111 protein-coding genes (2 of these 111 cut by a window edge) are annotated in these 114,140 nt (G+C 55.0%); 62 read left to right on the top strand and 49 right to left on the bottom strand.

Annotated elements, in window-relative coordinates; all coding sequences use genetic code 11:
- On the top strand, window positions 1-485 hold the 3' portion of the coding sequence (locus H1D41_RS10065) for an NADP-dependent malic enzyme (RefSeq protein WP_228848786.1). It extends 1,774 nt beyond the left edge of the window; the window shows 485 of its 2,259 coding nt (coding positions 1,775-2,259); its start codon lies beyond the left edge, outside the window; its stop codon occupies window positions 483-485.
- Window positions 485-1,363 carry a ribokinase gene (locus H1D41_RS10060; protein WP_228848785.1) on the top strand — a complete coding sequence of 293 codons (879 nt, stop codon included), beginning with the start codon at window positions 485-487 and terminating at the stop codon, window positions 1,361-1,363. Before H1D41_RS10065 ends, H1D41_RS10060 begins: the two co-directional genes overlap by 1 nt.
- Here H1D41_RS10060 and msrA read toward each other — a convergent pair.
- The 3 genes from msrA to H1D41_RS10045 form a co-directional block, all read right to left on the bottom strand.
- Entirely contained in the window at window positions 1,357-2,022 is a 666-nt protein-coding gene (msrA, locus tag H1D41_RS10055; RefSeq protein ID WP_228848784.1) for a peptide-methionine (S)-S-oxide reductase MsrA, read from the bottom strand. The two genes, H1D41_RS10060 and msrA, sit on opposite strands and share 7 nt — an antisense overlap.
- A gap of 137 nt (window positions 2,023-2,159) precedes the next feature.
- Complete coding sequence (locus H1D41_RS10050) at window positions 2,160-3,386, bottom strand: argininosuccinate synthase (protein WP_228848783.1); 1,227 nt, start codon at window positions 3,384-3,386, stop codon at window positions 2,160-2,162.
- A gap of 79 nt (window positions 3,387-3,465) precedes the next feature.
- The gene (locus H1D41_RS10045) at window positions 3,466-3,789 is read right to left on the bottom strand and encodes an Hpt domain-containing protein (RefSeq protein WP_228848782.1); all 324 of its coding nucleotides are present in this window, start codon (window positions 3,787-3,789) and stop codon (window positions 3,466-3,468) included.
- Between the two features lie 152 nt (window positions 3,790-3,941).
- Here H1D41_RS10045 and H1D41_RS10040 point away from each other — a divergent pair, with 152 nt between their 5' ends.
- Window positions 3,942-5,255, top strand: coding sequence for a PP2C family protein-serine/threonine phosphatase (locus H1D41_RS10040; protein WP_228848781.1), 1,314 nt, complete (start codon window positions 3,942-3,944; stop codon window positions 5,253-5,255).
- Here H1D41_RS10040 and H1D41_RS10035 read toward each other — a convergent pair.
- On the bottom strand, window positions 5,215-5,673 hold the full coding sequence (locus tag H1D41_RS10035; protein ID WP_228848780.1) for an NUDIX domain-containing protein: 459 nt from the start codon (window positions 5,671-5,673) through the stop codon (window positions 5,215-5,217). The two genes, H1D41_RS10040 and H1D41_RS10035, sit on opposite strands and share 41 nt — an antisense overlap.
- 72 nt (window positions 5,674-5,745) lie before the next feature.
- On the opposite strand from H1D41_RS10035, the gene hslO reads away from it, so the two are divergent.
- The 7 genes from hslO (at window position 5,746) to H1D41_RS10000 (ending at window position 14,082) form a co-directional block, all read left to right on the top strand.
- Window positions 5,746-6,741 (top strand): Hsp33 family molecular chaperone HslO, encoded by a 996-nt coding sequence (hslO, locus tag H1D41_RS10030; protein ID WP_228848779.1) that lies wholly within the window; start codon window positions 5,746-5,748, stop codon window positions 6,739-6,741.
- Window positions 6,734-7,336: a CoA pyrophosphatase gene (locus H1D41_RS10025; RefSeq protein ID WP_394355403.1), complete on the top strand. Its 603-nt coding sequence runs from the start codon at window positions 6,734-6,736 to the stop codon at window positions 7,334-7,336. Before hslO ends, H1D41_RS10025 begins: the two co-directional genes overlap by 8 nt.
- The gene (locus H1D41_RS10020; RefSeq protein ID WP_228848778.1) at window positions 7,326-8,480 is read left to right on the top strand and encodes a CCA tRNA nucleotidyltransferase; all 1,155 of its coding nucleotides are present in this window, start codon (window positions 7,326-7,328) and stop codon (window positions 8,478-8,480) included. Before H1D41_RS10025 ends, H1D41_RS10020 begins: the two co-directional genes overlap by 11 nt.
- A gap of 114 nt (window positions 8,481-8,594) precedes the next feature.
- The gene (locus tag H1D41_RS10015; protein ID WP_228848777.1) at window positions 8,595-10,445 is read left to right on the top strand and encodes an ABC transporter ATP-binding protein; all 1,851 of its coding nucleotides are present in this window, start codon (window positions 8,595-8,597) and stop codon (window positions 10,443-10,445) included.
- A complete protein-coding gene (locus H1D41_RS10010) occupies window positions 10,432-12,306 on the top strand; it encodes an ABC transporter ATP-binding protein (protein ID WP_228848776.1) in 1,875 nt (624 codons plus the stop codon). Before H1D41_RS10015 ends, H1D41_RS10010 begins: the two co-directional genes overlap by 14 nt.
- A complete protein-coding gene (locus H1D41_RS10005) occupies window positions 12,287-13,501 on the top strand; it encodes a class I SAM-dependent RNA methyltransferase (protein ID WP_228848775.1) in 1,215 nt (404 codons plus the stop codon). Before H1D41_RS10010 ends, H1D41_RS10005 begins: the two co-directional genes overlap by 20 nt.
- A gap of 77 nt (window positions 13,502-13,578) precedes the next feature.
- Window positions 13,579-14,082: a L,D-transpeptidase family protein gene (locus tag H1D41_RS10000; protein WP_228848774.1), complete on the top strand. Its 504-nt coding sequence runs from the start codon at window positions 13,579-13,581 to the stop codon at window positions 14,080-14,082.
- 53 nt (window positions 14,083-14,135) lie between these two features.
- Here H1D41_RS10000 and H1D41_RS09995 read toward each other — a convergent pair whose 3' ends face one another.
- Complete coding sequence (locus tag H1D41_RS09995; protein WP_228848773.1) at window positions 14,136-14,690, bottom strand: CAP domain-containing protein; 555 nt, start codon at window positions 14,688-14,690, stop codon at window positions 14,136-14,138.
- Between the two features lie 171 nt (window positions 14,691-14,861).
- Here H1D41_RS09995 and H1D41_RS09990 point away from each other — a divergent pair, with 171 nt between their 5' ends.
- The gene (locus H1D41_RS09990; protein ID WP_228848772.1) at window positions 14,862-15,443 is read left to right on the top strand and encodes a L,D-transpeptidase; all 582 of its coding nucleotides are present in this window, start codon (window positions 14,862-14,864) and stop codon (window positions 15,441-15,443) included.
- A 52-nt stretch (window positions 15,444-15,495) separates the two neighbouring features.
- Here H1D41_RS09990 and hemH read toward each other — a convergent pair whose 3' ends face one another.
- Together hemH and H1D41_RS09980 are read right to left on the bottom strand one after the other, a co-directional pair.
- Entirely contained in the window at window positions 15,496-16,518 is a 1,023-nt protein-coding gene (gene hemH / locus H1D41_RS09985; RefSeq protein WP_228848771.1) for a ferrochelatase, read from the bottom strand.
- Window positions 16,519-16,539: 21 nt separating this feature from the next.
- Window positions 16,540-17,367: a methyltransferase domain-containing protein gene (locus tag H1D41_RS09980; RefSeq protein ID WP_228848770.1), complete on the bottom strand. Its 828-nt coding sequence runs from the start codon at window positions 17,365-17,367 to the stop codon at window positions 16,540-16,542.
- A gap of 41 nt (window positions 17,368-17,408) precedes the next feature.
- Here H1D41_RS09980 and H1D41_RS09975 point away from each other — a divergent pair, with 41 nt between their 5' ends.
- The 4 genes from H1D41_RS09975 to H1D41_RS09960 are packed head-to-tail and all read left to right on the top strand — an operon-like array spanning window position 17,409 to window position 19,720.
- A complete protein-coding gene (locus tag H1D41_RS09975; protein ID WP_228848769.1) occupies window positions 17,409-18,140 on the top strand; it encodes a ComF family protein in 732 nt (243 codons plus the stop codon).
- 36 nt (window positions 18,141-18,176) lie between these two features.
- Window positions 18,177-18,434: a glutaredoxin 3 gene (gene grxC, locus H1D41_RS09970; RefSeq protein WP_228848768.1), complete on the top strand. Its 258-nt coding sequence runs from the start codon at window positions 18,177-18,179 to the stop codon at window positions 18,432-18,434.
- Between the two features lie 3 nt (window positions 18,435-18,437).
- The gene (locus H1D41_RS09965) at window positions 18,438-19,283 is read left to right on the top strand and encodes a carbon-nitrogen hydrolase family protein (protein WP_228848823.1); all 846 of its coding nucleotides are present in this window, start codon (window positions 18,438-18,440) and stop codon (window positions 19,281-19,283) included.
- Complete coding sequence (locus H1D41_RS09960) at window positions 19,280-19,720, top strand: MarR family winged helix-turn-helix transcriptional regulator (protein WP_228848767.1); 441 nt, start codon at window positions 19,280-19,282, stop codon at window positions 19,718-19,720. Before H1D41_RS09965 ends, H1D41_RS09960 begins: the two co-directional genes overlap by 4 nt.
- On the opposite strand, the gene ubiG is transcribed toward H1D41_RS09960, so the two are convergent.
- Entirely contained in the window at window positions 19,717-20,475 is a 759-nt protein-coding gene (gene ubiG, locus H1D41_RS09955; RefSeq protein WP_228848766.1) for a bifunctional 2-polyprenyl-6-hydroxyphenol methylase/3-demethylubiquinol 3-O-methyltransferase UbiG, read from the bottom strand. The genes H1D41_RS09960 and ubiG overlap by 4 nt on opposite strands.
- Window positions 20,476-20,556: 81 nt before the next feature.
- On the opposite strand from ubiG, the gene pip reads away from it, so the two are divergent.
- The 5 genes from pip to infB all read left to right on the top strand — a co-directional run bounded on the left by pip (window position 20,557) and on the right by infB (window position 27,024).
- Window positions 20,557-21,531, top strand: coding sequence for a prolyl aminopeptidase (pip, locus tag H1D41_RS09950; protein ID WP_228848765.1), 975 nt, complete (start codon window positions 20,557-20,559; stop codon window positions 21,529-21,531).
- Window positions 21,532-21,669: 138 nt separating this feature from the next.
- Complete coding sequence (rimP, locus tag H1D41_RS09945) at window positions 21,670-22,260, top strand: ribosome maturation factor RimP (protein WP_228848764.1); 591 nt, start codon at window positions 21,670-21,672, stop codon at window positions 22,258-22,260.
- Between the two features lie 2 nt (window positions 22,261-22,262).
- Entirely contained in the window at window positions 22,263-23,879 is a 1,617-nt protein-coding gene (nusA, locus tag H1D41_RS09940) for a transcription termination factor NusA (RefSeq protein WP_228848763.1), read from the top strand.
- 23 nt (window positions 23,880-23,902) lie between these two features.
- Complete coding sequence (locus H1D41_RS09935) at window positions 23,903-24,535, top strand: RNA-binding protein (protein WP_228848762.1); 633 nt, start codon at window positions 23,903-23,905, stop codon at window positions 24,533-24,535.
- The gene (gene infB / locus H1D41_RS09930; protein ID WP_228848761.1) at window positions 24,532-27,024 is read left to right on the top strand and encodes a translation initiation factor IF-2; all 2,493 of its coding nucleotides are present in this window, start codon (window positions 24,532-24,534) and stop codon (window positions 27,022-27,024) included. The genes H1D41_RS09935 and infB overlap by 4 nt, the downstream gene beginning before the upstream one ends.
- Before the next feature lie 331 nt (window positions 27,025-27,355).
- Here the strand turns inward: infB and H1D41_RS09925 are convergent, their stop codons facing one another.
- Genes H1D41_RS09925 through H1D41_RS09915 form a run of 3 tightly spaced genes read right to left on the bottom strand, consistent with a single transcriptional unit; the run spans window position 27,356 to window position 29,824 of the window.
- The gene (locus tag H1D41_RS09925) at window positions 27,356-27,754 is read right to left on the bottom strand and encodes a (deoxy)nucleoside triphosphate pyrophosphohydrolase (RefSeq protein ID WP_228848760.1); all 399 of its coding nucleotides are present in this window, start codon (window positions 27,752-27,754) and stop codon (window positions 27,356-27,358) included.
- Window positions 27,751-28,971 (bottom strand): bifunctional glutamate N-acetyltransferase/amino-acid acetyltransferase ArgJ, encoded by a 1,221-nt coding sequence (gene argJ / locus H1D41_RS09920; RefSeq protein ID WP_228848759.1) that lies wholly within the window; start codon window positions 28,969-28,971, stop codon window positions 27,751-27,753. Before argJ ends, H1D41_RS09925 begins: the two co-directional genes overlap by 4 nt.
- A gap of 4 nt (window positions 28,972-28,975) precedes the next feature.
- On the bottom strand, window positions 28,976-29,824 hold the full coding sequence (locus H1D41_RS09915; protein WP_228848758.1) for a peptidylprolyl isomerase: 849 nt from the start codon (window positions 29,822-29,824) through the stop codon (window positions 28,976-28,978).
- 181 nt (window positions 29,825-30,005) lie between these two features.
- Between H1D41_RS09915 and secA the strand changes: the two genes are divergently transcribed.
- Genes secA through H1D41_RS09900 form a run of 3 tightly spaced genes read left to right on the top strand, consistent with a single transcriptional unit; the run spans window position 30,006 to window position 35,100 of the window.
- Window positions 30,006-32,708 (top strand): preprotein translocase subunit SecA, encoded by a 2,703-nt coding sequence (gene secA / locus H1D41_RS09910; protein WP_228848757.1) that lies wholly within the window; start codon window positions 30,006-30,008, stop codon window positions 32,706-32,708.
- Between the two features lie 18 nt (window positions 32,709-32,726).
- Window positions 32,727-33,572: a hypothetical protein gene (locus H1D41_RS09905; protein WP_228848756.1), complete on the top strand. Its 846-nt coding sequence runs from the start codon at window positions 32,727-32,729 to the stop codon at window positions 33,570-33,572.
- 1 nt (window position 33,573) lies between these two features.
- Window positions 33,574-35,100: a phosphate ABC transporter substrate-binding/OmpA family protein gene (locus H1D41_RS09900; protein WP_228848755.1), complete on the top strand. Its 1,527-nt coding sequence runs from the start codon at window positions 33,574-33,576 to the stop codon at window positions 35,098-35,100.
- On the opposite strand, the gene radC is transcribed toward H1D41_RS09900, so the two are convergent.
- From radC to dnaK, 3 genes are all read right to left on the bottom strand, one after another.
- Window positions 35,072-35,833, bottom strand: coding sequence for a RadC family protein (gene radC, locus H1D41_RS09895; RefSeq protein ID WP_228848754.1), 762 nt, complete (start codon window positions 35,831-35,833; stop codon window positions 35,072-35,074). The two genes, H1D41_RS09900 and radC, sit on opposite strands and share 29 nt — an antisense overlap.
- 118 nt (window positions 35,834-35,951) lie before the next feature.
- Window positions 35,952-37,106 carry a molecular chaperone DnaJ gene (gene dnaJ, locus H1D41_RS09890; protein WP_228848753.1) on the bottom strand — a complete coding sequence of 385 codons (1,155 nt, stop codon included), beginning with the start codon at window positions 37,104-37,106 and terminating at the stop codon, window positions 35,952-35,954.
- 69 nt (window positions 37,107-37,175) lie between these two features.
- Entirely contained in the window at window positions 37,176-39,101 is a 1,926-nt protein-coding gene (gene dnaK / locus H1D41_RS09885; RefSeq protein ID WP_228848752.1) for a molecular chaperone DnaK, read from the bottom strand.
- A 263-nt stretch (window positions 39,102-39,364) separates the two neighbouring features.
- On the opposite strand from dnaK, the gene H1D41_RS09880 reads away from it, so the two are divergent.
- Window positions 39,365-40,003 carry an alpha-ketoglutarate-dependent dioxygenase AlkB family protein gene (locus H1D41_RS09880; protein ID WP_228848751.1) on the top strand — a complete coding sequence of 213 codons (639 nt, stop codon included), beginning with the start codon at window positions 39,365-39,367 and terminating at the stop codon, window positions 40,001-40,003.
- Here H1D41_RS09880 and H1D41_RS09875 read toward each other — a convergent pair.
- Complete coding sequence (locus H1D41_RS09875; RefSeq protein ID WP_228848750.1) at window positions 40,000-40,653, bottom strand: SH3 domain-containing protein; 654 nt, start codon at window positions 40,651-40,653, stop codon at window positions 40,000-40,002. The genes H1D41_RS09880 and H1D41_RS09875 overlap by 4 nt on opposite strands.
- Before the next feature lie 16 nt (window positions 40,654-40,669).
- Window positions 40,670-41,302, bottom strand: coding sequence for an ABC transporter permease (locus tag H1D41_RS09870; RefSeq protein WP_324250273.1), 633 nt, complete (start codon window positions 41,300-41,302; stop codon window positions 40,670-40,672).
- A gap of 342 nt (window positions 41,303-41,644) precedes the next feature.
- Between H1D41_RS09870 and cysQ the strand changes: the two genes are divergently transcribed.
- From cysQ to H1D41_RS09845, 5 genes are all read left to right on the top strand, one after another.
- Window positions 41,645-42,442: a 3'(2'),5'-bisphosphate nucleotidase CysQ gene (gene cysQ, locus H1D41_RS09865; RefSeq protein ID WP_228848748.1), complete on the top strand. Its 798-nt coding sequence runs from the start codon at window positions 41,645-41,647 to the stop codon at window positions 42,440-42,442.
- Window positions 42,443-43,249 carry a 3-deoxy-manno-octulosonate cytidylyltransferase gene (locus H1D41_RS09860; RefSeq protein WP_228848747.1) on the top strand — a complete coding sequence of 269 codons (807 nt, stop codon included), beginning with the start codon at window positions 42,443-42,445 and terminating at the stop codon, window positions 43,247-43,249.
- Between the two features lie 188 nt (window positions 43,250-43,437).
- Window positions 43,438-44,331 (top strand): UTP--glucose-1-phosphate uridylyltransferase GalU, encoded by an 894-nt coding sequence (galU, locus tag H1D41_RS09855; RefSeq protein ID WP_228848746.1) that lies wholly within the window; start codon window positions 43,438-43,440, stop codon window positions 44,329-44,331.
- 12 nt (window positions 44,332-44,343) lie between these two features.
- The gene (gene galE / locus H1D41_RS09850) at window positions 44,344-45,327 is read left to right on the top strand and encodes a UDP-glucose 4-epimerase GalE (RefSeq protein WP_228848745.1); all 984 of its coding nucleotides are present in this window, start codon (window positions 44,344-44,346) and stop codon (window positions 45,325-45,327) included.
- Window positions 45,328-45,394: 67 nt separating this feature from the next.
- Complete coding sequence (locus H1D41_RS09845; RefSeq protein ID WP_228848744.1) at window positions 45,395-46,444, top strand: glycosyltransferase family 2 protein; 1,050 nt, start codon at window positions 45,395-45,397, stop codon at window positions 46,442-46,444.
- On the opposite strand, the gene H1D41_RS09840 is transcribed toward H1D41_RS09845, so the two are convergent.
- The 7 genes from H1D41_RS09840 to H1D41_RS09810 all read right to left on the bottom strand — a co-directional run bounded on the left by H1D41_RS09840 (window position 46,445) and on the right by H1D41_RS09810 (window position 53,027).
- Window positions 46,445-47,893 (bottom strand): protein adenylyltransferase SelO, encoded by a 1,449-nt coding sequence (locus tag H1D41_RS09840; protein ID WP_394355405.1) that lies wholly within the window; start codon window positions 47,891-47,893, stop codon window positions 46,445-46,447.
- Window positions 47,894-47,897: 4 nt separating this feature from the next.
- On the bottom strand, window positions 47,898-48,317 hold the full coding sequence (arfB, locus tag H1D41_RS09835) for an alternative ribosome rescue aminoacyl-tRNA hydrolase ArfB (protein ID WP_228848742.1): 420 nt from the start codon (window positions 48,315-48,317) through the stop codon (window positions 47,898-47,900).
- Window positions 48,318-48,579: 262 nt separating this feature from the next.
- Window positions 48,580-49,221: a queuosine precursor transporter gene (locus tag H1D41_RS09830; RefSeq protein ID WP_228848741.1), complete on the bottom strand. Its 642-nt coding sequence runs from the start codon at window positions 49,219-49,221 to the stop codon at window positions 48,580-48,582.
- Between the two features lie 87 nt (window positions 49,222-49,308).
- Window positions 49,309-50,202, bottom strand: coding sequence for an esterase-like activity of phytase family protein (locus H1D41_RS09825; protein ID WP_228848740.1), 894 nt, complete (start codon window positions 50,200-50,202; stop codon window positions 49,309-49,311).
- Window positions 50,175-51,050 (bottom strand): penicillin-insensitive murein endopeptidase, encoded by an 876-nt coding sequence (gene mepA, locus H1D41_RS09820; RefSeq protein ID WP_228848739.1) that lies wholly within the window; start codon window positions 51,048-51,050, stop codon window positions 50,175-50,177. Before mepA ends, H1D41_RS09825 begins: the two co-directional genes overlap by 28 nt.
- Before the next feature lie 12 nt (window positions 51,051-51,062).
- Window positions 51,063-52,397 (bottom strand): MFS transporter, encoded by a 1,335-nt coding sequence (locus H1D41_RS09815; protein ID WP_228848738.1) that lies wholly within the window; start codon window positions 52,395-52,397, stop codon window positions 51,063-51,065.
- Window positions 52,398-52,475: 78 nt separating this feature from the next.
- Complete coding sequence (locus tag H1D41_RS09810) at window positions 52,476-53,027, bottom strand: acyl-CoA thioesterase (protein ID WP_228848737.1); 552 nt, start codon at window positions 53,025-53,027, stop codon at window positions 52,476-52,478.
- Between the two features lie 121 nt (window positions 53,028-53,148).
- Here H1D41_RS09810 and H1D41_RS09805 point away from each other — a divergent pair, with 121 nt between their 5' ends.
- Window positions 53,149-53,436, top strand: a complete 288-nt coding sequence (locus H1D41_RS09805; RefSeq protein ID WP_228848736.1) for a YggT family protein — start codon at window positions 53,149-53,151, stop codon at window positions 53,434-53,436.
- Between the two features lie 61 nt (window positions 53,437-53,497).
- Window positions 53,498-55,546 carry a DNA helicase RecQ gene (gene recQ / locus H1D41_RS09800; protein ID WP_228848735.1) on the top strand — a complete coding sequence of 683 codons (2,049 nt, stop codon included), beginning with the start codon at window positions 53,498-53,500 and terminating at the stop codon, window positions 55,544-55,546.
- Here recQ and H1D41_RS09795 read toward each other — a convergent pair whose 3' ends face one another.
- The 3 genes from H1D41_RS09795 to H1D41_RS09785 form a co-directional block, all read right to left on the bottom strand.
- Window positions 55,547-57,433, bottom strand: a complete 1,887-nt coding sequence (locus H1D41_RS09795) for an ATP-binding protein (RefSeq protein WP_228848734.1) — start codon at window positions 57,431-57,433, stop codon at window positions 55,547-55,549.
- A 130-nt stretch (window positions 57,434-57,563) separates the two neighbouring features.
- A complete protein-coding gene (locus tag H1D41_RS09790) occupies window positions 57,564-58,739 on the bottom strand; it encodes an acetyl-CoA C-acyltransferase family protein (protein ID WP_228848733.1) in 1,176 nt (391 codons plus the stop codon).
- A 91-nt stretch (window positions 58,740-58,830) separates the two neighbouring features.
- Window positions 58,831-59,274, bottom strand: coding sequence for a MarR family winged helix-turn-helix transcriptional regulator (locus H1D41_RS09785; RefSeq protein WP_228848732.1), 444 nt, complete (start codon window positions 59,272-59,274; stop codon window positions 58,831-58,833).
- Window positions 59,275-59,487: 213 nt separating this feature from the next.
- Here H1D41_RS09785 and H1D41_RS18405 point away from each other — a divergent pair, with 213 nt between their 5' ends.
- The 4 genes from H1D41_RS18405 (at window position 59,488) to fahA (ending at window position 63,684) form a co-directional block, all read left to right on the top strand.
- Complete coding sequence (locus H1D41_RS18405) at window positions 59,488-60,282, top strand: LytTR family DNA-binding domain-containing protein (RefSeq protein WP_228848731.1); 795 nt, start codon at window positions 59,488-59,490, stop codon at window positions 60,280-60,282.
- A gap of 106 nt (window positions 60,283-60,388) precedes the next feature.
- Entirely contained in the window at window positions 60,389-61,741 is a 1,353-nt protein-coding gene (hmgA, locus tag H1D41_RS09775; protein WP_228848730.1) for a homogentisate 1,2-dioxygenase, read from the top strand.
- Window positions 61,742-61,746: 5 nt separating this feature from the next.
- Entirely contained in the window at window positions 61,747-62,376 is a 630-nt protein-coding gene (maiA, locus tag H1D41_RS09770; RefSeq protein WP_228848729.1) for a maleylacetoacetate isomerase, read from the top strand.
- Window positions 62,377-62,397: 21 nt separating this feature from the next.
- Window positions 62,398-63,684, top strand: a complete 1,287-nt coding sequence (gene fahA, locus H1D41_RS09765) for a fumarylacetoacetase (protein ID WP_228848728.1) — start codon at window positions 62,398-62,400, stop codon at window positions 63,682-63,684.
- 45 nt (window positions 63,685-63,729) lie between these two features.
- On the opposite strand, the gene H1D41_RS09760 is transcribed toward fahA, so the two are convergent.
- Entirely contained in the window at window positions 63,730-64,305 is a 576-nt protein-coding gene (locus tag H1D41_RS09760) for a DUF2585 domain-containing protein (protein WP_228848727.1), read from the bottom strand.
- Window positions 64,306-64,357: 52 nt separating this feature from the next.
- Between H1D41_RS09760 and H1D41_RS09755 the strand changes: the two genes are divergently transcribed.
- The 4 genes from H1D41_RS09755 to H1D41_RS09740 all read left to right on the top strand — a co-directional run bounded on the left by H1D41_RS09755 (window position 64,358) and on the right by H1D41_RS09740 (window position 68,790).
- Complete coding sequence (locus tag H1D41_RS09755) at window positions 64,358-65,308, top strand: MBL fold metallo-hydrolase (protein WP_228848726.1); 951 nt, start codon at window positions 64,358-64,360, stop codon at window positions 65,306-65,308.
- 79 nt (window positions 65,309-65,387) lie between these two features.
- Window positions 65,388-66,974, top strand: coding sequence for an FAD-dependent oxidoreductase (locus H1D41_RS09750; RefSeq protein WP_228848725.1), 1,587 nt, complete (start codon window positions 65,388-65,390; stop codon window positions 66,972-66,974).
- Window positions 66,975-66,977: 3 nt separating this feature from the next.
- The gene (locus H1D41_RS09745; protein ID WP_228848724.1) at window positions 66,978-67,169 is read left to right on the top strand and encodes a DUF2783 domain-containing protein; all 192 of its coding nucleotides are present in this window, start codon (window positions 66,978-66,980) and stop codon (window positions 67,167-67,169) included.
- 61 nt (window positions 67,170-67,230) lie between these two features.
- Window positions 67,231-68,790 (top strand): pentapeptide repeat-containing protein, encoded by a 1,560-nt coding sequence (locus H1D41_RS09740; RefSeq protein ID WP_228848723.1) that lies wholly within the window; start codon window positions 67,231-67,233, stop codon window positions 68,788-68,790.
- A 3-nt stretch (window positions 68,791-68,793) separates the two neighbouring features.
- On the opposite strand, the gene H1D41_RS09735 is transcribed toward H1D41_RS09740, so the two are convergent.
- The 3 genes from H1D41_RS09735 to H1D41_RS09725 form a co-directional block, all read right to left on the bottom strand.
- On the bottom strand, window positions 68,794-69,546 hold the full coding sequence (locus tag H1D41_RS09735; protein ID WP_228848722.1) for a metallophosphoesterase: 753 nt from the start codon (window positions 69,544-69,546) through the stop codon (window positions 68,794-68,796).
- A gap of 9 nt (window positions 69,547-69,555) precedes the next feature.
- Window positions 69,556-71,151, bottom strand: a complete 1,596-nt coding sequence (gene serA, locus H1D41_RS09730; RefSeq protein ID WP_228848721.1) for a phosphoglycerate dehydrogenase — start codon at window positions 71,149-71,151, stop codon at window positions 69,556-69,558.
- 64 nt (window positions 71,152-71,215) lie between these two features.
- On the bottom strand, window positions 71,216-72,361 hold the full coding sequence (locus H1D41_RS09725) for a phosphoserine transaminase (RefSeq protein ID WP_228848720.1): 1,146 nt from the start codon (window positions 72,359-72,361) through the stop codon (window positions 71,216-71,218).
- Between the two features lie 132 nt (window positions 72,362-72,493).
- On the opposite strand from H1D41_RS09725, the gene serB reads away from it, so the two are divergent.
- Window positions 72,494-73,363 carry a phosphoserine phosphatase SerB gene (gene serB / locus H1D41_RS09720; protein WP_228848719.1) on the top strand — a complete coding sequence of 290 codons (870 nt, stop codon included), beginning with the start codon at window positions 72,494-72,496 and terminating at the stop codon, window positions 73,361-73,363.
- A gap of 6 nt (window positions 73,364-73,369) precedes the next feature.
- Here the strand turns inward: serB and H1D41_RS09715 are convergent, their stop codons facing one another.
- On the bottom strand, window positions 73,370-74,365 hold the full coding sequence (locus H1D41_RS09715) for an asparaginase (RefSeq protein WP_228848718.1): 996 nt from the start codon (window positions 74,363-74,365) through the stop codon (window positions 73,370-73,372).
- Window positions 74,366-74,538: 173 nt separating this feature from the next.
- Here H1D41_RS09715 and H1D41_RS09710 point away from each other — a divergent pair, with 173 nt between their 5' ends.
- The 3 genes from H1D41_RS09710 (at window position 74,539) to H1D41_RS09700 (ending at window position 77,480) form a co-directional block, all read left to right on the top strand.
- Window positions 74,539-75,078, top strand: coding sequence for an invasion associated locus B family protein (locus H1D41_RS09710; RefSeq protein ID WP_228848717.1), 540 nt, complete (start codon window positions 74,539-74,541; stop codon window positions 75,076-75,078).
- An 86-nt stretch (window positions 75,079-75,164) separates the two neighbouring features.
- Entirely contained in the window at window positions 75,165-76,379 is a 1,215-nt protein-coding gene (rlmN, locus tag H1D41_RS09705) for a 23S rRNA (adenine(2503)-C(2))-methyltransferase RlmN (RefSeq protein ID WP_228848716.1), read from the top strand.
- A gap of 3 nt (window positions 76,380-76,382) precedes the next feature.
- On the top strand, window positions 76,383-77,480 hold the full coding sequence (locus H1D41_RS09700) for an alanine racemase (protein ID WP_228848715.1): 1,098 nt from the start codon (window positions 76,383-76,385) through the stop codon (window positions 77,478-77,480).
- On the opposite strand, the gene H1D41_RS09695 is transcribed toward H1D41_RS09700, so the two are convergent.
- The gene (locus H1D41_RS09695; RefSeq protein ID WP_228848714.1) at window positions 77,477-78,322 is read right to left on the bottom strand and encodes an LOG family protein; all 846 of its coding nucleotides are present in this window, start codon (window positions 78,320-78,322) and stop codon (window positions 77,477-77,479) included. The two genes, H1D41_RS09700 and H1D41_RS09695, sit on opposite strands and share 4 nt — an antisense overlap.
- A gap of 187 nt (window positions 78,323-78,509) precedes the next feature.
- Here H1D41_RS09695 and dapD point away from each other — a divergent pair, with 187 nt between their 5' ends.
- Window positions 78,510-79,337: a 2,3,4,5-tetrahydropyridine-2,6-dicarboxylate N-succinyltransferase gene (gene dapD / locus H1D41_RS09690; protein ID WP_228848713.1), complete on the top strand. Its 828-nt coding sequence runs from the start codon at window positions 78,510-78,512 to the stop codon at window positions 79,335-79,337.
- A gap of 61 nt (window positions 79,338-79,398) precedes the next feature.
- On the opposite strand, the gene H1D41_RS09685 is transcribed toward dapD, so the two are convergent.
- Window positions 79,399-80,502, bottom strand: a complete 1,104-nt coding sequence (locus tag H1D41_RS09685; RefSeq protein ID WP_228848712.1) for a transporter substrate-binding domain-containing protein — start codon at window positions 80,500-80,502, stop codon at window positions 79,399-79,401.
- A gap of 145 nt (window positions 80,503-80,647) precedes the next feature.
- Between H1D41_RS09685 and H1D41_RS09680 the strand changes: the two genes are divergently transcribed.
- From H1D41_RS09680 to H1D41_RS09655, 6 genes are all read left to right on the top strand, one after another.
- Complete coding sequence (locus tag H1D41_RS09680; RefSeq protein WP_228848711.1) at window positions 80,648-80,998, top strand: hypothetical protein; 351 nt, start codon at window positions 80,648-80,650, stop codon at window positions 80,996-80,998.
- A gap of 19 nt (window positions 80,999-81,017) precedes the next feature.
- The gene (gene dapE / locus H1D41_RS09675; protein ID WP_228848710.1) at window positions 81,018-82,169 is read left to right on the top strand and encodes a succinyl-diaminopimelate desuccinylase; all 1,152 of its coding nucleotides are present in this window, start codon (window positions 81,018-81,020) and stop codon (window positions 82,167-82,169) included.
- Window positions 82,166-82,588, top strand: a complete 423-nt coding sequence (locus H1D41_RS09670; RefSeq protein ID WP_228848709.1) for a GNAT family N-acetyltransferase — start codon at window positions 82,166-82,168, stop codon at window positions 82,586-82,588. Before dapE ends, H1D41_RS09670 begins: the two co-directional genes overlap by 4 nt.
- Window positions 82,589-82,614: 26 nt before the next feature.
- The gene (locus tag H1D41_RS09665) at window positions 82,615-83,190 is read left to right on the top strand and encodes a TIGR04282 family arsenosugar biosynthesis glycosyltransferase (RefSeq protein WP_228848822.1); all 576 of its coding nucleotides are present in this window, start codon (window positions 82,615-82,617) and stop codon (window positions 83,188-83,190) included.
- A gap of 12 nt (window positions 83,191-83,202) precedes the next feature.
- On the top strand, window positions 83,203-85,512 hold the full coding sequence (gene rnr, locus H1D41_RS09660) for a ribonuclease R (RefSeq protein WP_228848708.1): 2,310 nt from the start codon (window positions 83,203-83,205) through the stop codon (window positions 85,510-85,512).
- Between the two features lie 98 nt (window positions 85,513-85,610).
- The gene (locus H1D41_RS09655) at window positions 85,611-86,867 is read left to right on the top strand and encodes a lytic murein transglycosylase (RefSeq protein WP_394355404.1); all 1,257 of its coding nucleotides are present in this window, start codon (window positions 85,611-85,613) and stop codon (window positions 86,865-86,867) included.
- An 85-nt stretch (window positions 86,868-86,952) separates the two neighbouring features.
- Here H1D41_RS09655 and H1D41_RS09650 read toward each other — a convergent pair whose 3' ends face one another.
- From H1D41_RS09650 to gpmI, 5 genes are all read right to left on the bottom strand, one after another.
- The gene (locus H1D41_RS09650; RefSeq protein ID WP_228848706.1) at window positions 86,953-87,471 is read right to left on the bottom strand and encodes a hypothetical protein; all 519 of its coding nucleotides are present in this window, start codon (window positions 87,469-87,471) and stop codon (window positions 86,953-86,955) included.
- Window positions 87,472-87,558: 87 nt separating this feature from the next.
- Window positions 87,559-88,047 (bottom strand): RNA pyrophosphohydrolase, encoded by a 489-nt coding sequence (locus H1D41_RS09645; RefSeq protein WP_228848705.1) that lies wholly within the window; start codon window positions 88,045-88,047, stop codon window positions 87,559-87,561.
- A gap of 48 nt (window positions 88,048-88,095) precedes the next feature.
- Window positions 88,096-89,430 (bottom strand): S41 family peptidase, encoded by a 1,335-nt coding sequence (locus tag H1D41_RS09640; protein WP_228848704.1) that lies wholly within the window; start codon window positions 89,428-89,430, stop codon window positions 88,096-88,098.
- Between the two features lie 55 nt (window positions 89,431-89,485).
- Window positions 89,486-90,622, bottom strand: a complete 1,137-nt coding sequence (locus H1D41_RS09635) for a murein hydrolase activator EnvC family protein (protein WP_394355402.1) — start codon at window positions 90,620-90,622, stop codon at window positions 89,486-89,488.
- Window positions 90,622-92,139: a 2,3-bisphosphoglycerate-independent phosphoglycerate mutase gene (gene gpmI, locus H1D41_RS09630; protein ID WP_228848702.1), complete on the bottom strand. Its 1,518-nt coding sequence runs from the start codon at window positions 92,137-92,139 to the stop codon at window positions 90,622-90,624. Before gpmI ends, H1D41_RS09635 begins: the two co-directional genes overlap by 1 nt.
- A gap of 259 nt (window positions 92,140-92,398) precedes the next feature.
- On the opposite strand from gpmI, the gene H1D41_RS09625 reads away from it, so the two are divergent.
- Complete coding sequence (locus H1D41_RS09625; RefSeq protein ID WP_228848701.1) at window positions 92,399-93,211, top strand: tetratricopeptide repeat protein; 813 nt, start codon at window positions 92,399-92,401, stop codon at window positions 93,209-93,211.
- A gap of 29 nt (window positions 93,212-93,240) precedes the next feature.
- Here H1D41_RS09625 and rlmH read toward each other — a convergent pair whose 3' ends face one another.
- The 4 genes from rlmH to H1D41_RS09605 form a co-directional block, all read right to left on the bottom strand.
- Window positions 93,241-93,711 (bottom strand): 23S rRNA (pseudouridine(1915)-N(3))-methyltransferase RlmH, encoded by a 471-nt coding sequence (gene rlmH / locus H1D41_RS09620; RefSeq protein WP_228848700.1) that lies wholly within the window; start codon window positions 93,709-93,711, stop codon window positions 93,241-93,243.
- A gap of 3 nt (window positions 93,712-93,714) precedes the next feature.
- Entirely contained in the window at window positions 93,715-94,062 is a 348-nt protein-coding gene (gene rsfS, locus H1D41_RS09615) for a ribosome silencing factor (protein ID WP_107497929.1), read from the bottom strand.
- 171 nt (window positions 94,063-94,233) lie between these two features.
- On the bottom strand, window positions 94,234-95,625 hold the full coding sequence (locus tag H1D41_RS09610) for an amidase (protein WP_228848699.1): 1,392 nt from the start codon (window positions 95,623-95,625) through the stop codon (window positions 94,234-94,236).
- Entirely contained in the window at window positions 95,600-96,940 is a 1,341-nt protein-coding gene (locus H1D41_RS09605; protein WP_228848698.1) for a mechanosensitive ion channel family protein, read from the bottom strand. Before H1D41_RS09605 ends, H1D41_RS09610 begins: the two co-directional genes overlap by 26 nt.
- Window positions 96,941-97,019: 79 nt before the next feature.
- Between H1D41_RS09605 and H1D41_RS09600 the strand changes: the two genes are divergently transcribed.
- The 8 genes from H1D41_RS09600 (at window position 97,020) to leuB (ending at window position 104,528) form a co-directional block, all read left to right on the top strand.
- Window positions 97,020-97,769 (top strand): sulfite exporter TauE/SafE family protein, encoded by a 750-nt coding sequence (locus tag H1D41_RS09600; RefSeq protein WP_228848697.1) that lies wholly within the window; start codon window positions 97,020-97,022, stop codon window positions 97,767-97,769.
- A gap of 11 nt (window positions 97,770-97,780) precedes the next feature.
- Window positions 97,781-98,188 carry a VOC family protein gene (locus tag H1D41_RS09595; RefSeq protein ID WP_228848696.1) on the top strand — a complete coding sequence of 136 codons (408 nt, stop codon included), beginning with the start codon at window positions 97,781-97,783 and terminating at the stop codon, window positions 98,186-98,188.
- Entirely contained in the window at window positions 98,185-98,937 is a 753-nt protein-coding gene (locus H1D41_RS09590; protein ID WP_228848695.1) for a hypothetical protein, read from the top strand. The genes H1D41_RS09595 and H1D41_RS09590 overlap by 4 nt, the downstream gene beginning before the upstream one ends.
- A gap of 191 nt (window positions 98,938-99,128) precedes the next feature.
- On the top strand, window positions 99,129-100,535 hold the full coding sequence (leuC, locus tag H1D41_RS09585; RefSeq protein ID WP_228848694.1) for a 3-isopropylmalate dehydratase large subunit: 1,407 nt from the start codon (window positions 99,129-99,131) through the stop codon (window positions 100,533-100,535).
- 12 nt (window positions 100,536-100,547) lie between these two features.
- The gene (gene leuD, locus H1D41_RS09580; RefSeq protein ID WP_107497851.1) at window positions 100,548-101,153 is read left to right on the top strand and encodes a 3-isopropylmalate dehydratase small subunit; all 606 of its coding nucleotides are present in this window, start codon (window positions 100,548-100,550) and stop codon (window positions 101,151-101,153) included.
- Window positions 101,154-101,543: 390 nt separating this feature from the next.
- A complete protein-coding gene (locus H1D41_RS09575; RefSeq protein WP_324250272.1) occupies window positions 101,544-102,275 on the top strand; it encodes a hypothetical protein in 732 nt (243 codons plus the stop codon).
- Complete coding sequence (locus tag H1D41_RS09570; protein ID WP_324250274.1) at window positions 102,254-103,351, top strand: endonuclease/exonuclease/phosphatase family protein; 1,098 nt, start codon at window positions 102,254-102,256, stop codon at window positions 103,349-103,351. Before H1D41_RS09575 ends, H1D41_RS09570 begins: the two co-directional genes overlap by 22 nt.
- A 73-nt stretch (window positions 103,352-103,424) precedes the next feature.
- The gene (leuB, locus tag H1D41_RS09565) at window positions 103,425-104,528 is read left to right on the top strand and encodes a 3-isopropylmalate dehydrogenase (RefSeq protein ID WP_228848691.1); all 1,104 of its coding nucleotides are present in this window, start codon (window positions 103,425-103,427) and stop codon (window positions 104,526-104,528) included.
- A gap of 105 nt (window positions 104,529-104,633) precedes the next feature.
- Here the strand turns inward: leuB and H1D41_RS18310 are convergent, their stop codons facing one another.
- Window positions 104,634-104,768 (bottom strand): hypothetical protein, encoded by a 135-nt coding sequence (locus H1D41_RS18310; RefSeq protein WP_267473651.1) that lies wholly within the window; start codon window positions 104,766-104,768, stop codon window positions 104,634-104,636.
- 70 nt (window positions 104,769-104,838) lie between these two features.
- Entirely contained in the window at window positions 104,839-106,962 is a 2,124-nt protein-coding gene (locus H1D41_RS09560; protein WP_228848690.1) for a methyl-accepting chemotaxis protein, read from the bottom strand.
- Window positions 106,963-107,207: 245 nt separating this feature from the next.
- Here H1D41_RS09560 and H1D41_RS09555 point away from each other — a divergent pair, with 245 nt between their 5' ends.
- From H1D41_RS09555 to H1D41_RS09545, 3 genes are all read left to right on the top strand, one after another.
- A complete protein-coding gene (locus H1D41_RS09555) occupies window positions 107,208-107,999 on the top strand; it encodes a porin (RefSeq protein WP_228848689.1) in 792 nt (263 codons plus the stop codon).
- Window positions 108,000-108,123: 124 nt separating this feature from the next.
- Window positions 108,124-109,224, top strand: coding sequence for a chorismate synthase (gene aroC, locus H1D41_RS09550; RefSeq protein WP_228848688.1), 1,101 nt, complete (start codon window positions 108,124-108,126; stop codon window positions 109,222-109,224).
- Window positions 109,225-109,331: 107 nt separating this feature from the next.
- On the top strand, window positions 109,332-110,297 hold the full coding sequence (locus H1D41_RS09545; protein ID WP_228848687.1) for a hypothetical protein: 966 nt from the start codon (window positions 109,332-109,334) through the stop codon (window positions 110,295-110,297).
- On the opposite strand, the gene H1D41_RS09540 is transcribed toward H1D41_RS09545, so the two are convergent.
- The 5 genes from H1D41_RS09540 to H1D41_RS09520 form a co-directional block, all read right to left on the bottom strand.
- Window positions 110,294-110,701: a thioredoxin family protein gene (locus H1D41_RS09540; protein ID WP_228848686.1), complete on the bottom strand. Its 408-nt coding sequence runs from the start codon at window positions 110,699-110,701 to the stop codon at window positions 110,294-110,296. The two genes, H1D41_RS09545 and H1D41_RS09540, sit on opposite strands and share 4 nt — an antisense overlap.
- Window positions 110,702-110,716: 15 nt before the next feature.
- Window positions 110,717-111,430 (bottom strand): cytochrome c biogenesis CcdA family protein, encoded by a 714-nt coding sequence (locus H1D41_RS09535; RefSeq protein WP_228848685.1) that lies wholly within the window; start codon window positions 111,428-111,430, stop codon window positions 110,717-110,719.
- A 68-nt stretch (window positions 111,431-111,498) separates the two neighbouring features.
- On the bottom strand, window positions 111,499-112,368 hold the full coding sequence (locus tag H1D41_RS09530) for a DMT family transporter (protein WP_228848684.1): 870 nt from the start codon (window positions 112,366-112,368) through the stop codon (window positions 111,499-111,501).
- Window positions 112,369-112,450: 82 nt separating this feature from the next.
- Window positions 112,451-112,738, bottom strand: coding sequence for an HU family DNA-binding protein (locus H1D41_RS09525; protein WP_107497862.1), 288 nt, complete (start codon window positions 112,736-112,738; stop codon window positions 112,451-112,453).
- 140 nt (window positions 112,739-112,878) lie between these two features.
- A protein-coding gene (locus H1D41_RS09520) for an AMP nucleosidase (RefSeq protein WP_228848683.1) crosses the window boundary here: on the bottom strand, window positions 112,879-114,140 show its 3' portion. It continues 220 nt past the right edge of the window; only the last 1,262 of its 1,482 coding nucleotides appear in the window; the start codon falls outside the window, past its right edge; the stop codon is at window positions 112,879-112,881.

Raw genomic sequence — 114,140 nt, 5'->3', positions numbered from 1 at the left:
TGTTGGTGTCTGATACGCTGGTGCATGAATGGCCGGATGAGGACGACCTGGCAAATATCGCAATTGCCGGTGCGAAAGTTGCACGCGCCCTGGGTCTTGAACCACGTGTCGCCTTTGTCAGCTTCTCAACCTTCGGGTATCCGGTGTCCGAACGGGCAGAGAAAATGCATCTTGCGCCAGAGGTTCTGGATACCCGTGGGGTGGATTTCGAATACGAAGGTGAGATGACTGTTGACGTGGCGATGAACGAAGTTGCCCAGGAAAGTTATCCGTTCCAGCGCCTGACAGGGCCCGCGAACGTTCTTGTTGTGCCTGCGCGTCACTCTGCGTCGATTTCTGTGAAACTAATGCAGGAAATGGCCGGTGCCACCGTGATCGGCCCGATCCTGACCGGCGTCGATAAACCAGTTCAGATCTGTTCCATCGGTTCCACCGTGAACGACATCCTGAACATGGCGGTTCTGGCAGCGAATAAGGTAGGCTGATGACCGTTTTCTGCCTTGGCTCGATCAATGCTGACCATGTGTATCAGGTGCCGCATTTGCCGGCGCCAGGAGAAACGCTTGCGGCCAGTGCGGTTCAGACGGGCCTGGGCGGGAAGGGGGCCAATCAGTCGGTTGCTGCCGCCAAGGCCGGGTCTGTGACACAGCATATTGGCGCAGTTGGTGCGGATGGGGTCTGGGCAGTTGATGCGCTGCGGGGATTTGGCGTGGGGGTGGATCATATCCGCACGTCGGATGCGCCGACAGGTCATGCGATTATCAATGTTGATCCGCAGGCAGAAAATGCTATTGTAATTTTTGCCGGTGCGAACCTTGATCAGTCTGCTGTTGATATTCAGGCGGCGCTTGCTACGGGTGGTGCGGGGGACTGGGTCCTTATTCAGAATGAAACCTCGCATCAGGTGGACGCCGCAAAAGCGGCCCGCACAAATGGGGTGAAAGTGGCCTATTCCGCAGCACCATTTGATGCGGAGGCAGTGAAAGCCATGCTGCCTTTCACCGATCTTCTTCTGATGAATGAAATAGAGGCAGCGCAATTGTCAGATGCGCTGGGCGTGAAAACCGCTGATCTGCCGGTTGCGAAAGTGTTGATCACGGCCGGGGCGAAAGGTGTGGATCTTCTGGATACGAAAACGGGTGAAATAGTCTCTAACCCTGCATTTTCTGTTGATCCTGTCGATACAACCGGTGCCGGTGATACCTTTGCAGGCAGCTTTGTGGCCGGGTTTGAACAAGGGCTGTCAGATGTGGATGCCTTGCGTCGGGCGAGCGCGACCTCTGCGATCCAGGTGACCCGGGTGGGGGCTGCAACCGCGATTCCGGATGCAGCAGAAGTTGAGGCGTTTCTCTCCGCTCAGTGATCTGCGAAAGGCGCAGCATCACCCCAGATTTCTGATACACGCTGATCGCGGCCACAGGCATTGCGATACCGTTTATAGGCGTTCGACTGGCGCACATAGCCAAAGCGCGTGACCACGCGATTGCGGCCTTTATAGTAATCTTGGTGGCCTTCATCGGCAGGGTAAAAGGCCGTGCGTGCCAGAACAGGTGTCACGATATCGCGGCCAAGGTCAGCTTCGGCACGGGCAACGGCGGCTTCGGCAATGGCGCGTTCACCCGCCCCATCATACCAGATCGCGGTGCGATAACCGTCGCCGCGATCACAGAATTGCCCGCCCGCATCCAGTGGATCAACGGAACGCAGGAACATATGCAGGATCTGATCAAGGCCGATCTGACCGGGGTTATAGGTAATTTCCACGGCTTCATAATGGCCTGTGCCACCGCCTGTGACCTGACGATAGCTTGGGTTTTCGATGTGACCACCGGAGAAACCTGAAACAGCTTCGATCACACCAGGCACGCTTTCAAAATCGCTTTCCACACACCAGAAGCAGCCCCCGGCAACCACAACGGTCGCCTGATCCTGCGCATTGGCTGCCGTGCATTGCAGGAAAGTTCCCAACCCAATGGCAAGGGTCAGGGAGAAGGCGTGTTTCAGGCGTTTGAAAGCGGTCATTTGGTCGGCTCCTGTAATCTGGGGCCAGACTGCCTTTGTCCGCGCGTGCGGGCAAGGGGGTGTCACGGGAAGGTGAGGGGGCGTGAAAACGAAAAAGCCCGGCGCGAAGGCCGGGCTTTGAATGGGTTTGTGATGGCTTAGCCTTTGTTGCGCTTGTCGCGGGCTGCCAGCAGTTTCAAACGCAGGGCGTTGAGCTGAATGAAGCCCGCTGCATCGGTCTGATCGTAGGCGCCTGCGTCTTCCTCAAAGGTCACATGTGCTTCGGAATAGAGACTGTTTTCGGACCAGCGGCCAACAGTTTGCGCCATGCCTTTGTACAGTTTCATACGCACGGTGCCGGACACATGTTCCTGGCTTTTGTCGATCGCGGCCTGAAGCATTTCACGTTCAGGGGAATACCAGAACCCGTTGTAGATCAGTTCAGCATATTTTGGCATCAGCTCATCTTTGAGGTGCATTGCGCCACGGTCCATGGTGATGGATTCGATGCCGCGGTGGGCCTCGAGCAGCAGGGTGCCGCCCGGGGTTTCATAGATGCCGCGGGATTTCATGCCAACGAAACGGCCTTCGACCAGGTCAAGACGTCCGATGCCGTGCTTGCCGCCCAGTTCATTCAGCTTTGTCAGGATTTCTGCCGGTGACATGGATTCGCCATTGATCGCGATTGGATCACCCTTTTCGAAGGTTACTTCGACAAATTCTGGTGTGTCAGGCGCATCTTCCGGGTGTACAGTGCGCTGATAGACGTAATCAGGGGCTTCAACAGCCGGATCTTCCAGAACTTTGCCTTCAGAAGAGGTGTGCAGCAGGTTTGCGTCAACAGAGAACGGGGCTTCGCCGCGCTTGTCTTTTGCCACAGGGATCTGGTTTTGCTCAGCAAATTCCAGCAGACGTGTCCGGGATGTCAGATCCCATTCGCGCCATGGGGCGATCACTTTGATATCGGGGTTCAGGGCGTAAGCGGCCAGTTCAAAACGAACCTGGTCGTTGCCTTTGCCTGTTGCACCGTGGGCCACAGCATCGGCACCGGTTTCAGCGGCGATCTCAACAAGACGTTTGGAGATCAGCGGACGCGCGATGGAAGTACCCAGCAGATACAGACCTTCGTAAACAGCATTGGCGCGGAACATCGGGAAGACGAAGTCACGTACAAATTCTTCGCGCACATCCTCAATGTAGATATTTTCAGGCTTGATGCCCAGAAGTTCGGCCTTGGCACGCGCAGGTTCCAGTTCTTCACCCTGACCAAGGTCGGCGGTGAATGTCACAACTTCACATCCATATTCCGTTTGCAGCCATTTCAGGATGATAGAGGTATCAAGACCCCCGGAATAAGCGAGAACAACTTTTTTTGGCGCAGACATGACAGGCTCCTTCGTGACGTGATCGCCACGCGATTACCTGTTTTTACAGGCAGGGGCAAGCACAGTGGTATATCTGCGGCTATGTGCCTGGTCCCCCTTTCAGGAATTCTGCCTTTGACCCGTCATAACTTGTGAAAATTTCGGGAAGATTGATCGTTTCAGCACCACCGGCGGCCGCCGCAGTTTCCCCGGCCTGACAGAGGGTGCTGAATTGTTCAAAGCCAAGATTCAGGGCGCTGCCTTTCAGGAAATGCATGTCTTCTTCAAGTTGGGACAGATCAGGGGTTTGTTTCAGCCGGGTGATGGTTTCTTCAACTTCTTCCAGGAACAGATCAACGACCTCGGAAAAATCATCTTCCCCGACTTCCTGTTTCAGTTCTTCTACCCGCGTCCAGTCGATCATGTTGCACCCGTTTCTCTGGAAGAAAACATATAGCAGGCTGCGTGTTACCAACAGTTTAACGGGGATTTATGGAGAGTGACTGCTGACATTCATTAAGTCTTAAAGGACTGCACCTATAGAGTTGGGTGTTATGAAATGATTTGGCACATGGTATGAACAAAGCTGTTCTCACACAAACACAGCCGGACTTTGTTGAGGTTGATTGTTCCCCCGGACAAGAGGGGAAGCGATTTGTGCTGGTTGTTGATGACAGCAAGGTGCAGCGCAAAATTCTGACGGCAATGCTGAAACGCTGGGGATTTCAGGTGGCTGAAGCGGCTTCGGGCCAGGAAGCTATGGATTTCTGTGCAAGTAATCACGTTGATTTTGTGCTGAGCGACTGGATGATGCCCGGAATGAACGGGTTGGAATTTTGCCAAGCGTTTCGTCAACTTGACCGGCAGGGATACGGGTATTTCATCCTTTTGACCTCAAAAAGTGAAAAAGGCGAAATCGCGCGGGGGCTGGAAGTTGGCGCGGATGATTTCCTGACAAAACCTGTGAATGCGGATGAGTTGCGCGCGCGTATTACGGCGGGCGAACGTATTCTGAAGATGGAAGGCGAGTTGCAGGAAAAGAACCGGCTTGTGTCCGCGACGCTGAATGAGCTGACCGAACTGTACGACATGGTGGATCGCGACCTGATGGAAGCGAAAAAGCTACAGCAGTCCTTGATTCGTGAAAGATTTAAGGATTTCGGCGCTGCACAGGTATCTTTGACATTGCGATCAAGTGGGCATGTTGGTGGTGATCTTGTTGGGTTCTTTAGGGTTGATGACCATCAGATCGGCATCTGGGGCATTGATGTGTCGGGCCATGGGATCACATCTGCACTGATGACCGCACGACTGGCGGGGAACCTTTCAGGGCGTTCGCCGGAACAGAATGTTGCACTGGAAGCAGATGAAAACGGTGGGTTTCGCCTGCGCAATCCTGCGGATGCGGCGGATCTTCTGAACACCATTGTGATGAATGAAATGGAAACAGAACATTACTTTACCCTGTTGATCGCCAATGTTGATCTGCGTACGGGTAAGGTTGTGATGTGTCAGGCCGGGCATCCTCATCCGGTGATTCAACGCGCAGATGGCAGCTGCGAATCAGTTGGCACCGGTGGCATGCCTGTTGGTTTGATTGATGCGGCTTACTATACAGATTTCTCTGTGACACTGGCCCCGGGGGACCGGATCTTCATCCCGTCTGATGGCGTGATGGAATGCCCGGATCCGCAGGAAAGCCTGTTGGATGATGAAGGCGTGCGCGATTTTATGGTGATGAATGCGGATCGGAAGGGGGAAAAGCTTTTGGAAGCAATGATCACCCATCTGACGGAATATTCGGGGCAGAAAGATTTTCCTGATGATGTTTCGGCTGTCCTGCTGGAATTCAGCGGGGAGGATGTGCACCGGCCTGAACCCACTGGGTGACAGCGAAAGCATCCCCTTCGTTGGTCAGCGTGCGAGTGGCTTCACTTGTATTCATCCACAGGGCTTCATGCCCGGGTTCTGACGGTGGGCCATGTGGGCGCACAGGGGAAGCCACATAGATATGGCATAGCTTTTCTGCCCAGAACTTATAATCCGGCAACCAGGCGAAACGCCGGTAAGCCACAAGGTGTCTGGGCCGACTGATGCGCCAGCCGGTTTCTTCCAACACTTCGCGATGCAGCGCCTGAACCGGGCTTTCTCCGGGATCGATCCCACCCCCCGGTAGTTGCAACTCACTTTCTTCCCCCTCTTGACGGGTCAGCAGTAAATCCCCACCTGAAGGTAAAATCACATAGGCACCCGGACGGTGCCGGTAGCGAATATCCTGTTTTCGGGGCTCTCCGAAGCGGCGGATCATATGGGGATTCCTCAAATGGTTGCTGTACCACGCCAGCCAGGGTATTTCAGGCCAACTGCGCAAGGATTACTCATGTCTTCTATATCTCAAATTGCCTGGGATGATACTGTTCTTCCCTTTCAGCTCGACCGTTGCGACATTCGCGGTCGGGTCTGTCGTCTTGATGGGCTGCTGAACACTGTTCTGTCCCAACACGATTACCCGGAAAAGATCGAAGCGCTGGTTGCTGAAATGACCATGCTGACCGCTTTGATTGGACAAAGTATTGATCTGCGCTGGAAGCTGTCCCTGCAGGTGCGCGGTGACGGGCCTGCACGTATTCTGGCAACCGATTATTACGGGCCGGAAAGCGAAGGCGAGCCCGCGAAAATCCGGGCCTGGGCCAGTTTTGACAAAGATCGCCTGGATGAAAGCGCAGAACCTTTTGATCTGATTGGCAAAGGGTATTTTGCGATCCTGATCGATCAAGGCGAAGGCATGCAGCCCTATCAGGGCATTACACCTATTGCGGGTGGTTCGCTGACGGCCTGCGCCGAAACCTATTTCGCGCAATCTGAACAGCTGCCAACGCGGTTTGAACTGACCGCTGGGCGTTCTACTTTGCCTGGTGGTGTAGAAAGCTGGCGTGCGGGTGGCGTGATGCTGCAACATATGCCGAAGGCGTCGCCCTCTGTGGCAAATGATGAAGGCGGTGGTGGCGAAGATGGCGTTCTTGCGGCGTCTGATCTGTTGGAAGATGATGCGGAAGAAAACTGGAACCGTGCCAATATTCTTTTGTCTTCTGTCGAAGAACTGGAACTGATTGGCCCATCTGTTGAGCCAACTCAATTGCTTTTGCGCCTGTTCCACGAGGAAGAACCGCGGGTTTATGATGCAAAGTCAGTGAAATTCGGCTGTTCCTGTTCCGAGGATAAAGTGCGTAACAGCCTGTCGATGTATTCCGCAAAAGACCTGACGCATATGACCAAAGAAGACGGCACCATCACGGCTGACTGTCAGTTCTGCGGTGCGCATTATGTGATGGATCCAGCGAGTTGCGGTAAAGATGCCGGGGCTGCGGGTGAATGAAGAACTGATCAGAAAAACGATGCTTTCTGCGCTGAAGAATGCGCGGGGGGCGTCTTCTGATTTTGATCTCAATCCTGAAATCGCGCTGCCGGAAGGGCGAAAACTGCGGGAAGCTGCGGTTTTGATCGCGATTGTACCGGGCGATGATCCACAGGTTATTCTGACGAAACGTGCATCCGGGATGAAACACCATCCCGGGCAAATCGCTTTTCCGGGTGGTAAGGTCGATGCTACTGATGCGGATGCCCGTGCCGCCGCTTTGCGTGAAGCGCAGGAAGAGATTGGCCTGCCGCCAGAGCAGGTGGAAATTCTTGGACAACTGCCGGATCATGAAACGGTAACCGGCTTTACGGTCACGCCGTTTGTTGGCTTGGTACATGGGGATTTTCAGCCTGTGTCTGAACCCGGCGAAGTTTCAGAAGTGTTTCAGGTGCCGCTGCCCCATGTGCTGAACAAGGATCGTTTCACGATTGAACACCGCCGCTGGCAAGGAAAAAAACGGTTCTATTTCATTGTGCCCTGGGGGCCGTATTATATCTGGGGTGCCACCGCACGCATGCTGCGTAATCTTGCAGGGGGCGTTAATGAAAACTGATCTGCGGAATGAACCCTGGCTGACATCAGTTGCCAGCAAACAGGTCATGTCCCTGCTGAATGATGCCGGACACGAGGCCTGGTTTGTCGGGGGCTGCGTGCGCAATGCGTTGATCAATGCGCCGGTGTCTGATCTGGATGTCACCACTACCGCGCACCCCGAGGTGGTGATGAGTCTTGCAAAAGGGGCCGGCCTGAAAGTGATCCCGACGGGGATTGAACATGGCACTGTCACGGTGATTTGCGGCGGCGAACCTTATGAGATCACAACCCTGCGCCGGGATGTCGCCACTGACGGCCGGCGTGCGACGGTGGCTTTTGCCGACACGATTGAAGAAGACGCGGCGCGACGTGATTTCACGATGAACGCGCTTTATGCCGACGCGGAGGGCAGTATTTCTGATCCAACCGGTGGGATCGCAGATCTGGCCGTGCGGTGCATTCGTTTTATTGGTGATGCCAGCGAACGTATTCGTGAGGATTACCTGCGCAGCCTGCGGTTCTTTCGGTTTTACGCCTGGTACGGCGATGTAGATGAGGGACCTGACCCAGAAGCGCTGGCCGCGATTTCTATGAATCTGGGCGGGTTAGAGACACTTTCCCGGGAACGTATTGGCGCTGAAATTCTGAAAATCCTCTCTGCCAGTGACCCCGCGCCCGCTATGGCCTGCATGCAGCAGACTGGTGTTCTGACCCACATCTTGCCCGGCGCTGAAACCGGGATGTTGGGGCAGCTTGTGCATATTGAGGGAAACATTTCTGTGGACCCAATCCGGCGTCTTGCCTGTATTGGCGGGGAAGATGTGGCTGAAAAACTGCGCTTGTCAAAGGCGCAAAACACGCGGCTTGACCTGCTGCTGGATCAGATGGGATCGCTCACACCCGTTACAGAGATTGCGTATCGTCATAGTTTTGAAGTTGCGCGAAATGTGAGCCTATTACGGGCAAATATGGCTGGGTTGATGGTTGCGGATGCTGATCTTGATGCGGCAAAATCCGCCAGCCAGGCGCAGTTTCCGGTTTTCGCAAAGGATCTGATGCCGGAATATTCTGGCAAAGCGCTGGGTGACCAGCTGAAAAAGCTGGAACAAGCGTGGATCGATGGCGGCTTCAAAGCCACGAAAGAAGATCTGCTGTCGCAATAACGCACAGATAAGCTCTGGCATTCTGCGCAGTATTTCCCTTGTGATCTGGCTGAACCTGGTGTTCTCTGCGGATATTCGCCTTATGTTCTTCTTTGATTGCTGAAAGTCCAAACCATGCTTGGGTTCTTTGAACGTCTGGTTAACCCCTATGTGGATTACCAGGAAACCGACACGCCGCCGACAAAGCTTTGGCCCTTCATGCGGGAATATGCCCGTCCGTTCGCGAAAGTGTTCTGGGTAACGGCCATCGTTTCCGTGATCGTGGCCGCCGTAGAGGTTGGCCTGATCTGGTATATGGGCCGTGTCGTGGATCTTTTGACAGGGCTTTCACCTGAAGAAATTCGCGCGAACTATGTGACAGAGTTTATCCTGGTCGCCCTGTTTGTGCTTTTCCTGCGTCCGTTGATTCAGGTGGTTGACGTCGCCCTTTTGAACCAGACAATTTTGCCGAATTTTGGCACGTTGATCCGCTGGCGCGCGCATAAACATGTGTTGCGGCAATCCATTGGCTGGTTTGAAAATGACTTCGCCGGCCGGATTGCAAACCGGATCATGCAGACGCCCCCTGCCGCAGGTGAAGCTGCGTTTCAGGTGTTTGACGCCATGACGTTTGCGGTCGCATATCTTGTTGGTGCGGCGGTTTTGCTGATGGGGTCCGATCCGCGTCTTGTGCTGCCTTTGATCGCCTGGTTTGGGCTATATGTGCTGTTGGTGCGCTGGACGATGAAACGCGTTGGTCCGGCGTCAAAGGCCGCGTCTGATGCGCGTTCCACTGTAACCGGCCGGGTGGTGGACAGTTATACCAATATTCATTCTGTAAAACTTTTTGCCCATGATGACACTGAAATCAAATGGGCCGGTGAAGCCATTGAAAAAACGCGGAAAACCTTTCAGGCTGAAATGCGTATTTTCACCAAAATGGACGTCATGCTGGTGACGCTGAACGGGTTTCTGATTGTTGGCGTTGTGGGGTGGGGTATCTGGTTGTGGATGTTGGGCAGTGCAAGTGTTGGTGTTGTTGCTGCGGCCTCTGCCTTATGTCTGCGTCTGAACGCGATGACCGGGTGGATCATGTGGGCGCTATCCAGTTTCTTCCGCAACCTTGGTGTCATTTCTGAAGGGATGGAGACCATCGCCCAGCCCGTGACACTTGTGGATGCACCGGATGCAAAATCGCTTGATTTCCGTGAAGGTAAAATTGAAATGCAGGGTGTTGTGCATCGTTATGGGCGTGATACCGGGGGGATTGATGGCGTAGATCTGCGCGTTGAACCCGGGCAGAAAATTGGCCTTGTCGGGCGGTCTGGTGCCGGGAAAACGACCCTCGTAAAGTTGCTTTTGCGGTTTTATGACATTGAGGGCGGAACAATCCTTGTGGATGATCAGGATATTTCACGCGTGACGCAAAACAGCCTGCGCCGTCAGATAGGTATGGTGCAGCAGGACAGTTCCCTTTTGCATCGCTCGGTTCGGGAAAACCTGTTGTATGGCCGTCCGGACGCAACCGAGGAAGAGATGATCGCAGCCGCTAAACAGGCAGAAGCGCATGATTTCATCCTTGATCTGGAAGATCCGGAAGGGCGGCGGGGATATGACGCCGAGGTGGGCGAACGCGGTGTGAAACTTTCTGGCGGTCAGCGGCAACGGGTTGCCCTTGCGCGGGTCATTCTGAAAGACGCGCCGATCTTGTTGTTGGATGAGGCGACCAGTGCGCTGGACAGTGAGGTTGAAGCCGCGATTCAGGACACGCTTTATGACATGATGGAGGGTAAAACCGTGCTGGCGATTGCCCACCGTCTGTCCACGATCGCAAAGATGGATCGCATTATTGTACTGGATCAGGGTCTGATTGTTGAAGATGGCAACCACGCGGAACTGCTGGCGAAAGGGGGCATTTATGCGGGTTTCTGGGCGCGGCAGTCCGGCGGGTTTATTGGCGGAGATGAAGTAAATGAACATGGATAAAATCGCCGCCTGGCTTGTTGGCCGCGTTGACCCGGAAAATGCCGCCAAAGGCCCGCCGCCTGCCACGCTGATGGCGTTCATACGCTGGGCCCTGCGCGGCTGCTGGGGCGTGATCGCACTTGCGGCCTTTGGCTTTGCCATGGGCGGCGTGTTTGAATCGCTGATCATGTATATGCTGGGCCAGATCATTGATGCGGTGACGGTGGCACAGGCAACAGGGCAGGGGTTCTGGTCGCAGAATGTGATGACCTTCCTGGCGTTTTCCCTGGTCCTGTTGATCCTGCGTCCGCTGTTTTTCGCGATTGCCACCGGGTTTCAGTCGATCGCAGTGATGCCAAATGTGTTCTCGCAGGTGATGACCCGTCTGAACCGGCACACGCTGGGGCAATCCGTTGGGTTCTTTGACGATGATTTTGCCGGGCGTATCGCGCAAAAGCAGATGCAAACCGCGAATTCGATTGTGTCTGTCACGCAGGAAACCATCAATGCTATGACATTTGCCGTGACTGCGGTTCTGGGCATGTTGGTTCTGTCGGGGTTTGTTGATCCCGGGCTTGTGGTGATTATGCTGCTCTGGCTGGGTGGTTATTTTGGCCTGCTCCGGCATTTTCTGCCGCGTGTGCGGGCAAGATCCGCCGCGCGGGCCGGGGCGCGTGCCGGTGTGACCGGGCAGATTGTTGATACGATCACCAATATCAAAACCGTGAAACTGTTTGCCCATGACGCCCATGAAGATCGCGCGGCGCTGGATGCGGTTTCTGTCTTTCGTGAACGTGCTGTTGACTGGGCCTCTGTCGCGGTGCTGTTCCGGTTCCTTCTGATCGTTCTGGCGGGTGTCTTGCCGGTTGCCATGGTTGGTTACGGCCTGATCCGCTGGGGGGCGGGTGCTGTGACTGCGGGTGAGCTGACTGCCGTTGGTGGTATGTCCATTCGCCTGGCGCAGATGACCGGCTGGGTTAGTTGGACGCTGATGGGGATTTACGGTGATATTGGCGAGGTTGAGGACGGGATGCGCACGCTTAGCCCGGCGCATAAACTGACGGATCGTAATGACGCAGTTGAGCTGAACGTATCTGCTGGTGCAGTGCATTTCGACAATTTGGGTTTTGCCTATGGGCGTGAAAGCGGTGGTGTGCGCGGGTTGAACCTGGAAATCGCGCCTGGCGAAAAGATTGGAATTGTCGGGGCATCTGGCGCCGGGAAATCGACCCTGGTTTCAATGCTGTTGCGGCTTTATGATCCGGAACGGGGCCGTGTTCTTGTGGATGGGCAGGATGTAAATGGTGTCAGCCAGGCCAGCCTGCGGGCGCAAATCGGCATGGTGACGCAGGATACCGCTATGTTTAACCGGTCTGCGCTGGATAACATTCGTTACGGCCGCCCGGGTGCAACGCTGGAAGACGTACGCGATGCGGCGCGTCAGGCTGAGGCGCTGGAGTTCATTGCCGATCTTGAGGACAACAGCGGACGTAAAGGGTTTGACGCCCATCTTGGCGAACGCGGTGTGAAATTGTCCGGGGGACAGCGTCAGCGTATTGCCCTTGCCCGTGCCATTCTGAAAGACGCGCCGATCCTTGTGCTGGACGAAGCCACCAGTGCGCTGGATTCTGAGGTGGAGGCAGCCATTCAGACAGCGTTAGAAACCGTTATGGAAGGCAAGACAGTTCTGGCCATTGCCCACCGCCTGTCTACCATTTCCCGCATGGACCGGATTGTTGTGATGGATCAGGGACAGATTGCAGAAATCGGCACACATGCAGATTTGCTTTTGCAAAAGGGGCTATATGCGCGCTATTGGGAACGCCAGTCAGGCGGTTTCATAGGCACAGAGGATACTGAAGGTGACGCGCTACACAGTTGAACGACTGGGGCATCAGGGTGACGGGATCGTCGCCGGGCCTCTTTATGTATCCGGGGTTCTGCCCGGCGAAGTGATCACAGGTGAGGTCGAGAAGGATCGCATTGTCGGCCCATCCATTGTGACGCCTTCGGATCATCGCGTGAAAGCGCCCTGTTCCCATGCGAAATCCTGTGGCGGCTGTAATCTGCAACATGCGTCCGACGATTTTGTCGCTGGCTTCAAGCGCGGTGTTGTGCAGACTGCCCTGACCACACGCGGCATGACGGCAGAGGTTTGCGCAACTGAAACGTCCCCCCCCGCCTCGCGCAGGCGTGCGGTGTTTTCTGCGCGGCGCACTAAGAAAGGCGCGCTTGTTGGTTTCCATATGAAGGCGTCTGACACTGTCATCGCCGTGCCGAACTGTAAAGTTCTCAGCCCGGTTCTGCTGGATATTGTGCCCGTTCTGGAAGATCTGACCGTACTTGGCGGCAGCCGTAAAGGCACCCTGCGCTTTACGGTGACGGAAACCACAGGTGGTGTAGATATCCTTGCCGAAGGCGGCAAAGCTGCGGATGGCCCGTTTCTGGCCCAGCTTGCCCAGGCGTCTGCCAAACCAGGCATTGCACGGCTGACCTGGGAAGATGAGTTGATCGCAACACAACACACACCTGCGGTAAACTTTGGCGCCGCAGCGGTCACGCCACCGCCAGGTGCGTTTTTTCAGGCAACCCAGGAAGGCGAACAGACGCTTGTTTCGGCTGTTCTTGAACTGATTGACGGGGCAGGACGTGTTGCAGATCTGTTTTCTGGCTGCGGGACGTTTACGTTCCCGGCGGCGCAATCTGCCGAAGTTCACGCGTTTGAAGGTGAAAAAGCGATGATCGCAAGCCTTGAGGCCGGGTGGCGTCATGCAAAAGGTCTGCGCACCGTCACAGCAACCACGCGTGATCTGTTCCGCCGTCCGCTTTTGCCGGATGAGCTGAACAAGTTTGATGCCATCATCATCGACCCGCCGCGTGCGGGTGCCGAAGCACAAATCGCTGAAATTGCGAAATCTGATGTGGCGACCATTGCCATGGTGTCCTGTAATCCGGTGACATTCGCGCGCGATGCCGAAGTGCTGATCGCTGCGGGCTATGGCATGCGCAATCTGAAGGTTGTGGATCAGTTCCGCTGGTCATCCCATGTTGAAGTTGTGGCCGGGTTTCACAGATAAGTTATGGGATAAAGATGCGCGGTGCTTGCCTGAATGGCTGTAGATACCGTATGTCGGACAAAAAAGAGCAGTAACCGATGAAACGTTCTACATTCCTTCTGGGCCTTGGCGCCGCCTTCCTTTCCGCCTGTGGCGGTGGTTCAAAGTTTCGGCGCTACAATGGGCCGGAAGTCACGCGCATCATTCTGTATAAGGGCCGTCGGCGTCTTTATCTGATGAATCACGGCGAAGTTCTGGAAAGCTACCGGGTGCGCCTGGGTTTTGCGCCGGTTGGCGATAAGCAAATTGAGGGTGATGGGCGCACGCCGGAAGGCAACTACCTGATTGACCGGAAGAATCCGAACAGCAGTTTTCATCTGTCCGTCGGTATTTCGTACCCCAATCGCAATGATGTTGCGGCGGCGCGTGCCCTGGGGCGCAGTCCGGGTGGCGATATTTTCATTCATGGCGCGCCGCGCCCGGGCAGTCGCGCGAATGGGGATGAAGACTGGACAGCGGGTTGCATTGCCGTAACCAACCGCGAGATTGAGGAAATCTTTGCGATGGTGAATCTCGGCACGCCGATTACGATCTACCCATGACAACAAAAAAGGCAGGCGAAATGGCCTGCCTTTTGTCATTCAGATGTTTGGGATCAGCTTTGGTTTGCGGCCACTGATTCGGTCACACGCAGCTGTGGAACGTCATTGTTGCCCAGCAGAAGTGTCCACCAGATCTTGCCGTTTGGTTCCTGGAACCAGGAGAAACCCATGTTCACAGCACCAGAAGCCAGGATCACGTCACGTGTGCCGGATTCGGCCATCCAGGCAGACAGGGTCTGCAGTTCGGTTTCATAGGTTTCAGAGATATTCTCGCCTTCAAGCGTTCCCGCGTAACCGGCACGTTGTGCGCGAACCAGCGGGGACGATCCGTCAGAACCAAAATGCCATGGGCGGTTCTGTGCGGCCATATCTTTGGAATGGGTTGCCGCAGCAGCGTTGAGTTCGCTGTTCAGCTGCACCTGGCCAAGACCGGCAGCAGCGCGCAGGGAGTTCACAGAATCCAGCATACGGAACTGAACCTGGGATGCGTTGCCGATGCGATAAACGCGTGGCAGCGGTTTTCCATCCGGGCCAAGCACTGCGGATGGCTGTGTACATGCAGCGAGTACAAAGATCAGTGAGGCGCAGAGGGCCAGAATTTTACTCATTTTAAAACATCCGTGTTTTTGTTCCTGTCCGTCTAACGGCAAGTGGTGTGTATTTCAAAGCGCCCCAGGCGAAAATCGGCGAGTTAACGCTTGTTTGATTTGCGACTGCGGCTTTCTCGCCATATTATCGGCTCAAATTTCAGTTTCTCCATGCGAGACAGGGTCAGACATATGTTTAAATCAGACAAAATTGGACGCCGTAAATTCCTGAGTGGTGCTTCCGCTCTGGCGGTTGCCGGGTTGGCAGCGCCTGCCATTGCGCAAACTGCGCCGGAAGGTGGCGGATCTGTGCGTCACAATATTTCCAGCTTCCGTTCGCTGGACTGGCACCCTTATTTTTCCAACACCAACAATGGTGCAATTCTTGTGGACACCACATCACGGGTTTTGCACTTCTGGAATGAAGATCAGACGCTTTATAAGCTTTACCCAACTTCTGTGCCGATGTCGGATGAGCTGACCCGTCTGGGCCGGACATCCATTGTGCGTAAGGTGGATGGGCCAAGCTGGCGTCCGACGCCGTCTATGAAGCTACGTAATCCGGAATGGCCTGATTATATCGGCCCTGGCCCGGAAAACCCGCTGGGTACGCATGCGCTGTACCTCAGCTGGACGTATTACCGTATTCACGGCACCCAGGACACACGTAAGATTGGGCGTCGTTCTTCAAACGGCTGTATTGGTCTTTATAACGAACATATTGCTGAACTGTTCGCGCTGACCAAAAACGGCACGCAGGTTCTGTTGATCTGAGGATTAACAAAAACAGAGACTAAATCGGGGGCTTTCGCCCCCTTTTTTGTGTTTACACCCAGCCCTGCAGGTCTTCTTCGATGATTTGCGTCAATGCCGCGATATGGGCCGCGTCATCATTGAGGCAGGGGATATAGGTGAATGTTTCACCGCCGGCTTCAACAAAGGCTTCCTGAATTTCCTCGTTGATTTCTTCGAGGGTTTCGATGCAATCAGCGGAAAACGCGGGGGCGATGACGGCGATGTTCTTCTTACCCGCGCGGGCCAGTTCGGCCACATGTTCGACGGTATAAGGTTTCAGCCATTCTTCGCGCCCGAAACGGGACTGGAAGGTTGTGATGATTTCGCCATCTTCCCAGCCCAGGCGTTCTTTCAGCAGGCGTGTCGATTTCTGGCACTGGCAGTGATAGGGATCACCCTGGGTCAGATAACGTTCCGGCATGCCGTGGTACGATGCAATCAGGTGATCCGGGCGCACATCCATTTTCGCATAGGCCGCTTCCACAGATTGTGCCAACGCATCCACATAGGTCGGATGTGCGAAATAGGCAGGCACTGTACGTGCGGCAGGCTGCCAGGGGGCTTTGCCCAGGGCGGCAAAAAACGCGTCATTTGCGGTTGCTGTGGTTGCCCCGGCATATTGCGGATACAGCGGGAAAAACAGGATGCGTTCACAGCCGTTTTTGATCATTTCCTCAACTTTAGACACTGTTGAGGGGTTGCCATAGCGCATACAGAATTCCACCTGCACCTTGTCGCCATGGGCATCTGTCAGGGCATCGCGCAGTTTGTCTGTCTGGGCGCGGGTGATGGTCATCAGGGGGCTTTCACCCTGTTCTTCGTTCCAGATGGATTTATAGGCCTCGCCGGAACTGAAGGGGCGTTTTGTCAGAATGATCAGCTTGAGGATGGGCAGCCACTTCCAGCGCGGCAGATCAATTACCCGGCGGTCAGACAGAAATTCGTTCAGATAGCGCCGCATGGACCAGTAATCATAATTGTCCGGCGTCCCGAGGTTGGCGATCAGAATGCCGGTTTTCGGGGAAGGCAATTTTAGGTGGTTTGCTGGTAGCATAATGTGTCCTGGCGCGCGCGTTTAGTCTGGGATATTGATTTCGGTGGTATTCAGGGCATTTGCAAGGCTTTGTTGCGCAGATCCAGGCCGCAGTGGCTGCTGTTGGCTGTCATCCGGGGCCCAGCCGGTGAGGGTGATGATGTCAAAGGTTGCTTTGATGCGGTTGTCATTTGCCGGGAAATGTTCGGCATAAATTTGTGAAATCGTCCGAAACAGAGACTGTTTTGAAGGTTCCCGCAGACGCCTGTTCATCGCGTTGCCTTCGCCCATCGCCCGCAGATCGCGCATCAGTGACACGGCATCCCTATAGGTCACATTCTGCGTCAAATTGTCTGCGACGGGCAGGGCAAAGCCCGCGCGTTGCAAAAGCGCCCCAAGATCACGGATTTCGGCCATGGGGGCGATGCGGGGGGACAGGCCGCCCATGATCGCGACCTCGGCTTCTGCCATGGCGACGCGCAATTCCTGTAGGGTCTGCCCGCCGAACAATGTGGCGATGAATAAGCCGTCCGGTTTCAGCGCGCGACGACATTGGATCATCTGCCCCACCGGATCATCTGCCCAATGCAGGGACATGGCGTGAACAATCAGATCATGGGCCTGTGGTTCCAGATCAAGCAGCTCATCATCAGGGATGATTTTCACGTCAGGCAGAAAATCTGCCCAGAAATCCGGAAAACCAGTGACAATTGCAGGCTGCGTAAACGCCCTGTTAACCTCGTTTAGTCTTTCTTTAAGCTCAAGCGCCGCATCTTCCAAAAGGAACATGGCGGGTGCTTCCATCGCAGTGGCGCGCGCACGGTTGTGCAGCAGTTGTTTGCGATCGGTTAATCTGTCTGGTCCGTTCATCCGTTTCTCCGGAAGGCGTGCCGTAAAAGGTTTTGCCTGCTATGATGATGCAAAAAGCACTTGATGTCCTTTACCCGCCCCAATGCGCGACATGCAATGCCACGGTCGAAACTGTGAACGGTGGATTGTGCGCGGATTGCTGGGGGAACACCCCGTTTATTGCCGGTGCGGCCTGTGATTGTTGTGGAACACCCCTGCCGGGACATGAAGATCAGGATGGCAGCGTTCTGCATTGTGATGATTGTCGCGCCTTGGGTCGTGCCTGGACGCGCGGGCGGGCTGTTGCGGAATATAAGGGTAATATCCGGCGTATGATCCTGGCGCTGAAACATGGCGATAAATCGGAATATGCGGAGCCAGCCGGGGCCTGGATGGCGCATGCCGCGCGGGATCTGATCGGAAATCAGACCCTGGTTGCGCCTGTGCCCCTGCATTGGTCGCGTCTGTTGCGGCGCAGGTATAATCAATCCGCCCTGATGGCCGCGTCTCTGGCGCGAACGGCTGAATTGCCCCTGTGTCAGGATCTGCTGATCCGTCGTCACAGAACCCCATTGTTGGAAGGGAAGTCAGCAGACCAGCGGGCTGAGATCATGAAAAACAACATCTTTGTGCATCCGCGCCGTAAGATCCGCATTGCAGGCCGTCCGGTGTTGCTGGTCGACGATGTGATGACCAGTGGCGCGACGCTGCAGGTTTGTGCGGGGGCCTGTAAGGTTGCCGGTGCGTCACGAATTGATGTTGTGGTACTGGCACGCGTTGCGAAGGATGCCTAAATCCCTATAAGTTTATCGAAACTGAAGGGAAGCGCGATGAAACCTGTTGAAATCTATACCTCGTCTTTGTGCGGGTTCTGCCATGCGGCGAAACGCCTGCTGAACAAAAAGGGCGTGAAGTATAAAGAAATCTCTGTGGATGGGGATCGTGCGCTGCGGGCGAAAATGACGAAACGCGCCCAGGGGCAGACATCTGTGCCGCAGATCTTTGTCGGCAAAGAACATATCGGTGGCTGTGACGATCTGCATGATCTGGAACGCAACGGTGCCCTTGATCTGATGCTGGAAGGATAAATGATGCGCGCAGGGCTGATACAGCTGTCGTCTTCCGACGTGCCGGCGGATAATATTCCGGTCATCCGTGATTACATGCGTCAGGCGCATGCGGAAGGTGCGGGATTTATCCTGACGCCTGAGGTGACGAATTGCGTGTCAAACAGCCGTGCGCATCAGCATTCTGTGCTTCAGCATGAGGCCGATGACATTACCCTGGCGGCGCTGCGCGATGAGGCGGCAAAGCTGGGGGTCTGGCTGTTGATCGGGTCGCTTGGTCTGAAAACGGGTGATGCCGATGGACGCTTTGCGAACCGGTCGTTCATGATCAGCCCAACGGGTGAGGTTAAAGCGCGTTACGACAAGATCCACATGTTTGATGTGAATATCGATGCGCAGGAAAGCTTTAAGGAATCAGCAGGTTATCGCCCGGGTGAGCAGGCGGTTGTGACGGATACGGATTTTGGCAAAGTCGGCATGACGATCTGTTATGACGTACGTTTTCCGCATCTGCACCGGGCGCTGGGCCATGCGGGGGCGGATATTATCACGGGGCCAGCGGCGTTTTCGCCGGTATCCGGTGCCGCACACTGGCATGTTTTGCTGCGCGCCCGCGCAATTGAAACCGGATGTTTTGTTCTGGCACCTGCGCAATGTGGTAAGCACCCGGTCAGCACGGGCAAGCCACGTTACACTTATGGGCATTCCCTGGCGGTTGCACCATGGGGCGAAGTCCTGGCGGATGGCGGCGAAGACCCCGGCGTGACCCTGGTGGATCTGGATATGTCAAAGATCGCCGAGGCCCGCGGGCGTATTCCGACCCTGACCCATGATCGCGATTTTGCGAAACCTGAAGGAACATCCGCGTGACCGACGGTTCCGATCCTCTGGCAATTGCCCTGTTTTCCGAAGTCTTTATGACCGGACAGCTGGCGCGCAACCGGCTGTCAAAAGCTTTGCCGAAAGGGATGGAGCTTTCGCATTTCTCTGTGCTCAATCATCTGGCGCATGTGAAGGGTGAGAAATCCCCGGTGCAGCTTGCACGGGCCTTTCATGTGACGAAGGGTGCGATGACAAACACGCTCTCGAAACTTGAATGGGCGGGATATATCCATATTCGCCCGGATTGGGATGATGCACGACGTAAATTTGTGTCGATCAGCCCGGCGGGCAAATCAGCGCGCGACGCGGCATTGCACGCGCTGACGCCGGTGATCGGCGATGCGGTGCATGACATCGGACCGGATAAGATCCGCGCAGCTCTGCCGGTGTTGCGGACGCTGCGCGAAGAATTAGACGAAGATTAAGCGCGGTTCACGCTGGCTGTGACATAGTTCACGGACAGGTCTCGATCAGAAATGGACCAGGACCAGAGCAGGGGATTGAACACGAACCCCTTGCGATCAACAGGCTCTATTTCAGCGTTTTTGATGAGTTCAACCAGTTCATCCGGGGTGATGAATTTCTTCCAGTCATGGGTGCCTTTTGGCAGCCAGCGCATGATGTGTTCCGCGCCAACAATCGCCACAGCAAAGCTTTTGGGATTGCGGTTGATGGTGGAGCACAGCAGCAGCCCGCCGGGTTTCAACAGGGTTTTGCAGGCATTCAGGAAGGCCTGTGGGTCGGCCACATGTTCGATCACTTCCATGTTCAGGACGACATCAAAGACTTCGCCTGCCTCTGCCAGATCTTCGGCCAGGCAATTGCGATAATCGATCTCAAGCCCCATTTGGCGGGCGTGTGCCTGGGCCACGGGGATATTGCCGGCGGCCGCATCTGCGCCAATTACATCTGCGCCAAGCCGCGCCATGGGTTCGGACAGCAGCCCGCCGCCACAGCCGATATCGAGGATTCGCAGGCCTTTGAACGGCAGTGTGTCGTTCAGATCACGATCAAATTCTGCTGCAATCTGGCGCGTTATGTAATCCAGGCGGCAGGGGTTGAGCATGTGTAAGGGCTTGAACTTCCCGTTGGGATCCCACCATTCAGCGGCCATGGCCTCAAATTTGGCGACCTCATCCGCGTCAAACGTCGTGCTGTTCTCAGAAGGAGTGGCTTGCATTCTGGCCCCCATGTGGTTTTGTTGCCGCAAATTTCAGACATGCATATCGCCTGTTTGCCCAGGAAATGCTACAGGATTTCTATGAATAAGACTTCAGGCCAAATCAGCGCAGATGCGCAGCTTTATCCCTCGAGCGAACCATTTGACCGGCAGATGCTGGATGTGGGCGACGGGCATCAGATTTATGTAGAACAATGTGGGCGGCGTGATGGCGTGCCTGTGATTGTTGTGCATGGCGGGCCCGGCGGCGGTTGCAGCCCGATGATGCGGCGTTTTTTTGATCCTGCGGTTTACCGGGTGATCTTGTTTGATCAGCGCGGCTGTGGGCGGTCCCGCCCATTTGCGTCTGTAAAGAACAACACCACCTGGGATCTGGTGGCGGATATGGAAAAGATCCGGAATTCCCTTGGAATAGACACCTGGGCGGTGTTTGGCGGCAGTTGGGGGGCAACGCTGTCGCTGGTCTATGCGCAGACGCATCCGGAACATGTGTCAAAACTGTTCCTCCGCGGAGTTTTCCTGGCCCGTAAGGCTGAACTTGATTGGTTTTATGGTGGTGGCGCCGGGCAGTTCTGGCCAGAACAGTGGGATCGCTTTACTTCGCTTGTGCCCGTTGGAGAGCGGGGTGATCTGATCGGGGCCTATCATAAACGCCTGTTTGGTGAAGATGGTGCGGCGCAGCGGCGGTTTGCTGTCAGTTGGGCGGTCTGGGAAAATGCTCTGGCCTCTATGGGCAATAATGGCGCGATGGTGAATGTGCCGCAGAACTACGCCCTCGCTTTCGCCCGGCTGGAATGCCATTATTTTATCAATGGGGCTTTTCTTGAGGAAGGGCAGCTGTTGCAGGATCTGCATAAGATCGCCCATATCCCGGCGGTGATTGTGCAGGGGCGGTATGATATGATCTGTCCGCCGACATCCGCTTGGGCGCTGGCACAGTCCTGGCCGAATGCCACATTGCAGATGGTGCCTGCTGCCGGTCATGCCCTGTCAGAACCTGGTATCATCCGGGCCCTTGTTCAGGCGACAAACGACTGGGCGCAGGAGAAGGTATAAACAGGCCTTGCAGACTCAGGAAAGTTTGCCTATATGGGGTGTAACAACGGCGCGTTGGGGTCCAAACCTGACGCCCACCGGAATAATGCAACGGGCCGTGTGCCCGTTTTTTTGTGTTCTGACATCAGGGGAAAAACCGTGTCTGATCTTATTGCCAAAGCCGCGATTGACCGTCGCCTTCTCGAGCTGCTTCAGCCCGTGATCGAGGATATGGGATTTGAAGTCGTGCGCATCCGCCTGATGAGCGGTAATGTTTCGACGCTTCAGCTGATGGTGGAGCGCCCGGATGGGGGTATCGACGTTGATGAATGCGCCCAGATTTCCACTGCGGTCTCTGCCATTATGGATGTGGAAGACCCGATTGTGGAAAACTACTCCCTTGAGGTTTCAAGCCCCGGTATTGACCGGCCGCTGACACGCCTGAAGGACTTTGATACCTGGAACGGCTATGTTGCGAAGCTTGAAACAAGTGAACTGATCGATGGTCGTCGCCGTTTCAAGGGCACGCTTGCCGGAACTGAAAATGACGAAGTTCTGATCACGCTTGATGCGAACAAAGGCGTTGAAGCTATGACCATTGGTCTGCGGTTTGAATGGCTTTCTGAAGCCAAGCTTGTGCTGACCGATGACCTGATCTCTGAAATGCTGCGCCAGCGCAAAGACGCGGGCCTTGTTGACGAAGACCAATTTGATGAAATCCAGACAGAAGACGGTTCTGAGGAGGACTGAATATGGCGATTACCAGTGCAAACCAGCTGGAGCTGCTCCAAACTGCTGAGGCCGTAGCCCGCGAAAAGATGATCGACCCGGGTCTGGTTATCGAAGCGATGGAAGAAAGCCTGGCGCGTGCGGCGAAATCCCGTTACGGCAGCGAGATGGATATCCGTGTATCCATCGACCGCAAGACCGGTAAGGCGACATTCACCCGCGTCCGGACTGTTGTTGAAGATGATCTGCTGGAAAACTATCAGGCTGAACTGACTGTTGAGCAGGCAAAGCAATATACTGCTGATCCTGCGGTTGGTGATGAGCTGTCTGACGAAGTTCCGCCAGTAGAAATGGGTCGTATCGCGGCGCAATCTGCCAAGCAGGTTATCCTGCAGAAGGTACGTGAAGCTGAACGTGATCGTCAGTTCGAAGAATTCCAGGACCGTGCCGGTACCATTATCAATGGTCTGGTGAAGCGCGAAGAATACGGCAATGTTATTGTTGACGTAGGCCGTGGCGAAGCGATCCTGCGCCGCAACGAGAAAATCGGCCGCGAAAGCTATCGCCCGAATGATCGTGTGCGCTGCTATATTAAAGACGTGCGTCGCGAACAGCGTGGCCCGCAGATCTTCCTGTCCCGTACCGATCCGCAATTCATGGCGGAACTGTTCAAAATGGAAGTGCCTGAAATCTATGACGGCATCATCGAAATCAAAGCTGTGTCCCGTGACCCGGGTTCACGTGCAAAGATCGCTGTGATTTCCAACGATGGTTCTATTGATCCTGTTGGTGCCTGTGTTGGTATGCGTGGTTCCCGCGTGCAGGCCGTTGTGAACGAACTGCAGGGCGAGAAAATCGACATCATTCCATGGAACGATGATCAGCCAACCTTCCTTGTGAACGCGCTGCAGCCTGCAGAGGTGACCAAGGTTGTTCTGGACGAAGAAGCAGAACGCATCACTGTTGTTGTGCCTGATGAACAGCTGTCTCTGGCAATTGGTCGTCGTGGTCAGAACGTTCGTCTGGCAAGCCAGCTGACCGGTCTTGATATCGACATCATGACTGAAGCTGAAGAATCTGAACGCCGTCAGGTTGAATTCGCAACCCGCACCAAACTGTTCATCGACACGCTGGATCTGGATGAATTTTTTGCTCAGCTGCTGGTTTCTGAAGGGTTCACCAACCTTGAAGAAGTTGCCTATGTTGAACTGGATGAACTTCTGGTGATTGACGGTGTTGACGAAGGCACCGCCGGTGAACTTCAGACCCGCGCCCGTGAATTCCTGGATGCACAGAACGCGAAAGCCGTTGAAAAGGCACGTGAACTGGGCGTCGAAGACAGCCTGTTCGCCTTTGAAGGCCTGACACCACAAATGATCGAAGCGCTTGCGGAAGATGGTGTGAAGACACTGGAAGATTTCGCAACCTGCGCCGACTGGGAACTGGCCGGTGGCTGGACCGTTGTTGATGGTCAGCGTGTGAAAGATGATGGTGTGCTTGAGAAATTCGACGTTTCTCTGGAAGAAGCACAGGATCTTGTGATGACTGCACGTATTCAGCTGGGCTGGGTGGATCCGGCGGATCTGGAAGCCGAAGCTGAAGAAGGCGACGCTGAACTTTCCGAGGAGGCTGAGGCCTGATCGCAGGCCTCAGAGTGTAGGATATGGCACGAGGTGGCCGCACAAAGGACCGCGAGGTCAGCGAGCGAAAGTGCATCGCAACAGGTGAAGTCCAGCCAAAAGCTGGCCTGATCCGCTTTGTTGTGGGGCCTGGGGCACAAATTGTGCCTGATGTGCTTGAAAAACTGCCCGGGCGCGGCATATGGGTATCAGCAGACCCTGCCGCGCTTGATAAAGCGGTCCAGAAAGGGCTGTTTTCCCGTGGCGCAAAGCAGAAAGTGCAGGTCAGCGATGATTTGCGGGATGAGGTTGAGACGCTTTTGTTTCGCAATCTGATCAATCTGCTGTCGCTGGCGCGCAAAGGCGGCTATGCGGTGCAGGGATATGAAAAAGTTAAGGGGCTTCTGGCGATGGATGCGGCAGAAGTTCTTGTGCAGGCCTCAGACGGGTCTGAGCGCGGAAAATCCAAGCTGCGTCGCCCTGACGGGGACGATAGTTTCATCGGTCTTCTGACCGCAAGTGAACTTGGTTTGGCTTTCGGGCGGGAAAATGTGATACATTGTGCGCTTGCATCTGGCGGACTCACGATACGTGTAGTACAGGAAGCCAGACGTCTTGCAGGCGTACGCGGAAACGGCGGTGACATGGGGTCGCCGGAAAGGTTTGAGAGCACATGAGCGATAATGACGGCAAAAAGACACTGGGCGTTCGGCCAGGCAATGTGAAGCAAAGCTTCAGCCATGGCCGCACGAAGAACGTCGTGGTGGAAACGAAACGCAAACGCGTTGTCGTGCCGAAGCCTGGTGCGGCTAAGCCGTCAGGCGCTGGTGGTGGTGCCGGCGGCAATCCTTCCCGTCGTCCGGCGGGTATTTCCGATGCGGAAATGGAACGTCGCCTGAAGGCAGTACGCGCGGCGAAAGCCAACGAAGCGGCCGAAGCTGAAAAGCGTAAAGCTGAAGAAGCAGAGCGTGAAGCGGCCCGTAAGGCGCGTCGTGAAGAGATCGAAGCGAAAGAACGCGAAGAGCGTGAACGCGAAGAACGCGCCAAGGCGAAAGCGGAAGACGATGCCCGCAAGGTAAAAGAAGCTGCTGAGGCGAAGAAACGCGCTGATGTCGAAGCCCGCGCTGCGAAATCCGCACCGAAGCCGACACCGGCAGATGCTGAAGCTGCGGCCCGCGCTGCGCCGAAGCCATCTTCTGCGCCGCGCAAGACAGAACGTGAAACCCGTCAGCCAAAAGGCAACAAAGGTGGTCGTGATGACAACCGTCGTTCCGGCAAGCTGACCCTGAACCAGGCGCTGTCCGGTGGTGAAGGTGGTCGTCAGCGTTCCATGGCTGCAATGAAGCGTAAGCAGGAACGTGCCCGCCGTCAGGCTATGGGTGATGCTGTTGAGCGCGAAAAGGTTATCCGCGACGTGCAGGTGCCAGAGGCAATTGTTGTTTCTGAACTTGCAAACCGTATGGCCGAACGTGTTGCCGACGTTGTGAAATCACTCATGAAAATGGGTATGATGCTGACGCAGAACCAATCCATTGATGCGGATACTGCCGAACTGGTCATCGAAGAATTCGGTCATAAGATCGTTCGTGTTTCTGACGCTGACGTTGAAGACGTTATTGATACAGTGGAAGACAAGGATGAGGATCTGCAAGGTCGTCCGCCTGTCATCACCATCATGGGCCACGTTGACCACGGTAAAACATCACTGCTTGATGCGATCCGTAAGGCGAAAGTTGTTGCTGGCGAAGCTGGTGGTATTACCCAGCACATCGGTGCTTATCAGGTGAAAACTGATGGCGGCGCAGTGCTGTCTTTCCTGGATACTCCGGGCCACGCGGCGTTTACATCCATGCGGGCCCGTGGTGCGCAAGTGACTGACATTGTTGTACTTGTTGTTGCTGCGGATGACTCTGTGATGCCACAGACGATTGAAGCGATTAACCACGCGAAAGCGGCCGGTGTGCCGATGATCGTGGCGATCAACAAATGTGACCGTCCGGCTGCTGATCCTATGAAGGTCCGTACCGAATTGCTGCAACACGAAGTGATCGTGGAACAGCTGTCTGGTGACGTTCAGGACATCGAAGTTTCTGCCCATACGGGTCAGGGTCTTGATGCACTGCTTGAAGCGATTGCGCTGCAGGCTGAAATCCTGGAACTGAAAGCCAACCCTGAACGTGCCGCTTCTGGTGCTGTGATCGAAGCACAGCTGGATGTGGGTCGTGGCCCGGTTGCGACTGTTCTGGTTCAGAATGGCACGCTGAAAAAAGGCGATATCTTTGTTGTGGGTGAGCAGTGGGGTAAAGTCCGCGCACTGATCGACGACAAGGGCAGCCGCGTTGACGAGGCTGGTCCATCCGTTCCGGTTGAGGTTCTTGGTCTGAACGGCACACCAGAGGCAGGCGACGTTCTGAACGTGGTGGAAGCCGAAGCGCAGGCCCGTGAAATCGCCGAATATCGTGCCCATGCTGCGAAAGAAAAACGTGCTGCGGCCGGTGCTGCGACCACGTTGGAACAGCTGATGGCGCAGGCCAAAGAAAACGAAAACATGTCAGAGCTGCCAATTCTGGTTAAAGCTGACGTGCAGGGTTCTGCTGAAGCGATTGTTCAGGCGATGGAAAAAATCGGCAACGACGAAGTTCGTGTGCGCGTACTTCACCATGGTGTGGGTGCGATCACCGAATCTGACATCGGCCTTGCCGAGGCATCTGGCGCGCCGGTTATGGGCTTTAACGTGCGTGCAAACGCATCTGCCCGGAACTCTGCGAACCAGAAGGGCGTGGAAATTCGTTACTATTCCGTGATCTACGACCTTGTGGATGACGTGAAAGCGGCGGCTTCCGGTCTGTTGTCTGCAGAAATCCGCGAAAAGTTCATCGGTTATGCACAGATCAAAGACGTCTTCAAAGTGACCGGTGTTGGTCGCGTTGCAGGCTGTCTGGTGACCGAAGGTGTTGCACGTCGTTCCGCAGGTGTTCGCCTGCTGCGCGACAACGTGGTGATCCACGAAGGCACGCTGAAAACACTGAAGCGCTTCAAAGACGAAGTGAAAGAAGTGATTTCCGGTCAGGAATGCGGCATGGCATTCGAAGCCTATGATGATATCCGCGCTGGCGACGTTATCGAGATCTTCGAGCGTGAGGAAATTGAACGCAATCTGGACTAATCAGATTGCGCATCCCGCGATAAGACAAAGAAAAAGAGGCGATGAAAATCGCCTCTTTTTTATATTCCGGTGGTGAAATTTATGTGTTGGCGACGGGTGTGCCGGAAAAATGCTGGGCCCCGACCCGTACAACAATGCGACCATTTTGCAGGTTGCGCACAAACATACCCTGAACAGAAATACAGTTACTCACAAGAATAGTCCGAAGCATAGTTTTGCCCCCCATGGCATCTGACCTGGTTAGATTGCGTGAAGACTGGAAATGGGGAAATGATTACGAAAACCAGCTTAGGAAAGAATTAGTAGCCTGTAAATGCCGGATTTATGAAGATTATAGCCAATCCCGAAGGATGGGTATCAGCGGTACATCGGCTGCTGGCATCGGATAATTGCGAAGTTCGTTTGATTTCACCCACTTAAGGCTTTGCCCTTCGCGCGGTTGAACAATACCGTTCCATTTACGACAGGCAAACAGTGGCATCAGAAGGTGGAAATCGTCATAAGAGTGACTGGCAAAGGTTAGTGGCGCGAGGCATGATTCCCAGGTTTCAATGCCCAGTTCTTCATGCAATTCGCGGATCAGCGCGGCTTCTGGCGTTTCGTCAGATTCGATTTTGCCGCCTGGAAACTCCCAAAGACCGGCCATGGATTTGCCTTCCGGGCGCTGCGCAAGCAGCACACGCCCGTCGGTGTCAATCAGTGCAGCAGCAGAGACCAGAACTGTTTTCATGACCGGTAATCCGCGTTAATTTCGATGTAACGTTTGGTGAAATCACAGGTCCAGACGGTGTCCGTCGCGTCACCCAGGCCGAGATCCACAGAAATCACGATGTTTTCGCCTTTCATATAGGCGGCGCCATCGTCTTCTGTGTAGCTTTCGGCCACCCAGCCTTTTTCCGCGACCAGAATGTCACCAAAACGGATGGACAGGAGATCGCGATCTGCCATTGCGCCGGATTTACCGACGGCCATCACCACGCGGCCCCAGTTCGGATCTTCGCCGGCAACTGCGGTTTTGATCAGGGGGGAATTGGCAATCGCCATAGCGCAACGACGGGCATCAACGGCGCTGTCAGCGCCGTGCACCTGTACTTCGACGAACTTTGTCGCGCCTTCGCCGTCTTTCACCACCTGATGGGACAGATCAAGCATGACTTTGTGCAGGGCGTTGCGGAAGTCGGTGTAATCCTGGTTGTCGGCAAGGATTTCCGGCGCGTCAGACTGGCCAGTGGCGCCCAGAAGCAGTGTGTCAGAGGTTGACGTATCGCTATCGACCGTGATCGCGTTGAAGGTCTTGTTGGTCAGGTCTGACAGCAGAGATTGCAGCAGGGCCTGATTCATCTTTGCGTCTGTGAAAATATACACCAGCATGGTCGCCATATCGGGCGCGATCATGCCGGATCCTTTGGCGATCCCCGCGATTTTCACGCCAGATGGTGTTTCGGCGGCACATCCTTTGGGGAATGTGTCAGTGGTCATTATGGCTTCGGCTGCGTCTTTGATGTCACCGGCAGACAGGTTTTCTGCAAGTTCACCAACTTTCGCGGTGATGCGATCATGGGGCAGACGTTCACCGATCACCCCGGTGGAGGATGTGAAAACACGTGCTTCCGGCAGGCTGCAGGTGGCGGCGACAGCGTCGCAGATGGCTTTCACTGAACCTTCACCAGCCTTACCGGTGAAAGCGTTGGAGTTACCGGAATTTACAATAATCGCAGCGCCCGCATCCGTGTTTCCACCAATTTTTTCCTGACAGTCCAGGACATTGGCAGATCGTGTGGCGGAACGCGTGAACACGCCCGCCACAGCAGATCCGGGGCAAAGCTCCGCCAGCATCACGTCTTTTCGCCCCTGATATCGGACCCCGGCTTCAAGGGCGGCAAAGCGCACGCCTTTGATTTCGGGAAGGGAAGGAAAGCCGTTTTTCGGTGCCAGCGGAGAGATCATAGTGTTATTCCATATCCAGGGTAACAGTGGACAGAAGATCAGGTGTGATGGCCTCATCTTCGGTATGGGTGATGGTTGCAGCTTCGGTCAGGGTGGACAGCGCCTGGCCAATCGCAACCTGTTCAACGCCTGCTGCCAGTTCGTCCCGCACGTCTTCCAGCGCCGGGGCGTCTTTCACACGGGTTTCGTTCAGTTTGACAACATGCCAGCCAAATTGTGTTTCCACAGGTGCGGAAATCTGGCCCGCTTCCAGTGTCAGGACAGCTTCTTCAAAGGACGGAACCATCATGCCTTTGCCGAACCAGCCAAGTTCGCCGCCATTCGGGCCGGATGGGCCTGTGGATTTTTCACGGGCGAGTTCTGCGAAATCTTCACCGGCTTCAAGGCGGGTTACGATTTCTGCGGCTTCTTCTTCGGTTTCAACCAGGATGTGGGATGCGTTGAATTCGGCTTCGGGTTCTGCACCTTCATATTGCGCGGCATAGGCCATTTCGACAGCTTCATCGGTGACAGCTGCTTTGATCGCATTATCAATCACGTGGTCTGCGCGCACGGCACGGGCCTGGTTTTCAAGGGTCAGGGTTACGGACAGCGGCAGATCATCGCCCGCAGCGTCAGACAGAACAACCTGCTGGATCAGCTGATCCAGGATGCCCTGAAACAGAACTTCGTCCGGCAGTTGGGCGTATTGTGGTGGCAGGGTCTGTTTGGTGGCGATCATGTGACCAAGTGTGATGTCGGTGCCGTTTACAGTTGCAACCACGGTGGACGCATCCGGACCTTCAGCAAAAGCAGGGGTGGAAAGCGCACAAACAAGCGCCGTTGCGGTCAAAAACTTAGTGCGAAAAAACATCTGTTGTTCCTTTGAGTTCCACGCAACGTGGCGTGACGTTGACACATGCCGGTCGCCCGCTTACATCACCTTTGGTCATTGGGGTTATGACATCTTCTGACAAACCTTCTATGGCGCGGCGCAGGCCTGTTCAAGGCGGCATGTGGCGCATTTTATCAAGAACGCATCAGGCGGAGAAAATATGCTCGGACTCGGCACCATTGCCAGAAAAATCTTTGGCACCCCGAATGATCGGAAGATCAAAGCAGCCCGCGTGATTGTGGGCAAGGTCAACGCGCTGGAGCCGGAGTTCGAAAAGCTTTCCGACGACGAACTGATTGCGAAAACCCGCGAACTTCAGGAACGCGCCAAAGGCGGCGCAAGCCTTGATGATTTGCTGCCGGAAGCTTTCGCAAACTGTCGTGAAGGGGCGCGCCGTGCCCTTGGTTTGCGGGCGTTTGACACACAGCTGATGGGCGGCCTGTTCCTGCATCAGGGCAATATTTCAGAAATGAAGACCGGTGAGGGCAAAACGCTGGTGGCGACTTTCCCGGCCTATCTGAACGCGCTGACCGGGCGTGGCGTGCATGTTGTGACGGTGAACGATTACCTGGCAAAACGTGACGCCGAATGGATGAGCAATGTGTTCGAAGCCCTGGGCATGACCTGTGGCGTGATTTTTCCGAACCAGCCTGACAATGAGAAAAAAGCCGCCTACGCCTGTGACGTGACCTACGCCACGAATAATGAGCTTGGCTTTGATTATCTGCGGGACAACATGAAATCTGAGCTGTCTCAGATGTTCCAGCGCGATCATAACTTTGCCATCGTCGATGAAGTTGATTCGATCCTGATCGACGAAGCCCGTACACCGCTGATTATTTCCGGCCCTGCCGCTGACCGCAGCGATCTTTATGTCACCATCGACAAACTGATCCCGCGCTTGCAGGACGACCACTACACGCTGGATGAGAAAACCCGCAACGTCACCTTCACCGATGAAGGCAATGATGCGCTGGAAGAAATCCTGCACGGTGAAGGGATCCTGCCGCAGGAACAGTCGCTTTATGCGCCGGAAAGCACCACGATTGTACACCACGTGAACCAGGGTCTGCGTGCGCATAAACTGTTTGCGCGCGACAAAGATTACATCGTGCGCGGCGAGGAAATCGTTCTGATTGACGAATTCACCGGCCGTATGATGTCTGGTCGTCGTCTGTCAGATGGTCTGCACCAGGCGATTGAAGCCAAAGAAGGCGTAGCGATCCAGCCGGAAAACGTGACGCTGGCCTCTGTGACCTTCCAGAACTACTTCCGCCTGTATGACAAGCTGTCCGGTATGACCGGTACTGCTTTGACCGAAGCGGAAGAGTTTGACGAGATCTACAAACTTGGCGTGGTCGAAGTTCCGACCAACCGCCCGATCGCCCGTAAGGACGAACATGACGCGGTTTACCGGACTGCGAAGGAAAAGTTTGACGCGATCGTTGAGGAAATCAAAACGGCGCATGAGGCAGGCCAGCCAACTCTGGTTGGGACGACGTCTATTGAGAAATCCGAATATCTGTCACAGCTGCTGAACGATGCAGGCGTGAAGCACAATGTTCTGAACGCCCGCCAACACGAACAGGAAGCGCAGATTGTTGCTGACGCCGGTAAGCTGGGCGCTGTGACCATCGCCACCAATATGGCGGGTCGCGGGACCGATATTAAGCTTGGCGGCAATGTTGAGTTTAAGATCATGGAAGCGATTGTTGCCGATCCGGAAGCCAATCCGGATGAGTTGCGCGCAAAGATCGAAGAAGGCCATAAGGCCGATGAAGAGGCCGTGAAAGCTGCCGGTGGCCTGTTTGTTCTGGCGACAGAACGTCATGAAAGCCGTCGTATTGATAATCAGCTGCGCGGTCGTTCCGGTCGTCAGGGGGATCCGGGTCGTTCTGCTTTCTTCTTGTCACTGGAAGATGACCTGATGCGCATCTTCGGGTCTGAACGCCTTGACAAAATGCTGTCTCGTCTTGGCATGAAAGAAGGCGAAGCGATTGTGCATCCATGGGTGAACAAGTCACTTGAGAAGGCTCAGGCGAAAGTGGAAGGACGTAACTTCGACATTCGGAAGCAGCTTTTGAAGTTTGACGATGTGATGAACGACCAGCGGAAGGTTATCTTTGCGCAACGCCGTGAAATCATGGAAGCCCAGGACCTGTCCGAAATCGTACAGGACATGCGCCATCAGGTGATCGACGATCTGGTCACGCAATACATGCCTCCAAAATCTTATGCCGAACAATGGGATACGCAGGGGCTGTATGCCGCTTGTATCGAACATCTGGGCATTGATGTGCCGGTGATTGACTGGGCTGCGGAAGAAGGCGTGGATGACGAAGAAATTCGCGAACGTCTTGAAAAAGCTGCGGATGAATTCATGGCTGCGAAAGCCGCGCAATTCGGCCCCGATGCGATGCGCAACATTGAAAAGCAACTGCTGTTGAACACAATCGACGGCAAGTGGCGCGAACATCTTCTGACGCTGGAACATCTGCGGTCTGTGGTTGGGTTCCGTGGTTACGCCCAGCGTGACCCGCTGAACGAATATAAGACCGAAAGCTTCCAGCTGTTCGAAAGCCTGCTGGATACGCTGCGTGAGCAGGTGACACAGCAACTGGCCCAGATCCGCCCTCTGACCGAGGAAGAGCAAGCCCAGATGCGGGCGCAGTTCGAAGCGCAACGTGCGGCACAGCTGGCCGCTGCGGGTGTGGCTGCGGCACCAGCCGTTGCAGAGGCTGATGCACCGAAGGAAGGTTTTGTTGAAGATGATCCTTCCACCTGGGGCGAACCGTCACGCAATGACGCCTGCCCCTGTGGTTCCGGTAAAAAGTTCAAGCACTGTCACGGCGCGCTGAACTAAAGCTGAAGGCTGCAGAGAATGCGCCCGGCTTGTCAGATTATCGCTTTATTGGTCTGCCCCTTCATTTTGATGGGGCAGACTGTTTTTGCTGAGATACCGGATTTTCCCCCTGCGGAAGATTTGTCTCTGGTTGTGCCGGACACTGCGCCGGTTATGGATCAGGTGCCCCTGACCCCAGGCGTGATCTACAGCGCAATGGGGCAATCCTGTGCAACCATCCTGACTGTCGCGCCTGGGAATGATGCCGGAACGATGCGTCTGGATCTGCAGTCGCCGTGCAGGCGTGGACAGCGGGTTGATTTAACGTGGTCCGGTCTGACGGCCAGTTTTCTGACATCGGTGACGGGGGCATTGCAGGTGGATCTGCCGGTGTTTGAACCAGGGAACACCCTGCAAGCGGCGTTTCCGGATGGTACGTTTCACCATGTGCAACTGACTGAAGACGCGCCGATTGCGTTTACCGGTGTTGGTCTGACCCGGCCGGGCAGTGCGGTGACATTCTTACATGTTCTTGAGAATGGTGCTGATTTTGGCGGTGCTGGCCATCGTCATGCTGTGCGTCCCGTAGGGGCAGCGGGCGGGCAATTTTTCAGCCTGGGGGACGCCCGCATTCCGGATGGCTGGTTCAGCCAGGTGTATCTGGTCGCAAAAGCGCAGGGGCCTTTGGTAAGCCGAACCTTCACAGAGATACCGGTGACGGCGAACAATTGCGGTGGCACGCAGGATGTCACATTGCACCAGTTTTCAGTAACCGGGTCTTGGATGTCGTTGCCATTTGAATTTTCCGTGCCACCCTGCGAAAAGACGGGGCAATCCGTCATGCTGGGCAGTCCTCTGCGTGATCTTGTGCTGGCTGAGGAATGACATGAAGATCCGTTTTACACGATACTGGCTGAACGTCCTCTGCATGATTTTGGGCCTGTGCCTTGCACCGGCAGCCCATGCCCAGGATGTTGCCCTTACATCGGCTGACGGATCACTGACAGTCGAAGGGCGTCTGTTGGGTTTTGACGGTGAATATTATCAGATCCGTTCCGCCTATGGAGATCTGACGCTGGATGGCAGTGGTGTTGTCTGTTTCGGGCCCGCTTGCCCGTCGCTTGATGCGTTTGTGGCCCGCGCGCGTTTTGCCGGTTCAGCGGTTCTGGGGCAAAACCTGATGCCCGTGTTGCTGGAAGGTTTTGCCCGTGAAGAAGGCCTGTTGCTTGGCCTTACATCCCGGGATGACCTGAATTTCACCTATGTAATGTCAGATGATGAAAGCGGCCTGCCTGTGGGCGAATTCGTTTTTTCCCTGAATGACAGTCAGGACGGCGCCCGGGCTTTGGAAAAAGAAGAGGCGGATTTTGCGCTGACACGTTTTGCGATTGATGTGCCAGATTTGCCTGCGCCGCGTGTTCTGGCGCTGGATGCGCTGACGCTGTCGGTATCGCAGGATAACCCTGTGCGCGCTGTGCCCCTGACCGCGCTTACAAGGATTGCGACGGATAAAATCACAAACTGGAATGAACTCGGCGGTCCGGACCTGGAATTCTTCGCTGTCGGTAAGACCGAAGACGCGATCTCGCTTAACCAGATCCTGAATGCGCATGATCAAGTTGTGGCCGGGCGTGCTGTTATGGATCAGGTGCAGGATGACAGCCTGGTGCTTGGATTCACACGTTTGTCGGAACCGGGTGCAGCTGTGCCTTTGCGGCTGTCCGGTGCCTGTGGTGCGGATTTTGTGCCTTCAGCTGAGAACCTGAAAACGCGGGATTATCCGCTGACCTCGCCCCAGTATCTGTACCAGAGCAAGCAGCGTAAGCCGCGTCTGGTCCGGCAGTTCCTGCGGTATCTTGCGACAGATGCCGCAGCACGTGATGTCGGGTTTGCCGGGTTTGTCAGTCCTGGCCTTGATGTGGTGCCAATGGCTGCGCAAGGGGACAGAATTACAAATGCCGTGTTGCAGGCCGGTACTGATACCAGCCTTGAGGACCTGCAGGACATGTTGCAAGGGCTTGCCGGGGCTGCACGTATGACGATGACATTTCGGTTCCAGGCAGGTTCCAGCCGTCTTGATGCACAGTCTGTTGCTGAAATGGATGTTCTTATTCAACAGCTTGAAACCGGACGGTTTGATGGGAAAGAGCTGATCTTTGCAGGGTTCTCAGACGGGGAAGGTGGGGCGGATGCCAACCGCCGTATCGCGCTGCGTCGTGGGTCTTCTGTGCGGGATGCATTGCGGCGCGGGTCTGATATGCTGGATGAGGCGGGGGTTGCCCTGACCGTTTCCGGTTTTGGTGAGGCGATGCCCCTGGCCTGTGATGATACAGAGGCCGGGCGTCAACTGAACCGCCGGGTGGAGCTTTGGGTGCGGGACGTTCCTACAGATACCCTTCAGACCGAAAACTAAGTTCGCAACTTTTGCCGATAATCAGATGGTCATGTAGCGTCAGGCCAAGCACCTGGGCGGCATTCTGAATCTGGTGGGTCATGGTAATATCCGCATCTGACGGGGTTGGGTCGCCGGACGGGTGGTTGTGGACCAGAATAAAGGCGCTGGCGTTCAGTTCCAGCGCGCGTTTCACGATTTCGCGGGGGTAAACCGGCACGTGGTTCACGGTGCCGTTGGCCTGTTCTTCATCGGCAATCAGAATGTTTTTACAATCCAGATACAGCACCCGGAACTGTTCAGTTTCACGATGCGCCATGGACGTGTGGCAATAATCAATCAGCTGATCCCAGCTGGACACGATCGGTTTTTGCATGATCGCAGACCGGGCCATACGCTGCGCTGCGGCCTCAACAATCTTTAACTCCTGGATCACGGCACTGCCCACACCGGGGATTTCGGCCAGGCGTTTGATGGGGGCAGAGATCACACGGTTAAAATCACCGAACGCATCCAGCAATTCAAAAGCCAGGGGTTTGACGTCGCGGCGGGGAATGGCGCGGAACAGGATCAGTTCCAGCATTTCGTAATCTGGCACGGCCTTTGCGCCGCCATCAAAGAAGCGTTGACGCAGGCGTTTTCTGTGATCCTTCAGGTAAGAAGGCACAGCCGCGGGTGGCGTTGTGGTGACAACGGCTTCGTCCCCTTCAAAAAGAGGCAGCGGCATTTCAGAAAAGTGACCAATGTTTCCCATATGTTCTTTATTTGAATGATTCGCTGAAGAATTCGTTAAGCAGGCTGTTAACGTGACGTGCGATCACATGGGGAAAAGAAAAAGGCGGCCCCGAAAGCCGCCTTTTTTATTTAGAGTTTTAGCTTTTCATGCCTTCCCAGAAGTTTTTCACTTTTGAGAAAAAGCTGGAACTTTCCGGGTTGTTATCGGCGGCGATGTCATCGAATTCGCGCAGAATTTCCTTCTGGCGGCTTGTCAGGTTGACAGGTGTTTCCACTGCAAGTTCGATATACATGTCGCCAACACCACCACCACGCAGGCGCGGCATGCCTTTGGAGCGCAGGCGCATCTGACGGCCAGACTGGCTGCCAGCCGGGATCTTGACCCGGGAACGGCCACCATCAATCGTTGGCACTTCGATATCGCCACCAAGTGAGGCAGAGGCCATAGGAACCGGCACACGGCAGTAAAGGTGTTCGCTGTCGCGCTGGAAGATATCGTGTTCCCGGACCTCAATAAAGATATAAAGATCTCCGGATGGACCGCCACGCAGGCCTGCTTCGCCTTCGCCGGACAGACGAATGCGTGTGCCTGTTTCCACACCTTTCGGGATGTTCACAGAAAGCGAACGTTCCTTTTCCTGACGCCCGGCACCATGGCAGGACTTACAGGGATTGGTGATCTTCTGGCCCGCGCCGTTACAGGTCGGACAGGTGCGTTCAACGGTGAAGAACCCCTGCTGCGCGCGTACCTTGCCCATGCCGGAACATGTAGGGCAGGTGACGGGTTCAGCGCCGCTTTCCGCGCCGGTGCCACTGCATTCACCACAGGAAACAGAGGTGGGCACAGAAATGGTTTTCTGTAGGCCAGCCCAGGCTTCTTCCAGGGTGACGCGCAGGTTATAACGCAGATCAGAACCACGTGTGGCGCGTGAACGCCCACGGCCTGGTCCCTGACCGCCGAAACCACCGCCACCACCACCAAATAGATCTTCAAAGATATCAGAGAAGGCAGACCCGAAATCACCCTGACCACCAGGATGACCACGGCCACCGCCGCCCATGCCACCTTCAAAGGCCGCGTGACCATAGCGGTCATAGGCAGCTTTCTTGTCGGCATCTTTCAGAACTTCATAGGCCTCATTGGCCTCTTTGAACTGATCTTCGGCGGCCGGGTTATCGGCGTTGCGATCCGGATGCAGTTCTTTGGCTTTCTTACGATAGCCTTTTTTAATTTCGTCCGCAGAGGCGCCTTTAGAGACCCCGAGCGTTTCGTAATAGTCGCGCTTTGACATCATATTTCCCCTTTGGGAACGCAAAAGCCGGCCCAGACATTTCCAGGCCGGCCAACAGAGCGAATGCCCTTAGGAGCGTTTGTTGTCTTCGTCGAGGTCTTCGAAGTCTGCATCAACGATATCATCATCGCTGCCAGCAGCCATCTCATCCGCGCCTGCGGGCTCTTCTTCGCCTGCTTCTTCTGCGGATGCTTTGTAGATTGCTTCGCCCAGTTTCATCGCAGATTCAGTAACGTTCTGAACGCCTGCTTTGATTTTCTCAGCGGTTGCATCTTCTTTATCAAGATCGTCTTTCAGAGCAACAATAGCCAGTTCGATCGCCTCAATGGTGGTCGGGTCGACTTTTTCTTTGTGCTCTTCCATGGACTTTTCGGTGCTGTGGATCAGGCTTTCGGCCTGGTTCCGTGCTTCGATCAGTTCTTTACGCTCTTTATCGGACTCGGCGTTTTCTTCCGCGTCTTTTACCATTGCTTCGATGTCTTCATCGGACAGACCGCCAGACGCCTGAATGGTGATTTTCTGTTCTTTACCAGTGCCTTTGTCCATCGCGCCAACGGAAACAATGCCGTTTGCGTCAATGTCAAATGTCACTTCGATCTGTGGCAGACCGCGTGGCGCTGGTGGGATTTCTTCAAGGTTGAACTGACCCAGGATCTTGTTGTCCGCAGCCATTTCACGTTCACCCTGGAAACAACGGATTGTCACAGCGTTCTGGTTGTCTTCCGCAGTGGAGAAAACCTGAGATTTCTTTGTTGGGATGGTTGTGTTGCGGTCGATCAGACGGGTGAATACGCCACCAAGGGTTTCAATGCCCAGGGACAGCGGTGTCACGTCAAGAAGAACAACGTCTTTCACGTCGCCCTGCAGAACACCGGCCTGGATCGCCGCGCCAGAAGCAACAACTTCGTCAGGGTTCACACCTTTGTGTGGCTCTTTGCCGAAGAATTTGGTCACTTCTTCGATCACTTTAGGCATGCGGGTCATACCACCAACGAGAACAACCTCGTCAATGTCACCAACGGACAGGCCAGCATCTTTCAGCGCATCTTTACAAGGCTTGATGGATGCTTTGATCAGGTCAGCAACCAGGCTTTCCAGTTTCGCACGTGTCAGTTTCAGAACCATGTGCAGTGGTGCACCGTCAGAACCCATAGAGATAAACGGCTGGTTGATCTCAGTCTGGCTTGCGGAAGACAGTTCGATCTTCGCTTTTTCTGCCGCTTCTTTCAGACGCTGCAGGGCCATTTTGTCTTTGGTCAGGTCGACGCCGTTTTCTTTTTTGAACTCATCCGCAAGGTAGTTCACGATGCGCATGTCAAAGTCTTCACCGCCAAGGAACGTGTCGCCGTTGGTGGATTTAACTTCGAACAGGCCGTCGTCGATTTCCAGGATGGTTACGTCGAAGGTACCGCCGCCGAGGTCATAAACCGCGATGGTCTGGGTTTCTTCTTTATCAAGGCCATAGGCCAGCGCAGCCGCTGTTGGCTCGTTGATGATACGCAGAACTTCGAGACCAGCGATTTTACCGGCGTCTTTTGTCGCCTGACGCTGAGCATCGTTAAAGTACGCAGGAACAGTGATAACCGCCTGTGTTACTTCTTCGCCGAGGTATGATTCAGCGGTTTCTTTCATTTTACCCAGGATGAATGCGGAAACCTGGCTTGGAGAGTATTTCTCACCCTTGGCTTCAACCCATGCGTCGCCATTGCCGCCGTTGATCACAGAGAACGGCAGGTTCTTCAGGTCTTTCGCGAGAGCCGCGTCGTCAAACCGACGGCCGATCAGGCGTTTTACACCGAAAATGGTGTTGTCCGGGTTTGTCACAGCCTGACGTTTTGCAGGCTGGCCAACCAGACGTTCGTCGTCAGTGAAAGCGACGATAGATGGGGTTGTGCGCGCACCTTCTGCGTTTTCGATAACGCGGGGCTGCGACCCATCCATGATTGCGATACAGGAGTTTGTAGTCCCGAGGTCAATACCGATGACTTTTGCCATACTGTTCAATTCCTTCTCATAGGCGATATAGTGGTGCCTGGATCCGTGAATAGGCATCCAGGTGCCGATCCCAATTGTTCAGACCAGGGTGTTCGTTGCTGTTAATTTGCACAGGAAACGGAACGCCCTGATCCGGCTTCGCAGGGTATATAAGGTTCACGTGTTTGTGCTGCAAGCGTTCAGATCGCGGATTCTCGCGAAAACGGGAACAATGCGGTGTTTTTTGCCAGGAAACTGGTAATATCAGAGTTAACAGGATGTAAATGACAGAAAACCCCGGGAATATGATGTTTCAGGAAAGCGCGCCCCTGATCCTGCGGGGATTTCAGGTGTACAAAACGTTTCTGGGCACTGATGCACAACAGATACTGCTTGGACAGCTGCGTGAGGTTGCCCGCGTCGCGCCTGTTTTCACCCCACAGTTGGCCAGCGGCCGGAAGATGTCTGTGCGCATGACATCGGCCGGGGATGTTGGTTGGTTTTCAGATGTTAACGGGTATCGATACATCGAAGAACATCCGAGTGGCACCGCATGGCCTGATATTCCGCAGAGCCTGTTGGATCTCTGGGATGTTGTTTCAGGTTGCAGGCGCAGGCCCGACAGTTGTCTGGTCAATTTTTATGGCGAAGACGCACGTATGGGGATGCATCAGGACAATGATGAGGCGGATCTGACCTGCCCGGTTGTATCGGTGTCGCTGGGGGATGATGCATTGTTTTGGGTTGGCGGAACTGCGCGCGGCGGTAAGACCGAAAGCATCTGGCTGAATTCGGGTGATGTGGTGGTGTTCGGGGGTGACGTTCGCCTTGCCTGGCATGGGGTGGATAAGATCCGCTTCCGTTCCTCTGGCTTGTTACCCAAAGGCGGACGGATCAATATCACCTTGCGTGTCGCGCGTTAAGGCAGGTTCAGGCTGCAACATCCGTAATATGTTTCGCTGGCGTACATATTGCCGGGGTCATCCACGGACAGGGTGATTTGCGCGGAAATGCCAAAGCTCTGGTCGCTCATTCCGTCGTTGCAGGAAGCCCCGCTTAACATTGCAACGCCACGGCGTGTCGCATTGGTAAAGTTTGCGACGACTACTCTGGGGTTGTCCGGGGCGGCGTATCCACTGTGTGTTCGCAGCCAGTCATATTGAAAATTTTGTGTATCCATGTCCAGGCCGGAAAACTCCATGCCGCCGGATGTATCTGCATCAATGATCGCATGCCAGAAAGGTTCGGTGCCGGAACAGAACAGGGGCCGGCGCAATTCCCACCAGGGCGGGTTCCCCATATCCTGCATATACCGCATGGCAACCCAGCCGGAAAACTCATGGAAATTTACCTGCCCCCAACGCATATCAGCAGATGCGGCTGTGACTTCGATATGCATGGAATTCGGGACAATACGCCCCATGATTGCACTGCTGGCATCGGGTGTTTCACGGATATTCAGGACGTCATCCGCAGCAACCCCCGTGACCTGGTAAAGTCGTGGAAAATCACCCGCAACGGCGGGTGTGTATAGTGTCAGAAGTGAAAAGAAGAATAATAACAGAATGCGCATGCGTAATCCTTCTGTGTCAGCGCCTCGCGTTCCAGCTGAGTGATGCATATTTTCTGGTGTAAAATTCGCCCAGCATGCCAATGACGATAAGTGCCAGAGAGACATAAAGAGGATAGCTTACAGAGGTGTGGCGCGGGGTATAGTTGATAAATGCGAACCCCCGGGACTGATCGATGACGTGAAACAGAGGGTTCCAGTCAAACATAGCAATCATCCAGCCAGGCAGTGAGTTTGCGACAAACATTTTCCCAGAGGTGAACATATTCGCACGGGTGTAAATTTGTGACAGCATCCCCGCGAGGCCCGGCATCCAGGGTTTGAGGCCCAGGAACAAAAGCCCGACAGCGCATCCGGAAAACCAGGCGACAACCAACATTGCTGCAACGCGCAGGGGTTCTTCAAAATGCACGGGCGCAAACCCGACATGATACACGAATAGCATCACCACAATTGTCAGGGACTGAAGGTACAGGCAGGACAATGCAGAGGCAGAGATCGTAATTGCCGTGTTCATCGGGGCGTGCTGCATCATCGGGGATTGCGGCCCTTCTGCCCCCATAACTGACATGACGGCTTTATTATGTACAAGAAACAGAAAAATACCTGTCATCAGATACAACATAAAATCTGCGCCGGGGATTTTTGCCATTCCGACGCCCAGAAATGTGAACATGAGGTAAAAAACCCCAATGAAAATAAGGGCCTGGGACATGCTGATCAGAATTGCAAAAAGGGCGTTCCCATGCTGTGCCCTGGCGATCCGGACGGTGCTCACATAAATGAGGCCAAGTATCTGAAAAGCGGTGTAAAATATACCGGCTTTTTTCTTTCGTGCTTCAAACATGCTGAAATCGTGCTCCGGCCGGACAAAACAAAAGGTGAGAACGGACTTCTTGCTGTTCTCACGTCCTGGCATCATAAAGCGTGCAGAGGTAATTTACAATTAACGGCAGCGTTACGTTGTCAGATATGTCCTGGAGTGACCTGAGATATGAACTACGAACAACTTATTCCGGTCATTCGCCGGCTGGCCCTTGAGGGTGGCGCAAAGATCATGGAGATCTACAACGGCCCGGATTTTGACGTTAAGCTGAAGTCTGACGAAAGCCCGGTGACCGTGGCGGATGAAGCAGCGGATGCCATTATTTCGGATGGTCTGCGTGCGGCTTTTCCTGATGTTATGCTGGTCACAGAAGAACAGGCAGACAGCCATGGCCTGACCGGGGATACGTTCCTGATTGTTGATCCGCTGGACGGCACAAAGGAATTCATTCATCGCCGTGGCGATTTCACAGTGAACATCGCGCTGGTCGAAAATGGGGTGCCAACACGTGGTGTTGTTTATGCGCCGGCAAAAGAACGCCTGTTCTACACAGCAGCAGATGGACAAAGCGTCGAAGAGACAGGGCCTTTTGGCCTGGACGCAGCTGGTGAAACAAAGCCGATTTCCGTTTCCGAACCTGATAACGCTGCCCTGCTGATTGTGGCTTCGAAGTCTCACCGGGATCAGGCGACGGAAGACTACATCAATAAATACAGCGTTTCTGATAGCAAAAGTGCGGGATCTTCACTGAAGTTCTGTCTGGTCGCCACGGGCGAAGCGGATCTGTATCCGCGTGTTGGTCGCACGATGGAATGGGATACGGCGGCTGGTCATGCGGTTGTAACCGGGGCAGGCGGGAAAGTGGTTCGTTTTGATGATCACACGGATCTGCAATACGGGAAAGAAGGCTACGCAAACCCATTCTTTATTGCGACCGCACCGGGCGTGAAGCTGGAGAAAGCCTGAATGTCTGTACTGATCGTCGTCCCGGCGCGCTATGCGTCAACACGTTATCCCGGCAAGCCCCTTGTTGAAATTCAGGGGGCAACTGGCGAGAAAAAGACCTTGATCCAACGCAGCTGGGAGGCGGCGAAATCCGTTTCCGGCGTGGCACGTGTTGTTGTCGCTACCGATGATGACCGGATCCGGGCCGCCGCCGAAGCCTTTGGTGCCGAAGTCGTGATGACGCCGGAAAGCAGCCGGAACGGAACAGAACGCACGGCCGCAGCTCTGGATGCGCTGGGCGCTGAGGCGGATCAGTATGAAATCGTTGTGAACTTCCAGGGGGATGCCCCACTGACCCCTTCCTGGTTCGTTGAGGATCTGATTGCTGCCCTGCGTGCAAACCCGGATGACATGATGGCGACGCCGGTTCTGCGCACTTCGGAAGAGGCCCTGGCCGGGTTTCGCCGTGACCGTTCAGAAGGCCGCGTTGGCGGGACCACGGCCCTGATGAACCGGCATGGTCATGCGATTTATTTTTCAAAAGAAGTGCTGCCATATGGCGGTGATGCGGGTCCTACGGCAAAAGCGCCGGTGTTTCATCACGTGGGTGTCTATGCATTTCGCCCGGAGGTGTTGCAAAAATATCTATCCTGGCCCGAAGCTGTTCTGGAAAAAACCGAAGGCCTGGAGCAATTGCGCTTTGTCGAAAACGAAGAGCGCATTACCTGCGTAGAGGTAGACGGACGGGGCAAACACTTCTGGGAATTGAATAATCCCGAGGACTTACCGGTGATTGAAGCCGTTTTGGCCGATGAAAAGGTAGCGTAGCCCTAAACATGCCATAAATATAACTCCTTTGCTCATCATAATGTGATGCGTGAAGGAGTTGATTCATCTTCCTGGACTAGTAACAGAGAGCATAATTTTCTTGCGGACCTGTTGTCTGTGATCTGGAAGGAGAATACTAATGTCGGTAATGGGCTATTGTTGCTTATTTTGTTCAGGAGTTAAGATAAATGCCGCGTAAGGTCACGAAGGCTGTATTTCCCGTCGCAGGGCTTGGTACCCGATTTCTCCCTGCCACGAAGGCAATCCCAAAAGAGATAATGACGCTGGTCGACCGGCCATTGATCCAATACGCTATTGATGAAGCGCGTGCCGCAGGGATCAAAGAATTCATCTTTGTGACGTCCCGTGGCAAGAGTGCGCTGGAAGATTATTTCGATCATGCGCCGGAACTTGAAAATTCTCTGCGCCAGAAAGGCAAAGATGAGCTTTTGGATGCGCTGAAGTCTACCAACATGGAAAGTGGCGCGATTGCTTATATCCGCCAGCATCAGGCCCTGGGGCTTGGCCACGCTGTGTGGTGCGCGCGCCGTCTGATTGCGAATGAACCTTTTGCAGTTATCCTGCCGGATGACGTTATTGCAGCGGAAAAACCCTGCCTGCAGCAGATGGTCGAAGCTTATGAAGAAACCGGCGGTTCTATGGTTGCGGCTATGGAGGTTCCAAAAGACAAGACGTCCTCTTATGGGGTGCTCGATCTGAAGGAAGACATGGGTTCTATGGTCTCTGTTAAAGGGATGGTAGAGAAACCAGCTGTGGAAGATGCACCGTCAAACCTTGCGGTGATTGGTCGTTATATTCTGGCACCGCGGGTTCTGCAGAACCTGAGCAATATTAAGCGTGGCGTCGGTGGTGAGATTCAGCTGACAGATGCGATCGCACAGGAACTGAAAAACGGCCACGATGTCTTTGGTTATCGTTTCCGTGGTCAGCGTTTTGACTGTGGCTCTAAGGCGGGTTTCCTTCAGGCAACAGTTGCGTTTGGCCTGTCTCGTCCGGACCTTCAGGATGAATTTTCTGAATTCCTGAATGAAATGACAATGTCGCGGCAAGCCGCACAATAACAGGATAACACAGTGCGAAACGTTCTGGTTACAGGTGGTGCGGGTTACATCGGATCACATGCATGTAAGGTATTGAAATCTGCCGGGTATAATCCGGTAACTTTCGACAATTTCATTACCGGATGGCGTGATGCCGTGAAATTCGGGCCACTGGCTGAAGGTGATCTTCTGGATCGCGACAGTATCAAGTCTGCATTTGATACCTATCAGCCCGTTGGCGTCATGCATTTCGCGGCCCTCAGTCAGGTCGGCGAAAGCATGCAGCAGCCAGAAAAATACTGGCTGAACAATGTTATGGGTTCCCTGAACCTGATTGCCGTCGCGGCAGAAGCCGGGTGTAAGAATTTTGTCTTTTCTTCGACCTGCGCCACCTATGGTGAACAGGATAACGTGGTTCTGAATGAGGATTGCGCGCAGTATCCGATCAACGCTTATGGCGCTTCTAAGCGGGCGATTGAAGATATCCTGGAAAACTTCGGCCAGAGCCACGGTATGAACAGCGTGATCTTCCGATATTTCAATGTCGCAGGCGCTGATCCCGAGGGGGAAGTCGGGGAATTCCATCAGCCGGAAACACATCTGGTGCCCCTGATGTTGGATGCGATCAGCGGAAAACGTGATGCGCTGACGGTGTTTGGCACGGATTACGACACGCCTGATGGTACCTGTATTCGCGATTATGTGCATGTGATGGATCTGGTCGAAGCCCATGTTCTTGGCCTGAAATGGCTTGAGGACGGCAAAGGCGGCCGTGCGTTTAACCTTGGTACAGGCACAGGCTATTCTGTGCGCGAAGTCATCGATCAAAGCCAGGCCGTGACCAATAAACCTGTGCCGCATACGGAAGGTGAGCGTCGTCCGGGCGACTGCACGAAACTTGTTTCCGGCAGTCAACGTGCGATGGATGAACTGGGCTGGACCCCGGATCGTTCTAACCTGCAGGAAATGATCCGCGATGCCTGGCGCTGGCACCAGAACGGCCATTATAACCGCTGACGTTTCGGGGGTTTTAGCTCTCTCTGATCCGGGTTAACTTTGTGCACTGTTACATGGGACACTCAGTTTGCGCCGTTCAGATACATATGGGAAATTTTCACCTGTCCGGGATTGGGCTTACGCTTATAAATTACGTATGCGCAGGCGTCGGCTGCTGTTGCGGGCGGTGCGCAAAAGTCGGGAACTTGATTGCCTGACTGACCGGACAGATCAGATAAAACCCGGAGATATCCTGGCGACGGCGACGATCCGTAATGAATGTGACCGATTGCCGGGCTTTCTTGACCACTATCGCAGGATGGGCGTGTCTCAATTCCTGGTGGTTGATAATGGCAGTGATGACGGAAGCACAGAGATGCTGATGTCTCAGCCTGATGTTTCCGTCTGGTCGACGCCGCACAGCTATAAGGCGTCACGATTTGGCATGGATTGGCTGGCCTATCTGAAAATGCGCTATGCCCATGGCCATTGGTGTGTCACGGTGGATGCGGACGAATTACTGATTTATCCAGGACATGACGATAAACCTTTGCATAGTCTGACCAATTGGCTTGATCAGCAGGGGGTGGATTTCTTTTCTGCGATCCTGCTGGATATGTACCCCCGGGAAGCGCTGGGCCAGCAGGGTACGGATCCCTCAGATGATGTGATCAGTCGGCTGCCCTGGTTTTCCGGTTATGAATATTCCTGGGAGTGGCGCCCAAAAACCAAAAGTATTTCTGTGCGCGGCGGGCCACGGGAACGGGTGTTTTTCACAGAGAATCCTGATTTCACGCCTCATCTGAATAAAACGCCTCTGGTGAAATGGTCACGACGGTATGTTGATTTTCACTCAACCCACACGCTGTTGCCCCGACGTCTGAATGCTGGTCTGGATCGAAGGTTGAACCTGCCTTCTGGCGTGCTTCTGCATACGAAATTTCTGGATTCGATCCTTGAGAAATCCTCTGAAGAAAAAGAACGGCGGCAACATTTCACATACACGGATCGTTATGACGACTATTACGATCAGATTATGGCGCAACCCGTGTTGTGGGATGCGCAGCAGTCGGTGAAATATGAAGGCTGGCAACAGCTGGAAGATTTGGGCCTGCTCACGCGCGGGCGCTGGCAGTAATCACGTGCCGCAGAAGGTGCGGTAAGGGGCGCTGTTCTCTGGTGCTGGTCGCGTGTAGGTTTCGGCGTTGTGCTGTTCAGTAAACGGATTTGACAGCACGTCGATCAGGCGTCTGGCCTGGGTCAGATCGCCTGTGTCTGTTGCCTCTTGCAGGGCGCTTTCAACCATATGATTGCGCGGGATATACAGCGGGTTTACCGTATTCATTGTGGTGAAAACTGCGTCAGTTGACCGGCTTTCCTGCGCGATACGGTTTTGCCAGCGTGCATGCCAGGCCGTGATAGCGGAAGGTTCAGCGAACAGGGCGGCCGTCTGTTCTGCATCTGGGAGATTGCGGAAGAAGGACGTGTAATCAACATCAGCGCCTTCCAGAAGCTGAAACAGATCAGACAGAAGTTTCTGATCATCATCCCCCTGGCCGTGCAGCCCGATCTTTGCGCGTATCAGATCCTGCCAGTACCGCAGGTGTTTCCCCATGAAATCATTCACCACATCCCCGGCCAGCTGAATGGCCTTGTCCGCATCATCAGGTGCGATCAGATCCAGCAGGCTTTCAGCAAAGCGTGCGAGGTTCCATTGCGCCATCAGGGGTTGGCGGCCATAGGCGTAACGCCCGGCGTGGTCGATGGAACTGAAAAGCGTCTGCGGATCGTAGGTGTCCATGAAGGCGCAAGGACCGTAATCAATGGTTTCGCCGGAAATCGTCATATTGTCGGTGTTCATAACGCCATGCACAAAGCCCACCGCCATCCATTGGGCCATAAGTTTTGCCTGCCGGTCTGCCACACGGATAAGCAGTTGAAGATAGCGATCTTCCTGTCCGGCCAGATCCGGATCGTGACGCGCGATCGTATAATCCGCGAGCTGTTTCAGACGATCTACCTCCTGGCGGGCGGCGAAAAACTGAAAGGTGCCAACGCGGATATGGCTGGATGCGATCCGGGCCAGCACGGCACCGGGTTCCCGCCCGTTCTGACGCAGGATGTCTTCACCGGTGGTGCAGGCGGCCAGGGCGCGTGTGGTGGGGATGCCAAGGGCGTGCATGGCTTCGCCCATGATGTATTCCCGCAAAACCGGGCCAATCACGGCCTTGCCATCACCCCGGCGGGAAAATGGCGTTTTGCCGGACCCTTTCAGGTGCAGATCAAAACGCAGACCATCTTTCATCACTTCACCCAGCAACAAGGCCCGACCATCGCCCAGCTGGGGGGAGAAATTCCCAAACTGATGTCCGGCATAAGCCATGGCGAGGGGTTTTGAGGCGGGCAGGGTTTTTGCACCAGTCAGGATCTGCGCACCCTCGGGAGAATTCAGTGCTTCAAGCCCCAGTTCCGCGGCAAGCGCGTCATTGAACAGGGCGATTTCCGGCTTTGGCACCATCTCACCGCTCCAGGAGACGGAAAATCCGGGCAGGTCTTCGGCATAGCTGTTTTCCAGCGGTATATTCAGGGCGTCAGTCATCCGGGTTCACCTTTCCGCGCAGGTTTTTCACCGAACCGCGTCGTGTCTTGGCATCCATACGGCGGCGTTTTGAACCCAGTGTGGGTTTTGTCGCGATCCGTCGTTTGGGGCGTTCAAGGGCTTTGATAATCAGTTCCGCCAGACGTTCGCGGGCGATGTCGCGGTTGCGGGCCTGACTGCGCGTGTCTTCCACACGCAGGATCAATGCACCTTCCAGCGTCCAGCGCCGCCCGGCCAGACGTTTCAGGCGGGCTTTCACAGGACCAGGCAGATTGGGGCTGCTGGCGGCTTCAAAGCGCAGTTCTACAGCTGTTGAAACCTTGTTCACATTTTGCCCGCCGGGACCGGAAGACCGCGTGAAGCTTTCAGAAAGTTCCCAGTCGGCAATGGTTATGTCGTCATTGATACGCATTTCGTTAACCTAAGGGGCAGTCCCGGGAAATGAAAGAGCCCCCGCGGGAACATCGCAGGGGCTCTTCTCGAGAAGTGGAGGTGGCAAGCAGGGCCAAAAGGCGCCCGGAGCCGGGTTGAACTGCGTCAGGTTTGCCTGACGCAAGCGCCCCCGTTCGTAACCTTTACCAGCTGCTCCTGTTTCCCAATAATCATTGGCACCTCCTTTCTGGTTGTTATTCACACCATCAGGTTGCCACAGATTTTGTGTTTGTCAAAACTTTTCACGCAGCATTTGGTGAAACTTTTGTGATGAACAGGCGGAATGGGATCAGTGCGATTAACGCGATAGTAACCTTTACCAGCCAGTCAGCCACCGCCAGTGTCACCCAAAGCGGCGCTTCAGGACCAGCCATCAGGAAGGGCGCAGGGCCCCAGGCCCAGTTGATCGCAGCGTCGGCATTCTCGCCAAAGAAAGTGACAGAAGCAGAAAACGCGATGGTGAAGAACAGTGCCGTGTCCACGATGGAACCGATAAAGGTTGATGCCAGGGGCGCGCGCCACCAGCTGCCTTCGCGCAGACGATCAAAGATCGCAACATCCAGCATCTGCGCACAGAAGAAGGCGATGCCGGACGCAACAGCCACACGCAGCGGCACGGCGGCAAATTCAAAGCCGTCGCCTTGCAGCATGATCTGGCTGCCAATCAGGGAACAGACCACACCGGTGATGAAACCCACCAGCACAACTTTGCGGGCGGCAGGGGCGCCATAGATGCGGTTCATCAGGTCAGTGACGAGGAAGGCGAAAGGATAGGTGAAGGCACCCCATGTCAGCAGGCCGTCAAGCAGCAGGAACTGAACCAGGATGTTTGAGGCAACCACAATGGCAGCCATGGCAATGATGCCAGGAATAAGACGTGTCATGATTTGATCCCGTTTTATCAAGGTAGCGGAGAACTCGGCCCCATCTCATACGGGACGGCGCGCTTTAGCATGCTGCGTGCGGATAAATCAAGGGATCATGTATTCAACGAATTCGGTGCGTTGCAGAATGAAATAGTTGTTGTCTGACACCATGGTGATGCGGATGCGGTCCTGATCGTCGCGCCAGAGGGCGATCCCTTCCAGGTTATCATGTTCGCCGGGGTGCGACTCAAGGATGGTTTCTCCAGTGCTGATCTGATCTCCTGAGATCTCAAATCGTCGGACGCGGCTGGCAAACCCCGGCAAAGCAATGCGACGTTCCAGTAGGTAAAACATACCGTCAGGCCCGAAATCTGCGCCAACCGGCAGGAAAGACCCAAGTCGGGGAATGCTGAAAGGCTGATCCCAGTCACTGCCATCGAACCGCCAGACCGGGAAATCGCTGTCATCGCGCGTATCTTCGGGCAGGGTGTAGAATACGCCGGAACCGTCCACCGCCAGGGCTTCAAGTGATGCATTCTCAGGCATGCGGCGGAAGGTATCCGGGCGAGGGTAGCGGTGCAGATTGATCTGATCCGGTTGTTTTTCCGGCACAAGCGACAGGCGCGGGATGCCTTCAAAGGAAATCAGAAGATCACCGCTGTCAGTCAGGGCCAACCCTTCGCTATCGCCAGATTTTCCCCGGAAAACCTGGCCTGCGCCATCACGCAATTGCCAGGGATTCCGCACCAAAACATCGGTGATGATTCCGTCTGTGCGGGAAAACTGTCCTTCAAATAGCAGGCTGCGATCACTGAGGGCGAAAAAGGCAGTCCCGTCGGAACTGATTTCCAGTCCTGATAAACCGCCAAACCCGGCAATCAGATTGCCGGGCAGATAAGTTTTCACCAGGATTGCCGTGTTTGCGTGCTGTTGCGGGGCCTGCGCCAGGGCAGCCGCCGCAACCAGCAGGCTTAACGCGATTCCAACACGCCGGAACATTGTTGAGGCAAGTCTGCCAATGTCAGCTCGCCGCGTCGGCGTGGGGCCGGTGCGTTGGGATCACGGGGCTGTGGGGGTGGTGGGTTCAGGATGTTATCAACCCAGGTCTGTGCATCGGCACAGCCATCGCCACGGGGCGGGGCATCCTGGTTTTCGCAGTTCCGCGATCCGCGCTGACAGCGCAGGCGCACGTGGAAATGATAATGGTGTCCCCACCAGGGGCGCACTTTACGCAACCAGCTGCGATCGCCGGTTTCATCGTTACACATCTGTACTTTTGCGCCAGGAAAAACAAAGATCCGGGCGACTTCCGGATCCTGGGCCGCAGCGCGGATGATCGCGTGATGTTCTGGTGTCCATTCATCGTTCACATAGGCACCACCCGCGCGACGCATGGAAATGGAGCTGATGTTTTCGCGACGGTTGCGCGAAAGGTTGAGGTTCATCGCAGGCCGCATCCAGATATCGACATCAAGGCCGATCTGATGCGAACGGTGACCGGACAGCATCGGGCCGCCACGAGGTTGGGAAATATCTCCGATATAAAGGCCATTCCAGCCAATGCGATCAGCTTCGCGGGACAGGCGTTGAATGAAATCAACGGTGCGCGGATGGCCCCAGTTGCGGTTGCGCGACAGGCGCATGGCCTGCCATGTGGGGCCGGTTTCCGCCAGTTCTTCACCACCGGCAAGACAACCCCGGGCATAAGACCCATGGGACCGTCCACGCTGGCGCGAGCCATCATCATGGGCGCCGAACAGTTGTTTGGCGGGTGTGTTTTGTGCCTGAACCGTGCCGGGAAGGGTAGTGGCCAGAGCCAGAATAGCTGAAAGCAATAGATGTTTCATAAAATAACCTCGTTACGGGTACTCTTCGCCATCCGGTTTAACCCAGATGAGCAGCACAAGACCAATCAGGAACAGTGCGATAAGCGGAGTAATGCCCAGGACCTGGCTGCCGGTTGCGCTGGTGACAAAGAAAATCAGGAAGGGGGCCAGGAAAGACGTCGCCTTACCTGCCAGCGCATAAAGCCCGAAGGCTTCGGTCATACGTTCCGGATTGGCCTGGCGCACCATCATTGTACGGCTGGCCGATTGCAGGGCACCGCCTGCCGCGCCAATGGTGCCACCAAGGACATAAAAGGCGATGTCTGGCAGGCTGGATGTTTCATCAACGGCAATCCCAAACACGCTTTCGCGGTTCACAAAGACCACAAGGATTGCAACCACTGTCAGGATCAGAACGCAAATGGCTATAACCGGTTTTGGGCCATATTTCTGGTCGGCCCGCCCACCGATCCAGGCAAAGATTGCGCCGGTGATGATGGCGAGAATACCGAAAATACCCGTATCTACGACGCTCCATTCCAGGACGCCAGCGGCGTAGAGACCGCCAAATGTGAAAATCCCGTTCAGTGCATCGCGGTAGAACATGGATGACGCAAGATAAGCGGCAAGGCTGCGCTGGGAAGGCAGTTGCGACAGGGTCTGACGAAGGGATTTCAGAGCATCAGTGATTTTAAATACAGAGACAGTGGTTTGCTTTGGGTCTTTGACCCAGAGGAAGAAGGGGATCATGCCAAGAACGAACCAGATCGCCGTCAGGGGCCCAACGAAACGCGTGCCTTCGCGTTGCTCCGCATCAAACCCGAACAGCGGATCAATTCCGATCAGAGTTTTGCCGTTCCCTTGTTCTGCAAAGCACAGCAGCATAATAACCAGGGCAATCAGCCCGCCGATATAGCCAAAGGCCCAGCCGTTACCGGAAATGCGCCCAACTTCTTCACGTGGGCCAAGATCTGGAAGCATAGAGTTGGTAAAGATCGTCGCAAATTCCATCCCGATCAGACCGACAATAAAGAAGGTCATCACAAGGTTGATGTTCAGCGCATCCGGGGCCGCGATCCAGAGACCGGCAGAACCCACAACATACATCGCAGAAAACAACCAGATCCAACGCACGCGGTTGCCCGAATTATCTGCGATTGCACCCAGAACCGGTGCTGTGAAGGCAATGATCAGCCCGGCCATGCCGACATACCAGCCCCAAAGCGCCTGGGCTTCGGCACCATCGCCGACGATGGATTTGATGTAGGGGCCAAAGATGAAGGTCAGCAGCAGGGTGTTGTAAGGCTGGCTGGCCCAGTCAAAAAAGAACCAGCCCCAGATTTTTTTGCGCAAAGAAATTTCGGCCAAACCGTCGCCCCTGTTTTACTGTTTCAGCGATAAGACAGGGAAATGGTTAAAGAGGCAAGGCTTGCATTCAATCCTGCCTTACGGGCGCGTTTCATGTGGGTTTGGCTCTGGTGGCCAGGGACGTTCGGCATCCGCAGCAATCCAGGACTGAACCCAGGCGGGCAGCTCGGGGCTTTGCAGATCAATGCCCATGGCTTCGGGAACTTTTTGCGGCGCAACAATCCCGTTTTTATCGGTCACCGCAGCACGCAACAGCATATTGCAGGTGCATTCCCCTTTGCGCCACAGGCTTTGCTCCATGTAAACAAAACGTTCGTCCCAGCCAATCAGACGTGTGTGCATTTCAACCTTGTGAAAGGCGCGTACCCGTTTGCGATAGCGCACAGAAACGCCCGCAACCGCCATGGCCCAGCCTTTTTTGCGTACCAGCCCAATGATACCGATCCGGATCGAATGGGGCACACGGCCAAGGTCAAACAGGGTCAATGTGCGGCCATTGTTCAGTTCAAACCAGAAATCCAGATCCCAGGGCCAGCAGATGTGATGAGAAACATGGGTGTCAAAAAAGTCGAGTTTCTCAGCGCGCAAACTTTGGGCTACGCCTTTTATCATTCGGAAAATAGGATACATCGGAAACTCCTGCTGGTTTTCCCTGTCGTTAACGCGAAATGCGGAAACTTCCAGCATAACCTTGCGTGAGGGCCTGAGATTGCCTAACTGCATAGGGAACGAATTACAGGAGCCGGATGAAATGATAATTTATGACTTGCTGCAGCTGATCCTTGGTGTCGCCTGGATGATCATGATTGCACATATTATCATGTCCTGGCTGATCAGTTTTCAGGTGCTGAACACGCAACAACCGTTTGTCTGGCAGCTTTGGACTGGTCTGAATCGTCTTCTGGAACCGGTTTATGCGCCCATTCGCCGGGTTCTGCCGGATACACGCCCGCTTGATCTGGCACCTCTGGTGGCCTTTATCGGGCTGATTGCGCTGCGTTCTATTATCCTGCCTGCGATCTTCGGCCTGCGTTACTAAGCTTGCTGCCGAATCCTGCCTGTGTGATAACCGGCTAAACACCAGATAAAACACACGGGCAATGCAGGCGCTTCGCGATCAACTTTCTTCTGTTTTCGGCTTTGCTGATTTCCGCCCCGGTCAGGCCGAGGTGGTTCAAGCTGTGTTTGAAGGTGAAAACACCCTGGCGATTATGCCAACGGGTGGCGGGAAGTCCCTTTGCTTTCAGTTGCCTGCCCTCTGTCGCGATGGCGTGACGGTGGTGATTTCCCCACTGATTGCGCTGATGCGTGATCAGGTACGTGCCCTGCGCGAAGCGGGGGTTGAGGCGGGCGCGCTGACCTCACAAAACACCGATGAAGAAACCGACGCTGTGTTTGATGCCTTGCGTGATGGGCGGCTGAAGTTGCTTTACCTTGCGCCGGAACGGCTGGCATCGGGTGCAACGCAGAACATGTTACAACGTTCAAATTGCACCATGATTGCGGTGGACGAAGCCCATTGCGTTAGCCAGTGGGGGCATGATTTTCGCCCGGATTACCTGCGTATTGGTGAGTTGCGGAAATCTCTGAACGTGCCGGTGGCGGCGTTTACAGCAACAGCAGATGAAGAAACCCGGGCTGAAATTGTCACACGCCTGTTCGATGACGTGCCCCCGAAAACCTTCCTGCATGGGTTTGACCGGCCCAATCTGCACCTCGCCTTCCGGTCGAAAAATCAGCCACGCAATCAGATCCTGGAATTCGCGGCTGCACGCAAAGGGCAATCCGGTATTGTTTATTGCGGTACGCGGGCAAAGACCGAATCCCTGGCGAAGGCTTTGAACGATGCCGGGCATGTGGCCTGCCATTATCATGGCGGTATGGAAGCCGAAGATCGCCGCAGTGTGGAAAATCGCTTTCAGCGGGAAGATGGTCTGGTTGTTGCGGCGACGGTGGCTTTTGGTATGGGGGTCGATAAGCCCGATGTGCGTTGGGTTGCGCATGCGGATTTGCCGAAATCGATTGAGGCCTATTATCAGGAAATTGGCCGGGGTGGACGGGATGGCGCACCTGCGGAAACCCTGACGTTATATGGTGCGGATGATATCCGGTTTCGTCGCACGCAGATTGATGAAGGTCTGGCCCCGGCCGAACGCCGCATGGCGGATCACGGGCGTCTGAATGCTTTGCTGGGGCTTGCGGAATCGCTGGGCTGCCGGCGTGTGAAATTACTGGCCTATTTTGGGGAAGATGCAGAACCTTGCGGCAATTGTGACCTGTGCCAGACGCCGCCGGAAACCTTTGATGGGACCACAGCCGTGCGCAAGGCGTTGTCGGCTATTCTGCGCACAGGGGAATATTTCGGATCTGGCCATCTGATCGAAATTCTCCTGGGTAAAACCACCGATAAGATTGAACATCACGGGCATGACAAGCTGCCGACCTTTGGTGTCGGGCAGGAATATTCACGCCAGCAATGGCAAGGGATTTTCCGCCAGATGATGGGGCATGATCTGGTGCGGCCGGATCGTGAACGGTTTGGTGCTCTGCGCATGACAGAGGCTGCACGCCCCATTCTACGGGATGAGGCAACGATTGAATTGCGCAAAGATGCGATTAAGAAATCGACGTCCCGCCGCCCGGCGGTGAAAACGCTTGTTTCTGAAGAAGATGCGCCTTTGCTGTCGGCACTGAAAGCCAAGCGCCGCGCTCTGGCAGAGGCCGCGAATGTGCCAGCCTATATTATTTTCAATGACCGCACCCTGATTGAAATGGCAGAGTTGCGCCCTGGGGATATGGATCAGATGGCGCAGATTTCCGGAGTCGGGGCAAAGAAACTGGACAGTTATGGTGCGGACTTCCTTGAGGTGATCGCCGGGGAAAAGCCCGCCCCTATGCATCCGGCGCGTCAGGCGCTTGCCGGACGCCCTTCGGGTGAATTGTTTGATCGCCTGTCCGAGGTGCATATTTCTCTGCAACGCGGTGAGACGGGTATCGATAAACCCCTGTCCTGTTCGCAAAGCACCCTGCGTCATATTGCTGAACGCCGCCCGGACACGATCGCGGCGCTGTCCAGTGTACCCGGAATGGATGGTGCACGCGCGGATCGGTTTGGCGCGGCATTCCTGGAAGCCATTCACGCGGATTAATTATTCAATTGCCTCGCAGCCTTTCGGCAGTGCGCCGTGAATTTGTTCCAGGATGAGCGCTTTTTTCAACGGTTTGGTCAGATAATGGGTGACGCCTGCGGCAAAGATTGAATCTGCGTCGCCGTCCATAGCATGGGCCGTAACAGCGACGACAGGCACAGGATCAATACCGGCCTCGGCTTCCAGCTTTCGGATCTCGGAGGTGGCCTGCTTGCCATCCATTTTAGGCATGGAAATATCCATGAATACCAGATCGGGCTGGAATTCCTGCCAGTATTCAACCGCTTCTAACCCGTTCTCGGCAAATTTCAGATCAATGTTCAGAGTCTTCACCATTTTACTGAATACAAGGCGATTGGTTTTATTGTCTTCTGCGGCCAGCACACGCATCTGACGCAGCGCAGAGGGTTCCGGTTTCGCAGATGCATACGTGATTTCTTCGATGATCTCTGCTGTGTCTTCCGAAGCGGATTCCGGTCCCGCACCAGGGGCATCCGTGGGGAGTTTTGTATGCAGGCCAGCAATAATCCGGTTGTTGCTGGGTTCCAGGGGGATGAAGGGCAGGGGGATTTTCAGGCCAAAACAAGACCCTTCGCCAACAATAGAATCCACCCAGATTTCACCGCCCATCAGTTCGACAAGTTCCCTGGTGATCGCAAGGCCAAGCCCCGTGCCATCAAAACTGCGGCTGTGTTCATCTTCGGCCTGATTAAATTCCCCGAAGATATGTTCAAGCTGATCCCGTTTGATGCCAATGCCTGTGTCTTCGACCTCAATACGCACCAGAATCTGTTCCGGATCGGCCATTTCGATGCCGCCGACCTTCAGCGTGACTTTGCCTGCCAGGGTAAACTTGATCGCATTGCCCAGAAGATTAACCATGACCTGACGGATACGCCCGGGATCCGCGATGAACCGATCGGGCAGGCCTTCTTCCCAGATCAGATCCAGTTTCAGGCCTTTTTCCGTCGCGGTGGGGCGCAACAGGGTGCAGATTTCATCCACGGCCTGGTGCAGGTTGAAGGTTTCAGGCGTCAGTTCCAGTTTGCCCGCCTCTACCTTGGAATAATCCAGCACGTCATTGATGATCACCAGCAGAGCTTCGCCAGAAGATCTGATCGTATCGACGTAAAGTTTCTGTTCTTCGTTCAGTTCGCCATCATCTAAAAGCTGCGCCATGCCGACGACACCGTTCATCGGTGTGCGCAACTCGTGACTCATGTTTGCAAGGAAGGATGATTTTGCGCGATTGGCCGCCTCAGACCGGTCACGGGCTTGCTTTAATTCTTCTTCATAGCGGATGGTCGCGGTAATATCATGGGCCAAGGTAACCGTGTCGCCATTTGCTGCGCGACGGTCGATGACTTTGATAAACCTTTGGTTCCACAGTTTTACCGTGATGTCAGGCGGGCTGGGCAACAGCCAGCGTTCCAGCATTTCCGCCTGCCATTCTGACGGGTGCTTTATGCCAATATCAATCGCACCTTCTTCCGCCAGAAGTTCAATTAACCGGCCATACGTCGCGCCGGGGCTGGCTTCTTCGAGTCCGTCAAAAATCTGAATAAAGTTGTCGTTGGCTGTAACAAGACGTTGGGCGCTGTCGAATACGGCAAATCCGTCCTGGATTGTCTGAATTGAATTCCAGAGCCGCTGTTCAGCGGTGTTCAGATCAGAGCGGACCTGGGTGTTTTCACCCTTCAGGTGTTCAGCTTCTTCGCGAAAGTAATCAGCCTCTTCACGCTTTTCGATGATCTGGTCTGACAGTTCCAGGGCATGATCGCCCAGACGTTTGTTGGCATCAAACAATTCCACCTGCTTCAGCTCAAGCAGACGTTCGGCGGCCAGGCGGCCGCGACGTTCATGTGCAAGCTTATCAGAAAGGTTCACGTCTTTCTCCGGTGGGTGTTTCGCGCCAGACTGTCAGAACAGGGTGAACAAGCTGTTAAGACTTATGCGCGAAACGCCGGGGATTTTCTTAAATTATTGCGCGGGCACCCGGGGAGATACCTGCGTGAAATCAGAGCTTTTCAATCGCCAGAGCAATGCCTTGACCGCCGCCGATACACATGGTGATCAGCGCGCGTTTGCCGCCGATACGTTCCAGTTCATACAGCGCTTTGATTGTGATGATCGCACCGGTTGCACCAACGGGGTGGCCCAGCGCAATTGCACCGCCATTCGGGTTCACTTTTGCCGGATCAAGGCCCAGTTCTTTGTTCACAGCAATCGCCTGGGCGGCGAAAGCTTCGTTGCTTTCGATCACGTCGAAATCAGTGATTCTCATCCCGGTTTTTGCCAGAAGGTTCTGAACCGCAGGCACCGGGCCAATGCCCATAACTTCCGGGCGTACACCAGCGTGTGCGTATCCCAGAATGCGGGCTTTTGGCTTCAGGCCGGCCTTTTCCGCAGCATCGGCGGTGGCCAGAACCAGGGCTGCCGCACCATCATTGATGCCAGACGCATTGCCCGCTGTAACCATCCCGTCTTTCTTAAAGGCCGGGCGCAGACCTGCGAGCGCCTCAGCTGAGGTGGCTTTCGGGTGTTCATCGGTATCAAACGGCACCATGTCACGTTTCACGCGGACTTCAATCGGGGCGATCTGACTTTTGAAATAGCCTGCCTCAATCGCGGCCTGGGCGCGGGTCTGGCTGGACAGTGCGAATGTATCCATGTCCAGGCGGCTGACATCGTGTTCGCCCGCCACATTTTCCGCTGTAACCCCCATATGACCGCTGCCAAAGGGGCAGTTCAGCGTGCCCAGCATCATATCAAGGGATGTTACATCGCCCATCTTCTGACCGAAGCGGGCGGCAGGCATAATGTAAGGGGCGCGCGACATGCTTTCGGCACCGCCAGCCAGGGCAAAATCAGCATCCCCCAGCACCAGCGACTGATATGCAGAGACAATCGCCTGCGCACCAGAGCCACACAGACGGTTCACGTTCATCGCAGGCACGCTATCAGGTACACCGGCCCCCATGGCAGAAATACGCGACAGATACATGTCTTTGGGTTCGGTGTTTATCACGCTGCCATAGACCACATGCCCGATCTGTGCGCCGTCCACGCCGGAACGTTCCAGCGCTGCTTTGGCCACATGTGTGCCAAGGTCGGTTGGGGAAAGCGCCGCAAGGCTGCCGCCGAATGCGCCGATTGCGGTGCGTGCGCCGTCAAGGATTACGATATCTGTCATGTGAACCTCCGAAACTGTTTCCCTTTGTTTAAAGGGGAATGCCCTGTGCGAAAGAATAACGCTTCGTCACAGGCGCAATGTCGTTGGGTTATCAGGTGTTTTTTGAACGGCCCAGACCGGTGAGCAGGCGGGCAAATTCGCCGGCGTCATTGCCAAGATCAGCCAGAAGTTCAGCCTGATAGTCCTGCGCCAGGGGGGCAAGCTCTGCCACCATCTGTTGTCCCTGCGCTGTCAGGGTCAGTTCCAGCAGGCGACGGTCCGTTGGGTGGGGGTCTTTGTTCAGAAGCCCGCGGTCTTCCAGGCGGCTGGCGGCGCGGCTGATTTTGGATTTATCCATATCCACGCGCTGATGAATTTCCCGCACCGATACTTTGCCTGACACACTAAGATGCGCCAGTACCCGCCATTCCGGCATATTCAGCCCGAACCGTTCCTGGTAGATCTTTTCAAACCGCCGCGACACCCGGGTGGAAGTCACCGCAAGTTTATAGGGGATGAAATCTTCAAGCGTGAAAGGGGGCTTTGTATCGGTCATGGCGGTCAAATGCGCATGTTTCGCCGGATTGTGCAAGATTGGGAAAGAAAAGGGGGTAGGGCAGGAAAAATGGTCTGGTGCTAAAATAAAAACCCCGAAGGATCTGCCCTCCCCCAATGGCGTACTAACCAACCCTGGCCACAAGGAGGAGTTGTCTTGCGTGAATAACGCGATATCTTGCGCGAATAACCGATTCAGCAGGCGGACAACAGCGTGACAAACAGAATTCAGCTTCCCGAAGTAAACTGGGGTGCAAAGGCAATCGTTATTCTGTCAGCTATTGCTGTGCTGATTGCCACCGGCCCCTTTGGGACCTATCAGATATTGGATTTCGTCCCGCGCCTTCTTTACTGGGCTGGTGCTGTGATGGGCGTTGGTCTGATTATGAATTTGATGGCGCTGTTTTCATTGCATTTGAAGATAGTGCAGCGAAGCTCCTGGTTCATGCGCGTGGTGGCCTGGGTTCTGATCGGTGCCGTGCCCGGGTCATTTTTAATGTTGGCGCTGGGCGTGTTTTTCCTGGACCATGAAGGTATGTTTTCTTATCCGTTTCACAGGATGTACTTTAAGATCTGTGTGATCAGCACGATGATATGCATTGTGGATCTGCGTTCTATGGCGTTCTGGACCGGGGACAAAGAGAACGCAACGCCTGTCGATGACATGCCATCTCAGGCCGTAGATAAAAACGAGCTGCGCCAGTTTCTTAATCAGCTGCGCCACGAGGTTGGGGATGATGTGATTTCGATCTCAACTCAGGATCACTACCTGGATGTAACCACTGCACAGGGCAATGACCTTATTCATGGCAAGCTTTCTGCGGCCGCTGAACAACTGGCGTCTTTGCCGGGTGTGCGACTGCATCGGTCCCATTGGGCAGCGGTTGGGCATATTCAACGGCTGAAGCGCAAAGAATCGGGGCATATTGTTTGTCTGTCTGATGGGCGCGAACTGCCCGTCAGTCGCAGCCAACTGCCTGCTGTGCGCGCTGCCCTGGGCCTGTCCTGAAAACCTGATTTATCGACCACCTGGTCGGCTGTTGTTGACTTCGTTGCATTTGCAACGATATACCGGAGCCAGCTAACAGATGCATTCCGGCTTAAGGGAGGCCCCGATGACACAGCAAACCCGTATGAATGTTGCCCCTTCACTTCCAGGCGCACACGAAGGTTATATGCCGGGATTCGGCAATGATTTTGAAACCGAAGCTTTGCCAGATGCCCTGCCACAGGGAATGAACAGCCCGCAAAAGTGCAATTACGGTCTTTACGGCGAACAGTTGACAGGTACCGCCTTCACAGCGCCCAGCCATCAGAATGAACGCACCTGGTGTTACCGCATCCGCCCGTCGGTCAAGCATTCTGCACGTTACACAAAAATCAACATGCCTTACTGGAAGTCCGCGCCAAATGTGGATCCGGATGTGATTTCCCTGGGGCAGTACCGCTGGGATCCCGTTCCGCATACGGATGAAAAGCTGACTTTCGTGACCGGCATGCGCACCATGACCACAGCGGGTGACGTGAACACCCAGGTTGGCATGGCGACACATGTGTATCTGGCGACAGAGAGCATGGAAGATGATTACTTCTTCTCGGCTGATTCCGAGATTCTGGTTGTGCCGCAAGCCGGTAAGCTGCGTTTCTATACAGAACTGGGCATCATCGACCTCGCCCCGCAGGAAATCGCGATTATTCCGCGTGGCCTTCTGTATCGCGTTGAGGTGGTTGAAGGCCCGGCCCGTGGTTTTGTCTGTGAAAACTATGGCCAGAAGTTCGAACTGCCTGGTCGTGGCCCGATTGGCGCGAACTGTATGGCGAACCGCCGGGATTTCAAATCCCCCGTTGCTGCCTGGGAAGATCGTGAAGTGCCGTCTACCGTGACCATCAAATGGTGCGGCCAGTTCCATAAGACTGAGATCAACCAATCGCCGCTGGATGTTGTCGCATGGCATGGCAATTACGCCCCGGTGAAATATGATCTGCGCACTTATTGCCCGGTGGGCTCCATCCTGTTTGATCACCCGGATCCGTCTATCTTCACCGTGCTGACCGCGCCGTCCGGCCAGCCGGGGACTGCGAATATTGACTTTGTTCTGTTCCGGGAACGCTGGATGGTGATGGAAGATACCTTCCGTCCGCCGTGGTACCACAAGAACATCATGTCCGAACTGATGGGCAATATTTATGGCGAATATGACGCCAAACCACAGGGGTTCATCCCGGGTGGCGTGTCCCTGCACAACATGATGATCCCGCATGGTCCGGACAATGATGCGTTTGAAAAAGCGTCGAATTCCAACCTCGGACCGGAGAAACTGGAAAACACCATGTCGTTCATGTTCGAAACCCGATTCCCACAGCATATCACGGCCTTTGCCGCGAATGAGGCACCGTTGCAGGATGACTATATCGACTGCTGGAACGACATCGAGAAGAAGTTCGACGGCACGCCGGGTAAAAAGTGATCGCAATGAAGCTTTACAGTTATTGGCGCTCCACCACGTCTTACCGTGTGCGTATTGCGCTGCACTTGAAGGGCCTGGCGTTCGAAACCATCCCTGTGGATCTGGTGAAGGGCGAACAGCGCGCGGATGAATACCTGCCGGTGAACCCCGGCAAAGGCGTGCCTGCGCTGGTTCTTGATGATGGTACGGTGCTGACGCAATCTCTGGCGATCCTGGAGTATCTGGATCAGGCCCACCCTGACCCCGCGCTTTTGCCTGCGAACCCGATTGAACGTGCGAAAGTACAGGCCGCCGCCCAGGTGATCGCGCTGGATGTGCATCCGGTGAACAATCTGCGTGTGGGGCAAAAGTTGAAGGCGATGGGGCATGACCAGGATGAAGTTGTTGCCTGGATGAACCACTGGATGTCTGAGGGTTTCACCGCTTTTCAGGCCATGATTCGCCCGGATACAAAGTTCTGCTTTGGAGATACCCCCGGGCTTGCGGATCTCTGCCTTGTGGCGCAGCTTTACAATGCACACCGATGGGGCACTGACCTGACCCCGTTCAAACGGCTGACAAAGATCGAACAGCTTTGTCTTGCCCTTCCGGCATTTGATGCCGCCCGCCCTGAAAACCAGCCTGACGCGGGTTAAGACTTTAATAAGGAAACGCGAATGTCCGAACTGATGAAATCCTGGGTCGAGAGTGCGAACTCTGCCGATACCCAATTCCCCCTGAATAACCTGCCTTATGGCGTGTTCACCACCGGCGACGAAGATCCCCGTTGTGGTGTCGCCATTGGTGATATGATCCTTGATGTGGCCTACCTGGAAGAAGAAGGCGTGATTGCGCTGGATGAAGACGGCGACCCAATGCTGGATCTGCCCTTCTGGAACGAAGTCATGGAAGCCGGGCGCGAGACCTGGGACGCCCTGCGCGCCCGTCTGATTGATCTGCTGGCAGAAGATGGCGATGCTGTGCTGCGCGATGACGCCGCAATGCGCGCCCGTGCCCTGGTGCCGCTGGCGGATGCTGAAATGCATATGCCGTTTGTCGTGTCTGAATACACGGACTTCTACGCGGGCAAGCAACACGCCCAGAACATGGGTGCGATCCTGCGTGGCTCCCCCGATCTTCCAGCAAACTGGCTGCACATTCCGATCGGCTACAACGGCCGCGCGTCATCTGTTGTGGTCTCCGGCACAGACATTCACCGCCCGCTGGGGCAAAGCAAAGCACCAGACGCGGAAGTGCCGTCTTTTGGCCCTTGTAAACGCCTTGACATCGAACTTGAGATGGGCGCGATTGTTGGCACCTCATCTGAGATGGGCCAACCAATCACCGTTGATCAGGCCGATGATATGATCTTTGGCTATGTCCTGCTAAACGATTGGTCCGCACGTGACATTCAGGGCTGGGAATATCAGCCGCTGGGTCCGTTCCAGGGCAAAGCCTTTGGCACAACCATCAGCCCATGGATCGTGACTTCCGCCGCGCTCGCGCCTTTCCGTACGGAAACTCCCGCGCGTGATAAGGAACTTCTGCCCTACCTCACGGAAAGTAAACCGGGCCTCTATGACATCGCGCTTGAGGTCACCATGCAGCCCGAAGGTGCGGACAAAGCCACCACTGTTGCGCAAACTAACTACAGCCGCATGTATTATTCTGCCGCGCAGCAGCTGTGTCATCATGCGGTGGGTGGTGTGCCAATGAACGGCGGTGATCTTCTGGGGTCGGGTACGATTTCTGGCCCATCTAAATCTGAATATGGGTCCCTTATGGAACTGTCCTGGGCCGGGCGTGAGCCCTTTACCCTTGATACCGGCGAAACACGGACCTTCATTGAAGACGGTGATACGCTGACCCTGAAAGGTGCCGCCAAAGGTGATGGCTATCAGATCGGTTTTGGCGATTGCGAAGGCAAAATTCTGCCCGCAATCACCAATTTTCCAGCGAAATAGGGTCACATGCTGGTGTTAACACATACTCAGGATCTTTCCCCCGCATCACTGCAGGGGGGGGATCGCTGCCTGCCATTCCTTCACGAGGTCCAGGGGATATGTGAGCATCAGCACATTCAGCGCCAGGCCATCACGGATCATATGCATGGTGAAAACCTCAAACCCGATGACAATGGCAAGGCTGGCCCAGATCGGCAGGCGTCGCGCAAGCCAGAACCCCAGCAACATCGCGCCAATATCAGCCAGGGAATTGATGACGCTGTCACCAAAGTAATCCAGCGAAATCGTCACCGTGCGGTAATGTTCGATCACGGCAGTGGTGTTTTCGGAAATCTCCCAGGCGGCCTCAATCAACGTGGCAATCACCAGGCGCCAGCCAACAGACAGGCGTCGGGCAACAAGCCAGAGAAAACCAAAGAAAATAAAGCCGTGGATCAGATGGCTGGGCGTGTACCAGTCGGTCAGGTGTTGCGAGCCTTCAGAACTGAAGGTCTTACCCCACCAAAGCTTGACGGTGCCACATTTACAAATCGGCTCTCGCCCCATCCACAAAAGGATGATCGCGGTCGCCAGGACCACAAACGCGGTCACGAGCAGGGGAATATGTTTTTTCTGTATCATGCTGCCAATCAATCACACGACCACCAGGTTGTAAAATAAGGAAATCCATACCATGGCCAAAGCATTCGCGTCGCAAGGCGACATGGAAGACAAGAACATCAGTTTCACTGAAATCGGTGACGGGCTTTATGCGTTTACCGCTGAAGGTGACCCGAATTCAGGCGTGATCATCGGTGACGAAAGCGTTATGATCATCGAAGCCCAGGCGACCCCGCGCCTTGCCAGCAAAGTGATCGAAGAAGTACGCAAGATCACTGACAAGCCGATCTCACATCTTGTTCTGACCCATTATCACGCCGTGCGCGTGCTGGGTGCGTCTGAATTTAACGCACCGCAGATCATCATGTCAGAAGATGCCCGTTCCATGGTTGTTGAACGCGGTCAGGAAGACTGGGACAGTGAATTTCAGCGCTTTCCACGTCTGTTTCAGGGGCATGAAAGCATTCCTGGCCTGACATGGCCCACCACCACTTTTGACGGGATGATGACCGTCTATCTGGGTAAGCGTCGTGTGGACATCATGCAGCTGGGCCGCGCGCATACAGCTGGCGATGCAGTTGTCTGGGTGCCCGATGCAGAGGTCATGTTCACTGGCGATATCGTTGAATATCACTCCGCCTGTTATTGTGGCGATGGTCATTTCTCTGACTGGGGTGACACGCTGGACAATATCGCCGCATTTGATCCGGTCTGCATTGCGCCAGGCCGTGGAGACGCGCTGGTCGGTCGCGAGATGGTCGAAGCCGCGATTGAAAACACCCGTGACTTTGTCGAAAGCACCTATCGCCCGGCTGCCAAAGTGGCTGCACGCGGTGGTTCCCTGAAAGAAGCATGGGATGCGGTGCGCGCAGAATGTGACCCTAAATTTGCGGAATACGCGATTTATGAACATTGTCTGCCGTTCAACGTCGCCCGTGCCTATGACGAAGCCCGCGGCATCGATACTCCCCGTATCTGGACTGCGCAGCGTGACCTGGACATGTGGGCAGATCTGCAAAGCTAAGCCACTCAGCCCTCCCTTACGGTCGCTTTTCGTTCGATGAGCGACCGTAAGGAAGCGAAGAGACACGCCGGAGAGAGACATGACAAAGATATTCGAAACGCCACTGTATCCATATGAACGCAGCCCGGATCAGGATGCGACAACGCCCGTGCGCCACAAGGTTGTGGTGATTGGTGCCGGCCCTGTTGGCCTTGCCGCAGCGATTGATCTGGCACAGCACGGCATTCCTGTGGTTGTGGTGGATGAGAATGACAAAGTCTCTCACGGCTCCCGCGCGATCTGTTTCTCCAAACGTATGCTCGAAATCTCTGATCGGCTGGGCATTGGTGATCGTCTGGTTGAAAAAGGTGTGACCTGGAACAAGGGGCGTGTGTTTAACGGTGAAGACGAAGCTTACGCCTTCGATCTGCTGCCTGAAACCGGCCATAAACGCCCGGCCTTTATCAACCTCCAACAGTATTACCTGGAAGAATACCTGGTAGATCGTGTGCGCGAACTTCAGGCTGAAGGGGCAGAGATTGAGCTGCGCGGTGGTAATAAGGTGTCCGCCATCGGCACCCATGAAACCCACGTTTCCCTTGAAATAGACACTGTTGAGGGTTCGTATAATATCGAAACCGAATGGGTCATCCCCTGCGATGGTGCGGGTTCCCCAACCCGCAAAATGCTTGGCTGCGATTTCGGCGGGCGTGTGTTTGAAGACAACTTCCTGATTGCTGATGTGATCATGCAGGCTGATTTCCCGACAGAACGTTGGTTCTGGTTTGATCCGCCCTTCAACAAAGGTCAGTCCGCGCTGCTGCACAAACAGCCTGATGATGTCTGGCGCATTGATTTGCAGTTGGGCTGGGACATTGATCGTGAAAGGGAAATGCAGCCGGAAAATGTCATTCCGCGTCTGAATGCGATGCTGGGTGAAGATGTGAAATTCGATCTGGAATGGGTTTCTGTCTATACCTTCCAGTGCCGCCGCATGGAAAAGTTCCGTCATGGGCGTGTGCTTTTTGCCGGGGATGCCGCCCATCAGGTCAGCCCATTTGGTGCGCGTGGGGCGAATTCCGGCCTTCAGGATACAGATAATCTGTGCTGGAAGCTGGCCGCTGTGATTAAGGGGGAAGCACAGGAAAACCTGCTGGATACCTACAATGACGAGCGTGTCGAGGCAGCGGATGAAAACATCCTGAATTCCAGCCGCTCTACTGATTTCATCACGCCAAAATCCGGCATTTCCCGCATCTTCCGGGATGCGGTCCTGGATCTGGCGGAAGAGAATGAATTTGCCCGTCCTCTGGTGAACTCAGGCCGTCTGTCTGTGCCTGCAGTGCACAGTGATTCATCGTTGAATTCACCCGAAACAGGGTCTTTTCCCAAGCGTACACGTCCGGGGGCGTCAGCTGCTGACGCGCCGACAGATGACGGCTGGTTGCTGGATCGGATCGGTGACGAATTCGCGGTTATGACAGCGGGTTTCGCCGCACCTGAAGTGCCAGCAGGCGTAAAGCAGATCCATATTGCGAACCCTTCTGAGGAACTGAAGACGCGATATATGGGCGATGCTGGTGGTGTGACGGTGTTGTTCCGACCCGATCAGCATATCGCCGCACGCTGGGCTGCGCCTTCCGCCCATGACATTACCGCAGCCATTGCGCGCGCAAAAGGAGCCTGAGCCATGTTGAACACCAAAGCCAATATCGCGGATCACGATGGTTTCTATGCGCAGCTGATTGAGGCGCATGAAGGCCTGGATGATGCACAATCGCAGGCCCTGAACGCCCGCCTGATCCTGACGCTTGCCAATCACATTGGTGACAATCAGGTGCTGTCAGAGGCGATTGATCTGGTGAAATCTGTCTCTGAATAGGGGATTTTACCCACTTTCAGATTACCTTTACCTTCATGGGCAGAGATGCAATTCTCTGTCCATGAATTTTGAGACATTTCAACCGATCTCCCCCGCTGAAACCCGCTTGTTGGATGGGCTGGCCCTGCCGGAACGCACGGTGTTTGCAGGTGGTGACCTGCCAGAAGACAGCAGCGAAGATTGCCTGATACGTGCAGAGTTTCTGCGTGAAGTCCTGTTGGATCCCGATGCAAATGTTGACGTTAAAGGGATCCGTCTGCGCGGAGCCTGGGTGAAAGGTGCTCTGGATCTACAAGGTGGGGATCTGGGTTTTGACCTTACATTTTCGAACTGCCATTTCACGGATGAACTGAACCTTGTGAACGCGCGGCTTCGTGGTGTGCATTTCTCAGGCTGCCACCTGACAGGGATTTCGGCGGACAATGCCCGGTTCGCGGGGTCATTGTATCTGCGCAACGACAGCCTGGTGGAAGGTGAATTCGCGCTTGCTGGTGCTCGCATCGAAGGCGATCTGCAATTCTGTGGTACGCGTATCGTAAGTGAGGGGCAGGATGCGATCTTTGCGCCGGGGTTGCGTGTGGATGGTTCTCTTTATCTGGGAAATTATCCTTATTCGGATACGGATTCGTCTCTGATGTGCGAAGGTGCGATTTTCCTGTCCTCCGCACGGGTGACACATGATGTGTTCATCACCCGCACCGCAATTTCACGCATGGATGATGTTAGTAATGCTGTTTTTGGTGCGACCGAAGAACATGGCGCGGCGATCGCCTTGTCTCTGGCGCGTGCGCATGTGCATGGCATTTTGTATTTGTCTGACAATCAGATCAGTTCTGGTATTGTAAACCTGGCCGGGGCGCAGGTGGCACGTTTGCGGGATGAACCGGCGGGGCCGGGGGCGTCTTATCCTCTGCGTCTGGATGGGTTCATCTATTCGGATTTCTCACGCCACACAGATACATCTGTTTACGCGCGTCTGGATTGGCTGGCGCGCCGCCCGGAAGACATGCCGTTTTCGGCGCAACCTTATGAACATCTTGCTTCGGTTCTGTCGACGCTTGGGCATCGTGCGGACGCAAAGACGGTTCTTATGCGGAAGGAACAGCTGCTGCGGGCTGAGAACAGAAGGTTAATGCACGTCAGCGGTTCCTGGTTAAAATACGCTACTTCCGCAGTAACAGAGCCTGTTTTGCGGTTTACTGTTGGCTATGGATATCGTCCGGCCCGCGCTTTGTTTGTCTCAACCCTGTTGATCCTGTTTCTGGGCTGGTATTTCGGCAAAGCCTGGGAAGCGGGTGATATGGCACCGGATGCAGCGCCCTTGTTGGTTTCTTCCGGATGGGTTTCGGCCACAGAAACACACCCGGGCAATCCTGCGATGTTCTGGTCTGCACCGGGGGAGGCCGGGCAGGATTATGAAACTTTTCATCCTTTCGCCTATGCGGCAGACCTGATGGTGCCAATTGTCAACCTTGGCCAGGAAAGCGCCTGGGCGCCATCCACATCGCGCAGCCCCTGGGGCTGGCATGGCTGGTGGATCAGATGGTTTGCGAAGCTGGCGGGGTGGGTGATCACGGCACTGGCCGCCGGGGCGCTGACAGGTGTGATCCGCAATGATTAGAGACTAAATGAGGGAAAAGTGGGGGTCCTGATGTGGAAGCGGCACGCGACCAGAAACCGTCAGAAGCCAGGCTTTGCGTTCCTCAATGACAACCGCTGACAAATCATGCCCCCAGGCGGCACCGCTGTCGATGTTGATCCGGTTGCCGTAGTGGGTGGCAGCCTTCACCGGTGTATGTCCGTGAATGATCAACGCGTCATGGGGATCAGGATGATTGTGAAACTCGCCCCTGATCCAGATCAGATCGTCTTCCGTCTGTTGATCTAACGGAACACTGGGGCGAATACCGGCATGAGCAAAGAACAGTCTGTCACGGGTGTAGCGATTGGGCATGGCATTCAGGAAATCTATGTGATCATCCGGAACAAGGCTGCGGGCTTGCCTGTGCATTTCGGAGATTGGGGCTGTGATATCCACCCCATATGAGGCAAGTGTAGTCAGCCCACCGATACGTTCATGCAGCCAGGTGTATTCAGTCTTTAGAACAGGATCGCGGCGTTCGGGATCTTCCAGCCACCATAGAAACTGCCGATCGTGATTGCCAAGCAGCGTGACCCAGGGTTCGCCCCGGATCACGCCTTCTATCATAAATTCGATCACACCCTTTGAATCCGGGCCGCGATCAACAAGATCACCGATCTGCACCACCGGCGCTTTTGGGTCATCCACACGGTCGCGGTCTCGCGCAATCAACGCCATGGCTGATTGCAGTTTGTCCAGATGTCCGTGCACATCCCCAATCGCGTAGTGGCGCATGATCAATCCTTAAGCGACGTCAAATTCCAGCGGTTTAATGCTTTGGAACATGCCCGTTTTGTTGAGGTTATCAATCACGGCGTCATCTACCTTATGGTCGATGTACAGCAATGCAATCGCCTCGCCCCCAACTTCTGAACGGCCAAGGGTAAAGTTCGCGATGTTCACGCCGTTTTCGCCCATGGTCTGGCCCAGGGTGCCGATGATGCCAGGAACATCTTCATTGGTGGTGTACAGCATGTGACGCCCGATCTCGGCATCAACCTGAATGCCTTTGATCTGGATGAAACGCGGCTTGCCGTCACTAAACACGGTGCCTGCAACAGAACGTTCGCGTTTTTCGGTCACGACAGTGACTTTGATATAGCCGTCAAACGCACCGGATTTCGCCTGGTTGGTGGTGGAAATCTGAATGCCGCGTTCACGTGCCACCACAGGCGCAGAAACCATGTTCACGTCAGGATTCGCACGTTTCATAATGCCCGCGATGACGCCACAGTTCAGGGCTTCAAGGTTCATTTCAGCCACATTCCCATCATACAGAATGTTAATGGCTTTCACGGGTTCATCGGTCATCTGACCCACGAACGCGCCGAGGTGACCAGATAGCGCCAACCATGGACCCATGACCTTGGATTCTTCCGCTGTCACGGATGGCATGTTCAACGCGTTGGTCACGGCACCGGTCAGCAGGTAGTCGGACATCTGTTCCGCAACTTGCAAAGCAACGTTTTCTTGCGCTTCGGATGTGGCCGCGCCCAGGTGTGGGGTGCAGACGACGTTTGGCAGGTTGAACAGCACGTTTTCTTTGGCGGGTTCTTCCGCGAACACATCCAAAGCAGCACCAGCCACATGACCAGATTGCAGCATTTCAGCCAAAGCAGCTTCATCAATCAACCCACCACGGGCACAGTTGATGATACGCACGCCTTTTTTGGTTTTCTCAAGGTTTTCACGGGACAGAACATTGCGGGTCTGATCGGTCAGCGGCACGTGCAGGGTGATGAAATCAGCACGTTTCAGCAGGTCATCCAATTCAACCTTTTCAACGCCCATGTGCTTGGCTTTTTCTTCACCAAGGAAGGGGTCATAGGCCACAACTTTCATCTTCAGGCCGCGCGCACGGTCGCACACAATGCCACCAATGTTGCCCGCACCGATAACGCCAAGGGTCTTGCCGGTCAGCTCAACCCCCATGAATTTGGATTTCTCCCATTTGCCGGCGTGGGTGCTGGCAGAGGCTTCAGGGATCTGACGCGCAACCGCAAACATCATCGCAATCGCATGTTCCGCGGTGGTGATCATGTTGCCAAAAGGTGTGTTCATCACGATCACACCTTTTTTAGACGCGGCATCTTTATCGACGTTATCGGTGCCGATACCAGCACGTGCGACGACTTTCAGGTTTTCAGCGGCAGCAAGGATGGTTGGCGTGACTTTGGTGGCAGAGCGGATTGCAAGACCGTCATATTTGCCAATCAGTTCCGCAAGCTTTTCTTTGTCTTTGCCAAGGTCAGGCATAAAATCAACGTCGATGCCACGATCCCGGAAGATCTGCACCGCGGTTTCGGAAAGTTTGTCAGATACGAGTACTTTAGGGGCCATGGTTTTGGTCCTTTATAGAATGGGGAAGGGGAGGCGCCCGAGAAAAGGCGCGCTCAGAAATGCTTCAGAGAGATGCGATCTCGGCTTCGAAAGCCCATTTGATCCAGGGCAGCAGGGCCTCAACATCGCTGGTCTCAACCGTGGCACCACACCAGATCCGCAGGCCTGCGGGTGCGTCGCGATAAGCGCCCATGTCAAAGGCCACGCCTTCACCTTCTAGACGTTTTGCAACGGCTTTGGCGAAGGTTGCGCCATCGGTGATGCGCGCATCTGTGAACTTGAGGCAAACAGACGTGTTGGACTGCGTCGCAGCATCTTCGGCGAGGTTTTCGATCCAGTCATTTGCCGCACAGAAAGAGTCTATTGCAGCCGAATTCGTGTTTGCACGGGCGATCAGGCCTTTCAGCCCGCCCACTGAACGTGCCCATGACAGGGCGAACAGGTAATCCTCAACACAGAGCATTGAAGGCGTGTTGATCGTTGCTCCTGTGAAGATGCCATCAATCAATTTCCCTGCTTTGGTCAGGCGAAAGATCTTTGGCAGGGGCCATGCGGGTACATAGGTTTCAAGGCGCTCCACTGCGCGTGGTGACAGGATGATCATGCCGTGCGCCGCTTCGCCGCCCAAAACTTTCTGCCAAGAATAGGTCGTTACATCCAGCTTATCCCAGGGCAGATCCATCGCAAAAGCGGCAGATGTCGCGTCACAAATGGTCAGGCCTGCGCGGTCATCGGCAATCCAATCGCCATTGGGCACGCGCACACCGGATGTGGTGCCGTTCCAAGTGAAGACAACGTCATTGTTCAAATCCACAGTGCTGAGATCAACGATCTGACCGTAATCAGCGGTTTTAACAGTGGCCTCGATTTTTAGCTGTTTCACAACATCGGTGATCCAACCGGCACCAAAGCTTTCCCAGGCCAGCATTTCCACCGGGCGTGCGCCCAGCAGGTTCCACAAGGCCATTTCTACAGCGCCGGTGTCGGATGCAGGTACAATGCCAATTCTGTAATCTGTAGGGATGTTCAGCAGCTCGCGCGTCTCTTCGATCGCGGCTTTCAACTTGGCTTTGCCAACAGCTGCACGGTGCGAACGGCCCAGGGGCGCATCACGCAATACATCCAGATTCCATGTGGGGGGTTTGGCGCAAGGGCCAGATGAAAAACGCGGATTGGCCGGCCGCGTGGCCGGGTGTACAATATCAGTCATGATATCCTTCCAGATATAAGCCCTTCGTTGGGGAAGGGTGTCCCACCTTTGGGCATAGCAGCGTTTTTTTCTGGCGCAAGCAAAAAATTGTCGTTATGCGGCCAAACAGATGACAGATACGACAGGTGCCCCATGTTCACAGCCACAATGATCGCAAAACCCGGAATGCTGGATCCCGTATTGGCGGGCAGCATTCAAAGCGCCTGGGGCGGATCTGAGCTGCGCTGGTTGTCTGCGGCAGAGGCGGCGGAATTTGATATTCCCGCCATGCCGGACAATCGCTGGGACGTCTGGGAAGAACTTCAGAAACTGTCCGTTGATCTGGTTGTGCAGCCAACGGAGGGCCGGAAAAAATCTGTGCTGGTCGCGGATATGGACAGCACAATGATCGCGCAGGAATGCATTGATGAACTGGCTGCCGAGGCTGGGATCGGTGATCAGGTTGTGGAAATCACAGCCCGCGCGATGAATGGCGAGATTGATTTTGAAGATGCGTTGAAAGAACGTGTTGCTTTGCTGAGAGGGTTGAAAATCGCCGTAATAGACACTGTTTTGGCCAATCGTATCACGCTTGTTCCAGGCGGATGGGCGCTTGTGCAAACGATGAAGGCGAACGGTGGTTATGCGGCGCTGGTTTCTGGTGGGTTTACCGATTTCACAGCGCATGTGGCGGGGGAGCTGGGCTTTGATGAAAACCGTGCAAATACGCTGTTGCATGCGGATGGCGCATTGACCGGTGCGGTCGGAATGCCGATCCTGGGGCGCGAGGCAAAGATCACTGCTGTGAACGAAATCACCGCACGTCTGGGCCTGGCGCCTGCTGATGTGATTGCGGTTGGGGATGGTGCAAATGACTTGGGAATGTTGCATCTGGCGGGCACCGGTGTTGCCGCCCATGCGAAACCGTCTGTGCAGGCGGAATGCGACGTGCGCATCAACCACGGGGATCTGACAGCCCTACTGTATCTTCAGGGCTATCAGAAATCTGATTTTACCGAATAAAAGACCCTATTTCAGGGAATCTACCGCTTTGATTGTGCCGCAGTTGACCTTGTTCCAGTTCAGGATTGGCGCGTTCAGGCGTTTCTGTGTTGCCGGGTGGGCCGGGTCCAGCACGCCCAGTTTCACAAGGATCGCGGCAATCGTGCATTCCGACGCCCGTGTCGCCCCGTCAGAAATCTTCAGGGCCACGCCCAGTTTTTTCTCAGGAATAATCGCGGTGAAAACACCGTCCGCCCCGGTTTTGATGGCTACTTTATGATCCATGGCACGCATAAGTTCGGTACAAGCGCGGGTTTCACCTGCGACCAGTTCCGGGTGTGTCGCCATCGCACGGTGCAGGCGCAAAGCCGCTTTTTCCCGCGCCGATCCATCTTCTGAAGCACCAGCGAAGAACGCCATAGAACGCGCAAGCCCCGCAACAGAGGTTGCGAAGTTCGGGGCGGAACAGCCATCAATGCCATAACCCGGCGTGTTTTCATCGGTCACATCTTCGAAAGCTTCCTTAATCGCGACCTGAAGGGGGTGGGATGGATCGTGATAATCTGCGCCATGCCCCATATGTTTGTTCCAGGTCAGAAAACCTGAATGTTTGCCGGAACAGTTGTTGTGGTACTGACAGGGCGAATCATCGGTTTTCACCAGGGCATTGCGCGCCGGAATGTCGGCTGGTTCCTGCGCGCCGCAGCGCAGATCGCTTTCGCCCAGATCAAGACCAGACAGCCATTTAGAAACCCGATCTGTATGGATAGCGGCCCCCTGATGTGATGCACAGGCCAGGGCCAGGTGTTCGCTATTCAGACCATAAGCATCCGCAGCACCGCTTTCGATCAGGGGTAGGGCCTGAATCATTTTACAGGATGATCGGGGGTAGGTGATGTGATCGGGGTTGCCCCAGGCTTCTACAATATCGCCTTTGTGGTCACAAATCACCGCATGGCCGGTGTGAACAGATTCAAGAATGTCGCCACGCCAGATCTCTGTCAGAATTTCAGGTGCTGTCATTGGTTGTCTCCGGGTAAAGCTGCGCAGTTTTTCGCCAGGACCGGCGGAAATTGGGGTTTCAAACAACTGCATTTTTTGATTAGTGTAAAGCTATCGGGTAAATGAGATGCGCAGATCCGGAAATAACGGGTCGCTGACATCAAAGAGGCAACACAGCTGGAGGCTGTTTCAACATGAAATCTTCTGTTTTTCGCGGGTTTATTGGCGCTGCATCACTGGCAGCATGTGTTGTGACGGGCGCTTATGCCCAGGAAACCACTGACAATCGCGTGGCCGCGCAAACGGACTGGAGCGTCTTTGTTGACGACGATCCGACACAGTGTTGGGCGGTTTCCGGCCCGAAAGAAACTGTGAACACCGATTCCGATGGTCGCCCGAAAGCCGTGCGTCGTGGTCAGATCCTGATGTTTGTCACCTGGAACCCATCTTCCAGCGTTGCTGGTCAGGTGTCTTTCACCGGTGGTTATCCTTTTGCCAGCGGATCTACCGTGCAGCTGGATATCAGCGGCAATACGTTCGAGTTGTTCACAACCGGCGAAAACGCCTGGGCCGCAAGCCCGGGGGATGACGCCCGGATCATCACTGCAATGAAGCGCGGCGCATCGGCCCTTCTGACAGCACGCTCTGGCCGTGGCACCATTACCAAAGATACATTCTCTCTGCTGGGCTTCACCGCAGCAGTTGAAGAAGCCGAAACACGCTGCGGCGGTTGATTTCACGGCGATCGGAATTGAAAGGGGCATGTTTCCATTGCCCCTTTTTTGCGTTATGAGGCATCCTTGTTTCATCGGAGCCAGTGATGTCTGACAATAAACCAGCCGCCCCCGCAGCAGCGAAAGCTGTTACACCTGATATGCTGACCGTGCCGCGCAAAGAGGCGCCATCTGACCTGATCAATCTGGTCGGGCTGACCCGTGACGCGATGCGGACCGCGCTGATCGAAGCGGGCACACCTGAAAAACAGGCAAAGATGCGCACGGGGCAGATCTGGCAGTGGATCTATCAGAAAGGCGTGCGGTCCTTTGATGATATGACCAATCTGGCGAAACCTTTCCGCGCGATGCTGGCTGAAAAGTTCGAAGTCCGCGTACCGGAAGTGATCACCCGTCAGGTATCGGAAGACGGTACACGCAAATATCTGGTGCGCATCGCGGGCGGGCATGAAGTAGAGATCGTCTATATCCCCGAAACAGATCGCGGCACCCTGTGTATTTCTTCGCAAGTCGGCTGCACGCTGACCTGTACCTTCTGTCACACGGGTACCCAGAAACTGGTGCGTAACCTGTCTGCCGGTGAAATCATCGGTCAGGTGATGGTGGCACGCGATGATCTGGATGAATGGCCCGAACCTGGCCGCAACCCGAATGACGAAGCGAAACGCAAGCTGTCGAACATCGTTCTGATGGGTATGGGCGAGCCGCTGTATAACTTTGAAAACGTGCGTGACGCGATGAAGATCGCGATGGATCCCGAAGGTATTTCCCTGTCACGCCGTCGCATCACCCTGTCCACATCCGGCGTCGTGCCTGAAATGGCGCGCACGGCTGAAGAAATCGGCTGCCTGCTGGCGATTTCCTTCCACGCGACGACAGATGAAGTCCGTGATGTTCTGGTGCCGATCAACAAACGCTGGCCGCTGGAAAAACTGGTTGAGGCGCTGCGCAGCTATCCCAAAGCGTCGAATTCCGAACGCATTACCTTTGAATATGTCATGCTGAAGGGCGTGAATGATACGGATGAAGATGCGCACCGTCTGGTGGAACTGATCAAAGGGATCCCCGCCAAAGTGAACCTGATCCCGTTTAATGAATGGCCCGGTTCGCCTTATGAGCGGTCTTCAAACAACCGCATCCGCGCCTTCTCTGAGATCATCTATCAGGCTGGTTATGCTTCGCCCGTGCGCAAGCCGCGTGGGGAAGATATCATGGCGGCCTGTGGGCAGCTGAAATCAGAAACAGAACGTGCCCGCAAAAGCCGTAAACAAATCGCGGCGGAAACTGGCCTGAAGGGATAAATCATGAATTTCGCCACGTTAGAGACACCTGCCCTGATCCTTGATATTGACAGGCTGACATCTAACACGACGAAAATGATTGCACGTTGCGCGGATATGGGCGTGACTCTGCGCCCGCATCTGAAGACTGCAAAATCTGCCGAAGTTGCCAAGATCGCCACGGGCGGCCGGATGGGTACGGTCACTGTTTCAACCCTGCAGGAAGCCGAATATTTCGCGCGCGCCGGGTTTGACGACATTCTGTATGCGGTTGGCATTACGCCCAATAAATTCGCCCGTGTCGAGCGCATTCAGGAAGAAACCGGAAAGACAATTGTTCTGTCGGTCGATTCCGTTGATATGGCCCGGGCGATTGTCGATCGCGGGTTGTCCTGTCCGGTTCTGGTCGAAGTTGACTGCGGTGAGCATCGCGGCGGGATTGATTGTGACGATGGCGCGATCCTCGAAATCGCGCAGATTCTCGGCCCAAACTTTAAAGGCATCATGAGCCACGCAGGCCATTCCTATTCCACCGATCAGATCACCCGCGTGCAGCAGATCGCTGAGGATGAGGTGCGCGCCGCTGTGCGTGCTGCCGAACAGGTCCAGGCGGCTGGGATCATGGTTGAGGTTGTTTCGATAGGCTCCACGCCGACAGTGCTGCATACCAATAGCCTTGAAGGCATCACTGAGGTGCGCGCAGGGATCTATATGGTCTGGGATCTGTGCCAGGTGGGGCGCAATATGTGCAGCCTGGATGATCTGGCGATCACTGTGCTGGCAACGGTTGTTGGGCACAATCGCAAAGCTGGTGTGCTGACGGTGGATGCAGGTGCGCTGGCTATGTCAAAAGATATCGGTACGCAAAACCACATGCCGGATGCGGGGTATGGGCTGCTGTGTGACCCACACAGTCTTGCCCCTCTGAACCTGCGGATTGATGGTGTGCATCAGGAACATGGCACGGTGCATGTGAACAACGCCGATGATTTCGCCCGGCTGCCCATCGGCAGCCAGGTCCGTATTCTGCCCGGCCATGCCTGCCTGACATCGGCAGGTGGTTATGGCCGGTTCCATGTCACAAACGGTGAAATCTGGGACCGTTGTGACGGCTGGTCTTAACGACCAGGCAGCGCGTCGCGTGCGTGGTTTTCGCCCCAGGCGTCAATTGCATCAATCGCTTCCTGTGCGCTGTCAACGAACTGGAACAGGTCCAGATCTTCGGCGGCGATTGTACCGGCGTCTGACAAGGCATCCCAGTTGATGATCTTTTCCCAGAAGTCCTTACCAAACAGCAGGAAGGGAACGCGATCCATACGGCCGGTCTGGATCAGGGTCAGGGCTTCGAACAACTCATCCAGCGTGCCAAAACCACCCGGGAAGACGCAAACCGCTTTCGCACGCATCAGGAAATGCATCTTGCGGATCGCGAAATAGTGGAAGTTGAAGCACAGCTCCGGCGTCACATATTCATTTGGTGCCTGTTCGTGCGGCAGAACGATGTTCAACCCGATGGATGCACCACCAGCATCGACAGCGCCCCGGTTGCCCGCTTCCATAACGCCAGGGCCACCACCGGTGACAACCACATCTTCGCGCCCGTTGCTTTCCATGCTGCGCAGGGTCATCAGGCGGGCAAATTCACGGGCTTCGTCATAGAAGGCTGACAGATCGGCAAGCGTCTGGGTGCGAGCTGTGTCTTTTTTCGCGGGTTCTGGAATACGTGCGCCGCCAAACATCACGATGGTGCTTTCAATGCCATGTTCTTCCATGGCCATTTCGGTTTTCAATAGCTCCAGCTGCAGGCGCACCGGGCGCAGGGCCGGCTGACACATGAAATCTTCGTCGGAAAAGGCCAGGCGATAAGCGGGCGCACGGGTTTGCGGCGTATCCGGAATGTCTTTTGCTTTTTCCACATCCTGATGGGCGTGGCGCATCGGGTGCTTTGGGTTCTTATCACTCATAAATCGCGTTTCCTTGCGTGAAATTTGTTTGTTTTAACAGCTACAGCCAGATCCGATCGAATACCAGTCACCTGTTTTCAACACATTGCGACGCGCCTGTTTTCGCTGGCGTCGTAAACTGAGGATGACGCAGGGGGTATCTTCGGGTAAGAAGCGCCAACTTTGTATCTTCCGGGAGCCTGAAACCATGTCTAATGCACAGCTTGAAACTGCCATCGAGGCCGCGTGGGACGCGCGCGATTCCATCAATTCTGCCACCACTGGTGAAATGCGCGATGCGATCGAAGACACGCTGAACGCGCTCGACAGTGGCAAGTTGCGCGTTGCCGAACCACGTGAAGACGGCAACTGGCATGTGAACCAATGGGCGAAGAAAGCGGTTCTTCTGGGCTTCCGCATCAGAGATATGGAACAGCACGAAGGCGGCCCACAGGGTGCAGGCTGGTGGGATAAGGTGGACAGCAAGTTCAAAGGCTGGGGCGATGCGGAATGGAAAGAAGCGGGTTTCCGTGCTGTTCCAAACTGTGTTGTGCGTAAGTCTGCTTTTGTTGCCCCTGGCGCGGTTCTGATGCCGTCTTTCGTGAACATCGGTGCTTATGTGGGTGAAGGCACGATGGTTGACACCTGGGCGACTGTTGGCTCCTGCGCGCAGATCGGCAAAAACGTGCACCTGTCCGGTGGCGTTGGTATTGGTGGCGTTCTTGAACCCATGCAGGCTGGCCCGACCATTATTGAAGACAACTGTTTCATCGGTGCGCGTTCCGAAGTTGTCGAAGGCTGCATCGTGCGCGAAGGGTCCGTTCTGGGCATGGGCGTGTTTATCGGCCAGTCCACCAAGATCGTGGATCGTGAAACCGGCAAAGTCATGTATGGCGAAGTACCATCCGGATCCGTGGTTGTTGCGGGTTCCATGCCAAGCAAAAACGGTGTGAACCTCTACTGCGCTGTCATTGTAAAGCGCGTGGATGCGCAGACCCGTTCTAAGACATCTATCAACGATCTGCTGCGCGACTGATCCACAGATCAAAAGTTGAATTTAAAACCGCCGGGTGATGATCATCTGGCGGTTTTTTATCTTAACGAACGCCAAACCATTTCGTGTAAATGGCGTCATACCGCCCGTTTTCCCGGATGGTCAGCAGGGCGCGGTTGACAGATTCACGCAGCGGGCTGTTTTGACTAAGGGCGATGCCGTAATTTTCCGGATGAAAGACCCGGTCCAGCAGGCGTACTTTGCCGGGGGGCTGATTTCGTACATACCAGGACAGCATCGGCTGATCGAAGAAGATGGCGTCAAATTCACGGTTTTCAAACCCGGTGATAAGAGTGGTGTAGTCTTTCGTTGTGAAATGCTGGATTTCACGCGTGGTCAGAAAATCGGATGCGGTTGAACCTTCGGTGGTTGCAACGCGGTGTTCTTCGATATCAGACAGTGAGTTGATCTCTTCTGTGATTGCGCCAAGCGTAATCGCAGCAGTAATCTTCGCGACAAATACTGAGACGATGAACAGAGACGAAATAACGAGAATGACGGAAAACACGCGCCCCGGCCGGGATTGCGGCACCCGTTCTTCAAAGCCCCCGTTTACAACCAGGTTCAGAGCCCACCAGAACGACGGAAAGAAAGCATCTGCCATCGGGCGATCAAAGTAAGGCTGACTTTTACGTTCAAAATACCACATGACCAGGCCGCCAAGCGCCAGCAGGCCGAACGCGGCAAGTATTGCGAAGAGAATATCAAGGTTGAAGATGGCCTCAAAAACAGGGCTGCCGGGGTTATCATCATGCAGCATAACCTGAAGGCCCGAAGCGATAATGGGCTGTGAGAAATCCAGGATCTGTTCGCGCGCGGACGTGATTGAGATATTGGCAACGGCCCCGTCCGCCGCGCCGCTCTGAACGGCTTCGAACATTTCACTGAAGCTGCCATAGGGGTGAAACTCAACACGCAACTTCATCTCAGTTGCGATTTCACGCATCAGGTCTATTGAAAAGCCTGCGGGTTCTGTCCCTGTATGCATAGCAAAGGGTGGGCGCTCCACCGTGGCGAAGCGCAATGTTCCGTCAGAACTGATCTGACTGTCCGGGTTCTGAGCCTGAGCAGGAAAGTTTACACATAACAAAAAAATCAGAACCAGTTTCCGGATCAGGAAGGACAAGGTTGAGGATTGTTGCCTCATTGTGTTCTATCCTGCGAAAATGGTGAGGTTACTAAAAGTTCCGAAACGCAGGAATGTAAAGGAAAGATTGACCTGAGACTGGATATTTTTGCCGAAACCAGGCATAGCGAATGTGATATTCCCAGCATCGCAGAAAGGGCAGGCGATGAGCACTAAAGAGAAAAAAGAAAAGAAGCCGCAGCAGGTCTATACGCTGTTGGTCGAAGTTGGTCGTAAAGACGGTGACGGTCTGCCCGATGGCGCGGACGGCGCAGCACTGATGTGTTATGCTTCTGGCGTGGATGAAGCCGAAGCCGTACGCGAAACCGTGGCGATCCTGAAACAGGCGGATATGGCGCCGCTGGATGTGACGGGATACGGCACACTGGATGAACGGATTGAGCAAGGCCATGAGATTGGCGAAGACGAACGCGAACTGATGCAGCGCGCGCTGGATGAAAATTCCGTCATTGTCGCCCAGATGACCCCATTCTTTGACGGCAAGCCCGCGCATTAAGTTTCTGTAAGGAAATCACATGGCCCATACCCCGATTGACCCCGTTAAACTGACCGGCGACCTGATCAAATGCCCCTCTGTTACGCCTGTGGAAGGCGGCGCGCTGGTGCTGCTTGAAGATATGCTCAACGCGGCGGGCTTTGAATGTACGCGCATTGATGTCGAAGGCACCTGCAACCTGTTCGCCCGCTGGGGTGCAAAGGGCGCAAACCGGTCTTTCGGCTTTAACGGCCACACCGATGTTGTGCCTGTGGGTGATGCAGACGCCTGGAGCTTCGATCCCTTCAGCGGCGAAGTTGTCGATGGCATTATGCAGGGGCGTGGTGCGACAGATATGAAATCCGGCGTGGCAGCATTTGTCGCGGCAGCGATTGATCTGGTGCAGGACACACCGCCCGATGGTGCAGTGGTGATCACCATCACTGGCGATGAAGAAGGCCCGGCGCTGCATGGCACCACGGAAATCCTGAAATGGATGGGCGCGCAGGGCGAAGTCATGACTGATTGCCTTGTCGGCGAACCCACCTGCCCGGATAAAATGGGCGAGATGATCAAGATCGGCCGTCGTGGATCGCTGAAGGCACATTTCACCGCGCGCGGTAAGCAGGGTCATTCCGCCTATCCGCATCGCGCCCTGAACCCGCTGCCGGCCATGGCGCGTCTGGTGGATCGCCTGTCGTCCCATCAGATTGACGCGGGCAGTGATCATTTTGATCCGACAACGCTGGTGGTCACTGCGATTGAAACCGGGAATGACGCCAGCAACGTGATCCCCGCACAATGCCGCAGCGCGATTGATATTCGCTTTTCCGATGTGCAGACTTCCGCGTTGATCATTGCCTGGCTTGAACGCGAGAAAGCAGTGATCGAGGCAGAGACAGGCGTTGAACTGGAATTGAAGACCAAAGTCACCGGCGAATCTTTCATAACGCCCCCCGGTGCGCTGTCTGATCTGGTCGCAAAATCTGTGAAGGATGAAACCGGGGTTGATCCGGTGCTGTCCACATCTGGTGGCACGTCGGATGCACGTTTTGTGCGTGCCCATTGCCCCGTTGTCGAATTTGGTCTTGTGGGCAAAACCATGCACCAGGTGGATGAACGGGTGGAAGCCGAACAAATCACCCAGCTGAAGGGCATTTATTCCCGTATTCTGAAGGATTATTTCGCATGAGCCTGATCATCAGCCAGACCATGGATATCGCCACCTGCCACCAGCTGCGCCGCAAAGTGTTTATCGAAGAACAGGCGGTGCCTGAGGCGGAAGAAGTCGATGGCAAAGACAACGAGGCCCTGCATTTTCTGGCGGAAAAAGAAGGCCTGCCCATTGGCTGTGCGCGCATTCTGTTGAAAGGGGACGCGGGCAAGATCGGGCGGGTTTGCGTTCTGAAAGAAGGGCGCGGTGCTGGGGCAGGTGCCGCACTGATCAAAGCCTGCGTGGAACATCTTCGCGCCTTAGATGGTGTGAAAAGCGCTGTATTAGGGTCTCAATGCCATGCAATCCCGTTTTATGAGGCTTTGGGCTTCACCGCCTTTGGTCCGGTCTATGATGATGCGGGAATTGATCACCGCGATATGGAACTGACCCTGTGATTTCATACCGCCCGCGCCTTGTGGTGATGCTGAAAGAACCACATCCGGGCCGCGTGAAAACCCGGTTGGGGCGCGACATTGGCCTGACACGTTCTGCCTGGTGGTTTCGTCACCAATCTGCTGCTCTGATCCGTCGCCTGCGCGACCCGCGCTGGGATCTGATCCTGGCAATTGCGCCCGATCAGGAAGGATTGCAAAGCCGCGTCTGGCCCGCAGATCTGCCCCGCGTTCCGCAAGGCCGCGGTGATCTTGGCGACCGCATGGCGCGCCAATTTCACAGCATTGCGCCTGGCCCCATGTGCATCATCGGCGCAGATATTCCCGGCATCAACCGCACCCGCATCGCTGAGGCGTTTAAGGCGCTGGGCGATCATGACGCAGTGTTCGGCCCTGCGGATGATGGCGGGTACTGGCTGATTGGCCTGAAACGTATGCGCCCGGTGCCGCCAAAGCTGTTTGAACAGGTGCGCTGGTCTACCGAACACGCGCTGGCCGATACCATGGCCACCCTGCCGGATCACAAAACCGCGCAGATCACCACGTTGCGCGATGTTGATACGGTGGCCGATCTGCATGCTCTCGCTAAATCGCGCGGGGCGTGATAGGGCAGGCGCATGACAACGCGTATTCCTTCTAAAGAGGAAATCCTGAACTGGATTTCCGAAAACCCCGCCCGTACTGCCAAGCGTGATATTGCCCGCGCTTTTGGTATCAAAGGGGCTGCCCGTATTGACCTGAAACGCATCCTGAAAGAACTGGAAGCGGAAGGGCATCTGCGCAAACGCAAAAAGACCTATCGTGAGTCGGATAAGCTGCCGCCTGTTGCGATGCTGAAGGTCGAAGGACCGGATGCGGATGGCGATCTGTTTGCCTATCCTGTCGACTGGCAGGGTGAAGATGCTGCGCCCCGCGTTCTGATGCTGGAAAAGCCTGACACACCCGCATTGGCGAAAGGCGCACGTATTCTGGCACGCCTCCAGGAGACAGAGGGTGAAGATTACGCTTATAACGGCGTGCTTATTCGTCAAATAGGCTCTAATCCGCAGCGAATCCTTGGTATTTACCGCAGTGGCCATGAAGGCGGGCGGATTGTGCCGGTTGAAAAAGGGTCTGACAAAGAATGGAAAGTGCCCGCCGGCGCGACGCTGGATGCAAAAGACGGCGAACTGGTTGAAGCAGAACGCACCGGGCCGAAATCCCGCATGGGCCTGCCTTCCGCGCGTATTGTTGATCGCCTTGGCGATCCGACCGCGCCCAAAGCTGTGTCCCTGATCGCGATCCACCAGCATGGCATTCCTGATGCCTTCCCAGACGAAGTCGTGGCAGAGGCCGATGCTGCAAAACCTGCCCCGCTGGATGGGCGCGAAGATCTGCGCGATATGCCTTTGATCACCATCGATCCCCATGACGCACGTGACCATGATGACGCCTGCTTTGCCCATGCGGATAGTGACGTGGAAAATCCCGGCGGTCACATCGTCTGGGTCGCGATTGCCGATGTAGCGCATTACGTGACGCCCGGATCTGAACTGGATCGTGAAGCCCGCAAACGTGGCAATTCATCTTACTTCCCCGATCGCGTAGTGCCGATGTTGCCGGATCGTTTGTCCGGGGATCTCTGTTCCCTGCATGAAGGGGTGGATCGTGCCTGTATTGCTGTGCGGATGCAGCTTGATGCCGAGGGCAATAAGATCAGCCACCGTTTCACCCGTGCGCTGATGAAATCGCATGCCTCCCTGAACTATCAGGAAGTACAACAGGCGATGGATGGCAATCCGAATGATCGCTGTGCGGAGCTTCTTTCCCCTGTGTTAGAGCCTCTTTACGCCGCCTGGCACGCCACCTTGAAGGCGCGCGATACCCGTCAGCCGCTGGAACTTGATCTGCCGGAACGTAAGATCATTCTGGATGAGGATGGCAAAGTGAAATCGGTTGCTTTTGCCGAACGTCTGGACGCGCATAAGCTGATCGAAGAATTCATGGTGCTGGCCAATGTCGCCGCCGCGGAAGAATTGATTGCCCGCAAGCAGGACCTGCTGTTCCGGGTGCATGAAGAGCCGAACAAAGAGAAACTGGATGCCCTGCGTGAAACGGCCCAGGCCTCGGGCCTGACGCTGGCAAAAGGGCAGGTCCTGAAGACCGCACACCTGAACCGCCTGCTGAATCAGGCGCAGGACACGGATCATGCGGAACTGATCAATATCTCTACTCTGCGATCCATGACACAGGCCTATTATGGGCCGGATAATTTCGGGCATTTTGGCCTGGCCCTGCGGTCATACGCACATTTCACATCCCCCATTCGCCGTTATGCGGATCTGCTGGTGCATCGCGCGCTGATTTCCGGCCATAAATGGGAAGGGGCCGCGGATAAGTTTGACGGGATGTCACCCTTTGATGAAGAAAACCTGCGCGAAACCGGCACGCAGATTTCCGAAACAGAACGGCGTTCCATGACGGCGGAACGTGATACAACCGATCGCTATCTGGCGGCGTTTCTGTCGGAACGTGTGGGCAATGAACTGGAAGGTAAGATTTCCGGCATTGCACGTTTTGGCGCCTTTATCCGGCTTGAGGAAACCGGCGCAGATGCATTGGTGCCGGTGGCGACGATCGGGCAGGAATATTTCCATTTTGATGCCGATGATCAAAGCCTGACCGGTGACAACAGTGGCTTGCGCCTGGGCATTGGTCAGGCTGTGACGGTGCGCCTGGCAGAGGCGATTCCGGTAACCGGCGGTCTGGTTGTCGAATTGCTGGCGCTGAATGGTCAGCCTTTGCCACGTGGACGTGGCGGGCGCGGCAGCCGGTCGTTTTCAAGCAAGCGATCCGGGAAAAAGCCGAAAAGCAAATCCGGCAAGACCCCTGGCACAGCCCCAGCACGTAAAAAAGCACGCAAAGTGGTGCGCAAACGCAAGAAATAGCCGGGATCAGCGCCTGATTCGTCAGGCGCTTTCCCTTTGTGGATGTCCTGGGTACTCTGTCTGAAAAACAGGCAGTAAATCAGGTGAAAAACGTGCGGATTATTAGTTTTATAGCAGGCATGACGCTGGCAGCGCAGGGGGCTTTTGCCGCTGGCGGTGGCAGCAGCGTGACAGAAGTTTCGATAGGTGGAGGCATCATGAGCCAGGAAATGACCCCCATTGAGGTCAGCGCAGGCGGACTTGATCGCTGGGTTCGCGGTTTTGAAAGCCGGGCCCGGGCTGCCGGGATTTCCCAGCGCACGTTCGATGCGGCGTTCCGCAATGTGCGGTATCTGGATGATGTGATTGCGCGGGACCGCAATCAGGCGGAATTTACCAAGCAGATCTGGGAATATCTGGACGGCGCTGTGTCTGAACCGCGCATTCGCAACGGTCAGCGTGCCCTACGCCGTCATGGCAATGTGCTGGAACGGATCGAAGATCATTACCGCGTTGAGAAAGAAATCGTCGCCGCGGTCTGGGGACTGGAAAGCGCCTATGGCGAACGTCGTGGGGAGACGCCGGTGATTTCGGCGCTTGCGACCCTGGCTTATGACGGGCGACGCGGCCGGTTCTTTGAGGCGCAGTTGATCGCCGCGCTTGAGATCATTCAGGCCGGTGATGTGAATGCCCGCAATATGACCGGCAGCTGGGCCGGGGCCATGGGGCATACGCAGTTTATCCCGACGTCGTATTTGGCTTTCGCCCAGGATTTCACCGGCGATGGCAAACGTGATATCTGGTCGAATGATCCGACGGATGCGCTGGCGTCTACCGCGTCCTATCTTGCACGCCATGGCTGGACCTTCGGGCAGCCATGGGGCGTAGAAGTTGTTCTGCCCCAGGGCTTTGATTACAGCCAGACCAGCGAACGCATCAAAAAGACCCCACAGCAATGGGCTGGAATGGGGGTACGTGACATTAGTGGTCAGGCTGTGCCGAATCATGGGCGTGCCTCAATCTTGTTGCCGGGTGGTGCCCAGGGCGCGGCCTTTATGATCTTCGACAATTTCCACGTGATCGAACGTTATAACGCGGCGGATGCTTATGTGATTGGCGTCGGGCATCTGGCGGATCGCCTGGCTGGTGGCCCTGCCATTCAGGCAAGCTGGCCACGTGGCTATGCACCGCTGTCTTTCCGTCAGAAACGCGAATTGCAACGCCGCCTGACGCGGGCTGGCTTTGACACAGATGGGTCAGACGGGATCATCGGGCCAAATACGATCGCCGCGATTCGTGCCTATCAGGAAAGTATTGGTGTGACGCCGGATGGGTTTGCATCACAGGACGTTCTGAGTCGCCTGCGCGGACGCTAAAACCGGCTGTTCGCATTTGCGGGTATTTCGCTGACATTTTGTAACCGCTCCCGACAGTCTCTGGTGCGGTTATTTTGTGGCGAGGTCAGCAGCCACCGGCATCCAGGCATTGTTGGGCGCGTGTCAGGTTTTCGTCGTTTGCGTCAAATTCATGACTGCCACAACTGCTGATCACCAGTTCATACCCACCATCCTCAGAAGGCTGCAGGAACATCAGGCGATCTTTCAGAAGCTGCCTGCGCACCTCAAGATCACCGGTGCAACTGCCGTGTTCATCGCAAATCAGGCTGTACGTGATGACCTGATCAAAATCTTGCTGCGCCCCGTTGGCCCCGATGACTTGTCCGGTCAGATGTCCCTGCCAGTTGTGCAGACGAACGCGTTCGCGGCGGAAGCGGTGCCAGATGAAACTGCCAAAACGGGTCTGTGGGATCTTATATTGCGATGCAATCGACACATCCCCCTGAACCACGATGTAGTTGGACAGATGTTCCTGGCTTAACAAGGGATCCATACCTGTGGCCTGGCAATCCAGCGCAAGCGCCTGGGTGCAGGAGAGAAACCCTGCAGCGGCAGCAGACAACAGAAAACGGTAAGACGGCATTCGTGACTCCGGGGACGGTACCTGGTCAGAATAAAGCCCGCCAAAGCGGCGGGCCAGATCACGAAATGGTCAGGTTGATTCCAGCGATTATCCGCGCAGAACCGTGGCAAATTCGTCAAACAGCGCGACATAAATATCACGTTTGAACGGAACGATATGTTCCACCAAGGCGTCCGGGGTCATCCAGGCCCATTCGGAAAACTCCGGATGGTCTTTCTGGATGTCGACATTGGAATCTTCGCCGTGAAAACGCATCACATACCAACGCTGCTTCTGGCCGCGGTATTTGCCTTTCCAGAGCGTTGGGATCAGATCATGGGGCAATTCATAGGTCAGCCAGTCTGCTGTTTCGGCCTCGATGGTGACCAGATCGCGTGAGACGCCGGTTTCTTCTTCCAGTTCCCGCAATGCGGCTTCGCGCACATCTTCGCCTTTATCAACCCCACCCTGAGGCATCTGCCAGGCGTTGCCGGGGTTATCAATGCGTTTGCCTGCGAAGATCAGGTTATCCTTATTTATAAGGATCACACCTGCATTTTCGCGATAGGGAAGGGTGGAGATTTCTTCAGGGGTCATGTTTGGTCCTGTGGTGGTGCCGGCGGGGATTGCCCGCCGGTCATTGTTTTAGTCGTTGCCGCTAAGTGCGCGCAGACCTGTCAGAAGATCAATCGCATAGGCCAGCTGGTAATCTTCTTCGCGCAGCTGTGCGGCCTCTTCTACTCTGGCGCGTTCTTCTTCCAGAAGGCGACGCTCATCCTCGCTGATGGAATCATTATCAAGGCTGCCGCGCAGATCTGCTTCTGTACGGGAGAACCCCTGGGTTTCTTCCTCAGCTTCGGCGTTTGGATCACGACGCGGTTGTTCCACGACGATATCCGGGGAGACACCCAGCGCCTGAATAGAACGACCGGATGGTGTGTAATAGCGCGCAGTGGTCAGGCGCATGGCCCCATCGCCACGCAGCGGCATGATGGTCTGAACAGAACCTTTGCCGAAACTGCGGGTGCCGACAACAATCGCGCGGCGGTGATCCTGAAGGGCACCAGCGACAATTTCAGAAGCAGATGCAGAACCACCGTTGATCAGAACAACAATGGGCAGGCCTTCGGTCAGATCGCCGTCACGGGCGTTCCAGCGTTCTCCATCTTCCGGGGCACGGCCACGGGTGGATACGATTTCACCGGCATTCAGGAAGGCATCAGACACAGCAATCGCCTGGTTCAGCAGGCCACCGGGGTTGTTGCGCAGATCCAGAACAAAGCCGTTCACATTTTCAATGCCGCCCAGTTCTTCAACCGATTTGGCAAGCCCTTCGGACAGATTGTCATACGTCTGATCGTTGAAAGTGGTCACACGCAGAACCACGGTGGATCCTTCGGTGCGGGTGCGGACGGCTGTCAGCTGAATGGTGTCACGGATGATGGATACGTCAAAAGGTTCATCTACGCCTTCACGTACCACGGTGATCACTGTTTCAGACCCAACAGGCCCGCGCATCAGTTCAACAGCTTCATTCAGGGTCAGGCCCAGCAGGCTTTCACCATCCACATGGGTGATGAAATCACCGGCTTCCATGCCAGCAACATCGGCCGGGGTGCCATCCATGGGCGACACGACTTTGACAAAGCCTTCTTCCTGGGTCACTTCAATACCCAGCCCACCGAATTCACCGCGGGTCTGTTCGCGCATGTCGTCAAAATCAGCAGGCGGCAGGAAGCTCGAGTGCGGATCAAGGGATGTCAGCATGCCGTTGATGGCCGCCTCAATCAGTTCTCCTTCATCGACATCTTCCACATACTGGCTGCGGATGCGTTCAAAGATGTCACCAAACAGATCAAGCTGTTCGTAAACATCGCTTTGCTGTTGCGCTTCCTGCGCCAGCAGCGGGCCGGTTACCTGCGTTGTTGCGATAACCCCTGCGAAAGTTCCGGCAATGGCCGCAAAAATAAATTTCTTCATCAGTTTGTCCTGTATGTCGCCAGACCTGCTGTCGCGGGCCGTCGGATCCCCTGTGTCAGTTTCCACTGCCCGGATCAAACCAGGGCGATGGGTCGGTCGGGCTGTCGCCCTGTCTTAGCTCTATATAAAGCGTTTCAGATCGTTCAGCGCCAGTCCCATCTGTTGAAAACGGCGAAACAGCGCCTAAAGTGGTTTCACCGCTCATCAAACCCAGGGCTGTACCGGGCTGAACAATCTCTCCTGGCTGACTATACACAGCCCCTAGGCCTGCCAGAACCAGGAGATGCTGAGAATCTGGTTCCAGAATGATCACATTTCCGTAGTCAAGCAACGGGCCTGCGTAACGGATTGTGGCAGCGACGGGGCTGGTGACCAGGGCTTCGGGCATTGTGGCAAGGACAATGCCCGGGCGGGTGATGCCTGCAGCGTCCGGTTCATTATAGCCACGTAAAAGTGTGCCATTTACGGGCAGCGCCAATGCGCCGATCAGATCTTCAAGACGGCCATACCCCCCGGAAAGGGAGTTGCCCTCTGGCAGAGAGTTCAGGCCATCAGCAAAAGCACGCAGAGTTTCGCTGTTGTTCAGAAGGGCCTGCATGGCTTCGGGATCCGCACTGAACTGACGCGGCAGGTCAATACGGTCGGCGCGGGCTTCGGACAGGCGGGCACGTGCCGTCTGCACGCCAGCCAGGCCTTCACGTAAGGCATCTGCCGCACCGGTCTGAATGGCTTGCAGCAGGTTCAGCTCGTCTATCTGGCGCTTCAGAGATTCGGCCTGGATCTGCAGCGCAGGGGTAACCTCAGCCAGCATCATTGATGATCGTGCCGTGCCTGCCGGGCCCGAGGGGTGCAGCATCAACAGGGGTGCGGGACTGCGTTCCATGGCTTGCAGCGCGGCCAGCAGGCGTGAAATTTCCAGGCTGCGCGCATCAAAGATCTGGCGCAGGGCCGATTCACGCACTGCCACCTGACGAATGCCCTGGCGCAGGGCAATCAGCCCCTCTTCATAAGCGGCGACAGTTTCGGTCAGGGCCTTCACCCGGTCAGTGGCGTTTTCAGCCTGGATAAGCGCAGTTGCGGCTGTATCCAGTTGCAGGGCGGCGCGCTGTGCGGTGATTTTCGGGTCAGATTGCGCGATGGCCTGCCCGGAAAGGGCAAACAAAGCAGCGCATATAAAACCCCGGATCCACATCAGGAAATCAGGCTTTCGCCGGTCATCTCTTCCGGTTTTTCCAGTTGCATCAGCGTCAGCAGGCTGGGCGCCAGATCGGCCAGGCGCCCGTCGCGCAAATTCACACCATTGCCGGCGTTAAACAGGGTCACCGGCACCGGGTTGGTGGTATGGGCCGTGTGTGGACCACCGGTTTCAGGATCAGTCATCAATTCGCAATTGCCGTGATCTGCGGTGACAATCATCACGCCGCCAACGTCTTCCAGCGCGGCCATAACCTGACCCAGGCCTTCATCAACTGCTTCGCAGGCTTTCATCGCGGCTTTCAAATCGCCGGTGTGACCAACCATATCGGGGTTGGCGTAATTGGTGATGATCAGATCATACCCTTTGTGCACGGCTTCTACGAATTTTTCAGTGACTTCCGGCGCGCTCATCTCTGGTTGTAGATCATATGTGGCAACTTTCGGCGATGCGGGCATGTAGCGGTCTTCACCCGGATAAGGGGTTTCCACGCCGCCGTTCAGGAAGAATGTGACATGCGGGTATTTCTCAGTTTCGGCCAGGCGAAACTGCGTTTTTCCTTGTTTAGACACCCATTCACCCAGGGTATTCACGATATTTCGCTTCGGAAATGCGGTGGTCATATAGGCGCTGTGCCCGTCAGAATATTCCACCATGCCCAGCAGTGCAGCAAAGGCAGGCCGCGTGCCAGTGTCAAAGGCATCAAAGCCAGGTTCACCAATCGCACGCAGGATTTCACGGGCGCGATCTGACCGGAAATTCAGGCAGAAAAACCCGTCGCCACTCTTTGCACCCTTATATCCGCTCAGAATGGTTGCCGGGAAGAATTCATCGGTCACGCCGTCCTGATAGGCTTTGCAGATGACAGATCCGGTATCAGCGGCCTCAGGACCTTCGCCTTTGATCATCGCGTTATAAGCTGTCGCCACACGTTCCCAGCGATTGTCACGATCCATCGCGTAATAACGCCCGGTGACGGTGGCAATTTTTGCGCCCTCCGGCAGGCTGGCGCACAGATCCGCCATATACCCCATGGCAGATTTCGGCGCGACATCACGCCCGTCGGTCACTGCATGGAAGGCCAGGGGCACGCCGGCATCCGTCACAGCTTTGATTGCGGCTTTGATATGGTCGATATGTCCGTGCACGCCGCCGTCAGAGACAAGCCCCATCAGATGCGCCGTGCCGCCGGTTTGTTTCAGCTTTGCGATGAAAGCCTGAAGCGCGTCATTGTCAAAGAAAGACCCGTCTTCAATCGCCAGATCAATCTGCCCCAGATCCATCGCCACAACCCGGCCTGCGCCGATATTGGTGTGCCCGACTTCTGAATTCCCCATCTGCCCTGTCGGCAGACCTGCATCGCGCCCATGCGTCAGCAGTTGCGCATGGGGGTAATCACGCATCAGACGGTCAAAATTGGGGGTGTTCGCCTGGACCGGCGCATTGGCCATGGCATCGCGCGATGCGCCCCATCCATCAAGAATACAAAGGACGACGGGTTTCGGAATGGACATGCGGTGTTCCTGTATAGTTCAGGGAATATTTATGGTGTTTGGAGGCAGGGCGCAACCGGATGTGAAGTTGTGTGCCGGGCACGTCCCGGACATGCTGTGTGACCAGTGATGCTGAGTATCACGAACCACTGTCTCTTCAGTGCAGTTCAAGGTGGAGGCTGGGTTGATTTAGAGTGTGTCGTGAAGGATAGTCCGACTGAAATTTACGGATGAGAAAGACATAGAATTCGACTGGGGCGAGAGATCGATGAGGAATTTGTTGAGATCAAAGATTGCATTTCTATTGGCAGTAGCATGGGTTGTATTCCCCTTATCCACTAGCGCGCAGGATTTTGACCTGGGCGTGGAGGCGTTCAACTCAGGTGAATACAATGTGGCGCTGGAAAACTTTGAACCACTCGCAGAACAGGGGAACAGTCAGGCGCAGGCACTTCTGGGAATAATGTACGAGCAAGGGTTTGGCGTCAGGCAGGATTATGATGCGGCCTTTCGGTTATTCGCGGCGTCTGCTTTACAGGGTGATGTCTTGGGGCGGGACAAGCTTGCTTATATGTACAGAGTGGGGCAGGGCGTTACGCAGAACCTTCCAGAAGCCATCCGCCTGTATCGCCTGGCAGCTGCACAGGGTTGGGTTGATGCAAAGCTTAGTCTGGGTTTTATCTATTACACTGAGCTAGGGGACGAGGGCGATCCGGTTGAATCAGTAAACTGGTTTACGCAAGCCGCTGAACATGGCGGAGCCGATGCGCAAGTCGCTCTAGGGGTGATGTATGCTCGTGGTGATGGCGTTCCGAAAAATTCAACTGAGGCAGTGAGACTTTATCGTCTTGCAGCAGTTCAAGGCTTTCCCATTGCGCAGATGTTACTTGGCTCGATGTATCAGTTTGGTGAGGGCGTCCCTGAGAATCTGGAAAGTACCTATATGTGGTTCACCGTTGCGATGATAAATGGTCAGGATACCTGGCTGGACCTTCGCAGCCGATTGGTAAGCCAATTGACCCCAGCGCAGATCCAGCGGGCTACGGAACGGGTGGAAATCTGCGTCTCTTCAGGATATGAAAACTGTGATTGAGGGGCGCTGGAATCATATCCCTGGCGAGGTCACACCCGGTGATACGGACTTCCAGCCAGGATAGACGCCGCACGGTAAAGCTGTTCTGACAGCATCACGCGGGCCAGCATGTGGGGCCAGACCATTTTGCCGAGGCTGATGGAAAAATCGGCCTTTGCACGTAGGGCAGGGTCAATACCGTCAGCGCCGCCAATGATAAAACACAGATCCTGCGCGCCCTGATCGCGCCAGGTTGCCAGTTTCTGTGCAAAATCAGGGGACGACAGCAATTTCCCGCGTTCATCCATGGTGCAGATCACCGCACCTTTGGGAACACTGCGTTCCAGCAGGGTCGCTTCTGCGCCCATGCCGCCGCCTTTTTTGTCTTCAGCCTCATTCACCGACAGCGGACCAAGCCCATGGGCGCGGCCTGTGCGGTCAAAACGGGTCTGATAGTCGTCAAAAAGCGTGCGCTCCGGTCCGGGGCGCATGCGGCCAATGGCAGAAATCGAAACGCGCATGGATCAGGCGGTGGTATCCGGACCAGCCGTCGGGTCGAGCCACATTTTTTCCAGCTGATAGAACTCACGCACTTCCGGGCGGAAGATATGCACGATGACGTCACCGGCATCGACCAGCACCCAGTCACCAGAGCCTTTGCCTTCAGTCCGGCAGAGACGACCGTATTCCTGCTTCAGGCGATCAGCCAGCTTTTCCGCCATGGATGTCACCTGACGGGACGAACGGCCGGAACAGATCACCATGTAATCAGCAATCGCGGATTTCCCGGCGAGATCGACTTCGACCACGTCTTCGGCTTTGTCTTCGTCAAGTGAGGAAAGGATGCGCGCCAGAAGCGCGTCGCTTGTCAGCGTCTTAGCGTCAGCTTGCGTTGCGGCGGTTTCGTTGGCCGCAGGTACAGATTCAGACAGGGTCTTCACTCCTTGATACACGCCGCAAAAGCCCGGCGCGGGCTCCTCTTAAAGGTAACACCGGTGGGGCGAAAGCTCAATGTGCAAGTGATACACGATTTTTGGCGGGTTTTATGCGGTTTGCGTGGCGTCATGAAAGGCCTGCGCCAATCCCAGCACCTGCGCATCCTGTCCGGTTTTTCCGATCAGCTGCAATCCCATGGGCAGGCCATTGTGGAACCCGGCAGGGATCGAAGCCGCAGGCAGACCAATAAGTGAGGCAGGGATCACCACTTCCATCCAGCGGTGGTAAGTGCCCATGTCACGCCCGGCGATGGTTTTGGGCCAGTCCAGTTCTGCATCAAAAGGGAACATCTGGGCGCTGGGCAAGGCAAGCATGGTGAGGTCGAGCCGGGCCACTTCGCGGAACCAGTCAGACCGGATGACGCCGGCGTGGTGGATGTCCTGCGCCGAATAATTCAGACCTTCCTCAATCTCCCAGATATGGGCGGGCTTCAGATGGGTGCGTTTTTTCGGGTCCGCATAAAGCGGCATCGACGACATGGCGACGGTGTGGCTGCGCAAGATACACCAGGCATCCCAAAGCGATTCCGGGGCGATGGTGGGCGTGTATTCAACAATATTGCCGCCCATCTTGCGCAGTGCCGCCAGGGCAGTCTCGCAGGTTTCCAACACCCCTTCTTCCATTGGATAATAACCGGACCAGTCTCTGATCCATCCAATAGTGATGTTTTCAGGATTAACCTTTTCGAAACCCTGATACCCTGGCAGGCCCAGGGGCTGTTGTGGATCTGGTTGACCAATCACCTTCAACATCAGATCCATATCCCGCGGACTGCGCGCCATCGGGCCATTGGTGGAAAGCCCCTGTGACCAGGAATCCCCTATCGGATCTTTGGCAACCAGCCCGGCAGAGGGACGGAAGCCATAAACATTATTCCAGCCCGCCGGATTGCGCAGACTGCCCATCATATCGGACCCATCGGCAATTGGCAGCATGCCGGTTGCAAGCGCCACAGCGGCCCCGCCACTTGATCCGCCGGCGCTGCGGCTGTGATCGAATGCGTTGCGCGTCACGCCGTAAACCGGGTTGTAGCTGTGACTGCCCAGGCCAAATTCCGGGACATTGGTTTTACCGATGATCAGAACCCCGGCGGCGCGCAGGCGCGAGACCATCAGGCTGTCATTTTCGGAAATGTGGGTTTTGAACAGGGGTGATCCAGATGTGCTGCGCAGCCCCGCGACCTCTTCCAGGTCTTTAATCGCAATCGGCAAACCCCATAAAGGCTGATCCTTGCCCGGGCCTGCAGCCTCCATCGCGTCGGCTTCTGCCAGGATGTCTTCGCGCGGACGAAGGGCGACGATGGCGTTTACATCGGGATTGATTGCTTCGATCCGATCCAGGCAGGCTTCTGCCAACTGACGGACCGAAAGCGTGCCAACACGCAACATCGCCGCCAGATCAGTGGCATCAAGTTCAGTCAATGATAACGGGTCGTTCATCGGGATCGTCTTTCAGAATACGCACTTCGCGTTGCGGGAAGGGCAGATCAATGCCGTGTTCCTTAAAGGCATCCCACAGGGCCAGGTACACATTGCCCCGGATATTGGTCAGCCCGCCGGTCGGATCTTTGATCCAGAAGCGCAGGATGTAATCAACAGAACTGTCACCAAAGCCCACGATGTGACAAACGGGGGCTTTCGCAGACAGAACACGGCTGACAGACGAGGCCGCTTCAATCGCGATCCGGCGCACATCATGGGGATCACAGCCGTAAGAGGTGCCAAAGAAAATATCGAGTCGCACAAGATCATTGGAATGAGACCAGTTGACCACTTGGCCTGTAATCAGGTCCTCATTCGGTATCAGATATTCACGCCCGTCGCGGGTAACGACGGACACATAACGCGCGCCCAGGCTGTCGATCCAGCCAAAGGTATCGCCCAGCGAAATAACATCCCCGGGCTTAATGGACTTATCCAGAAGGATGATCACGCCGGACACAAGGTTCGACACAACTTTCTGCAAACCAAAACCAAGGCCAACACCAATCGCACCGGACAGCACCGCAAGCCCTGTCAGATCAAACCCAACAGCTTTCAACCCGATAAAGAAGGCTGACCCATAAAGAACCATTTGAATGAATTTCACCGCCAGCACTTGCATGGACGGGGAAATATCCTCATTCTCGCGAATGCGGGTGGATGTGGTGCCGGAAATCAGACGGGCACCAAAGAACAGAACGCCGGTGACAATCACAGCCTTCAGGATCGCCAGCAAAGACAGACGGAAATCACCAAATTCAATGGCTGCTTTGTCGAGAACCGCACTGGTCGCCTCAAGGAAGCCGAAATAATACAGCGTCACCCAGATCCAGCCGGCAATACGAATGGTCCGACGCAGGGTCTGGTTGCGGATCAGTTGCACCGCAAGGGCAATCGCAAACCAGGCCGCGCTGATCGTGCCGATGATTGACAGCAAATAGGTGCGCGACGGGAAGGTGTTCAACACTTCGCGCATAAACCATATGGTCATCCAGATCAGCAGAATAAACAGCATCAGATGAATGCGCCGATGCAGGATCAAAAGCCAGCGCAGCTGCCATTTTGGCCGTCCTTCCAGCGTGCGCATCCAGTCATGCAAACGGGGCCCGATCAGGGTGTTGATCATCCAGGCGGTGCAGAACACCCCCACAGCAATCGCCACCTGCCACAGCTGATAAGGCCGCAGCAGACCTTCAACAAACATCTGCAATTGAACAAGGAAGCCCTGAACTTCGGTTGTCAGTTCGGTGGCGGTACTGAATTCATTCTCCATATCCGTACTGTTGCACGGCAAAGCGGGGTGGACAATATCCGGACGCACGTGCTTTCTGCCTTTTCAGGGGGAATTACGAATGTCAGAGACCATCCTTTTCATTCTCGCAGGCTTCGGCGCGGGGATTATGAATGCGATTGCAGGCGGGGGCACCTTCCTGACCTTCCCGGTCCTGGTTTTTGCGGGCATTCCGCCGGTGGCCGCCAATGCAACAAGTGCGGTCGCGGTCTTTCCCGGTTATCTGTCCGCCGCCATGGGTTTTGGCGATGACATCCTGGCCCTGCCGCGTTTTTCGCTGATCAAAGCCTGTATCGCTGGTCTGGCGGGTGGGCTGGTTGGCGGGCTGCTGCTGCTTGTGTCTTCCAATGATGTGTTCTCTATCATTGTGCCTTTCCTTCTGTTTGCAGCTACTCTGGCTTTTGCGTTTCAGAAGCAGATTTCTGCCGCATTGGCCCGGTCTTCCTGGCAGATGACGCCCTGGGGCGTTCCGGGGATTTTCCTTGTTTCGCTGTATGGCGGTTATTTCAACGGTGGCCTCGGGATTGTTCTGCTTGCGCTGTTTGCGCTTTGGGGCTGGGACAATCTGAACGCGATGAACGGGCTGAAAAATGCGCTTAGCTTTGTGATCTCTGCTATTTCCGTCGCGACATTCGCCGTCGCGGGCATCGTGTCCTGGCCTGCCGCGCTGATCATGGGGGCATCTGCCATCGCAGGCGGCTTTGCAGGTGCGCGCATCGCAAAGATCTTGCCGGTTGCGCTGGTGCGTCTGGTGATTATTCTGATCGGCCTGATCATGAGCGCGATTTTCCTTGCGCGCCTCTTTACCTGAAAGGTTTTCCTATGCGCCCGACCCAAAGCCTTGGCCTGATTGCTATTGTTGTTCCCGATTATGACGCGGGTATTGCATTCTACGTGGATAAAATGGGGTTTGATCTGGTGCAGGACGAAGATCAGGGCGAAGGCAAACGCTGGGTCGTTGTGCGCCCGCATGGGGGTGTCGGGTCAGACATTTTGCTGGCGCAGGCCAAAGGCGCAGATCAGGAAGCCGCGATTGGCAATCAGACCGGCGGACGTGTGGGATTCTTCCTGAAAACCAGCGATTTCGCGACTGATCATGCCCGGATGCTGGAAAATGGCGTGACCTTTGAGGAAGATCCGCGCCATGAAATCTACGGCTCTGTCGCGGTTTTCCGAGACCCTTTTGGTAATCGTTGGGATCTGCTGGGGCCTGCGCCTGAGGTCAAATGACCAAATCCTTTTTCTTTGACCTGCCCGATGATGAGGAACGTAGCTTGATTGCGGCACTGGTCGACTATTGTGCCGGGTTGAGTGGAGAGCAGTTCGAACACATGTATATGAGTGCGGGGGAACGCCTTACTATATTGTTTTCCGACTTTGGATTTGCCCGCGAGACAGGTGTCGGATTTGAGGCGCTTGAAAAGAAAGAAGCACGCCATCGCATGATTGCCGCGCGCCCATTTGAGGAATTGCCTTGCCTTGAGGATGCTCTGCATTGCGCATTCTATATGGCAGATCAATATGACATTTCTCCTGATGAACAAGGGGTTTGGCGTAGCAAGGCAGCGTTTTCAACCGAACTGAAGCGCATTCTGAACCGACTCGGGTTGATTGATCGTGATGGTTTCTGGACGGAGTATTCAGTACCTGTTCAACTGCGCGGAGGCTATCTGATTGCGGATGGAGATCGTGGCTGCGAGCAGGGAAATCACTGCGTAGAACGACTCGCGCTTTCCACCATTTCAGATATGCCCGAAGCCGCGAAGAAGCTTCTGGATATGTCAGATTCTTTTTCGCCGGATCATGAACGTTACGGTTGTTACGGCATCTTCGGTGCCATGTGGCGTTTCGGGGGCTGGCCATCCGAAGGCGAACGCTCACGCATCGCAAATTTGGGATGTGATCCGCTCATCACAAAAGTTGTCGACCAGATACTGATCAACCAACACAACAGCTATTCTCATCCTGACCTTGAATGAATCTTTCGTCAGGTGTATGTGGGCTTTATGAAACGCATCTATGACATCGATGACCACGCTTTTTTACCATGGCGCTTTTACGGTCAGTCGCTCTCTGTCAACGCCGACCTATGATGGTTGCGTGCGGCTTTCGCACGCGCATTTGCAGCATTCGCCACATCTGAAAACCAATGATACGGGAGAGGACCAACATGTCCCCCAAAACACTCTATGATAAAATCTGGGATGCGCATATCGCGCATGAAGCGGAAGACGGCACAACACTGCTGTATATCGACCGTCACCTGGTACACGAAGTAACCTCTGCACAGGCGTTTGAAGGTCTGCGTATGACGGGCCGTAAGGTGCATGCGCCGGATAAAACCATCGCGGTTCCGGATCACAACGTGCCGACAACGGCCGGTCGTGAAGACCCATCACAGATGACCGAAGAAAGCCGCATTCAGGTGGCTGCGCTGGATACCAACGCCAAAGAATTTGGTGTGCATTACTATCCTGTGTCTGATGTTCGTCAGGGCATCGTACACATCGTTGGCCCGGAACAGGGCTGGACTCTGCCAGGGATGACTGTTGTTTGTGGCGACAGCCACACAGCGACCCACGGTGCATTTGGTGCGCTGGCCCATGGGATTGGCACGTCTGAAGTAGAACATGTTCTGGCAACCCAGACCCTGATCCAGAAGAAATCCAAGAACATGAAAGTGGAAATCACCGGCAAGCTGAAGCCAGGTGTGACCGCGAAAGACATTACCCTTGCTGTGATCGGTGAAACTGGCACCGGTGGTGGTACCGGCTATGTCATCGAATATACCGGCGAAGCGATCCGTGATCTGTCCATGGAAGGCCGTATGACCGTCTGTAACATGGCGATTGAAGGCGGTGCACGCGCGGGCCTGATCGCACCAGATCAGACTACATATGATTATGTGAACGGTCGTCCACATGCGCCAAAAGGTGCCCAGTGGGAAGCTGCTCTGAACTGGTGGAAGACACTCTTCACCGATGAAGGCGCGCATTTCGACAAGGTCGTCACCCTGAAAGGTGAAGACATCGCACCGGTTGTGACCTGGGGCACATCCCCAGAAGACGTTCTGCCAATTTCCGGCGTGGTTCCACACCCGTCCGATTTTGAAGGCGGCAAGGTTGATGCGGCGGCACGTTCCATCGAATATATGGGCCTGACCGCGGGTCAGAAACTGACCGATATCGAAATCGACACTGTGTTCATCGGGTCTTGCACAAACGGCCGGATCGAAGATCTGCGTGCTGTTGCAGAAGTTGTTGAAGGCAAGAAGATCAAAGACGGTATGCGTGCAATGATCGTGCCGGGTTCCGGCCTTGTGCGTGCGCAGGCGGAAGAAGAAGGTCTGGCAAAGATCTTTGAAGATGCCGGTTTCGAATGGCGTCTGGCCGGATGTTCCATGTGTTTGGCGATGAACCCGGATCAGCTGTCCGAAGGGGAACGCTGCGCGTCTACTTCCAACCGGAACTTTGAAGGCCGTCAGGGTTACAAGGGCCGTACGCACCTTGTATCCCCCGGCATGGCTGCCGCCGCTGCCCTGACCGGTCGTCTGACCGATGTTCGTGAACTGATTTAAGGAACCACAATCATGGAAAAGTTTGAAAAACTGACCGGAATTGCGGCGCCTATGCCGCTGGTGAATATCGACACTGATATGATCATCCCAAAAGTCTTTCTGAAGTCGATCGCACGCACCGGCTTTGGTAAGAACCTGTTTGATGAAATGCGGTTCAACCGTGATGGCAGCGAGATCCCTGATTTCGTGCTGAACAAACCGCAGTATCGCAAGACAGAAATCCTGGTGGCAGGTGACAACTTTGGTTGCGGGTCTTCCCGTGAACATGCGCCTTGGGCTATCGCGGATTTCGGCATCAAATGTGTTGTGTCCACCAGCTTCGCTGACATCTTTTTCAACAACTGCTTTAAGAACGGCATCTTGCCGATTGTTCTGCCGCAGGAACAGGTTGATCTGCTGATGGCGGACGCGGAAAAAGGCGAAAACGCCCGGATGACCGTGGATCTGGAAGCCCAGGAAATCACCACATCTGATGGTGATGTGATTTCCTTCGAAGTTGACGCTTTCAAAAAGCACTGCCTGCTGGAAGGTCTTGATGACATCGGCCTGACCATGGAAAAGAAATCTTCCATTGACGCATTTGAAGCGCAGGCATCACAGGCACGCCCCTGGGTGTGATCTGAATATGAAATTTGAAAAGGCCCGGTGGAAGTGATTCTACCGGGCTTTTTCATTCATCTATCGGTCGCGCCGGGCCAGGTTTTATAAAATTAACCAGCATGTCAGATAATCTGCCTTTAGATTCAGGTATTTATTAATGAATGCTTAACTGGTGCTTGCTGAATCGATTAAAAAGCGTCAAAAACAAGATAGTTATTTTGTTCTGTTGTTACCAGTATTTGTGCGAATCCGGCGAACTTAACGTTTTCTTTCTCCGGGCCGATAACAGGGTAAATTAAATTGATTACACAATTTGCAGGCGCAATGACCAGGGCGGTCGCAGTGATGTTGTTAATCGCAACTCCTACGCTTATTTTGCCTGGGCAAAGTCAGGAAACGGCACAGATCGTGACACTGATTGCTTTGTTTTCTGCAGTTTTGATCATGACCGAATATGCGTCGGTATATCCCAGCCTTGTCGAATTCCGTGATGCCCCGCCATTCAACCGTGTCCGGTTTATGTCGCTGTTTCTGACGGTTCTCTTATGTTCCATCGTGGTGCGTGGGCAGTTTGAAACAACCTCTCTGACTGGATTTATGACAGCAATTGGCGCGTTGACCGGATATGCGATGGACTTCCCCTGGAGCCCTGTACGCCTTGTGACAGAGATGTTCCCGGAAGACAGCGATGCGTCCAGCCTGTTCCTGATCCGGACGCTGACGGGCCTGGCTTATCTGATTTCTCTGCTGTCCCTTGCGGTGTTCGCCATTCTGATGCGCCTGCAGGGCTGGCCCGCGCGCGATCGCGTTTTTAATGTCTGGGTGAACCTGCCGACATTTGATCCAACCGCGGGCGGTGATGTTGTGTCCCGTCTGATCCGGGATGCGCGTGTTAACATTTCATTAGGGTTTATCCTGCCATTCTTGATCCCGATGACGATGAAATCTGCGGCCATACTGTTTGACCCGGCTGCGCTGTCGTCTTCGCAAACCCTGATCTGGATGGTGGCCATATGGGCGTTTCTTCCGGCAAGTCTGTTTATGCGCGGCATGGCAATGGCCCGTATCGCCGAAATGATCCGCGAACAGCGCCGCCTGTCTTACGAACGCGCTGTCGAATCCGGTTACGTGCCTGCCTGATCTTTCTTCTTCTGCTGGCCTCCCCGGCGGCGGCAGATGAAACATTCCGCATCGCAAGCTTCAATGTTGGCCTTGATCGCGAAGGGCCTGGACTGTTGTATCGTGATATTCTGCGTGGGGAAGACACACAGATCGCGGCGATCATTGATGTGATAACTGCCGTTTCCCCGGATATTCTTGTCTTGCAGAAGTTTGATTTTGATCACGACTTTCTGGCGCTCAAGGCCTTCGCTGCGCAGTTAAAACAAGACGGGCCGGATTATCCCCATTTCTTCGCGACACTCCCCAATTCCGGGATGTTCACTGGCCTCGATATGGATGGTGATGGTTATCTGGGGGATCCTTCCGATGCACAGGGCTTCGGGGTTTTTACAGGCAGTGGGGGGCTGGCCATTCTCTCGCGTTTCCCCATCGCGCAAGCAGATGTGAAAGATTTTTCCAATTTCCTCTGGCGGGATCTGCCTGGGGCTATACCACCGCATACCGATGCAGGCGTATTTCCCTCTGATGCTGCATTCGCCATTCAACGCCTTTCCACCACCTCCCATCTCGACGTGCCGGTACTGCTGCCGGATGGTGGCAGATTGCTGCTGTGGACGATGTATGCGACGCCGCCGGTGTTTGACGGGACCGAAGATCGCAACGGTCGCCGCAATCATGATGAAACACTGTTCTGGCTAAAATATGCAAATGGCGAACTGCCCTGGCAGCCGGATGATTTCCCCTTTGTCCTGCTGGGCGGGCTGAACCTGGATCCGGTTGATGGGGCAGGGCGCAGCGATGCCCTGTTGCGCCTGGTGTCTGATCCCCGCGTTCAGGATGTGCAGCCCACAAGCAACGCAGGTCGTCTGGTCAGTGAACAACAGGGCGGCGTCAATAACACCCATCGCGGGGATCCGGCGCTTGATACCGCAGACTGGCCGGATCAGCCCGGTCGTCCTGGAAACATGCGGGTTGATTATGTTCTGCCTTCCGCCGATCTGAACGTGATAAACAGCGGCGTTCACTGGCCATCTGATGGCAGTGCCGATGCAGCTTCGACCCATCGTCTTGTCTGGGTGGATATCGCTTTTTGAACGCTGTTTCTTGACCCTTCGCGGCACAAAAGGTACTCGGGTGCAACGAAGTTTCAAACGATCGGATACCCCAATGAGCAATCCCTCTGTTCTTATTCTTCCCGGTGATGGCATCGGTCAGGAAGTCATGGCTGAAGTGCGCAAAATCATTACCTGGTTTGGCGATAAACGCGGCCTGAATTTTGATGTGTCAGAGGATCTTGTCGGCGGTGCGGCCTATGACAAACATGGTGTGCCTCTGGCCGATGAAACCATGGCGAAAGCCCAGGAAGCAGACGCTGTTCTGCTGGGTGCTGTGGGTGGTCCGAAATACGATGATCTGGATTTTTCTGTAAAACCTGAACGCGGCCTGCTGCGCCTGCGTAAGGAAATGGATCTGTATTCCAACCTGCGCCCGGCTCAGTGTTTTGACGCGCTGGCGGATTTTTCCTCCCTGAAGAAAGAACTGGTTGCTGGTCTTGATATCATGATCGTTCGCGAACTGACCTCTGGTGTGTATTTCGGTGAACCACGCGGAATCTTCGAAGAAGGTAATGAACGTGTGGGCATCAACACACAGCGTTACACCGAATCCGAGATCGAACGCGCAGCCCGTTCCGCGTTTGAACTGGCGATGCGCCGCAACAAAAAACTCTGTTCCATGGAAAAAGCCAATGTCATGGAAAGCGGCATTTTGTGGCGCGAAGTGGTGACTGAAGTTGCGAAGGATTATCCCGAAGTCGAACTGTCCCACATGTATGCCGACAACGGCGCGATGCAGCTGGTCCGTGCGCCAAAGCAGTTTGACGTCATCCTGACCGACAACCTGTTTGGTGACATCCTGTCCGATTGCGCTGCGATGCTGACCGGCTCTCTCGGTATGCTGCCATCCGCATCCCTCGGTGCGCCAATGGAAAATGGTCGCCCCAAAGCACTGTACGAACCGGTACACGGTTCGGCACCAGACATCACCGGTCAGGGCAAAGCCAACCCATGCGCCTGTATCCTCAGCTTTGCCATGGCTCTGCGTTACAGCTTTGACCAGGGTGATGAAGCAACACGTCTGGAACAGGCTGTTGAAAAAGTGCTGGCAGATGGCGTGCGCACAGGTGACCTGATGCAGTCAGATGGTGGAACACCTGTTTCCACGTCTGAAATGGGCGATGCCGTGGTCGCCGCACTGGAAGCCAGCCTGTAATTCAGGCGCCCTGACGAACCAATCTCAAAGCCCGGGCAAATTGTCCGGGCTTTTTTGTGTCGATCAGGTTAGGTCTCCTTTGGGGAATGGGGGCATGGATCATGATCAAATCGCACCAATCGTCATCTGTAGTTCGTGCAGCCCGTTGTATTGTCGGGCAGCGGCCTGGCAATGGCTGCGCCAGGCTTGCTGGTCTGTGAATTTTCCGGTGATCAGGTCGGGTTTACATAATTTGCACATCCGCCTCCTCTGGCCGACTTCTTGCACGTTCGGCGCCTCCAGGGGGGCAGCCCGGGCCAGGCATAAGATCTTACGAACTCAGACGCTGCTGTATCCCGGATTGTTCCGCCATCTCTGATGTATCGCCCCACTGACCTGACATATGGTCGGTTTCATGTGGATCGATCTGAAACGCAGAGGTGTTTTCTGCCAACGTGTTGATCGCATAACTCAGGTTTTGTGTGGCTGCATTGCTTTCTTCGAACATGGCGGCGTTTTCCTGGGTGACCTGATCCAGCTGATTGATGGCGGTGTTGATCTCTTTCAGGGTGGTCGATTGTTCCCGGGAAGAACTTGAAATTTCTTCAACACGTTCGCTGATTGTAATGATCAGATTCTCGACCTCTGAAATACTGATGTTCGCATTGCCCACCAGTTCTACACCGCTTTTGACTTCATCCGCGGAGGCTGAAATCAGTTCTGCGATTTCCTGGGCTGCGTCTGAAGATCGCTGCGCCAGGGCCCGTACTTCTGCGGCGACCACAGCAAATCCCAGGCCAGCTTCACCTGCGCGGGCCGCTTCGACACCGGCATTCAGCGCCAGTAAGTTGGTCTGGAAAGAAATTTCGTCAATCACGCCGATAATCCGAGAGATCTTTGATGAACTTTCTGAGATTTTTTCCATGGCCTGGCGGGTTTCATTCATCACGCCGGCACTTTTCTGGGCAGATGATTTCGTGTCCATGGACATCTGTTTGGCTGCTTCTGCAAGTTCCGTCGCGGACAGCACAGATGCGGTGAGTTCATCAACGGCAGCCGCAGTTTCCTCAAGGGCCGCAGCTTGTTTTTCGGTGCGTGTCGCAAGATTGGCGGAGGCAGAGGAAATTTGTGTCACATCTCCGCGGATGGATGATGTATTTTCAACAATGGCCTTCATGGCGGAAAGCAGGGCAGAGGTTGCCGCATTGAAATCCTGCCGGATGCGTTCAAACTCGTGGGGGAAGGCGTCAGACATATCAATGCACAAATCGCCACTGGACAGCTTTTGCAGAGAGTGCGCGATCGTTTCAACGACCCGTACCCGCTGCGTAATATCCGTCGCAAACTTCACCACTTTATAGGGATTGCCCGACGCGTCAAAGATCGGGTTATAGGTGGCCTGTATCCAGATTGGTTTACCAGACCGGGTGAGACGCATAAATTCCCCACCCATGAATTTACCCTGTTTCAGGTCGGCCCAGAACGTTTTGTATTCGTCTGAGTTTCCATAGTCGGGGTCAACAAACATACGGTGGTGCTGGCCCTGGATTTCATCCAGCTGATAGCCAAGCGCATCCAGGAAATTCTGATTTGCCGTCAGAATATGTCCTTCCAGATCAAATTCAATCACGGCCTGCGATTTCGAAATGGCAGAAAGCTGCCCCTGTGCATCTGCGGAAAATGTTTTTTCAGCGGTAATATCAGCAGCGAATTTTACGATTTTCAGAACATTCCCATGCAAATCGGTAATTGGGTTATAACTGGCCTGAAGCCAGACTTCCCGCCCGCCCTGTGCCTTGCGCCGGAATTCACCGGCTTTGAATTCCCCCCGGGCAAGGTCTTTCCAGAAAGACGCATATTCGGCGCTGGCGGCGTCTTCCGACATGACGAACATCGAATGATGTTTCCCGATGATTTCATCGCAGGAATATCCCATCGCCTGTTCAAAGTTCAGGTTTGCGTTCAATATCTTACCCTCAGGCGAAAATTCAATAACCGCCTGCGATCTGGAAATTGCGTTAAGTTGCCCTGTCGCGCCTTGTTCGGCCATCCGGGATGCGGTGACATCCGTTGCAAATTTTACGATTTTGACAACTTCGCCTTCCGTGTTCAGGATCGGATTATATGATGCTTCGATCCAGATCGGGGCGCCGTTTTTACGCACTCTTTCAAATGTATCACTGCACAAAGTTCCATTCCGCAGTTCTGCCCAGAAGGTTGCATATTCGGGTGAATCCGCCGTTTCCGGGCGTACGAATATCCGGTGATGTTCCCCTTTGACCTCTTCCAGAGAATATCCCATGGCCTGCAGAAAATTATCATTGGCATCCAGGACATTTCCATTCAGATCAAACCAGATGATCGCCTGTGCCTTATTAAGTGCCGCGATCAGTGCCGAATTTTCCAGGATGGCGTCCTGATTACCTGTACCTGAATTAAACCGAAAAAAACCCATGCGCCGTATCCTTTTGCGTCGTCGTGGCACAGGTCTAATAGAAAAGACTTAAGCAAAGGTAAGTTGGATTTGAAATGTTGGTTTGTGCGGGAAAGCAAAGCTGAAACGTACAGGGTTGATTGGTGAAATATATGTGCAAAGAAACAGAAGCCGGCCCCGCTGTTATATTGATTTAGCCTTAATTTAGCCTGAGTTTTCATGTTTTTGACGCGTGTTTAGAAACTTTTAAATTTTGTGGGGACAAAATGAAATCTTTTGCTCTTGTATCTACCTTTGTAATTTGTGCGGCCACTTCGGCCACTGCGTTTGAACTGAAGGGCGTTGACCTCAGTCTTGGCGCGCAAAACCTTGACATTCCATTCGGCGGCCCAACACTGAACGGGTCTCTGATGGGTGTTGGCGGGCGTTTTGGGGTGACTGAAAACCTCAGTTTCGAGGCGCGCTATCAGCAGGTAAACTTCGACAGTCTGGTGCCTGATGATTTCGACATGTACCAGATTGACCTGAGCGCGGCTTATGCCATCGGTGGTGGCTTCTCTGCAGGTGTCTTCTTTGACATGGGCGAACTGAGCTTTGGTTCGGACGGGATCGATTATCGCCTGTATGGTCTGGAAGGCATGTATGAAAACGGGCCGCTTTCTGTGTCGGCCTATATTGGTCAGGGTAAAGCGGATATCGCGGGTGCACCCTTCGATCCAACAAGCGACATTTATGGGCTTTCTGTTGGTTATGAATTTGCCAATGGCATAGACATTGGTGCGTTCTACAATCGTGAAAGCATTGATGACTTCGGGGATGACAGCGACGAGAAGGGCATTCACGCGGGTTACGACCTGAGCAATGCTCTGAATGTGCCGGTCTATGTGACCGCCTCTTACAGCAGCATTGATCTGGACGGCGATAGTGTCGATCGCATGACACTGGGGCTGACCTATACCTTCGGAGGAAAACCGGCAAATTCACGTGTGGGCCTGACACGCCATGGTGTGAATCCGAACCTGTTCAGCGGGCTGCCGCTCTTTGGTGGACCGGTCTGATTTTCTGTATTCAGGCTGAGGACAGACAGCAGGTCGCGCAAGAGATTGCGCGGCCTTTTTTATACCCGCTCTTTTCTGTGCCTGCATTTCCCGTTAAAGACAGTCGAAGAGCAGGAGCAGCGCCATGAGCATGAACACTTTCGGACATCTTTTTCGTGTGACCACCTGGGGTGAAAGCCACGGGCCGGCGCTGGGTGCGACTGTGGATGGCTGCCCGCCGAACGTGCCTGTGGATGAAGCTTTTATTCAGCAGTTCCTTGATAAACGCCGCCCGGGTCAGAACAAAAACATGACCCAGCGCAATGAACCGGATCAGGTGCATATTCTGTCCGGTGTGTTTGAGGGCAAGACAACCGGTACTTCCATTCAGCTGATGATCGAAAACACCGATCAGCGCAGCAAAGATTACGGCGACATCGCCAATACCTTCCGTCCGGGTCATGCGGACATCACCTATCACCAGAAATACGGCAATCGCGATTATCGTGGTGGTGGGCGCTCGTCCGCGCGTGAAACCGCTGCGCGGGTTGCGGCCGGCGGGCTTGCCCGTGCTGTTCTGAACCATCTGCTGCCTGAGGTGAAGATCGTCGGTTACATGACCGCCATGGGCGCGATGGAACTGGACCGTTCAAAGATCGATTTGGGCGCGATTGAAGGCAATGATTTCTGGCTGCCGGATGCGGAAGCCGCCCCAGCCTGGGAAGATTACCTGCAGAAGATCCGTAAGGAACATAACTCTGTTGGCGCAACGGTTGAAGTCATCGCGCAAAACCTGCCTGCGGGCCTTGGCGCACCGATTTACGCCAAGTTAGACACTGATCTGGCCGCTGCGATGATGTCGATCAACGCTGTGAAAGGTGTTGAGATCGGCGAAGGCATGGCGGCATCCCGTCTGACCGGCACCGACAATGCGGATGAAATCTTCATGGGTGAAAATGGCCCGGAATATTCCTCAAACCATGCCGGTGGCATCCTGGGTGGCATTTCCACCGGGCAGGATGTGGTTGTGCGGTTTGCGGTTAAACCAACGTCGTCTATCCTGACCCCGCGCCAGTCCATCCGCAAAGACGGCACCCCGATTGAGGTCGTCACCAAAGGCCGTCATGATCCCTGCGTCGGCGTGCGTGCTGTGCCTGTGGGCGAAGCGATGATGGCCTGCGTTGTGCTGGACCATCTGTTGTTGCACCGTGGACAGGTGGGCGAAAACCAGGGTACTATTGGCTGATTTTCCGGCCACCCTGGCCTGTTTTTGAATAACAAAGCGTTTTTTGTAACCCTGGAATTATTCCGGGGTGTGTCTGCATTCTGAATCCAATTTTATCGGAGAATACTATGAGCGATTTTTCTTTTTCGACATCTATGGCGGTCATGCGTAAGACCGCGCCCTTCCTTTTGTTCCGCATGGTGGTCTATTTCGGCATTGCCGTTACCTGGATCCTGGCCACGGGCACGGGCGCAGGCATTGGCTGGGGTGTTGGCGCGATGGGTGACAGCGATTTTCAGGCTTCCAGCACCATCTGGGGTGGGCTTGGCGGCTTTGGCCTTGCCGGTGCTGCGCTGTTTTTCCTGCGGGATTACATTCTTTATATGGTGAAGGCAGGCCATATCGCCGCAATGATCGAACACCTGGAAGGGCGTGAGATACCGGGCGGCAAAGGGCAGATTTCCTATGCGCAGGGCATCGTGAAGGAACGGTTTGCGCAGGCCAACGTGCTGTTCGCGATTGATCGGCTGATCAAGGGCGTCATCCGCGCGGTGACCGGGCTTGTGGAAGGCATCGCATCGCTTCTGCCCATTCCTGGCCTGGATGCCGTGATGAAATTCGTGCGGGCCTTTCTGAAGGTCGCCGTGGGTCTGATTGACGAGGTGATCCTCGCCCATCTGATCCGTGAAAAGTCCGAGAACCCCTGGACCGGCGCGCAAGAGGCCCTGGTGCTGTATGCCCAGAACGCCAAACCTATGCTGAAGAATGCAGCACTGATCACCATCGTCAGCTATATTCTGGCCTTTGTGGTGTTTCTGATCATGCTCGCGCCAGCGGGTGCGGTGGTCTACATGATCCCCGGGGCCTGGTCTGCGGGCGGCTTTGTCTTCGCCATCATCTTTGCCTGGGCCGTGAAAGCCGCGCTGATCGAACCTTTTGCGATTGCCTGTCTTCTTCAGGCGTACTTCAAAGTGACCGAGGGCCAGACACCTGATCCGATCTGGATGGGCAAGCTGGAAAGCACATCCGGCAAATTCCGCAGCCTTGGTGAAAAAGCTGCGGGTTGGGTCACGGGCGGTGCGCGCGCGACTTAAGCCTTTGCAGCAGTCAGAGCCGTGTCCATCAGGGCCTGGATCTGGCTGCGCGACGTGCCTGCAACTATACGGCCCAGTTCTTCCTCGCCTTTCAGCACCACAAGGGTAGAACGGCGGGGAATGCGCAGGCGAATGGACAGGTCGTCATCGGCGTAATTGTCCCAGTCGACATTCACAAAGGCGATGTTTTCCGCATATTCGGGGTTGTTTGACAGCAAGCCGCCAATCACCCGTTCCTGCGCCGCACAAGTTGTGCACCAGTCGGTTTTGAAATCGATGAAAACGGTTTTGCCTTCTGCCAGCAGTTCATCCACCAGGCCTGGCGTATAATTCTGCGTGGCAGAGGCCAGGGCAGGCATCAAAGCGGCAGCAGCAGTTGTCATCAGGAAAGTACGACGGTTCATATCAGTGTCCTTTTCTTAAAGAGAGACGGAAAGATCAGTAAGCCAGTACGGCAGGTTTTGCAGGGCCCAGGCTTCGGCAATGTGATGCCATTTCAGCAGGATCGCGGTGCCGACCAGAATAAACACCACACCCATCAGCGGTTTTGATACTGCTGCAATCCGGCGCAGCGTTGCCTGACGGCGCATCAGCGCGGCCCGTGCGCCATAGCCCATGGCAAGGATCAGGGTCGAAACACCAAGGGCAAAGAAAATCATAATAATGCCCGCCCGCATCAGGCTTTCACCCTGCGAGGCCAGGGCAATCGCGCCACCAAGGGTCGGGCCGATACAGGGGCTCCAGACTGCGCCCAGAAGCGCACCGCCCATAACCTGCCCGCGCAAGCCGCCTTGCGCGACCTGATCAAGCTGACCATCGGCTTTTGCCGCAAGGCCCGACGTTGCCCCGGTAAACACATCGCTCAGACGCGGTGTCAGCAGGACCACCCCAAAGGCAATCATCGCCATGGCACCATAACGCGCAATGTCATCGGGTCGGATGCCCAGAGAAAAGCCCAGCGTCGCCACCAGCATCCCCAACACCACAAAACTGATGGACATGCCCAGGGCAATCGCTGCCGGGGCGTGACGGTGGCTTTGTAACCCGCTGGCCAGAACAATCGGCAGAACCGGCAGAACGCAGGGGTTAATCAGGGTCAGCAGACCCGCGCCATATGCAAAGATAAATTCCATGCGCCTGTTGTGGCCTGCATGGGCTGTAATGTCATTTCACGTTGCCGTTAGCGGGGTTACGTCCTTGTTCAGGCCGGGGACTTCGCCCGCTGCACCATAATGATCGCCCCGGTAATGACCGCAACGCCGATCACATCCAGAAGGCCCAGGCTTTCGCCCAGAATGACCGCCGCAACTGCGACACCCAGAAACGGGTTCAGGAAATGAAAGACCGAGGCGCGGACAGCACCGATACGGGATACAAGCGCAAACCAGATGAAGGTTGCCGCAAGGCCGGGCACCAGCGTTGTATAGGTAAAGGCCGTGACCAGGGACCAGTTCCAGATCACAAACTGTTCTTCTGTCGCAAGACCAATGACACCCAACACCACAGCGCCAATCCACATCTGCAACCCGACGATCATCATCATGTTGCCACCGGCCAGCGCCCCGCGCACAGAAAGCGTGGCAATCGCCAGCCCCAGCGCGCCAATAAAGCAGAAGATCACGCCGGTCAGATCAATGCCATCCCCGGAAATCCGGCCGCTCATGATAATGGCGACACCAATGACCCCGGCCAGAAGGCCCAGGATCGCCAGAGGGGCAAGTTTTTCACGAAAGACAATCCAGCCCAGGAAAGCCGCCATCAGCGGCATGGTGGAGGCAATGATCGCCGCGACAGATGCTTCAATCCACTGCATCGCCACAAAGTTCAGCCCCAGATAAAGCGCGTTCTGGCAGATGCCGAAAACAATCGTCGCTTTCCATTGCCCGCGGGTCAGCTGAAAGTTCTGCCCCATGAACCAGGCAATGATCATCGCCAGCGCACCGGATGTGGCGAAGCGCACCGCAAGCGCTGTCAGGGGCGGGGCGTATTCCACAAGGATCCGTGCAGAGGTAAAGGCCGACGACCACATAAAGGCAAAGGCCAGCCCCATCGCAATTGCGCGCAGATCCATGTCATATCCCCCGGAAAGCAAAAAGGCCGCCCATGGGCGACCTTTTCACTATTATCCTCAGACCCGGGGCCTGCAAGATCAATTATGCGTTAACGCTGTCTTTCAGCGCTTTTGCGATGGTCATTTTCACAACCTTATCCGCATCTTTTTTGATTTGTTCGCCAGTCGCAGGGTTGCGCACCATGCGCTCTGGGCGCTCACGGCAATAAATTTTGCCAACGCCAGGAAGAGTAACGGCACCGCCGCCGGAAACTTCATTGGTAATAACTGCAATAACAGCATCCAGCGCGCCAGAAGCAGCTTTCTTGTCTGCACCCATTTCTTCTGCAAGTGCAGCAACCAGCTGGGTCTTTGTCATCGGCTTCGTCATTAATGTTCTCCTCGTTATTGCCCTGTTGGGACGTGATTGCAGGCATTTAAAGGGATTGTGTCAGGTGACACAACGATTTCCCGACTAAAAAGCCAGTTTTTTCAGGGATTTTGGCGAAAAATCGCCCAATTTCCTGATATTTACAGGAATGCAGTCTCCTCAAAGCTGCGCAACTTACGCGAATGGATCCGTTCAAGTGGCATTTCGCGGATCATTTCCATCGCCCGAATTCCGATTTTCAGATGTCTTTGCACCTGTGTTGTGTAGAAATCAGATGCCATGCCGGGTAATTTTAGCTCTCCGTGCAAGGGCTTATCACTGACGCACAGCAGCGTTCCATATGGTACCCGAAAGCGAAACCCATTGGCCGCGATGGTTGCGCTTTCCATGTCCAGCGCCACAGCCCTGGATTGTGACAGGCGCTGCACCGGGCCGGACTGATCGCGTAGTTCCCAGTTCCGGTTATCAATGGTGGCAACCGTGCCCGTCCGCATCAGACGTTTCAGCTCATAGCCTTCCAACTGGGTCACATCGGCAACCGCCTGTTCCAGGGCCACCTGAACTTCGGCCAGCGGCGGGATTGGCACCCAGACGGGCAGGTCATCATCCAGAACGTGATCTTCGCGCAGATAAGAATGCGCCAGCACAAAGTCACCCAAGGCCTGGGTGTTCCGCAGACCGGCGCAATGCCCAACCATCAGCCAGGCATGCGGGCGCAGCACAGCGATGTGGTCGGTGGCGGTCTTCGCATTTGACGGACCAACCCCGATGTTCACAAGCGTAATGCCACCGCCATCCGCGCGTTTCAGATGGTAAGTCGGCATCTGTGGCAGCTTGGCGGGATGCGGGCAGTCTTCATCCGCTTTGGTGATCTCGATATTCCCGGTGGAAACAAAGCTGGTGTAACCACTGTCCGGATCTGCCAGCATTTCGCGGGCGTAGGCTTCAAATTCCGATACATAGAACTGGTAGTTGGTGAACAATACGTGGTTCTGGAAGTGTTCCGGATCGGTTGCCGTATAGTGCGACAGCCGCGCCAGTGAATAATCCACACGCTGCGCCGTGAAGGGCGCCAGCGGCAGAGGTGCGCCGTGAGGCGGCTCAAAGGTCCCGTTCACGATGTCATCATTGGTGGTGGACAGATCCGGCACGTCAAAAATATCGCGCAGCGGATATTCCATCGCCCCGCCCTGGGGAACAGAAACATTCGCATCGTTCACCACCGCGAAATGCACAGGGATCGGCGTGTCGGACACGGCGATTGTCACCGGCACATCATGGCTGCACATCAACAGATCAATCTGATGTTCCAGATAGGCGCGGAACAGATCGGGACGGGTGACAGTTGTGGCATATTCCCCCGGATTAGAGACATGTCCAAAGGCAAGACGGGTATCAGCCT

Source organism: Halocynthiibacter styelae, assembly GCF_016123485.1.
Taxonomy (GTDB): Bacteria; Pseudomonadota; Alphaproteobacteria; order Rhodobacterales; family Rhodobacteraceae; genus Halocynthiibacter; species Halocynthiibacter styelae.
The sequence above is the reverse complement of the archived record's forward strand: the minus strand, read 5'-3'. Positions and strand labels throughout refer to the sequence as shown.

Excerpts from the sequence above, each read along its gene's own strand:
- H1D41_RS10060 (WP_228848785.1), top strand. The coding sequence starts at position 485 with ATGACCGTTTTCTGCCTTGGCTCGATCAATGCTGACCATGTGTATCAG.
- msrA (WP_228848784.1), bottom strand. The coding sequence starts at position 2,022 with ATGACCGCTTTCAAACGCCTGAAACACGCCTTCTCCCTGACCCTTGCC.
- H1D41_RS10050 (WP_228848783.1), bottom strand. The coding sequence starts at position 3,386 with ATGTCTGCGCCAAAAAAAGTTGTTCTCGCTTATTCCGGGGGTCTTGAT.
- H1D41_RS10045 (WP_228848782.1), bottom strand. The coding sequence starts at position 3,789 with ATGATCGACTGGACGCGGGTAGAAGAACTGAAACAGGAAGTCGGGGAA.
- H1D41_RS10040 (WP_228848781.1), top strand. The coding sequence starts at position 3,942 with ATGAACAAAGCTGTTCTCACACAAACACAGCCGGACTTTGTTGAGGTT.
- H1D41_RS10035 (WP_228848780.1), bottom strand. The coding sequence starts at position 5,673 with ATGATCCGCCGCTTCGGAGAGCCCCGAAAACAGGATATTCGCTACCGG.
- hslO (WP_228848779.1), top strand. The coding sequence starts at position 5,746 with ATGTCTTCTATATCTCAAATTGCCTGGGATGATACTGTTCTTCCCTTT.
- H1D41_RS10020 (WP_228848778.1), top strand. The coding sequence starts at position 7,326 with ATGAAAACTGATCTGCGGAATGAACCCTGGCTGACATCAGTTGCCAGC.
- H1D41_RS10015 (WP_228848777.1), top strand. The coding sequence starts at position 8,595 with ATGCTTGGGTTCTTTGAACGTCTGGTTAACCCCTATGTGGATTACCAG.
- H1D41_RS10010 (WP_228848776.1), top strand. The coding sequence starts at position 10,432 with ATGAACATGGATAAAATCGCCGCCTGGCTTGTTGGCCGCGTTGACCCG.
- H1D41_RS10000 (WP_228848774.1), top strand. The coding sequence starts at position 13,579 with ATGAAACGTTCTACATTCCTTCTGGGCCTTGGCGCCGCCTTCCTTTCC.
- H1D41_RS09995 (WP_228848773.1), bottom strand. The coding sequence starts at position 14,690 with ATGAGTAAAATTCTGGCCCTCTGCGCCTCACTGATCTTTGTACTCGCT.
- H1D41_RS09990 (WP_228848772.1), top strand. The coding sequence starts at position 14,862 with ATGTTTAAATCAGACAAAATTGGACGCCGTAAATTCCTGAGTGGTGCT.
- hemH (WP_228848771.1), bottom strand. The coding sequence starts at position 16,518 with ATGCTACCAGCAAACCACCTAAAATTGCCTTCCCCGAAAACCGGCATT.
- H1D41_RS09980 (WP_228848770.1), bottom strand. The coding sequence starts at position 17,367 with ATGAACGGACCAGACAGATTAACCGATCGCAAACAACTGCTGCACAAC.
- H1D41_RS09975 (WP_228848769.1), top strand. The coding sequence starts at position 17,409 with ATGATGATGCAAAAAGCACTTGATGTCCTTTACCCGCCCCAATGCGCG.
- grxC (WP_228848768.1), top strand. The coding sequence starts at position 18,177 with ATGAAACCTGTTGAAATCTATACCTCGTCTTTGTGCGGGTTCTGCCAT.
- H1D41_RS09965 (WP_228848823.1), top strand. The coding sequence starts at position 18,438 with ATGCGCGCAGGGCTGATACAGCTGTCGTCTTCCGACGTGCCGGCGGAT.
- ubiG (WP_228848766.1), bottom strand. The coding sequence starts at position 20,475 with ATGCAAGCCACTCCTTCTGAGAACAGCACGACGTTTGACGCGGATGAG.
- pip (WP_228848765.1), top strand. The coding sequence starts at position 20,557 with ATGAATAAGACTTCAGGCCAAATCAGCGCAGATGCGCAGCTTTATCCC.
- nusA (WP_228848763.1), top strand. The coding sequence starts at position 22,263 with ATGGCGATTACCAGTGCAAACCAGCTGGAGCTGCTCCAAACTGCTGAG.
- H1D41_RS09935 (WP_228848762.1), top strand. The coding sequence starts at position 23,903 with ATGGCACGAGGTGGCCGCACAAAGGACCGCGAGGTCAGCGAGCGAAAG.
- infB (WP_228848761.1), top strand. The coding sequence starts at position 24,532 with ATGAGCGATAATGACGGCAAAAAGACACTGGGCGTTCGGCCAGGCAAT.
- H1D41_RS09925 (WP_228848760.1), bottom strand. The coding sequence starts at position 27,754 with ATGAAAACAGTTCTGGTCTCTGCTGCTGCACTGATTGACACCGACGGG.
- argJ (WP_228848759.1), bottom strand. The coding sequence starts at position 28,971 with ATGATCTCTCCGCTGGCACCGAAAAACGGCTTTCCTTCCCTTCCCGAA.
- H1D41_RS09915 (WP_228848758.1), bottom strand. The coding sequence starts at position 29,824 with ATGTTTTTTCGCACTAAGTTTTTGACCGCAACGGCGCTTGTTTGTGCG.
- secA (WP_228848757.1), top strand. The coding sequence starts at position 30,006 with ATGCTCGGACTCGGCACCATTGCCAGAAAAATCTTTGGCACCCCGAAT.
- H1D41_RS09905 (WP_228848756.1), top strand. The coding sequence starts at position 32,727 with ATGCGCCCGGCTTGTCAGATTATCGCTTTATTGGTCTGCCCCTTCATT.
- H1D41_RS09900 (WP_228848755.1), top strand. The coding sequence starts at position 33,574 with ATGAAGATCCGTTTTACACGATACTGGCTGAACGTCCTCTGCATGATT.
- radC (WP_228848754.1), bottom strand. The coding sequence starts at position 35,833 with ATGGGAAACATTGGTCACTTTTCTGAAATGCCGCTGCCTCTTTTTGAA.
- dnaJ (WP_228848753.1), bottom strand. The coding sequence starts at position 37,106 with ATGTCAAAGCGCGACTATTACGAAACGCTCGGGGTCTCTAAAGGCGCC.
- dnaK (WP_228848752.1), bottom strand. The coding sequence starts at position 39,101 with ATGGCAAAAGTCATCGGTATTGACCTCGGGACTACAAACTCCTGTATC.
- H1D41_RS09880 (WP_228848751.1), top strand. The coding sequence starts at position 39,365 with ATGACAGAAAACCCCGGGAATATGATGTTTCAGGAAAGCGCGCCCCTG.
- H1D41_RS09875 (WP_228848750.1), bottom strand. The coding sequence starts at position 40,653 with ATGCGCATTCTGTTATTATTCTTCTTTTCACTTCTGACACTATACACA.
- H1D41_RS09870 (WP_324250273.1), bottom strand. The coding sequence starts at position 41,302 with ATGGCAAAAATCCCCGGCGCAGATTTTATGTTGTATCTGATGACAGGT.
- cysQ (WP_228848748.1), top strand. The coding sequence starts at position 41,645 with ATGAACTACGAACAACTTATTCCGGTCATTCGCCGGCTGGCCCTTGAG.
- H1D41_RS09860 (WP_228848747.1), top strand. The coding sequence starts at position 42,443 with ATGTCTGTACTGATCGTCGTCCCGGCGCGCTATGCGTCAACACGTTAT.
- galU (WP_228848746.1), top strand. The coding sequence starts at position 43,438 with ATGCCGCGTAAGGTCACGAAGGCTGTATTTCCCGTCGCAGGGCTTGGT.
- arfB (WP_228848742.1), bottom strand. The coding sequence starts at position 48,317 with ATGCGTATCAATGACGACATAACCATTGCCGACTGGGAACTTTCTGAA.
- H1D41_RS09830 (WP_228848741.1), bottom strand. The coding sequence starts at position 49,221 with ATGACACGTCTTATTCCTGGCATCATTGCCATGGCTGCCATTGTGGTT.
- H1D41_RS09825 (WP_228848740.1), bottom strand. The coding sequence starts at position 50,202 with ATGTTCCGGCGTGTTGGAATCGCGTTAAGCCTGCTGGTTGCGGCGGCT.
- mepA (WP_228848739.1), bottom strand. The coding sequence starts at position 51,050 with ATGAAACATCTATTGCTTTCAGCTATTCTGGCTCTGGCCACTACCCTT.
- H1D41_RS09810 (WP_228848737.1), bottom strand. The coding sequence starts at position 53,027 with ATGTATCCTATTTTCCGAATGATAAAAGGCGTAGCCCAAAGTTTGCGC.
- H1D41_RS09805 (WP_228848736.1), top strand. The coding sequence starts at position 53,149 with ATGATAATTTATGACTTGCTGCAGCTGATCCTTGGTGTCGCCTGGATG.
- recQ (WP_228848735.1), top strand. The coding sequence starts at position 53,498 with ATGCAGGCGCTTCGCGATCAACTTTCTTCTGTTTTCGGCTTTGCTGAT.
- H1D41_RS09790 (WP_228848733.1), bottom strand. The coding sequence starts at position 58,739 with ATGACAGATATCGTAATCCTTGACGGCGCACGCACCGCAATCGGCGCA.
- H1D41_RS09785 (WP_228848732.1), bottom strand. The coding sequence starts at position 59,274 with ATGACCGATACAAAGCCCCCTTTCACGCTTGAAGATTTCATCCCCTAT.
- hmgA (WP_228848730.1), top strand. The coding sequence starts at position 60,389 with ATGACACAGCAAACCCGTATGAATGTTGCCCCTTCACTTCCAGGCGCA.
- maiA (WP_228848729.1), top strand. The coding sequence starts at position 61,747 with ATGAAGCTTTACAGTTATTGGCGCTCCACCACGTCTTACCGTGTGCGT.
- fahA (WP_228848728.1), top strand. The coding sequence starts at position 62,398 with ATGTCCGAACTGATGAAATCCTGGGTCGAGAGTGCGAACTCTGCCGAT.
- H1D41_RS09760 (WP_228848727.1), bottom strand. The coding sequence starts at position 64,305 with ATGATACAGAAAAAACATATTCCCCTGCTCGTGACCGCGTTTGTGGTC.
- H1D41_RS09755 (WP_228848726.1), top strand. The coding sequence starts at position 64,358 with ATGGCCAAAGCATTCGCGTCGCAAGGCGACATGGAAGACAAGAACATC.
- H1D41_RS09750 (WP_228848725.1), top strand. The coding sequence starts at position 65,388 with ATGACAAAGATATTCGAAACGCCACTGTATCCATATGAACGCAGCCCG.
- H1D41_RS09745 (WP_228848724.1), top strand. The coding sequence starts at position 66,978 with ATGTTGAACACCAAAGCCAATATCGCGGATCACGATGGTTTCTATGCG.
- H1D41_RS09740 (WP_228848723.1), top strand. The coding sequence starts at position 67,231 with ATGAATTTTGAGACATTTCAACCGATCTCCCCCGCTGAAACCCGCTTG.
- H1D41_RS09735 (WP_228848722.1), bottom strand. The coding sequence starts at position 69,546 with ATGCGCCACTACGCGATTGGGGATGTGCACGGACATCTGGACAAACTG.
- serA (WP_228848721.1), bottom strand. The coding sequence starts at position 71,151 with ATGGCCCCTAAAGTACTCGTATCTGACAAACTTTCCGAAACCGCGGTG.
- H1D41_RS09725 (WP_228848720.1), bottom strand. The coding sequence starts at position 72,361 with ATGACTGATATTGTACACCCGGCCACGCGGCCGGCCAATCCGCGTTTT.
- serB (WP_228848719.1), top strand. The coding sequence starts at position 72,494 with ATGTTCACAGCCACAATGATCGCAAAACCCGGAATGCTGGATCCCGTA.
- H1D41_RS09715 (WP_228848718.1), bottom strand. The coding sequence starts at position 74,365 with ATGACAGCACCTGAAATTCTGACAGAGATCTGGCGTGGCGACATTCTT.
- H1D41_RS09710 (WP_228848717.1), top strand. The coding sequence starts at position 74,539 with ATGAAATCTTCTGTTTTTCGCGGGTTTATTGGCGCTGCATCACTGGCA.
- rlmN (WP_228848716.1), top strand. The coding sequence starts at position 75,165 with ATGTCTGACAATAAACCAGCCGCCCCCGCAGCAGCGAAAGCTGTTACA.
- H1D41_RS09700 (WP_228848715.1), top strand. The coding sequence starts at position 76,383 with ATGAATTTCGCCACGTTAGAGACACCTGCCCTGATCCTTGATATTGAC.
- H1D41_RS09695 (WP_228848714.1), bottom strand. The coding sequence starts at position 78,322 with ATGAGTGATAAGAACCCAAAGCACCCGATGCGCCACGCCCATCAGGAT.
- dapD (WP_228848713.1), top strand. The coding sequence starts at position 78,510 with ATGTCTAATGCACAGCTTGAAACTGCCATCGAGGCCGCGTGGGACGCG.
- H1D41_RS09685 (WP_228848712.1), bottom strand. The coding sequence starts at position 80,502 with ATGAGGCAACAATCCTCAACCTTGTCCTTCCTGATCCGGAAACTGGTT.
- H1D41_RS09680 (WP_228848711.1), top strand. The coding sequence starts at position 80,648 with ATGAGCACTAAAGAGAAAAAAGAAAAGAAGCCGCAGCAGGTCTATACG.
- dapE (WP_228848710.1), top strand. The coding sequence starts at position 81,018 with ATGGCCCATACCCCGATTGACCCCGTTAAACTGACCGGCGACCTGATC.
- H1D41_RS09670 (WP_228848709.1), top strand. The coding sequence starts at position 82,166 with ATGAGCCTGATCATCAGCCAGACCATGGATATCGCCACCTGCCACCAG.
- H1D41_RS09665 (WP_228848822.1), top strand. The coding sequence starts at position 82,615 with ATGCTGAAAGAACCACATCCGGGCCGCGTGAAAACCCGGTTGGGGCGC.
- rnr (WP_228848708.1), top strand. The coding sequence starts at position 83,203 with ATGACAACGCGTATTCCTTCTAAAGAGGAAATCCTGAACTGGATTTCC.
- H1D41_RS09650 (WP_228848706.1), bottom strand. The coding sequence starts at position 87,471 with ATGCCGTCTTACCGTTTTCTGTTGTCTGCTGCCGCTGCAGGGTTTCTC.
- H1D41_RS09645 (WP_228848705.1), bottom strand. The coding sequence starts at position 88,047 with ATGACCCCTGAAGAAATCTCCACCCTTCCCTATCGCGAAAATGCAGGT.
- H1D41_RS09640 (WP_228848704.1), bottom strand. The coding sequence starts at position 89,430 with ATGAAGAAATTTATTTTTGCGGCCATTGCCGGAACTTTCGCAGGGGTT.
- H1D41_RS09635 (WP_394355402.1), bottom strand. The coding sequence starts at position 90,622 with ATGTGGATCCGGGGTTTTATATGCGCTGCTTTGTTTGCCCTTTCCGGG.
- gpmI (WP_228848702.1), bottom strand. The coding sequence starts at position 92,139 with ATGTCCATTCCGAAACCCGTCGTCCTTTGTATTCTTGATGGATGGGGC.
- rlmH (WP_228848700.1), bottom strand. The coding sequence starts at position 93,711 with ATGCGCGTTTCGATTTCTGCCATTGGCCGCATGCGCCCCGGACCGGAG.
- H1D41_RS09610 (WP_228848699.1), bottom strand. The coding sequence starts at position 95,625 with ATGAACGACCCGTTATCATTGACTGAACTTGATGCCACTGATCTGGCG.
- H1D41_RS09605 (WP_228848698.1), bottom strand. The coding sequence starts at position 96,940 with ATGGAGAATGAATTCAGTACCGCCACCGAACTGACAACCGAAGTTCAG.
- H1D41_RS09600 (WP_228848697.1), top strand. The coding sequence starts at position 97,020 with ATGTCAGAGACCATCCTTTTCATTCTCGCAGGCTTCGGCGCGGGGATT.
- H1D41_RS09595 (WP_228848696.1), top strand. The coding sequence starts at position 97,781 with ATGCGCCCGACCCAAAGCCTTGGCCTGATTGCTATTGTTGTTCCCGAT.
- H1D41_RS09590 (WP_228848695.1), top strand. The coding sequence starts at position 98,185 with ATGACCAAATCCTTTTTCTTTGACCTGCCCGATGATGAGGAACGTAGC.
- leuC (WP_228848694.1), top strand. The coding sequence starts at position 99,129 with ATGTCCCCCAAAACACTCTATGATAAAATCTGGGATGCGCATATCGCG.
- leuD (WP_107497851.1), top strand. The coding sequence starts at position 100,548 with ATGGAAAAGTTTGAAAAACTGACCGGAATTGCGGCGCCTATGCCGCTG.
- leuB (WP_228848691.1), top strand. The coding sequence starts at position 103,425 with ATGAGCAATCCCTCTGTTCTTATTCTTCCCGGTGATGGCATCGGTCAG.
- H1D41_RS18310 (WP_267473651.1), bottom strand. The coding sequence starts at position 104,768 with ATGTGCAAATTATGTAAACCCGACCTGATCACCGGAAAATTCACAGAC.
- H1D41_RS09560 (WP_228848690.1), bottom strand. The coding sequence starts at position 106,962 with ATGGGTTTTTTTCGGTTTAATTCAGGTACAGGTAATCAGGACGCCATC.
- H1D41_RS09555 (WP_228848689.1), top strand. The coding sequence starts at position 107,208 with ATGAAATCTTTTGCTCTTGTATCTACCTTTGTAATTTGTGCGGCCACT.
- aroC (WP_228848688.1), top strand. The coding sequence starts at position 108,124 with ATGAGCATGAACACTTTCGGACATCTTTTTCGTGTGACCACCTGGGGT.
- H1D41_RS09545 (WP_228848687.1), top strand. The coding sequence starts at position 109,332 with ATGAGCGATTTTTCTTTTTCGACATCTATGGCGGTCATGCGTAAGACC.
- H1D41_RS09540 (WP_228848686.1), bottom strand. The coding sequence starts at position 110,701 with ATGAACCGTCGTACTTTCCTGATGACAACTGCTGCTGCCGCTTTGATG.
- H1D41_RS09535 (WP_228848685.1), bottom strand. The coding sequence starts at position 111,430 with ATGGAATTTATCTTTGCATATGGCGCGGGTCTGCTGACCCTGATTAAC.
- H1D41_RS09530 (WP_228848684.1), bottom strand. The coding sequence starts at position 112,368 with ATGGATCTGCGCGCAATTGCGATGGGGCTGGCCTTTGCCTTTATGTGG.
- H1D41_RS09525 (WP_107497862.1), bottom strand. The coding sequence starts at position 112,738 with ATGACGAAGCCGATGACAAAGACCCAGCTGGTTGCTGCACTTGCAGAA.